Source organism: Streptosporangium sp. NPDC051022, assembly GCF_040683035.1.
Taxonomy (GTDB): domain Bacteria; phylum Actinomycetota; class Actinomycetes; order Streptosporangiales; family Streptosporangiaceae; genus Streptosporangium.
This window is the reverse complement of sequence record NZ_JBFBCF010000019.1, coordinates 87,327-193,845: the sequence shown is the minus strand read 5'-3', so window position 1 is coordinate 193,845 and position 106,519 is coordinate 87,327. Positions and strand designations below refer to the sequence as shown.

Genomic DNA, 106,519 nt, shown 5'->3' with positions numbered 1-106,519 from the left:
GTTACATTCCGAACCCGGAAGTTAAGCTCTTCAGCGCCGATGGTACTGCACCGGGGACGGTGTGGGAGAGTAGGTCGCCGCCGGACAATTTTTCGAAAAAGGGAGGATCGTCCCCTCGGTTGAGGGGGTGGTCCTCCCTTTTTGGCGTTCCCGGAAGAGGGTCCCGGGGGTTCTTCTCCGGGTGTTTTCCGGTGGGGGCTGGAGGGGTTCGGAGGGGGTGGGGGACGTGTCTCGTTCGCGGGGGGCGGTCCCCCCTTTTGTGTTTCTCCGGGGGTGTTCCGGGTTTTGGGGGTCGTGTCTCGTGTGTGGCGGGGGTGGTCCCCCTTTTTTTGTTTTCCGGGGGTTCTTCTTCCGGGGCTTCGTGGGGTCGGTTGTCGGGGGCGGTGTGTAGCAGGGGTTCGATCCGGTAGGGGGCCTGGATGGGCAGGGCGATGGTGGGGTTCGCGTGTTCCGGGGCTTCTACGGGGCTTCTACGGGGGTTCTACGGGGGTTCTCCGGGGGCGGTGTGGGTTTCTTCCGGTGTTCTTGGCGGGGCCCGCCGACGGGGTTTTCCGGGGGGCTGCCCTCCGGGGGGCGTTGCCTGTCTTCCGGGCCCTCCCGGACCGTTTCTCCTCGTCGCCGCCGGCTTCTCGCCGGACCGGCGCGAAGGCCCTTTTCCCGGGCCTGTCGGGAACCCGTCGACGAGGTCAGTAGGCTTGAGATGTGGAATATCGAGCGGTTGAGCAGGCAATCATGGAACGCGGCGTCGAGTGGAACTTCGAGCCCACTCTCGACAGGATCGCCGCACTCATGGACCTGCTCGGCTCCCCGCAGCACGCCTATCCGGTCGTGCACGTCGCGGGAACCAACGGCAAGTCGAGCACGACGCGGATGATCGAGACGATCCTGCGTGAGCGCAACCTGCGCGTCGGCCGGTTCACCAGCCCTCACCTCGTGTCCATGCGCGAGCGCATCTCGGTTGACGGCCTTCCGCTGAGTGAGGAGCGCTTCACCGAGGTTTACGAGGACATCGAGCCCTACCTCAAGATGATCGACGCTCAGGGCCGCAGGCTCTCCTTCTTCGAGACGCTCACGGCGATGGCCTTCGCCGCCTTCGCCGACGCTCCCGTGGACGTCGCGGTCATCGAGACGGGCATGGGCGGCAGTTTCGACGCGACCAACGTCGCCGACGGCACGGTCGCCGTCATCACTCCGATCTCGCTGGACCACGTCGACTATCTCGGCCCCGACATCGCGACGATCGCGGGTGAGAAGGCCGGCATCATCAAGCCTGGCGCGACGGTCGTGCTCGCGCAGCAGGAGCTTCCCGCGGCCGAGGTGCTGATGCGCAGGGCGGTCGAGGTGGGGGCGACCGTGGCCAGGGAGGGACTGGAGTTCGGCGTGCTCGGCAGGGAGCTGGCGGTCGGCGGCCAGCTGCTCAGCCTCAGGGGCCTCAAGGGGACCTACGAGGAGATCCTGCTGCCCCTCTACGGGGCGCACCAGGCGGGCAACGCCGTCTGCGCGCTGGCCGCCGTCGAGGCGCTGACCGCGGGGGACGATCCTCTCGACGCCGAACTGGTACGGCAGGCGTTCCTGCAGGTGCGCTCGCCGGGGAGGCTGGAGGTCGTACGGCGAGGGCCCACGGTGCTCGTGGACGCCGGGCACAACCCGGGCGGGATCCAGGCCACCCTGGAGGCCGTTCACGAGTCCTTCGGCTTCGCCAAGCTCATCGGTGTCGTGGCGGTGTTCGCCGACAAGGACGTCCGGGGGATGCTGGAGCTGCTGGAGCCGATGATGGACGAGATCGTGGTGACGAGGAACTCCTCGCCCAGGTCCATGGATCCGGAGGAGCTCACGGCGCTGGCCGGGGAGATCTTCGGGCCGGACAGGGTCCGCCTGGCCGAGCGTCTGGACGAGGCGATCGATCTGGGGATCGCCCTGGCGGACGAGGAGGGGGAGTTCGGCGGCGCCGGAGTCCTGATCACCGGATCCGTCGTCACGGCCGGAGACGCGCGGCTGCTGCTGAAGGCCGAGGAGGCCACGTGACCCAGGTGGCGGAGGGAAGGCGAGAAATGATCACCGTTACCCCGGGCATGCGGAGGCTCTGCGCCAGTGTGCTCGGCATGGAGGCGATCGTCATCGGGCTGTTCACACCGGTGGCGATCAACACCCAGAACATCGAGCCCGCCGTCGCGGTGACGGTCGGGATCGGCCTGGCGGTTCTGTGCGTCCTGGTCGCCGGAATGCTGAAACGCCCCTTCGCCTACATCCTGGGAAGTGTCATCCAGGTTCTGGCCATCGCCGCGGGTTTCCTGGTTCCGACCATGTTCTTCCTGGGGGTGATCTTCGCCGCCCTCTGGATCACGGCGATATTCGTCGCTCGCCGTGTCGAGGGCGTGACTTCCCGCTAAAGTCGGCCAACATGGCCGTCCCTCCCATTCAGCCGAGCAACGGGGTGGCCGCCGGGTCCGCGGACCCGGCGCGCCCTCTTCCCGCCTCGCTGATGCTCGACGTCGTCCTCGGGCTGCTCGTCGCGGTGACGCTTCCGCTGGCGATCGTCGCCATCCCCAACACCATCTCGGTGGTCGCCTCGCTGCTCCCGCCGGACATCTCGCAGATCGCGATGGTCCGCGCGCACGGGCTGGCGCTGCCCGCGATGGTGCTGACCGTGCCGCCGACCGCGCTGCTGTTACGCCGGGTGCGCGCGGTCCCGATCCTGGTCGCGGGGCTGACCCTGCTCGCGCTGGCCGACGTGGCGGGGGGTTACGCGGCGTCCCCGTTCCTGGTGGGGGCGCTGCGGGTTCTACACGGTGTGGGGGCCGGTCTGCTGGTGCCCGCCAGCCTCCTGGCGGTCTGGGAACGCTCCTTGGTCCTGCGCGCGATCTGGGGAGGCATGCTGGCGGTCAGCCTGCTGGCCGCCCAGGCGCTCGCCCTGTGGCCTCTGGACGCCGTCGACTCCTGGAAGGTCACGCTCCAGCCGTACCCCCTGCTGACGGGGATCGCCCTGGCGCTGGCCGCCGTCTGCCTCGTGCTCTGGATGAGGGACGGCGGTGGCGAACGGGCCGTCGTGGAGCCCGGACGCCTGCCGGTCGCGGCCGCGTTCGCGGTGGCGATCGCCGTCCTGGCCCTGGGCATGACGTTCGACTGGCCGCCGGGCCTGCTCGTCCTCACCGCCCTGCTGTCCGTCGTCGCGCTCTTCTGTCTCGCCTCCGCGAGCGGATTCGAGGGTTCCGCGGGCCGGGTGCCCGCCTACACGATGCTGGCGGTCGGTGTCGTCGTCCTGCCGACCGCCGCGCAGGTCACCTATGTGGAGCTGGGCGGTCTGGGCGGGCCCGGGCTGTCCGGCCTGTGGCCGGCGTTCGTGGTCGCCGGGGTCGCGGGTCTGGTCGCGGCCGTGCTGGTGAGCAGGCTGGGCGACTCCCTCGCGCCCCTGTGCGCGGCGGCCGGGCTGGTGGCCGTGGTGGCCGGGCTGTGCGTCGTCCGGCTGCTGCTTCCCGCCTCTCACGGATCGGCGCTGATCCTTCCGTTCGCGTTGCTCACGGTCGGCGCCGCGGTCGCCCTGACCTCGGCGCTGCGCGTGCCGGGCCCGGGTGCCGCGCTCTTCGCGCTATCGCTGTTCTTCCCCGGTCTCCTGTCCGGTTTCCTGCTGGGCAGCGGGATCCAGGTCACCCGTCTGAAGGAGGCCGGCAGCCCGCAGGCGATGGTCGACGCGTTCGTCGGTGCTCTGCGTCTGTGGGCCCTGGTCGGCGGTGTCCTGGTGGTCGTCGTGATCGTGCTCGGCGCGGTCCTGAGCCGCCGTTCCCCGGGGGGCCGGGGTGCGGCGGGCGCCCTTCCCCGGGTCGAGCTGCCCGCGGTCGAGGGGCTCGACGACGTCCCGGTGGCGGGGAAGCCCGCTGTTCCGTCCGACGTGCTCCCTTCCGTTCCGGCGCCGGCGCCGCCCGCGGACTCCGCGCCTTCCATGCCTCCTGGGCGCTCCGGGCCTTCCGCGCCCCCTGGGCGCTCCGGGCCGCCCTCGGAGGGGGCACGCTCCGCCGAGAGGCGGGAACCCGCCTCAGCGACGGCTGACGGGCTGGGAGACGGGCTGGGGGACGATCGGCCGGGGCGGGCCGAACCGGAGACCGAGCCGGAGCCGCAGACGGGCCCCAGGCCGAGGCCGCGGCCGGAAACCGTGCCCGCGCCGGGGCCCGAGCCCGCTCCGGACAAGCCCGGTGCGCTGCCGGTGGTGCCGCCGCCCACCCCCTCTCCCGAGGGAGCCCTGGGAGACGGCGCGGACCGTCCGTGACGTCGCCGACCACGGGGAAACGGGCGGGGGACGGTAAACTTCGCGCGTTCCTCGCAGTCCGCGAGTCATTTCCACTCAAAGGAGAACCTCAGTGTCCGAGCGCACCCTTGTCCTGATCAAGCCCGACGGTGTCGCGCGTGGTCTCATCGGCGACGTGATCGCCCGGATCGAGCGCAAGGGCCTGAAGGTCGCCGCGCTGGAGCTGCGCACTCTGGACGCCGACACCGCCAAGGCGCACTACGCCGAGCACTCCGAGCGGCCGTTCTTCGGCGAGCTGGTCGAGTTCATCACCTCGGGCCCGCTGGTCGCGCTGGTCGCCGAGGGTCCCCGCGCCGTCGAGGCCTTCCGCTCGCTCGCCGGCCTGACCGACCCGGTCAAGTCCGCCCCGGGCACCATCCGCGGCGACCACGCCCTGGAGATCGGTGAGAACGTGGTTCACGGCTCTGACTCGTCCGAGTCCGCCGCCCGTGAGATCAAGCTCTTCTTCCCGGACCGCTTCTGACGTTCGGGCCCCGTGGAGCCCCGTCATCCTTGTGGATGGCGGGGCTCCACGTGTTTGGGGCGACGGAAGATTTTCCCGGAGCTGGGGAGCTCATTGCGCTCAGTGGTGGGTGCGTCACGTTACGATTCGAGTGCGTTCTGTAGTTTTCGCCGACGACCTGACGGAAGGAGGGCCGCCTTCCTCATGAGCAGCAAGCTTGCCTTCCTCGGCCGCGACATGGCGGTCGATCTCGGCACCGCCAACACCCTCGTCTACGTGAGGGGCCGCGGCGTCGTTCTCAACGAGCCGTCCGTCGTCGCGATAAACACGACCACGGGAAAAATCGTGGCCATCGGCATCGAGGCCAAGCGCATGATCGGCCGGACCCCCGGCAACATCATGGCGATCCGACCGCTGAAGGACGGCGTCATCGCCGACTTCGACGTCACCGAACGAATGCTCCGCTACTTCATCCAGCGCGTGCACAAGCGCCGTCACTACGCCAAGCCGCGCATCATCATCGCGGTGCCGAGCGGCATCACCGGGGTCGAGCAGCGAGCGGTCAAGGAGGCCGGATACCAGGCGGGCGCGCGGGGGGTCTACATCATCGAAGAGCCGATGGCCGCCGCGATCGGCGCGGGCCTGCCCGTGCACGAGCCCACCGGCAACATGGTGGTCGACATCGGCGGCGGCACCACCGAGGTGGCGATCATCTCGATGGGCGGAGTGGTGACCAGCCAGTCGATCCGGATCGGCGGTGACGAACTGGACCAGGCGATCATCACCTTCGCGAAGAAGGAGCACTCGCTCATGCTGGGCGAGCGGACCGCCGAGGAGATCAAGATGGCGATCGGCTCGGCCTGCATGCTTCCCGAGGAGGGGCACGCGGAGATTCGTGGCCGCGACCTGGTCACGGGTCTGCCGAAGACGGTCGTCGTGTCGGCCGCGGAGATCCGCAAGGCCACCGAGGAGCCGGTGAACGTGATCGTCGACGCGGTCAAGACCACGCTGGACAAGTGCCCGCCCGAGCTCTCCGGGGACCTGATGGACCGGGGGATCGCGCTCACCGGGGGTGGCGCGCTGCTCAAGGGCATGGACGAGCGGCTCAAGGGCGAGACGGGCATGCCGATCCACCTGGTGGACAACGCGCTCGACTCCGTCGCGCTCGGCTCGGGCAAGTGTGTCGAGGACTTCGAGGCACTGCAGCAGGTTCTGGTGCCGGAGCCGCGGCACTGATGAGGGACACGCGCCGGGCACGGATGAGTCTGGGAGTGCTGCTGGCGGCGGCGCTCGTGCTCATGACCGTCGACCATCGGGCGGGGGCGAACTCCCCGCTCGGCTCGCTCAGGGGGGCGGGCGCAGAGCTGCTGGGCACCGTCGAGAGCGCGGGGGCAGGAGTCGTCCGGCCGATCGGGCGCTTCTTCGAGACGATGGCGGCCGCGCCCGACGCGCAGCGCCGCATCGACGCGCTGCGCGCGGAGAACCAGCGGCTCAAGCGCGACCTCATGACGCAGACCCTGGACCGCGGGCACTCCACCGAGCTGCGCCGCCTGCTCGGTGTGGCCGGGATCGCCGGTTACAAGCTGGTTCCCGCCCAGGTGATCGCGCGGCGCGGCACCCCCGGGTTCGAGGAGGCCGTCCAGCTCGACGTGGGCAGCGCCGATGGTGTGCGTTCGGAGATGACCGTGCTGAACGGTGACGGCCTGGTCGGCCGGGTGGTCCAGGTGAGCACGTCCACCTCGACCGTCGTCCTGCTCAGCGACCCCGCCTCGGCGGCCGGGGCGCGCCTGGAGGGAAGCAACGAGATCGGGGTGGTGCACGGGCTGGGGTTGAACGGCCGGTTGCTCCGGTTCCGGCTGCTCGACTCGACCGCGCAGGTCGTTCCCGGGCGCCGCATCGTGAGCTTCGGCTCCCAGCGTGGCGCGCCGTACGTCGCGGGGGTGCCGATCGGGGTGGTCGAGCACGTGGAGGCCACGCCGGGGGAGCTGACCCGGATCGCGTACGCGCGGCCGTACGCCGACCTCACCGCGCTGGACGTGGTGGGTGTGGTGGTGCAGGCGCCCAGGCGCAACCCGCGTGACGCCGTGCTGCCCAACGCGACGCCCAAGCGCAACCCGCGTGACGCCGTGTCGCCCAACGCGCCGCGTGAGGGGGTCTGAGGGTGGGTCGTGACGTGGCGGCCGCCGGCCTGCTCCTGCTGTTCATGATCCTTCAGGTGACGGTGGTGAACCGGCTGCCCCTGCCCGGCGGAGCCGCGCCCGACCTGGTGCTGCTCGCCGTCGTGGGATACGCGCTGGTCCGGGGGGCGGCGGCCGGGGCCGTGGCGGGCTTCTGCGCCGGATTCGCCGGTGACGTGCTGCCGCCCGCCACGCACGTGCTCGGGCAGTACGCCCTGGTGCTGTGCCTGATCGGTTTCACCGCCGGCCGGGCGGCCGACGGCCGTCCCGAGGCCAAGCTGCCCATGGCGCTGGCCTGCGCGGCAGCCGGGCCGCCCGCCGTCGTCGCGACCAGCGCGCTGCTCGGCGACGTCCAGATCGGTGAGGAAATGCTCACCACGACGCTGCCCTGGGCGATCGGCTACAACCTGCTGGCCGCGCCGCCGACGGTCTGGCTGGTGATGAGGATCGTCAGGGGACCCCGGGAACGGGGGCTGCGGCCGCTTCCCCACCTCGCGCGGGGGCGGATGTGAGCCGGACACGGAGCCGGTTGATCGTTCTCCAGCTCCTGGTGGTGTCGCTGCTGGCGCTGCTGGCCGTACGGCTCTGGCAGGTGCAGGTGGTTCGCGGGGCGGAGTTCGTGGAGGCGGCGACCGAGACGCGTACCCGTGACGTGATGGTGCCGGCCGTGCGCGGGCAGATCCTCGACTCGGCGGGGCGGGCGCTGGTGCGCAACCGGACCAGGCTCGTCGTCTCGGTCGACCGGACGAGCCTGAACCGGATGGAGGGCAACGGCAAGGACGTGCTGCAGAAGCTGGCGGTCGTGCTGAACCGCCGTCCCGCCGATCTGCGGATGCGCATCAGGGCGTGCGGCCCGGGGGTCACCAGGCCCTGCTGGCCGGGCTCGCCGTACCAGCCGATCCCGATCGACGACGACGTCACCACCCGGGAGGCGTTGCAGATCCTGGAGCGGCAGGAGGAGTTTCCCGGGGTCACCGCCGAGGTGCAGTCGGTCAGGGAGTACCCCTCCAGCACCGCGGGCGCGCAGGCGCTCGGCTACCTGCAGCCGATCACCCAGGAGGAGCTGGAGAAGCGTGACGGGTTCAAGGCGATCTTCTCCGGGGTCGATCTGGTGGGCCGTGACGGCCTGGAGTCGGTCTACGACAAGGAACTGCGGGGGGTGCCGGGGTTGCGGCGGGTGCAGGTCGACCGGCTGGGCAAGGTGATCGGGGTCGAGCGGCAGGTACAGCCGACGCCCGGCGACACGCTCATCACCAGCATCGACGCCAAGGTGCAGGCGGTGACGGAGAAGGCCCTGGCCGAGGCCATGAAGTCGGCCCCGAAGGCGGACGGCGCGGCGGGGGTGGTGCTCGACGTGCGGACCGGCAGGGTGGTCGCGCTGGCCAGCGCGCCGACCTACGATCCGGCGGTGTGGACGGGGGGCATCTCTGAGCCGGAGTACCAACGTCTGCTGTCGGGCAAGGCGGGCATGCCGCTGGTCTCACGGGCCATCAAGGGGGAGTTCGCGCCCGGCTCGACCTTCAAGGTCTCGTCGATCTCGGCCATGCTCAGGGACGGCTACCCGTTGCACGGCCACTACGACTGCCCCGGCTCCTACATGGTGGGCAGCAGGCCGTTCAACAACTTCCACGGCATCGGGATGGGCACCCTCAGCCTGCACACGGCGCTGGTGAAGTCCTGCGATACGATCTTCTACCGGGCGGCCTACGAGCAGTGGCTGCGCGACGGCGGGCTGCGGCCCCGGGGCAAGACCAAGGAGCCGATGGCGACCATGGCGCGGGCCTTCGGGTTCGGCAGGCCGACGGGGATCGACCTGCCGGGTGAGTCCGCGGGACGGATCCCCGACCGCGAGTGGAAGAAACAGCTGTGGAACACGACCAAGACGGAGAACTGCAAACGGGCCAAATCCGGCTATCCGGAGGTCGCCAAAAGCGACACGGGCCGGGCGGCCTTCCTCAAACGGCTGGCGTACGAGAACTGCCTCGAGGGCTACCAGTGGCGGCCCGGTGACGCGGCGAACTTCTCGATCGGCCAGGGAGACGTGCTGGTGACCCCGTTGCAACTCGCCGCGGCCTACGCGGCGCTGGTCGGGGACGGCAAACTGCGCAGCCCCCGCCTCGGCTGGGCGCTGGTGCGGCCCGACGGCACCATGGTCAAGGAGATCAAGGTGCCGGTCGTGGGCAGGCTGCCGATCTCCGCCACCGAGCGGGCCTACATCAGGGCGGCGCTCAGCGAGGTCCCCTCCGACGGAACGGCCGCCGGGGCCTTCGCGGGGTTCCCCATGGACAAGCTCAAGATCGGTGGCAAGACCGGCACCGCCGAGGTCTACGGCAAGGAGGACACCTCCTGGTTCGCCTCGTTCGCGCCCGCGCAGAAGCCGCGGTTCGTGATCGTCGTCATGGTCTCCCAGGGCGGGATGGGCGGCCAGACCGCGGCTCCGGCCGCGCGGAAGATCTACGAGGGCATCTACGGTCTCGGCTCCCAGCCGCAGGGCAAGACGATCCGTGCGGCGCTGCCCGCCCACCGTCCCGCCTCCGACCTGCCGATGATCAAGCGGGACGGGACCGTGGCGCGGTGAGCCGCCCGATGACCGTGCCGAGCGGCGGCTCCTTCGCCCGCAGGGCGGTGGCGGCCTCCTCGGCGGTGCGCAGGATGGACGGGGTGCTGCTGGTCGCGGTCGCGGCGCTGACGGTGATCGGCACGATGCTGGTCTGGTCGTCCACCAGGACCTGGGCGCCCGGCTCGACCGGGCTCGTCAAGAAGCACATCCTCAACGTGGCCATCGGGATCGCGCTGACCAGCGCGGCGGTGATGGTCAACCACAGGTCGCTGCGCATCTACTCGCCGCTGGTGTACGGCGTGAGCCTGCTGGGACTGTTGCTGGTCCTCACACCGCTCGGCGCGACCGTGAACGGCGCCCACTCGTGGATCATGCTGGGGGGCGGCTTCGCCTTCCAGCCCTCGGAGTTCGCCAAGCTCGGCCTGGTGCTGATGCTCGCCATGCTGCTGGCCAAGCCGGTCCGGGGCACCGACCGGCCTCGGGGGCTGGACCTCGGCCTGTCGCTGGGGGTGGCCGGGTTCACCATGGGCATGGTGATGCTCCAGCCCGACCTGGGCACCACGATGGTCCTCGGGGTGATCACCGCGGGGGCGATCGTGATCGCCGGGGTCCGAAAACGCTGGATTTTCGGACTCACTCTCCTGGTGGTGGGCGGGGGAGTGGCGGTGTGGTTGTTCAATGTGCTGGAGCCGTACCAGATCGCCAGGTTCACCGCCTTTCTCAACCCCGCCAGCGATCCGCGCGGTGTCGGTTACAACAGCACCCAGTCGTTGATCGCGATCGGTTCGGGCGGGCTGTTCGGCAAGGGGCTGTTCGAGGGGGGCCAGACCACGGGACGGTTCGTGCCCGAGCAGCACACCGACTTCATCTTCACCGTGGCGGGGGAGGAGTTCGGCTTCCTCGGGTCGGTCGCGGTGGTGGCCCTGATCGGGGTGATCCTGCTGCGTGGGATGCGGATCGCGCGGCAGTGCGACGACCGGTTCGGCACCCTGGTGGCCGGTGTGATCGTGTGCTGGCTGGCCTTCCAGTCGTTCGTCAACATCGGGATGACCATTGGGATCATGCCGATCACAGGCCTTCCGCTCCCGTTTGTCTCCTATGGCGGGACTGCGACCTTTGCGAATATGATCGCTATCGGCTTGCTCCAGGCCATCCACATTCGCGAACAACCCTTCTGAATCAGCCAACATGAGAGCCGTCCGCATGTTCGCTCCCCTGAATTCTCACTGGATTTCCGTGAGTCAAGCGAACATTCTGGGAACGATGACGGAACTCGTGATGACGGAGGGGCCGTGACATCGGAGCTCGCCGAACGGCAACGGGCACTGGAACTGCTACGTACCGCGTTCCCCGACTATCGGATCGTGTTCAGCAAGGGACGCTGGGCAGCGGTTTCGGCGGGTAATCCGCCGGCGGTATGGTTCGCCGAAACGCCGAGCAGCCTGTGTGGGCAACTGTTCCAGGCACAGCTTCGCAACGGTGGAACCGTGGTGCCCTTCGGCGGTAGCGGTTCATGAGGGAGAAGCTCTCCCATACCGGCGGAATGCTCTCAGGTCCACCCGATGTCGATCAGACCACTAGCGTGGGGGTGACCCCATCGGGAAAGGGCCGCGACAGCCTATGACCCAGAACTCCCGGGGCGGTGACCGTGCCGCCCTGGCTTGCGCCACCATCATTCGCAACCGCACGCTGGCGGCCCTGACCGGGCCGCCCTCCCCCGCCGTCATCCAGCAAATGGTCGAGGAGATCCACACCTGCTGCCCCCAGCAGAGCTGGTTCAAGTGCCGAAGACTGGCCCACGGGTGGACCGTCGAGGAGGCCATCGAGCACTTCCACGCCCTCTGCGACAGGGAGGGCATCAAGCGACGCGGGCTGACCGAGCGCTCGTGGCGGGAATGGGAGGCCGGCGCGCGGCCCGACCGTGACTACACGGACCTGCTGAGCAGGCTCTTCGAGACCGGTCCCGTCCAGCTCGGCTTCGCCAACGACTACACCCCCGAGGAACTGCGCTCCATGACGTCCGCGCAGCCCGCCCTCGACCTGATCACCGTGGCGGCCGACGAGGCGGGCGCGCACGCGGAGGAGGCCGAGGCGAGCGAGCTGGGCGCGGGCGCGCTGGAGCGGCTGCGCACCCAGGTGATCTGGGTCGGCAAACGCTACGTCGCAGAGGCGCCGCTGCCGCTGTTCGTGGAGATGCGCGAGCTGCAGGAACGTACCAGGAGGGCGCTGGACAAGCGCATCCACCCCGGGCAGGCCAGGGAGCTGTACTTCCTCACCGGCGCGCTGTGCGGGCTGATGGCCAACGTCAGCATGGACATGGACCGCCGCATCCCGGCCGACACCCTCGCCCGGGCCGCGTGGACCTACGGCAAGGTGGCCGGGCACGCCGCCCTGATGGGCTGGGCGCGCGGAATGCAGTCCTCGGTCGCGCTGTGGGACCGGCGTTACAGCGACGCCGCCAGATACGCCGAGGAGGGGCTGACCTGCCTCCAGACGGGTTCGGGCGCCACCCGCCTGCACATGCTGCGGGCCCGCTCCTACGCCATGCTGGGCCGCACACGGGAGGCCGAGGAAGCGCTCCACCAGGCGCAGGACGTGCGGGCGACGGGGGCCGACGAGCTGCACGACGAGATCGCCGGGGAGTTCGCGTTCCGCCCGGCCAAGGAGCGCTACTACGCGGCCGTCACCCACCTGCACCTCGGCGACTCGGCGTCGGCCATCGAGGCGGCGCGTGAGTCGCTGGCCCTGTACGCCACCGGAGAGCCGGAGAACCGCTCCTACGGGTGCGAGTCCATGGCCAGCGCCCATCTGACGGTCGCCCACATCATGGAGGGCGACGCCTCGGGCGCGGAGGAGGCGATGGCCCCGATCCTCGCGCTCGCGCCGGACAGGCGCATCAGCAGCCTGGGCACGACCCTCAGCACGGGTCGCGAGCTGCTGGCCTCCAAACCCGGCGGCCAGCAGCTGGCCAGGCGGATCGAGAGTTTCTGTGCCGTCGGCCTGCCCCAGCGGGCCCGGCACGCCATCTCAGACAGGAGCGGACGATGACGATTGCCGCCGAGGGCTCGCTCCTCACCCGGGCAGCCGTGGCACTCAACGAGGCATGCCGGAAGGCCGGCCTGGACTCCGGAGGCGTCAGGCTGCTGCGCGACTTCGCCAACACCGTCTACCACCTGCCCGCCGAGCGGGTGGTGGTGCGGCTGGCGCAGGCGAGCACACCGGGCAAGTTCGACCGTCTGGTGACGTCGGTCAAGGTCACCCGCTGGCTCGTCGAGCAGGGATTCCCCACCATCAGGCCGCTGGAGATCAAGCAGCCGGTCGTCGCGGAGGGGTTCCTGGCGACGTTCTGGCACCACGAGGAGCACATCGGGCCGCCGCCGGACCCGGCGCAGCTGGGCCCGCTGCTGCGGCGGCTGCACGACCTGCCGCCGGTGCCGTTCGAGCTGCCGACCCACGACCCCTTCGGCGCGGTGCGCAGGTCGATCAAGGCCGGTCTCGCGCTGGACGAGAAGGACCGCGGCTGGCTCCTGGAACGTTGCGAGGCGCTGGCCGAGACCTACTACGAGAGCCTCGAGTTCGCGCTGCCGTACGGGCTGGTGCACGGGGACGCCCACCGCGGGAACATGATCCGCACGCGTGACGGGTTCCTGCTGTGCGACTGGGACGGCGTGTGCGCGGGGCCCAGGGAGATCGACCTGATCCCGACGCTCCAGGGGGTGCGCTTCGGGCTGACCGAGCGCCAGCGGTCCAATTTCAGCCAGGCCTACGGCTACGACGCGACGACCTGGAAGGGATACCCGGTGCTGCGCGACATGCGTGAGCTGCAGACTCTCACCGCCGTGCTGCGCAACGCCCACCGCGACCAGGCCGCGCTCACCGAACTGCGGCACAGGCTCGACTCGCTGAGGGCGGGCGACGACCGCCTGTGGCACCCTTTCTAGCCGGATAGTCTTGGCCGTATGCCTGTCGAGTCGTTGTTTCCCCGCCTGGAAGCGCTCCTGCCGAGGGTGCAGAAGCCGATCCAGTACGTCGGAGGTGAGCTCAACTCGACCGTCAAAAGCTGGGACGAGGCGACGGTCCGCTGGGCTCTGATGTATCCGGACGCCTACGAGGTGGGCCTGCCCAACCAAGGTGTCCAGATCCTCTACGAGATCCTCAACGAGATGCCGGAGACGCTGGCCGAGCGGACCTACGCGGTCTGGCCCGACCTCGAGGCGCTCATGAGGAGCGAGGGGGTGCCCCAGTTCACCGTCGACGCGCACCGTCCGGTGCGGGCCTTCGACGTGTTCGGGGTCTCCTTCTCCACCGAGCTGGGCTACACCAACATGCTCACCGCGCTCGACCTGGCCGGCATCCCGCTGGAGGCCGCGGACCGCGGCGAGGACGATCCGATCGTCCTCGCCGGTGGCCACGCGGCCTTCAATCCCGAGCCGATCGCCGACTTCCTCGACGCCGCGGTGCTGGGGGACGGCGAGCAGGTCGCCATCGCGATCACCGAGGTGATCCGCGAGTGGAAGGCGGAGGGCTCGCCCGGCGGGCGCGAGGAGCTGCTGATGCGGCTGGCCGAGTCCGGCGGCGTCTACGTGCCCAGGTTCTACGACGTCGACTATCACGCCGACGGCCGGATCCGGCGTGTGGCGCCGAACCGCTCCGGCGTGCCCTGGCGGGTGCACAAGCACACGGTCATGGACCTCGACGAGTGGCCCTACCCGAAGAAGCCGCTGGTACCGCTGGCGGAGACCGTGCACGAGCGGTTCAGCGTGGAGATCTTCCGCGGCTGCACGCGCGGGTGCCGTTTCTGCCAGGCGGGCATGATCACCCGTCCGGTCCGGGAGCGTTCGATCACCACGATCGGCGACATGGTCGACGCGGGCGTCAGGGCGTCGGGGTTCAACGAGGTGGGCCTGCTGTCGCTGTCCTCGGCCGACCACTCCGAGATCGGCGACGTCGCCAAGGGCCTGGCCGACCGCTACGAGGGCACCAACACCTCGCTGTCGCTGCCCTCGACCCGGGTCGACGCCTTCAACATCGACCTGGCCAACGAGTTCTCCCGCAACGGCCGTCGCTCCGGTCTGACGTTCGCCCCCGAGGGCGGCTCGGAGCGGATGCGCAAGGTGATCAACAAGATGGTCACCGAGGAGGACCTGATCCGGACCGTCACCACGGCCTACACCCAGGGCTGGCGGCAGGTGAAGCTGTACTTCATGTGCGGCCTGCCCACCGAGGAGGACGCCGACGTCCTGGGCATCGCCGACCTGGCGAGGAAGGTCATCCAGGCGGGGCGCCAGGCCACCGGGTCCCGCGACGTCCGCTGCACGGTCTCCATCGGCGGGTTCGTGCCCAAGCCGCACACCCCGTTCCAGTGGGCGGCCCAGGCCTCCCACGAGACCGTCGACCACCGGCTCAAGGCGTTGAAGGACGCCCTGCGCGGCGACAAGGAGTACGGCCGGGCCATCGGCCTGCGCTACCACGACGGCAAGCCCTCGATCGTCGAGGGGCTGCTGTCCAGGGGCGACCGCCGGGTCGGCAAGGTCATCCGCGCGGTGTGGGAGGACGGCGGCCGCTTCGACGGCTGGAGCGAGCACTTCTCCTACCAGCGCTGGATGGACGCCGTGGCCAAGGCCGGTGTCGACGTCGACTGGTACACCACGCGGGAACGCCAGGAGAACGAGGTTCTGCCCTGGGACCACCTCGACGCCGGTCTCGACCGCGAGTGGCTCTGGCAGGACTGGCAGGACGCCGTCAACGACGTCGAGGTCGAGGACTGCCGCTGGACCCCCTGCTACGACTGCGGCGTCTGCCCCACCATGGGGACCGAGATCCAGATCGGGCCGACGGGGAAGAAGCTGCTGCCACTGACGGTTGTCTGAGATAGGCCGTGCGTGAGCACGGCCTATCCTGGAACGACGACCACGACTTGGGAAGGACGACACCACCCTGAAACCTGTTCCCGATGGACCTCCGCCGGTGCCGGTGGTGCAGCGCCTGCGCGTCCGTTACGCGAAGCGCGGCCGCCTGCGGTTCACCAGCCACCGTGACATCTCCCGGGCCGTGGAACGCGCGGTCCGGCGCGCGGATGTGCCGGTGGCGTTCAGCGCGGGCTTCTCACCCCACCCCAGAATCTCCTACGTGGGCGCGGCCGCGCCCACCGGAGTCGCGAGCGAGGCCGAATACCTCGAGATCGGCGTGACCCGACGGTGTGACCCCGAGCGGCTGCTGGCCGCGCTGGACACCTCGCTTCCGCCCGGTCTCGACGTGCTTGCCGTGGTCGAGGCGACCGCGGACAACCTGGCCGACCGGCTGGAGTGCTCGGTGTGGGAAGTGCGTCTGCCGCAGGCCGATCCGGCCCTCGCCGCAGTGGCGGTCGAGCGGTTCAACGCCGCGGAGCGTGTCGACGTCGAGCGCCTGACCAAGAAGGGAATGCGCCGCTTCGACGCCCGAGAGGCGGTACTGAGCCTCGGGGTCGCAGAGGGAACCGAGACAACAGCAGGTCAGGCGTCCAGTCAGCCATGTGTCATACTTCGCATGGTTGTACGGCACGCAACTCCTGCCGTTCGACCCGACGACGTTCTTACCGGACTACGTCTTGTGGCTGACTTCGCGCCGCCGGTGCCCCCCGCGGTGACCAGGCTGGCGCAGGGACCGCTCGACGTGAGCACCGGTGAGCCCGCCGATCCCTTCGGCCTGGACCGCGAGGTTACGCGCGGCGGCGAAACGGAACCGGTGGGCGGGCACGTCGGCGGTGACCTATAGGACTTGGCGCCGGGCCCATGGCCCGGTGCGCAGTGAGAGACGAGAGCTCCTGCGCGGCGCGGAGACGCGCCCGGGAGCTGACGGGAGAGCGCCCGCATGCTCGACAACGAGCCCAGCACCGGGGCCACTGGCCCTGGCGGGGATACAAACGAACAGACAAAGCCGACAGCTCGCAGGCGATCCGCGAGCAGACCGGCAGGCCCTCCGCCGGAGGAGCCGGAGACCGGGGCCGTCCCCGCGGTGATCGTAACCGCCGCGACCGACGCCGCGATCGCCGCACCCGAGCCGGGGACCGTCACCGCCGAGCCGGAACCGGAGCCAGAGCCGGAACCGGTCCAGGAGGCGGCGCCCAAGCGCACCACCAGGCGCAGGACGGCCACCACGACCAGCACGGCCACCGCGTCCACGACCACGCGGCGTAGCCGTACGAAGAAGGCGGAATCCGAATCCGAGCCGGTCGCGGATGCGGCCACGGAAAAGGCCACGGAAAAGGCCGTGGAAGCGGTTGCGGTGGGGAACGGCACGGCCCCCGAGTCCGGTGCGCCGGACGCGGCCCAGGCGGCTGCCGAGCCTGCCGCGCAGGAGGCTCTCGCGCCGGTCAAGCGCACCCGCACCCGTAGGAAGACCGTCAAGGAGGAGGCGCCGGCCGAGGTGGAGCCGGTCGCCGACATCACCACGGCCGAGGCCGAGGAGGTCGCGGCGGCGCTGCTGCTCGCGATGCCCGAGGAGGAGCCGCTGGACGACGAACCCGTCGGCGAGGACATCGTCGAGGAGCGTCCCGGCCTGTTCTCCGACCCGTTCGGCCTGACGGCCCAGGAGCGTTCCGACGCCTCCTCGGTCGCCTTCCAGGCGCCCGCCGCGGTGTTCCAGCCGCTGTTCCAGGCTCCCGACCCGTACCGCGCCGAGCCCGTCCGGCCCGCTCCCGCGCCGCAGCCCGTCCCGGCCCAGCAGCCCGAGCCCGAGCCCGCCGAGGCCGAGGTGGAGGCGGAGACCGCCGAGGAGCCCGAGGACGACGACTCCGACGGCGACGACGCGGGCAGCCGCCGCCGTCGCCGCCGCAGGGGCGGTCGCGGCCGGGGCAGGGTGCGCGAGCTCGACGAGAACGAGGAGGAGGGCGCCGAGGAGTCCGAGGAGGTCTCCGCCGAGGCCGAGACCGAGGAGGAGACGGAGAGCGGCAGCTCCCGCCGTCGCCGCCGTCGCCGCCGCAGGGGGGCCGACGACACGGAAGAGGCCCACGACGACCCGCCGAACACCGTGGTGCGGATCCGTGCCCCCCGCGCCGGTCGCAGCACCTCGGTCGACGAGGTGCAGAGCGTGCGCGGCTCGACCCGCCTCGAGGCCAAGAAGCAGCGCCGCAGGGAGGGCCGCGAGCTCGGCCGCCGGCGTCCGCCGATCATCACCGAGTCGGAGTTCCTGGCCCGTCGTGAGTCGGTCGAGCGCATGATGGTGGTCCGCCGCACCGGCGGCCGGACCCAGATCGCGGTGCTGGAGGACGGCGTCCTCGTCGAGCACTACGTCAACCGCGAGGCGAGCCAGTCCTACGTGGGCAACGTCTACCTGGGCAAGGTGCAGAACGTCCTGCCCAGCATGGAGGCGGCGTTCGTCGACATCGGCAAGGGCCGCAACGCGGTGCTGTACGCCGGTGAGGTCAACTTCGACACCGCGGGCCTCGAGGGCCAGCCGAAGCGGATCGAGGTGGCGCTGAAGTCGGGCCAGTCGGTGCTGGTGCAGGTCACCAAGGACCCCATCGGGCACAAGGGCGCCCGGCTCACCTCGCAGATCAGCCTTCCCGGGCGTTACCTGGTCTACGTGCCCGATGGCTCGATGACCGGCATCAGCCGCAAGCTCCCCGACAAGGAGCGCACCCGCCTCAAGAGCATCCTGAAGAAGGTGATGCCGGAGAACGCCGGCGTCATCGTCCGCACGGCCGCCGAGGGTGCCTCCGAGGAGGAGCTCGACCGTGACGTGGCCAGGCTGTCGGCCCAGTGGGAGAACATCCAGCGCAAGGCCAAGTCGGCCAGCGCGCCCGAGCTGCTGTCGTCCGAGCCCGACCTGACGGTGCGGGTGGTCCGTGACGTGTTCAACGAGGACTTCACCTCGCTGGTCGTCGCCGGTGACGTGTGGGAGACGGTCGACGAGTACGTCCGCTACGTCGCCCCGCACCTGGCCGACCGGCTCGTCAGGTGGCAGGAGTCCGGCGACGTCTTCGCGGCCTACCGGATCGACGAGCAGATCGCCAAGGCGATGGAGCGCAAGGTCTGGCTGCCCAGCGGTGGCTCGCTGGTGATCGACCGGACCGAGGCGATGACGGTCGTCGACGTCAACACCGGCAAGTTCACCGGCCAGGGCGGCAACCTCGAGGAGACCGTCACCCGCAACAACCTGGAGGCGGCCGAGGAGATCGTCCGCCAGCTCAGGCTCCGTGACATCGGTGGCATCATCGTCATCGACTTCATCGACATGGTGCTGGAGAACAACCGGGACCTGGTGCTGCGGCGGCTGCTGGAGTGCCTGGCCCGCGATCGGACCAAGCACCAGGTCGCGGAGGTCACCTCGCTCGGCCTGGTCCAGATGACCCGCAAGCGGGTCGGGCAGGGCCTGCTGGAGGCCTTCTCCACCGTCTGTGAGTGCTGCAACGGCCGAGGACTGCACGTTTCGACCGAACCGGTCGACGGCAAGCCGGAGCCGCGTGGCACCCAGGGCAAGATGGCCATCGAGAAGGCCGTCGCGGAGAAACTCGCCAAGGACGGCGGTCACGCCGTCGCGGCCAGCGAACCGTCCGGCCGTGATACGGTGACCGATGCGCTTGATGACGTCCAGGCCGAGGACGCGCAAGCCGCGCAGACTTCCGGCCGGGGGCGGCGACGTTCCCGCAAGGCCAAGTCGGCCGACTAGTTCGGCCTCCCGACGTTCCGCCCGGTTCGACCAGGACACCGGTAATCCGGTACCCTGGTGAACCGGTGCGCTCATGGCGTGCCCTGTTCGCGCGTCTACCCGGTTCGTCGGTCAAACTCAATGACCATAGCCGGATGCGGGGCGCAGCATCCAGCGAGCAAGCAGTCAGAAGAAGGGTTCCGCGGTGTACGCGATCGTTCGTTGCGGCGGCAGGCAGCAGAAGGTCTCCGTCGGTGACGTCCTCGAGGTGGACAAGGTCGCCGGCGAGGTCGGTTCCACGGTTTCGCTGCCGACGGTGCTCGTCGTCAACGATGGCGACGTGACCACCGAGGCGGGCAAGTTCACCGTCGCCGCCGAGATTCTCGGTGAGACCAAGGGTCCGAAGATCCGGATCCTCAAGTACAAGAACAAGACCGGCTACAAGAAGCGCCAGGGTCACCGCCAGCGTTACACGCAGGTGAAGATCACTGGCATCAACCAGGCCTGAGTTTCGGGAGTTTTGCGAGATGGCACACAAGAAGGGCGCGTCGTCCACTCGGAACGGCCGTGACTCCAACGCTCAGCGTCTCGGCGTGAAGCGCTTCGGCGGTCAGCTTGTCAACGCCGGTGAGATCATCGTCCGCCAGCGTGGCACCCACTTCCACCCGGGTGACAACGTCGGCCGTGGTGGCGACGACACGCTGTTCGCGCTGGCCGCCGGTCACGTGCAGTTCGGTGTCAAGCGCGGTCGCCGCGCGGTGAGCATCGTCCCGGTCGCGGAGTAGATCCGCGCCGCCAGACGTCAACGACAGGGGTGGATCGCGTAGAGCGGTCCACCTCTGTTCGTGTTTTAGCGGGCATTTCCGTAGATGGGGGTAGGAAGCAGACATGCCGGACTTTGTGGACCAAGTGGTCCTGCATATCAAGGCCGGTGACGGGGGACATGGCTGCGCCTCTGTCCATCGGGAGAAGTTCAAGCCGCTGGGCGGTCCCGACGGAGGCAACGGCGGACGCGGCGGCGATGTGATCCTGGAAGTCGATCCGAACACCGCGACGCTGCTCGACTACCACCGCCGCCCCCACCGCAAGGCCGACAACGGCAAGCAGGGACAGGGCGCCAACCGCGACGGCGCCAACGGCCCCGACATCATCCTGCCCGTCCCCGACGGCACCGTGGTCAAGGACGCCCGCACCGGCGAGATCCTGGTCGACCTGATCGGCGCGGGCACCCGCTACGTGATCGCCGAGGGCGGGCACGGCGGGCTGGGCAACGCCGCGCTCGCCTCCACCAAGCGCAAGGCCCCGGGCTTCGCGCTGCTCGGCGAGCCCGGTGACGAGCTCGACGCGATGCTGGAGATGAAGAGCGTCGCGGACGTGGCGCTCGTCGGCTTCCCCAGCGCGGGCAAGTCATCCCTCATCGCCGCGCTCTCCGCGGCCCGCCCGAAGATCGCCGACTACCCGTTCACCACGCTGATCCCCAACCTCGGCGTGGTCACCGCGGGCGAGACCGTCTTCACCGTGGCCGACGTCCCCGGCCTCATCCCGGGCGCCTCGGAGGGCAGGGGGCTGGGACACGAGTTCCTGCGCCACGTCGAGCGGTGCAGCACGCTCGTGCACGTGATCGACTGCGCCACCATGGAGCCCGGCCGCGACCCGATCAGCGACTTCGAGGCGATCGAGGCCGAGCTCAAGGCGTACGGCAAGCTGGAGGACCGGCCACGCCTGGCCGTGCTCAACAAGGCCGACGTCCCCGACGCCCGCGAACTGGCCGACATCGTCCGGCCGCTCCTCGAGGAGCGGGGCCTGCGGGTCTTCTCGATCTCCGCGGCCACCCACGAGGGGCTCAAGGAGCTGACCTACGCCATGGGCGAGATGGTCGCGGCCGCGCGGGAGGCCGCGCCGGTGGCCGAGCCGACCCGCCTGGTCATCAAGCCCCGGCAGCTCGGCGACACGGGCTTCACGGTGCGCCGGGTCGACGAGAACACCTTCCAGGTCACCGGGGCCAAGCCGGAGCGGTGGATCCGCCAGACCGACTTCACCAACGACGAGGCCGTCGGCTACCTGGCCGACCGCCTCGAACGGCTCGGTGTCGAAGAGGAGCTCACCAAGGCCGGGGCCAAGGCCGGGGCCGAGGTGATCATCGGGTCCATGGAGACCGGTTACATCTTCGACTGGCAGCCGACGCTCAACGCCGAGGCCGTGCACCAGGGGCCGCGCGGCACCGACAACCGGCTCGGGTAGCCCGCGGCCCTCGCCGGCCCATGTGATTTCTGTGACCTGTGATTGGGAAAGGTGCGTTTCGTGGATTCTGTGCGCGATCGGATCCGTACGGCCTCACGCCTCGTCGTGAAGGTGGGTTCGTCGTCGCTCACCACCCCGCAGGGAACGATCGACGTCGACCGGGTGGACGCCCTGGTCGACGTGCTGGCGGCCAGGAGGGGGACCGGCACGCAGATCGTGCTGGTCTCCTCGGGGGCGATCGCGGCGGGGCTGGGGCCGCTGGGCCTGACCGCCAGGCCGCGAGACCTCGCCACCCAGCAGGCCGCGGCCTCGGTCGGGCAGGGGGTGCTGGTCGCCCGCTACACCTCCTCCTTCGCCCGCTACGGGCTGCGGGTCGGCCAGGTGCTGCTGACCGCCGACGACATGATGCGCCGCTCGCACCACGTCAACGCCCAGCGCACGCTGGGCAGGCTGCTTGAGCTCGGCATCGTCCCGGTGGTCAACGAGAACGACACCGTGGCCACCGACGAGATCCGCTTCGGCGACAACGACCGGCTCGCCGCGCTGGTGGCCCATCTGACCCACGCCGACGCGCTGGTGCTGCTGTCCGACGTGGACGCCCTCTACGACGGAGATCCCCGCCGCCCCGGCGCCCGCAGGCTGGGCGACGTGCGCGGCCCCGAGGACCTCGCCGGAGTCGAGCTCGGCAAGGGCGGCGCGGTCGGCACCGGCGGGATGGTCACCAAGGTTCAGGCCGCCAGGATCGCCACCGGCGCGGGCGTGCCCGTGGTGCTGACCGCGGCCGCGCACGCCGCCCAGGCCCTCGCGGGCGTCGACATCGGCACCTGCTTCCACCCCGACGGCCGTCATCCCGGCACCCGGCTGCTCTGGCTGGCCCACGCCACCACCGGGCGGGGCAGGCTCCACCTGGACTCCGGGGCGGTCGAGGCCGTGGTCGGCCGCCGCAAGTCGCTGCTGCCCGCCGGGGTCACCGCCGTCGAGGGCGAGTTCGCCGCCGGGGACCCGGTGGACCTGTGCGGGCCGCTGGGCCGGGTGGTCGCCCGGGGGCTGGTCAACTTCGACGCGGGGGAGATCCCCGGACTGCTCGGCCGCTCCACCCGTGAGCTGGCCGTCAGCCTCGGTCCGGAATATGAACGCGAGCTGATCCACCGTGACGACATCGTCATACTGGAGTCCCACAACTAGTTCTTGGAGCGCGACATGTCCGAGGAGTTCCTGAAGGTGGCCCTGGCGGCTAAGGAGGCCGCCGCCGAGCTGGCCCCGCTGCCGCGGGCGCCGAAGGACGCCGCGCTCCGGGTGGTCGCCGACGCCCTGGTGGCCCGGTCCGCCGAGATCGTCGCGGCCAACGCGCTCGACGTGGAGCGGGCCCGCAAGGGCGGCACCTCCGAATACATGATCGACCGGCTCCGGCTCGACGAGGCCCGGATCGGGGCCATCGCGGACGCCGTGCGCCAGGTCGCCGACCTGCCCGACCCGGTGGGCGAGGTGATCCGGGGCGGCACCCTGCCCAACGGGCTTGAGCTGCGCCAGCTCAGGGTGCCGCTCGGCGTGGTCGGCATCATCTACGAGGGCCGTCCCAACGTGACCGTGGACGCCGCCGCGCTCTGCCTGAAGAGCGGCAACGCCACCATGCTGCGCGGCTCGTCCAGCGCCTACGAGTCGAACTCGGTGCTGGTCAGGATCATGCAGGAGGCGCTGGAGGGGACCGAGGTCCCGGCCGGGGCCGTGCAACTTGTGCCCGGCCAGACCCGGGAGTCGGTCAAGGAGCTCATGCGGGCCCGGGGCCTGGTCGACGTGCTGATCCCGCGCGGCGGGGCCTCGCTGATCAACTCGGTGGTCGAGGAGTCGACGGTTCCGGTCATCGAGACCGGTGTGGGCAACTGTCACGTCTACGTCGACGCCGACGCCGATCTCGACCTCGCGATCCAGATCCTGCTCAACGCCAAGGCGCAGCGGCCGTCGGTGTGCAACGCCGCCGAGACGGTCCTGGTGCACGCCGCGGTGGCCGACGCCTTCGTGCCGCGCGCGCTGGCCGCGCTGGCGGCGGAGGGCGTGACGGTGCACGGCGACGCCAGGATCGCGGCCTACGGCGACGTGGTGCCCGCGGGGGAGGAGGACTACCTCACCGAGTACCTCTCGCTGGACATCGCCGCCGCCGTGGTCGACTCGCTGGAGGAGGCGGTGGCGCACATCAGGAAGTACGGCTCCGGCCACACCGACGCCATCGTCACCCGGTCGGTCGGCGCCTCCCGCAGGTTCGTCGCCCTGGTCGACTCCGCGGCCGTCGCGGTCAACGCCTCGACCCGCTTCACCGACGGCGGCGAGTTCGGTTTCGGCGCGGAGATCGGCATCTCCACCCAGAAGCTGCACGCGCGCGGTCCCATGGGCCTGCCGGAGCTGACCTCGACCAAGTGGGTCTACACGGGTGAGGGCCACCTGCGCACCGCCGAGGGCACGGTCATCGCGACCACCTCCTGAGCCGGAGGGCCCGGCTCCTCCAGGCCGGGCCACCCCGGTCGTCGCCGAAGGTGACGGCGTGTCGCTCAAGGTAATCGCGGCTTCTTGTAGTTTGACTGGACTACATGGAAATCGTGATCGCATTCCTTTTCGTCTTTTTTGTGCTGTTCGGCTTCGATCGGCTGATGTTGTGGCTGGAGAGCCGGGGGCACGTGAACTGGCGCCGGACCAAGCGGCGGAGCCTCACGGCCGAACCCACGGCCGGGCTGGACAGCCTGCTGGCAGACTCGTCCCGGGAGTCGCGCCGTCCGTGACCTTTCCGGCCCTCTCCCCGTGATCGGTGACAACCGATCGCGTGGAGAGGTTTCAGGGGTTTCCGGAAGATTTGGGGTGTTATGTCGTACCGATCTTTCCACCGGTGCGGCGAGTCGTCAGAACTTCGTCATATTCGCCCGCTATGGTGGTCACTCCTATGGCTGTAGAGCGGGGAAGCGCGCGACGGCGGGCGACCCGGGTGGCGCAGCGGTCCTGAAGACCTATGTGGCCGACGCAGGAGGTCACGTGGGTCGTTTCGGGCGCGTCGGTTCCTATACGTTGGTCGATCGCCTCGGCAGAGGCGGCATGGGCGAGGTCTACCACGCGACCAACAAACGCGGCGAGAGCGTCGCACTCAAGATGCTCCACGACGTCGTCGACGCCGACGCGGAGGCCCGAATACGCCTGGAGCGCGAGGTCCGGGCTCTGCGCAGGGTCGAGAGCCCCTACGTCGCGCGCGTCGTCGACGCCGATCTGGCCTGCGAGCGCCCCTATCTCGTCATGGAGTACATCGAGGGGGAGACCCTCCTCGACCGCGTACGGCACGGCGGCCCGCTCACGGGCGCCACCCTGGTCACCCTGGCCCACGGGCTGGCCACCGCCCTGTCGATCATCCACGCGGGCGGGGTCGTCCACCGCGACGTCAAGCCCGCCAACGTCCTGATCAACGCGGAGGACGACCCGGTCCTGATCGACTTCGGCATCGCCCAGGTGCTCGACGCCACCCGGCTCACCCTGACCGGCACCTTCCTCGGTACCCCCAGCTACGCCGCCCCCGAGGTGTTCGCGGACGAACCCGTGGGCGAGCCCGCCGACGTGCACGCCTGGGCGGCCACGGTGGCCTTCGCCGCGACCGGGCGCCCGACGTTCGGCAGGGGCACCGCCGAGGCGCAGATGTACGCCATCCTCAACGGCCAGGCCGACCTCACCGGCATTCCCGCGGCGCTGCTCCCGCTGATCCGCGCGGCGCTCCACCGCGAGACGGACAAGCGCCCGACCGCCGCCCTCCTCGCCGCCCGTCTCAGCCGTCTGGCCCGTGCGGCCGCACCGGAACCCGATCGCGAGCCTCAGCGGACGGCGAGACCGGCCGCGGGGACGCCCGCCCTGGCCGCGACCGGGCAGGGAGCGGTGCGCAAGCAGGAGGCCCGTGGCAGGCCCGGAGCCAGGGCGGAGGACCTTCCGAGGGGCGGGCGCCCCGGGGTCGCCGCCGGTGAGCCGCCCAGGGGCCCCCGATCGGCGCCGGCCGGGGGCAGACCGGTGCGGCGGGTGGTCAGGGGGCGGAAGGCGGGCACGCAACAGGACGGGACCGCGAGCGGGAGGCCTAGGTCGCTGCCCGCCGGAAGCGCGGCCCTGGTGCTGCTGGCGGTCCTCGCGGTGCCGTGCGTGGTGGCCACCGTGATCTGGCCGGTGGCCACCTTCGCCGTCACCGTGCTCTTCGGCGCCCTGGCCCGGGCGATCTGGGCAGGGCACTGGCTGTTCAGGAAGCGCAAGTCGGCCAGGGCGCGGGGAGCGCTGCGGGTCCTGACCTTCCCCCCGACCCTGGTGGTCTCACTGGTGACCGTGCTGGCCTGGCCCGGCCTGCCCGCCGCGGCACCGGCCTATGTCACGCTGTGGCTGCTCTGTGGCGCCACGCTGCCCCCCGACTGGTGGCTGCAGCCGGTTCCGGTCATCGTCGCGGGCATCGTGTTCGGCGTCGTCTGCGGTGTGATCACCGGTCGCGAGGTCGAGCGGGTCAGCTCCGGCATCCCGGAGCTGCGCAAGGAGGGACTGCGCGCGCTCGCGGTACTGGGCGGGTTCGTGGCCCTGTGCGCGGCGGCGGTGCGTGCGCTCGCGCTCCTGGTCTAGGGCCGCGCTCCCGGCCCGGGGCCTGTGGCGCGCCGGTCCGGCGGGTCCCCGCCGCCACGTCTGCGGAGCGGGCCCGGGCACGCCGCCCGGGACGGGGGTCACCGTGGATTCACTGGGGGGCGCCGTGGGATCGCCGTGGGGTCGGCGTGGGGTCACTGTGCGCTGTCCGGCGTCCAGCGAAGGAGCATGTCGGGCAGGTTCTCCATGTTCTCGCTGCCGTCGCCGGTGCCGAGGACGGTGAAACCGTGGCGTTCGTAGAATGCGCGGGCGCCGGTGTTCTGCTGGAAGACGTACAGGGACATCCCGTCGGGGCTGTGCCGTCTCACCTCGTCGAGCAGAAGCGTGCCGAGCCCCTGGCGGCGGACGTCCGGCCGCAGATAGAGCTGGTCGAGCAGGTCGCCCTCGAGGGCGGCGTAGCCGAGGATCTCCGCCCCGCGCGCCGCCACCCACACGTGGCACGTCTTGAACACGACGTCCTCGATCCACCGGGTGACCTCGTCGTGACCGCGCCTCTGCGGGGGCAGGTACGGCATGGTCCCCGCCCGGGAGGCCACGTGGATGCGCGCGATCGCCGCCGCGTCGGCCGCGTCCGCGGGCCGGATCTCCGCCTTGGTGTCATCACTCACGGCGGGAACCTACCGGATCACTCGAAACACAATCCAGGGGATAAACCAGACGATATGGGAAAAGGTCCAGAAGGAGGACTTCCAGACCTTTCCGTGCGGCCTGTTCAGTTGTCGTCGCGGCGGGCGAAGCGGTTGAAGATGCGCTCCCCGGCATTGACCGCGCCCTCGGCCACGTCGCGCAGGACGCCGATGAACGGGTCCTGGGACTGGGACCAGGACTCGCGGTAGGAGCGGGCCGCGGCCCTGACCTCGTCGGAGATCTTGGCGTTGGCGTCGTCCGCGCGGCGAGGGTAGTCACCGGACAGGATCGTGTCGTACTCGCCGCTGCGGCGCCACTTGTCCAGCTCGGCCACCCGGGAGACGGCGAACGGGTGGGTGGTGCCCAGCAGGTTGAGGACCTTGAGCAGACCGTCGCGTACGTCACCGGCCGTGTCGTACTCCCGCGCCTGGTCCAGGAACGCCTCGATGTTCATCTCGTGCAGGCGCGAGCCGCCGGCGAGCTTCATCAGCGCGCGCAGGGCGGCGTCGGTGTCCTGGCCGCAGAGCAGGCCGCCGCGGTCGGCGGACAGCTCGGACTTGCGGTGCCACTCCTCCAGGCCCGCGACGATCGCCCGCAGGCCGATGTAGCCGAGGGGGATCCAGGCGACACGGGTGGCCAGCCGGGTGAGGATGTCCAGCATGGTGCGGTAGACGGCGTGGCCGGACAGGATGTGCGCGGTCTCGTGGCCGATGACGAAACGCTGCTCCTGCTCGTCCATGAGGTCGAGCAGGCCGGTGGAGACCACGATGAAGGGGTCGTCGAAACCGATCGCCTTGGCCTGGACCAGCGGGCTCTGCTGGACGTAGACCTCGGGGATGCGGTGGAGGTCGAGAATGTAGGCGGCGTCCCGGCCCATGTCGTGCAGGGCGCGGAACTGGGTCTCGCTCGTGCGCACGGCGGAGGCGAGATAGATCAGGCGCAGGCGGCGCTCGCTGATCAAACCGGACATCTGCTTGAGCACCGTGTCGAACCCGCTGAGCGAGCGCAGAGCTACCAGCGCGGACCGGTCGGCGGGGTGTTCGTAGGCACGTGAGCTGACGCCGGGAAGCTGCACGCGATTGCGATCCGGGGTGGTGGTCATGTCCGGCATGCTACGTCGGGCCCGCCTGGCATGCGCGGGGGGTGATTAAAAGCTGTGTACGGCTTACGCGTATGGTCCGTTTCATGATGAACGCGGCCACTGGCCAGGGGAAGCGACGCCTGGGCGTCATGGGTGGCACCTTCGATCCCATCCACCACGGTCACCTTGTCGCCGCCAGTGAGGTCGCCCACCACTTCCACCTCGACGAGGTGGTCTTCGTGCCGACCGGACGCCCGTGGCAGAAGGCCGACAAGACGGTCTCGGCCCCCGAGGACCGCTACCTGATGACGGTCATCGCGACCGCGTCCAACCCGCGTTTCTCGGTGAGCCGGGTGGACATCGACCGTCCCGGGCCGACGTTCACCATCGACACCCTCAGGGAGATCGCCGCCGAGCGGGGTCCCGACGTCGAGCTGTACTTCATCACCGGCGCCGACGCCCTCTCCCAGATCCTGAGCTGGCGCGACGTCGAGGAGCTGTTCACCATCGCCCACTTCGTGGGCGCCACCCGCCCCGGCCACACCCTGCGGGACCCGGGACTGCCCGAGGGCAAGGTGAGCCTGCTGGAGATTCCCGCGCTGGCGATCTCGTCGTCGGAGTGCCGGGAGCGGGTCGCCTCGGGACAACCCATCTGGTATCTGGTGCCCGACGGTATCGTTCAGTACATCAACAAGCGCGGTCTCTACCGCTACGTGAGCCCCTCGTCGGACCGTCAATTCGTTTGCGGCACGGAATCGGGTGGCACACGATAGGCGTTGTTACCCATGGTGGCTCTTCAACGAGCGCCCGATCGGGCACCCTGATAGGTGACAGCGCCGACTACAGGAGGACTAACCGACACCGTGACCGCAACAGACAGATCCGTTCAGCTCATCAGACTCGCCGCCGAGGCCGCCGCGGACAAGCTGGCCGACGACATCCTCGCCTATGACGTGAGCGACCAGCTCGTCATCACCGACGCGTTCCTGCTCTGCTCCGCCACCAACGACCGCCAGGTCCGCGCCATCGTCGACGAGATCGAAGAGCGGCTGCGGGTCGAGGCCCACGCCAAGCCCGTCCGCCGCGAGGGGGAGCGTGAGGGTCGCTGGGTCCTTCTGGACTACATCGACATCGTCGTGCACGTCCAGCACGAGGAGGACCGCACCTTCTACGCCCTGGAGCGCCTGTGGAAGGACTGTCCTTCCATCGCCCTGCCTGACAGCGTCACGCAGGTCGCCGCCCAGCGCGCCCGCGAGGCGGTAACTGAGTGAGTCGCCGTGTCGTCTGCCTGAGGCACGGCCAGACGTTGTGGAACGTCGAGCACCGCTTCCAGGGCCACAGTGACATCCCGCTGGACGAGACGGGCATCGCTCAGGCGGCGCGGGCGGCCTCGCTGCTCGCCGCGCTGCGTCCCACCATGATCGTCTCCTCCGACCTTCAGCGGGCCTTCGAAACCGCTTCGGCGCTGGGCCGTCTCGTGGATCTGAACGTGTCCGTGGACAAGGATCTGCGCGAGCGCGGCGGCGGCGAGTGGGAGGGGCTCACCCGCGAGGAGATCTCCGCGGGCTGGCCCCGGGAGTTCGCCGACTGGGAGGCTCCCGGAGGTGAGGAGATCACCGACGTCGCCGAGCGCGTGTCGTCGTCGATCCGCCGATGGGCCGCGCAGCTCGAACCCGACGGCCTGCTGGTCGTCGCCTCCCACGGGGCGGCGATCCGGCTGGGCGTCGCCAAGCTGATGGGCCTGCCGGAGGAACTGTGGCCGGCCCTGGGCGGTCTGGGCAACTGCTCGTGGTCGGTGCTCGAGGAGGGGCGCAAGGGCTGGCGCCTGATGGAACACAACGCCGGAACCCTGCCCGAGCCGGTGCAGAGCGACGACAGCCCCGAGGTCACGCAGGACTGACGGGCGTACGGCTCGCGCCCCGGGTGAAGGGCGTGAGCCGTACGATCGTCGATTAGGTGAACGCGCGGGAGTCCTTGTATGCTTCCGGAGCGCCGCAACGAGAGAACTCGGAGCGGTGACCAGGGGCTATGGCGCAGCTGGTAGCGCGCCTCCATGGCATGGAGGAGGTCTGGGGTTCGAATCCCCATAGCTCCACCTCTGGGCCGTTCCCAAGAGGGCCCGAAGGTGGTTGACGAGATCCCGTCCGATCGGTTCGATCGGCGGGATCTCGTCGTTTTCCCGGCCGGCGTGGCCGTCGGTGGGTGACGGCGGGTGACGGTGACTGCCCGCCGCGCGCGGGCGGCGGCGAAGAGGCGCCCAGGCCGGATCAGCCGTTCGGGAAGAGCTCGTGCAGGAGCGTGTGGCCCGGCATGGCCCGGGCCGGACGCACGCCCACGGCGAACATCTCCGGGGCGTCGAACACCGGCTCTCCACTGGGGCGGCGCGTGTACGGGACGCGCCCGTAGTCCACGCCGTCGCCTTCGTCGAAGCTCATCCAGGTGATCGTCTCCTGTTCCCCCTCGCGCAGGGGGTGGTTGGACACGGCCCGGCTGTAGACGGTGTCGGGCGTGGTGACCCATACCAGGGGGACGGCGAGGACCCATCGCGTCGCCTGGATCTCCCGCGCTCTGGCGGCCGCTCGCGTCTCGAACGAGGTCGCCGAGCGCGGATCGCGGAGGTAGTCGTAGTCGCTGAGCACGAGCCTCCGCTCCCCTTCGAGGGCGACGATCGCGGGGCGGTCGCGGGCGACGATGTTCTTCTGGAGACGCTCGACCACATCGAGGAGCAGCGCGGCCGTCTCGTCGTTCATCGTGTCCTCCGAGGCCCGCGGTCCCCGGATCCGGGCCTGGCGCGCGACGACCCCGGAGAGCCGGTCGGACCGCCTTGGCCGGGACGCGCCGTACCGAGCCCGGTCATCTCGCGGACCCGCCGGTGCCGCTCCACCGCGGCGCGGCGGATCCGCGCCGGAGGACGATCACCCTCCCTCCGGCGCGGGCCGGCGCCCGCGGGGCGCGCACGGGAACCGTCAGACCTCTTCGACACTGCTCGGCTCGCGCCGGGACAGGTCGATGCCGAGTTCCTCCGCGGCGCGGAAGACGTCCTCGTCGGTGTCGCGCATCTCGATGGACATGCCGTCGCTGGAGAGCACCTCGACGTTCAGGCACAGCGACTGCATTTCCTTGATGAGGACCTTGAAGGACTCGGGAATGCCCGGCTCGGGGATGTTCTCGCCCTTGACGATGGCCTCGTAGACCTTCACCCGGCCCAGAACGTCGTCGGACTTGATCGTCAACTGCTCCTGGAGGGCGTAGGCGGCGCCGTAGGCCTCCAGCGCCCACACCTCCATCTCACCGAAGCGCTGGCCGCCGAACTGGGCCTTACCGCCGAGCGGCTGCTGGGTGATCATGGAGTACGGACCGGTCGAACGGGCGTGGATCTTGTCGTCGACCAGGTGGAGCAGCTTCAGGATGTAGATGTAACCGACCGAGATCGGGTGCGGGAACGGCTCGCCGGAACGCCCGTCGAACAGCCGGGCCTTGCCGCTGCGCCGCACCAGCCGATCCCCGTCACGGTTGGGGACGGTGTTGCCGAGCAGGCCGACGATCTCCTCTTCGTGAGCGCCGTCGAAGATCGGGGTGGCCATGTTGGTGCGCGGCTCGACCTCGGTGAAGCCCTTGTCGCGCAGCCGCTCGGCCCAGGCCTCCTGGACGCCGGAGATGTCCCAGCCCCGGGCCGCGATCCAGCCCAGATGGGTCTCCAGCACCTGCCCGACGTTCATCCGGCCCGGCACGCCCAGGGGGTTGAGGATGATGTCGACCGGCGTGCCGTCCTCCAGGAACGGCATGTCCTCCACCGGCAGGATCTTGGAGATGACACCCTTGTTGCCGTGCCGGCCGGCGAGCTTGTCGCCGTCGGTGATCTTCCGCTTCTGGGCCACGTAGACGCGCACCAGCTCGTTGACCCCGGGGGGAAGTTCGTCGCCCTCCTCGCGGGAGAACACGCGCACCCCGATGACCTTGCCCTGCTCGCCGTGCGGCACCTTCAGCGAGGTGTCGCGCACCTCGCGGGCCTTCTCACCGAAGATCGCGCGCAGCAGCCGCTCCTCGGGCGTCAGCTCGGTCTCCCCCTTCGGGGTGACCTTGCCCACCAGGATGTCGCCCGGCACGACCTCGGCGCCGATGCGGATGATGCCGCGCTCGTCGAGATCGGCCAGCACCTCCTCGGAGACGTTCGGGATGTCCCGGGTGATCTCCTCGGGGCCCAGCTTGGTGTCGCGGGCGTCGACCTCGTGCTCCTCGATGTGGATCGAGGACAGGACGTCGTCCTGGACCAGCCGCTGGGACAGGATGATGGCGTCCTCGTAGTTGTGGCCCTCCCACGGCATGAACGCCACCAGCAGGTTCTTGCCCAGCGCCATCTCACCGTCGTCGGTGCAGGGGCCGTCGGCGATGACCTGGTTGACCTCGATCCGGTCGCCCTCGGCCACGATCGGCTTCTGGTTGAAGCAGGTGCCCTGGTTGGAGCGCTTGAACTTGGCCACCCGGTAGGTCGTGCGGGTGCCGTCGTCGTTCATCACCGTGACGTAGTCGGCGGAGACCTCCTCGACCACGCCGGCCTTGTCGGCGTTGATGACGTCACCGGCGTCGGTCGCGGCGCGGTACTCCATGCCGGTCCCGACCAGCGGCGCCTCGCTCTTGAGTAACGGCACCGACTGACGCATCATGTTCGCGCCCATGAGCGCGCGGTTGGCGTCGTCGTGCTCCAGGAACGGGATCATCGCGGTGGCCACCGACACCATCTGGCGCGGCGACACGTCGATGTAGTCGACCTCCTCGGCGCGGGCGAGTTCGGTCTCACCGCCCTTGGTGCGGACCATGACACGGGCCTCGGCGAACGAGCCGTCGGGGTTGAACGGCGTGTTCGCCTGCGCCTTGACGTAGCGGTCCTCCTCGTCGGCGGTGAGGTAGTCGATCCGGTCGGTGATCCTGCCGTCGACGACCTTGCGGTAGGGCGTCTCGACGAAGCCGAAGGCGTTGAGCCGGGCGAAACAGGCGAGGTAGCCGATCAGGCCGATGTTGGGGCCTTCGGGCGTCTCGATCGGGCACATGCGGCCGTAGTGCGACGGGTGGACGTCACGGACCTCGAAGCCGGCCCGCTCACGCGACAGACCACCGGGCCCCAGCGCGTTCAGACGCCGTTTGTGCGTCAACCCGGACAGGGGGTTGGTCTGGTCCATGAACTGAGACAGCTGGGAGGTGCCGAAGAACTCCTTGATCGACGCCACGACCGGGCGGATGTTGATCAGGGTCTGCGGCGTGATCGCCTCGACGTCCTGGGTGGTCATCCGCTCACGGACCACGCGCTCCATCCGGGCCAGGCCGAGACGGACCTGGTTCTGGATCAGCTCGCCGACGTTGCGCACCCGCCGGTTGCCGAAGTGGTCGATGTCGTCGACCTCCACCGGCAGCCCCGCCGACTCCTCACCGGCGTGAAGCTTGACGATGTACTCGACCATCGCGACGATGTCGTCCTCGGTCAGCGTGCCCCGCATGATGTCGGCGTCGACGCCGAGCTTCTTGTTGATCTTGTAGCGGCCGACCTTGGCCAGGTCGTAGCGCTTGGGGTTGAAGTACAGGTTCTCCAGCAGGGTCTGCGCCGACTCCCTGGTCGGCGGCTCACCCGGGCGCAGCTTGCGGTAGATGTCCAGCAGGGCGTCGTCCTGGCCGGCCGTGTGGTCCTTCTCCAGGGTCGCCCGCATGGACTCGTACTGCCCGAACCGCTCAAGAATCTGGTCGCTGGTCCACCCGAGCGCCTTCAGCAGCACCGTGACGGCCTGCTTGCGCTTGCGGTCGATGCGGACGCCGACGCTGTCACGCTTGTCGATCTCGAACTCGAGCCAGGCACCCCGCGACGGGATCACCTTGCAGCCGAACAGGTCCTTGTCGGTCGCCTTGTCGACACTGCGTTCGAAGTAGACGCCGGGTGAGCGGACCAGCTGGGAGACCACGACACGCTCGGTGCCGTTGACGATGAACGTGCCCTTGCCGGTCATGAGCGGGAAGTCGCCCATGAACACGGTCTGGCTCTTGATCTCACCAGTGGTGTTATTGATGAACTCCGCCGTGACGAACATCGGGGCGGAATAGGTCATGTCCTTGTCCTTGCACTCATCGACTGAGTACTTGGGCGGCTCGAACCGGTGGTCGCGGAACGACAGGGACATGGTCCCGGAGAAGTCCTCGATGGGACTGATCTCCTCGAAGATCTCTTCGAGACCCGACTGGGCCGGAACGTCCTTGCGCCCGGCCTGGCGAGCCGCCTCGACCCGCCCCTTCCACCTCTCGTTACCGAGCAGCCAGTCGAACGACTCGGTCTGCAGGGCGAGAAGGTCAGGAACTTCGAGCGGCTCCTGAATGCGTGCGAAAGACACACGACGGGGACCGGCGGGTACGGCGGAGGCGTTGCGCGAGGCTGCCAACAGATGTCCTTCCGGAAAGTACGGATGGAATCGAACTGCGCGCACGCCAAACGCCCCGGGAGGATCCGGGGGCGTCGACAGACAGCGCGAGGGGCAGCATAACGCAAAAGACAAACAATGCGCCACACATACTATAAGTGTCAACCTCGGTGCCGCCTTCAGCTTGTCACAGCCGGAGCGGCCTCGTCAACTTCTCGCGGTCGCGGCACGCGCCGGCCCCTACCGGCGGAGGCCGGGCGAGGGTCTCCGGGCCGGTACGGTCTCCGGCGGGCCGGTCGCGGGCGGCGCGTTCCGAGACACGTCCGTGATCAAGGTCCGGCAGGATCTCCCTCCCGTATCAGGCTGAAGGGAATCACTGTGAAGCGAGTAATCGCGTGCGTCGCCGCGGCCACGGTCACCGCGACCGTGGCCGTGGCCGTGGCCGCGACGCCCGTCCAGGCCGCACCCGCGGATCCGGTCGCGGCGCTGAGGAGCCGGTTCGCCGAGGGCAAGGGAGTGAGGTTCACCGACGTCGCCACCCTGGTCGCGTTCAGCGGGAACACGTCCTTCCTCAAGCGCACCGGCTCCCTCCAGTTCGGCAAGGCCGGGATCGTCGCCTCCGACGTCACCGCCAAGCGCACCGGCGACGACGCCGAGGTGTCCACCGTCCTGTCGTGGACGCTGCCCAGGCCGGAGCGGACGATCAGGATCGGCACCACCAGCTACTACTCCGGCGGCGCCTGGGCGCCGCCGAAGGGCAAGACCTGGGTCAAGCACCCGCGCGGCATGAACGGCGGCCTCAACGGCTGGTACGGCCAGCTGGTGAACGTGGCCGAGCCGTCGACCCTGAAGCTCCTGGTCACCAGGGGCAAGCGGACGGGGCGCACCTACTCGGGCACGGTCACCCTCGGCGCGGTGGAGAAGGTCTCCCCCTGGTTGCGGAGCGCCGACCTGAGCGTCCTGACCGGCACGGGCGGGCTGAGCAAGAGCGAGAAGGCCGCGGTGGTGCGCTTCAGGCTCACCCTGGGACCCGACCTGCTCCCCCGCAAACTGGTCACCGTCTACCCGCCCGCCACCCACGTCAGTGCGGCGGTGGGGGAGGACAGGCAGCTCAGCGTCGAGACCGACTACACCGGGTGGGGAAGCCGGGTGACCGTCAAGGCGCCTCCGGCGAGCAAGGTGGCGAACATGGGGAAGCGCGAGCCGACCCTCCGCGGCGGCGGCCGGGGATAGGCCCGGAAAGCCGGGGAAGCCGCAGGGGTCCGGGGAAGCGCCGCGGAGGTCCGGAGAAGCGGGGGGTCCGGGAAAGCGAGGTCCGGGGAGGCGGGGCCGGGGAGGCAAGGAGGCCGGGATCCTCTCCGGACGGGTTCAGGCCACCCGGGACGCCGGGGCCTTGAAGGTGTTGCAGGCGCCGGGGGCCTGGGCGTCGAAACCGCGCTTCAGCCAGTACATCCGGTTCTTCGCCGTACCGTTGCCCGGATCGTCGCCGTCGTAGGAGTGCCTGCTGACGAAGAAGTCGGCGCCGGACTCCTTGGTGTGGCCCAGGGAGTCCCAGACGCTTCCGATGAAGGCCCCGGCGAAGCAGATGTTCTGCAGCGCGACCTTGCTGCTCAGGGCGAGGACCCCGGCCTTGGGCAGGTTCCTGGCGGCCCTGGTCTCCTGGGCGAAGACGCCGATCAGCCGCTGGACGTGGTAGCCGTATCCGACGGACAGGCTTTCGAGCATCTGCGGTGAGTTGAACTCCTCCTGTATGCCGTACTCGTTGACCATCAGGTAGACGGTCGTGTCGCGCCGGCAGTACAGGCCGAAGGTGTCGCCGGGGCGGTAGGTGCCGCAGGGGGTCTTGATCCGGTCCCCGTAGGCGACCGTGACCCTCGGTGCGGTGAACGGGATCCCGGCCTTCTTCAGCTGCGCCTTCCACGCCCTGCCGAGACAGGCCGACACGGTGTCGGCGTAGAGCCGGACGGAGTCGACGTCGCCGCCTCGGACGGTCGGCTCCTCACAGGCCTGGGGCTTGAACCCGCCGGTCTTGTAGATCGGGTTCGCGGTCAGGGCGGCGGGGCCGGTCGGGACGGAGCCGGCCGAGTCCGCGCTCGCCGCCCCGGCCCCGATGGGGGCCGTGCCGATGAGCGCGCCGGCTGTCAGCGCGGCGAGAAGGGTACGCATGCCGGGAAACCCTACTGACGGCGCGTTTCGGAATGATCTCAGTGTGGCTCGCCTGAGCCGCCGCCCGGGTCGGCCTTCCTGCGGGTCCAGCGGCTCCCGGCGGGGCGGCGGGCCGTACGCGGGGGGTCGGGGCGGAACCACAGCTGCACCCGGGCGCCGCCGAGAGAGGAGGTGTCGATCCGCATCGCGCCTCCCGCGCCCTCCGCGAGCCGCCGCGCGATGTCCAGGCCGAGCCCGGTGGATCCCGAGCCGCTGGCCCCGCGCCGCAGCGCCGCCTCCGGGTCGGAGATTCCGGGGCCCGCGTCGGCGATCAGGATGCCGGTCCCCTCCGGGCTCTGGTGCAGGGTCACTGTGAACGCCGTGCCCTGGGGGGTGTGCCGGAAGACGTTGCCGAGCAGCGCGTCGACCACGGCGCTGAGTTCGGTGGCGGCGACCGGGATCTTGACCGGTTCCGACGCGCCCACCAGCTTCCACGGCCGCCGCTGGTCGTCGGCCAGGGCGGACCAGAAGGTCAGCCGCTCGCGCAGCACGTCGGCGGCGTCACAGGAGACGAACTCCGGCGCCCGGGAGGGCTGCCGGGCCGCCGCGATGATCTGGTCGACCTCGGACTCCAGGCGGCTCAGGGAACGGCGGCTCTGCTCGGCCTCCGGGCCCAGATGGTCCAGGCTGAGCCGCAGCGCCGTGAGCGGTGTGCGCAGCCGGTGCGACAGGTCGGCGGCCATCTCCCGTTCGGCGGCGAGCAGCAGGAGCATCCGGTCGGCCATGGCGTTGAACGCCTCGCCCGCGGCGACCAGCTCCGGCGGCCCCTCCGGGGTGATCCGGACGCTGAAGTCACCCGAGCCCAGGGAGACGGCCGCCTGGCCCAGACGCCGCGCCGAGCGCACCACCCGCATTCCCAGGCGGTCGGCGACCAGCACCGAGCCGGCCAGCAGCACCACCGCGACCCCGCTCAGCACCGCCCAGGACGCGGCGACGCCCCGGGTCAGGTCGGAGGCGGGCACGAAGATCTCGACGACCGCGATCTGTCCGTCCTCCAGGGTGACCGACCGCAGGAGCAGGTAGTCGGCGCCCAGCTCCGTGATCACGGGCCGCGGCAGCCGGGAGACCGCGGTCACGGTCTTCGCCGACGCCCGTGGCGTGCCCACCAGGCCGCCGTCGGGCAGGTGGATCGCGATCCGCTCCTTGGCCCCCGTGCTGGCCACCGCCTGGGCCAGCCGGGTCGGGCTCACGGTGATGGCCAGGGCGGGGACCAGCGCGTACGCCTGCCGCTCCGCCTCGGACATGGCCCGTTCCCTGGCGATCTCCTGGACGATGACCCCGAGCGGGATCAGGAAGGCCAGGGCGACCATCGCGGCCCCGGCGACGGCGAGCAGGGCCAGGGTCCGTCTCATGAGGGGGTGATCAGCATGACGCCGACGCCGCGCACGGTGTGGAGGTAACGGGGCGCGGAGGCGCTCTCGCCGAGCTTGCGCCGCAGCCACGACAGGTGCACGTCGATGGTCTGGTCGTCGCCGTACGACTGCTGCCACACCTCGGTGAGCAACTCCTTACGGGAGACGACCCGGTCGGCGCGGGCCGTGAGGTAGGCCAGCAGGTCGAACTCCCGCCGGGTCAGCGTGAGCGGCGCACCGTCCAGGGTGGCCTCGCGCCGGTTGAGGTCGACCGTGAGCGCGCCGACGCGCAGCACCGGCGGCGGGGGTGTGGCCCGCACCCGGCGCAGCACCGCGTCCAGCCGGGCGTTCAGATGGTCGCCGGAGAACGGCTTGACCAGATAGTCGTCCGCGCCGGCCTCCAGCAGCCGGACGATCTCCGCCTCGTCGTCCCTGGCCGTGGCCACGATGACAGGGACGCCGGAGACGGCGCGGACCATTTTCAGGGCCTCTGCCCCGTCCAGGTCGGGCAGGCCGAGATCGAGGATCACCGCGTCGGGGGGATTCTGAGTGATCTCGCGCAACGCGTCGAGGGCCCGTTCCGCGCTGCGCACGGTGTGCCGACGCCTGCCCAGCTCCTGGATGATTGCGGAGCGCACGAACTCATCGTCCTCCACCACCAGAACCGTTGCCATACGACATAACGGTAGTGAACAAAGAGTCACATGGGATAATAATTCACAACATGCGGCAAACCATGGGGTTCATGGTGGTGTGGTGTGGAGTCACGGTGCTGGCGGCCTCGGTCACGTGGTTCGGTGTCCGAGACGTCCTGCGAAGTGAGGTCGTCAACGACGTGAGGGTCGAGTATCTCAGCTCCGCGCTCGCCCGGACCGGGGCTTCCCCCCTTCCCCCGGAACCCACCAGTCACACGCTGCCTCCCGGCACGCCGACCCTCCCGCCCGGCAGGGGCCTCCCCACGCCCTACGGGACCTCTGGCGCCGTCCGCAACACGCTCCCGCCGCAGGCCGTCCGCTCCCCGGCGAAGAACGGGCACCGGCCGGTGCGTTCGCAGGACCCCGCGCTCGTCGAGCCCAGGAGGCCCTCGACCGCCACAGCCACCACCACGCCCAGGGCCGCCAGAACGCCCTCCGCGTCACCCCGGGCCGCCCAGACGAACTCACCGGCGCCCAGAGCGGCCCAGGAGTCCCCGTCGCCGACTCCCACCACCCAGCAGATGGCGGCCGCGGGCGGCAGCTCGAAGGTCGTGAGCACCAAGAGCGGCTCGGTCACCTTCTCCATCGAGTCGGGGGTGTGCCGCCTGGTCTCCGCCACGCCCAACGAGGGTTTCGAGGCCAAGGTGTCCCAGGCCGAGGGGTGGATACGGGTCGACCTGGTCCAGGGGCAGCGCGGTTCGGCGGTCTACTGCATCGGCGGGGAGAACCGGACCGAGGCCTGGGACTACTAGACCCGGGGCGCCGGGCGCTCAGGAGGCGGTGAGCTCGCACAGCCGTACGGCGGCGTCGGTGATGTGGTTCTCGGTGAACACCGAGATGCCGTGCAGTTCGAGCAGGGCGGTGGTGACGCCGGTGCCGGGCGTGCGGCGGCCGCGGAAGGTGCCGTCGTAGATCGTCAGGCTGCCGCAGGAGGGGCTAGCCTCCTTCAGGATCGCGATCCTGGCGCCGAAGGACCGGGCCACCGCGAGAGCCGACTGGGCTCCGGCGAGGAAGGCCCGCGTCACGTCGGTCCCGTCGGTCGTGAGCACCCGCGCGGCCCCGGCGAGCACGGCCGCGCCACCGGCGCCGCCCTCGATCTCGGCGGCCGGACGCGGCACGGGCAGGCCGCCCTCGACCTCCGGGCAGAACGGGACCAGCCGCCCCTCCCGCCGCCAGGCGGCCAGCAGCTCGTCGCCGCTGGTCTTGGCGGCTCCGTCGTAGCGGACCCGCTGTCCCATCAGGCAGGCGCTGACCAGGATTCTCTCCACGGATCCAGCGTATGCGCAGTGGAGCCGCGAAGGAGAGGGCGACGGTACCGGGCAGTACCCTACTGCTCATGATTGCTGTCGCGGTGGTGTCTCGATGACCGATGTGATGTCCCGATGATCGTCCCGCTCGCGACCGGCCTGATCGTGCTCTCCCTGGTGATCGTGCTGGCCGCCGTCGTGACCGCGGTGCGGAACAGGCCGATGGGGATGGTCCTTCTCGTCGCGCTCGGCCTGCTGGAGATCGGACTGCTGGTCCAGGCGGGTTTCGCGATCGCCGGGGTGGTCCGGGGAGAGGGACCGAACGAGACGGCGACCCTGATCGGCTATCTCGCGGGCACCCTGGTGCTTCCGCCCGGCGCGGCCTTCCTGGGGCTCGCGGAGCGCTCGCGCTGGGGATCGGCCGTGATCGCGGTCGGTGCCTTCGCGGTCTGTGTCATGGTCGGCAGGCTGCTGCAGATCTGGCAGGGTACGGCGTGAGCGAACCGGCCATCGGCTCCGGCCCGGGACGCGCGCTTGTCGCGGTCTACGGAATCTTCGCGCTGGCCGCGGGGGCGCGCGCGGCGGTGCAGATCGCCACGCGTTTCGGCGAGGCCCCGCTGGCCTACGCGCTGTCCGCCTTCGCCTCGCTGGTCTACATCGTGCTCACCGTGGCGCTGGCCAGGGGAGACCGGCGGCTGGCGCTGGCCGCGTGCTGCATCGAGCTGGCGGGGGTGTTGATCGTCGGTACGCTGAGCATGGCCGACCCCGCGGCCTTCCCGCACGCCACGGTCTGGTCGGGATACGGCAGCGGCTACGTGTTCATTCCCCTCGTCCTGCCGATCGTCGGCCTTTACTGGCTTTCGCGGCGCGGGTAGTTAGGTCCCGGCTCCGTCGGGCAGGGCTGCTCTCCGAACCAGGAAAGGGAGGCAGCGCTGTGAGCACGATCGAACAGTCCGTCGAAGTGAACGTCCCGATCAGGACGGTCTACAACCAGTGGACCCAGTTCGAGAGCTTTCCCGAGTTCATGGAAGGCGTCGAGTCGGTCAAGCAGCTGAGTGACACCCGTACGGCGTGGGTCGTCGAGATCGCGGGTGTTCGCCGTGACTTCGAAGCCGACGTCACCGAGCAGCACCCCGACGAACGGGTGGCGTGGAAGTCCCTCGACCGGCCGCACCAGGCGGGCGTGGTGACCTTCCACCACCTCACGCCGGACACCACCCGTGTCACGCTCCAGATGGAGTACGACCCGGAGGGCTTCGTCGAGACCGTCGGCGACTGGCTGCAGATCGTCAGGCTGCGCGTCCGCGGCGACCTGGAGCGTTTCAAGACGTTCATCGAGTCACGCGGCGGCGAGACGGGTGCCTGGCGCGGCGACGTGCCGGGGCCGCAGGACCGCGGTGTGCGCGCGCCCGGTGTGCCCGGTGCGGACGGTGCGGCGAACGTGGCCGGTCGGCCCGGGGGCGGCCCGGGAGACGGCTACGGCTTCGACGAACCGGCGCCCCCGCGCACGGTGGGCCAGGAGTATCCGCCGCCGTCTCCGCTGGCCCCTCCCGGCAGCGGCCCGCTGCCCGGAGCCGGCCGGAGACCGGGCGAGGAGCCGCCCGCGACCCCGGGGCCGCGTGTCTGAGCCCCGAGCTCCTCGGCGCTCCGGCTCCCCGTGAGCCGGTGCCTCGCGCCTGACGGGTGAGAAGGCCGGGTCACGCCCTGTAAGCCAGGGTGGGGCCCGGCTTTCACGTTGTCAGGGCTTTCAGGGGTCAGGAACAAACCAAGATTTCAGTCCTGTTACAGTTGTGGTCAGCCAATCATCCTATGATTGGGCAAGTCGATTGAAGGAGGACTGAACCCCGCATGAGCGTGCTCACCCATCAGACTCGGGGCCGCACCCGTGGAACGACCGGACCTCTGGCCTGGTTGCTCGTGCTGGGAATCGTCCTCGCCGCACTGAACCTGCGCACCGCGGTCACCAGTGTGGGGCCGGTCCTCGACAACATCTCGTCCGGCCTGGGCATGTCAGGCGTCGGAGTCGGGCTCCTCACCACACTACCCGTGCTCATCTTCGCTTCGGTCGGGGCGCTGACCCCGGCCCTGGCCAGGAAGGTGGGTGAGCACCGGCTGCTGCTGCTCGCCCTGGTCACCCTCGGCGCCGGACTGCTCGTCCGCGCGATGGTCGGCTCGGCGGAGGTGTTCCTGTTCAGCAGCGCCCTGGCGCTGTCCGGCGGAGCCGTGGGCAACGTGCTCATCCCCACGCTGGTCAAGCGCCACTTCCCCGGCCGGGCCGGGACCATGACCACCGTCTACACCACCGCCCTGGCGGTCGGCACGATGCTCGCGGCCGCCGCGACCGTGCCGATCCAGAAGGCCGCCGACGGCAACTGGCACGTTGCCCTCGGGGTGTGGGCGGCGCTGGCCGCTGTCGCCGCCATTCCGTGGCTTGCGCTGTTGCGCAGTGAGCCGGAGCGGGACACGGGCAGCAACGACCTCGGTCCCCGGGTCCTGATCCGCAGCAGGCTCGCCTGGGCGGTCGCCGCGTACTTCGGCACGCAGAGCATGGTCGCCTACATCATGTTCGGCTTCCTGCCCAAGATGCTCGTCGACGGCGGCTACACCACCGGGCAGGCCGGGCTGACGCTGGGCGTCTTCACCGCGATCGGCATCCCGGTGTCCATGGTCGTGCCCTCGATCGCGTCGAGGTTCGCCGACCAGCGGCCCGTCGTGGCGGCCTTCGTGGCCTTCTACACGGTCGGCTTCCTCGGCCTCTGGCTCGCTCCCGTGAGCCTGGCCTGGGCGTTCGCCGTCATGGTCGGCATCGGGATGGGCTCGTTCCCGCTGGCGCTGACCATGCTCGCCCTGCGCACCCGCACCCCGGAGGCCACCGCCGCGCTGTCCGCCTTCGGGCAGAGCGCCGGATACCTCATCGCGGGTGCCGGCCCCCTGGTCGTCGGCGTGATGCACGAGGCGAGCGGCGGCTGGACCCTGCCGTTCCTGCTGCTGTTCGCGGTGGTCGGGGTCCAGTTCGCCACCGGCTGGTACGCGGGCCAGGCCCGTTTCCTGGAGGACGAGCGGGTTCTCGGCGCCTGATATCTCCCTCACTAGTACGGTTTGCGCCTCCTCGGGGGCGGCGCAAGCCGTACTGGCATGATGAGGACATGCACATCGCAGGATCGACGATCGTGGGCTATCCGGCGGGGGAGACCCGGAAGAGGTCGGAGGTCGTGGGGGCTGTTCCGGTCGGCGACCGCCATGGGACGATCGTGGCCGAAACCCCGTTCCACCCGCTCGACCACACCTGGCCCGACCAGCCCGCCGACCTGGGGACCATCGCCGGGCTCGCGGTCACCGACTGTGTGACCGGGGCCGTCGCGGACGGCGAGCCGGCCGTCCGCATCGGTGAGGACATCCCGGTGCGCCGAGGCGCCCCCGGCTGGAGCTGGCTGGTCGTCCACGTCACCGAGGAGCCGGTCCCGGCCGGAGAGGTCGAGCTGGTGGTCGACGCCAGGCGCCGCCACGAACTGTCGGCCGGGCACACCGCCTGCCACCTGGCCGCGCTCGCGCTCAACGCGGCGCTGGCGGGCCGGTGGCGCAAGGAGATCCCCGCCGACGGCCTCGGCAGTCCCGACTTCGACCAGACGGCCATCACCTCCTCGCGGATCCTGCGGGGCGGCAGTCAGGACGTCTACCGCCTGGGCAAGTCCCTGCGCCGCAAGGGCTTCACCGCCGAGGGACTGGCCGAGGACATCCCCGAGACCGTCCGGCGGATCAACGACCTGCTGAAGGAGTGGATCGCCGCCGACGCCCGGGTCTGGATCGAGAGCCCCGGCCCCGAGCTGACCGCACGCCGTACCTGGCACTGTGACCTGCCCGGCGGCGAGGTGGCCATCCCGTGCGGCGGCACGCACCTGACGCGCACCTCCGAGCTCGGCTCGGTCGCCGTCACGCTGGAGCTGTCGGCGGACGGCAGCGAGCTGATCATGCACACGCTCGTCGGCTAGCGCGGGACATCGGCCGCGCGGAACGCGTTCCGAGCGGCCGGACGCCGTGACCGGGCCGCCCGCCGCCCGCCCACCATCCGGCCCCCGCCCACCATCCGGCCCCCGCTCGGCCACCGTCCGGCCACCCGCTCGGCCGGCGCCCGACCGGTGTCCGGGACACCGTCCGGTCCCGCCGGGACGGTCCGGAAAGGTTCGTCGTCCCGATCAGCGGGTCGCTGCGCTCTTCGAAACGCCCGATGACCGTAGTGTTCGAGGGGCATCGCGAGCCCTCCGGCACCACATGACCTCGTAGATGACACTTTTTGACGATCATTTACCATTTCATTGCGAAAGCAGAGGTCGAAACGGGGGAAGCGTGGCAGGAGCAGTCACCATCGAGCCCGGCATCGTGCGGCGGAGCAGGCCGTTGTGGCTCACCCTGCTCGCGCTCTCCACGGCCGGAATGGTCGTCTCCGTGCAGCAGACCGTGGTCATCCCGCTGCTGCCGAGGCTGATGACCGTCTTCGGCGCATCGGTCGCGGAGATCGCCTGGGTCTTCACCGCCTCGCTGCTCGCGGGCGCGGTCGCCACGCCGTTGCTCTCCCGCCTCGGGGACATGTACGGCAAGAAGCGGATGATCCTGCTCACCGCGGGGCTGCTCGTGCTGGGCTCGGTGATCTGCGCCCTGTCCGATTCCCTGCCGGTGCTGATCGTGGGACGGGCCGTGCAGGGCGCGTCGGCCGCGCTGATCCCGCTGGCCATCGGCACGATCAGGGACACCTTCCCGCACGCCCGGGTGATGACCGCCATCGGCGTGGTCAGCGCCACCATGGGCGTCGGCGGCAGCCTCGGCATGATCGTCACCGGCCTCATCGCCGACCGCACCACCAGCCACCATCCGGTCTTCTGGATCACGGCGGGGGTCGCCGCCGTCGCGGTCGTCCTCATCGCCGTGAGCGCCCACGACACCGGGGTCCGGGCCGGAGGCCGTCTCGACCTGATCGGCGCGCTGCTGCTGTCCTCCTGGCTCGTCTGCCTGCTGCTGGCCGTCTCCAAGGGAAACGACTGGGGATGGGGCTCCGGGCGCGTGCTCGGGCTGTTCGCGGCCGCGGCGGCCGTCTGCGCGGTGTGGGTGGTCAGCCAGATGCGGTCCCGGGCGCCGATGGTCCGCCTCCACCTGCTCGTCGGCCGCCGCTCGCTGCCCGCCAACCTGGCCGCGCTGCTGCTGGGCTTCGGGATGTTCGGCTCCTTCACGCTGGTCTCCAGCTTCGTCCAGACGCCCTCCTCGGCCGGGTACGGCTTCGGGGGATCGGTCCTCGACGTCGGGCTGTACGCCCTGCCCAGCACCGTGACCATGCTGGTCTCGTCCTTCATGGCCGGGCGCCTGTCCGCCCGTTTCGGCCCGGCCTACTCCCTCGCGATCGGCGCGGGCCTCACCGCCGCGGCGTTCGGCTGGTTCACGTTCTTCAACGCCTCGGTCCTCGACCTGATCGGCGCCAACGCGGTGCAGGGGCTGGGGTTCGGGGTCGCCTACGCGGCGCTGGGGGCGCTGGCCGTACAGCACGTGCCGATGGACCAGAGCGGCATCGCCAGCGGGGTGAACTCCCTGGTCCGCTCCATCGGGGGCAGCGTCTCCGGTGCGATCACCGCGGCGCTCCTGACCTCGATCACCATCGCGGGCACCGCCGTCCCCGCCCGCGGCGCCTACACCCTGTCCTTCGCGATCGTCACCGCGAGCGCCGTCGCCTCCGCTCTCGTCGCGCTCGTCTGCGGTGTGATGGCGCGGGAGGTGCCAGAAGTCGGCTAAGATTTCATCTGCGTCGCAAGGGGCTATGGCGCAGCTGGTAGCGCGCCTCCATGGCATGGAGGAGGTCTGGGGTTCGAATCCCCATAGCTCCACTCGATCCTGTTCCCGGAACGGGCCGAGAGACATCACGAAATCCCGTCCGATCACCTCGATCGGACGGGATTTCGTCGTTTCCGGGGCCCAGAGGCCGCCGGTCCGCCCCGGAGACTCCCGGATATCCGGTGGCCTGACGCCGGCGGCACGGGCGGACGGCGCGGGCCGGGACGGGAACGGCGGCTGGAGGGGACCGGCCTGGGCGGCCGCGTCCCCTCGCACGGATGCGACGGGACGCGGCCGCCACGCTCAGGGAGCGCCGTTCAGATGGACGGGCAGGCTCTGGACGGAGTTGGAGAACAGGGAGGGGACGGGGGTGAGGGCCGCGGGGTCGACGGCCAGTGCGAGGTCGGGATGGCGGGCGAAGAGAGCGGGCAGGGCCACGGCGGCCTCCAGCCGGGCCAGGGGCGCGCCCAGGCAGAGGTGGGGGCCGCCGCCGAAGGCCAGGTTCCTGTTCTGTTTCCGGGTGATGTCGAAGCGGTCGGCGTGGGGGCCGTGCTGGGTGTCGTCGCGGCCCACGGCGCTGTAGGGGGCCAGGATGGCCTCCCCGGCGGGAATGGTGACTCCGGCGATCTCGATGTCCTCAAGCGGGTAGCGGGCCAGGAAGTTGCCGATGGGGGCGTCCCAGCGCAGGGTCTCCTCCACCACGGCGGCCCAGGTGGTGTCGTCGCCGGCCAGGGCGAGCGCGCGCTGGTCGGGGTGGGTGAGCAGGGCACGGACGGCGTTGACGATCAGGCTCAGGGTGGTCTCGTGGCCGGCGGACAGCATCAGCCACAGCGTGCCGACCAGTTCCTCCTCGCTCAGCGCGCCGGGATCCTGGTCCCGGGCGGTGATCAGCGCGCTGGTGAGGTCGTCGCCGGGGTCCGCGCGGCGCAGGGCGACGACGCGGTTCAGCAGCAGGTAGATGTCGCGCTGGGTGTCGACCACCTCCTGGGGGGTGGTGGTGGAGCGGAAGATGCTGTCGACCAGTGCCCGTAGCTCGGGGCGTTCGTGGTCGGGCACCCCGGTCAGTTCGCAGATCACCTGCATCGGCACCGGGTAGGCGAAGTGCCGGCGCAGATCGACCGATCCGTCCGGGCCGGCGTGGGAGGGCAGGGCGTCCAGGATGGCACCGACGATCTCGGTGATGCGGGGGCGCATGTCCTGGACGCGGCGCGGGGTGAGGGTCTGGGTGACGATCCTGCGCAGACGGTGGTGCTCGCGGCCGTCGGCGGTCACCATGTTGGTGACCTTGACCATGCCGGTCAGCGGCCAGTCGTCGGCGATCTCGCCGCGCTGGATGGCGGTCCAGTTGTGCCAGTCCTTGCTGACGCGGGGATCGGTCACCAGGTCGGCGAGCAGCGCGTGGCCGGTGACGGCCCAGGCGTGCACGTCGCCCGGCAGGACGACGCGCACCACCGGGCCCAGTTCGCGCAGGCGGGCGGCCTCGCCGTGGTGGTCGGAACCGGTGGGATCGAGGGTGAGAACGGGAATCGAGGATGTTTCGCGGATCGTCACGGGCTCTCTCCAGTGGGCGCGGACATGGGGAAACCAGTCGGAGGCCAAAAAGGGGGAGGTCAGGGACGGGCGGTGGAGTGTGCGACAGATGGCGTGAAGTGCACCGGCAGGGAAGCGGGGCAACGGGTCCAGGGGGAGGGTCGCGGGGTGATCGCTTCGGCGGGGACTGCCAGGCGCAGATGGGGAAGGAGGTGCAGGGCGGTTTCGACGGCCGTCCGGGTTATTATCCGCGCAGGCACCTGCGCGGGGCAAGCGTGTGGACCGGCGCTCCAGGCCAAGTGTGCGCGGTTGCCCAGTTCCGTGGACGAGTCGTCGGTGTGCACGCGGGGGTCGTCGTTGGCGGCGGCCAGGCCGAGGATCAGGGCGTCGCCCCGCTGGATGCGGCGTCCGCCCAGCTCGGTGTCGCGCAGCGCGTAGCGGGCGGGCATGTTGGACATGGGCGGGTCGCGCCACAGCACCTCGTCCAGGGCGTCGTCCACGCCCAGGCGGCCGCCGCGCAGACGGCCCTCGAAACGCGGGTCGGTGAGCATCAGCCGCAGGGTCTGGGCGATCCAGGTCGTCGTGGTCTCGTAGCCGGCGGAGACCATCACCACGATGGACTGCAGGATCTCGTCGTCGTTGCGCAGCTCGGGGTTGGCGAGGAAGACGCTGGTGAGGTCGCCGGTGGGGGCGTGGCGGCGGGCGTGCATGACGCCCGAGAGGATCTCCTCGAACCGGCGGTTGCCGGCCTGGGAGTCGTCGGCGCTGCCGAACAGGGCCATCAGGGCGACCAGCAATTCGTGCCCCTGCCCGGTGTCCAGGCCGAACAGGTCGGCGACGGCCAGCATGGGGATGACCGCGGCGTACTGCGCGACGAGGTCCGCGCTGCCCTGCCCGGCGAATCCGGTGATCAGCTCGGTGCAGGTGGCCTGCACCGAACGGCGCATGCGGCGCTGGTCGATTTTCGCGACGCCGTAGTCGAGAGGCCGGCGCAGCCGCCGGTGTTCGGCGCCGTCGGCGCCGATGACGTTGGCGCGCCAGAACATCATCGGCCCCAGCCCCGAGTCGGGCGCGACGACGCCCTCCTGGAAATCACGCCAGTTGCGGGCGTCGCGGGAGTAGAGCCGTTCCTGGCGGGTGATGGTCAGGATCTCCTCGTAGCCCATGACGAGCCAGGCGGCGACCCCCGGCTCGAGCTCCACCCGTGCGACACTGCCCCACTGTTCGCGGAGCCGCCGGTAGACGCCGCGCGGGTCCGCGCACGTCGTGGCCGACGACAGGGGTGGCAGACCGGTCGTGAGAGCGTGCGCGGGGCAGGCCGAGGGAGGCGGCGAGGAGGTCAAGAGGACACTTCCTGAGCGACGAGGGTGCGAGAGGCGTATTCGACAAGGGTGATCAAGGCCTGGACCGACGAGGATCGGTCACGGGCGTCGCAGTCGATGATGGGGGTCTGGGGCTGCAGGTCCAGGGCTTGGCGCAGTTGCTCGGTGCTGTGGTGCCTGGAGTCGGGGAAGTGGTTGATCGCCACGGCGAAGGGCGTGTCACCGTGCAGCTCCAGCTGGTCGAGCACCTCGAAGCTGCCTTCCAGGCGGCGCGTGTCGACCAGGACCAGGACGCCGACGGCGCCCTCGGCCAGTCCGGCCCACAGGTCCCAGAACCGCCGCTGGCCGGGGGTGCCGAACAGGTACAGCGCGACGCGCGGGCTGAGGGTGACGCGGCCGAAGTCCATCGCGACGGTGGTGGTGGTCTTGCTCTCCAGGCCGGCGAGGTCGTCGACGCCCACGCTGGCCTGGGTCATGTTCTCCTCGGTGCGCAGCGGTTCGATCTCGCTGACCGAACCGATCAGCGTGGTCTTACCGACGCCGAAGTCCCCGACTACGAGGATCTTCACGGCCTGCTGCACCGTGGAGGGGAGATAGCGGTCAGAGGAGCCTGCGGAGACCATCCAGCACTTCCTGCAGTAGTTCTTGGTCGGGGCGGGTGGCCTCGGGGATGCCCGAGCGTGCCGTCAGGTGGCCGGAGTCGACCAGGTCGGAGGCCAGGATGGTGACGATGCTGACCGGCAACTCCAGGTGGGCGGCGGCTTCGACCAGCGACAGCAGCCGGGCGCACATGCGCAGCAGCGCGCGCTCCTGACGGCTGGCCGAAACCGGCAGCGGAGGGCCGGGGTCGGCCATGACCAGCAGTGTGTCGACGCCGATGGTGTTGCGCGACGGGCGCGCCCGCCCCCCGGTGAGCACGTACGGCCGCAGGGCGCTGTCCTGGTACTCGTCCTGGCCGCTCACGTCTTGGCGATTCCGCGTGCCGGAGTACTGAGGTTGTGCTGCCCGATCTTGTTGACCTGCGCCTGCATCTGCTGGGCGATGAGCCCGGGATCCACCACGGCGTGGGTGACCACCGCGAGGTGGGAGCCCTCGCCCGCGGTGCGCGCGAACAGGTAGCCGCCGTCGAACCCCACCATCAGCTCCCGCACGGCCCTGCCGTCGGCGCCGAACTCCCTGCCCACGCTCTGCCCCAGGGACTGCAGCCCGGCGCAGGCCGCCGCCAGGCGGTCGGCGACGGCCTGGTCGGTGCCCTCGGAGCGTGCCTTGAGCAGCCCGTCGGCGCTGAGCACCACGGCGTGGCGCACCCCTGGAACCCAGGCGACCTCGGCGATCATCCAGTCCTGATCTTGCTGCGTCTGCGTCATCGTCGTCTCCGTCATCTGTTGTCGGGGGCGTCGCCGGCGTCGGCGGCCGCACTCGGGCTGTTCTCGGCGCCAGAGGCCTGGTTGAAGTACGCCGTCATCCACGCGCCCGCCTGCTCGGGGGTCTGGGCGGGCGGAGGAGACGCGGGGGCCGGGGAGGAAGCGGCGGCGGGGCGGGGCTGGTCTCGCAGGGACCTCCGTTGCGGCAGGCCCGCGACGATGTCGCGGGAGAGGGAACCGGGGGTGGACGGCGGCGGTACGGCGAGGCCGGACTCGTGGGCGATCTGCTGGGCGGAGAAGGCGCCGGCGGGCTCCAGGGTCTCCACGACCTCGGCGGGGATCAGCACCACCGCCCGCACCCCGCCGTACGGCGACTGCAGCAGGTCCGCCTGGAACCCGTAACGGCGAACGTAGTGACCGACGACGGCGAGGCCCGTCTGGGGGATCTCGCCCACCTCGCCCAGCTCGACCGTCCGGCGCCCCGAGATCACCTCGCGTGCCTGCTCCAGGCGGTGCTCGTCGAGGCCGACACCGCCGTCGTCGATCTCGATGACCGCGCCCCGCTGGACGTGGCGTACCGCCACCGACACCTTCGTCCTCGGCGGAGAGGACTGCGTGGCGTTGGCCAGCAGCTCGGCCACCAGGTGGATCAGCGGCTCGACCACCTGGGCGGCGGCCGCCGTGTCCGGGTCTCCCGACACCTCGACGCGCTTGTAGGCCACGATCCGGGCCGATCCGGCCCGCACCACGTCCACCAGCGCCAGCGGCTTGGGCCACTGCTGGCCGGGCCACTCGCCGCACAGCACCGCCAGGCTCTGGGCGTGCCGTCCCTGCTGGGCCGCGGCGTGGTCGACGTTCATGCTCGACTCCAGGACGTCGGCGTTCCCCGGATGACGGCCGGCCATCAGCGAGGCCGTCTCCTGGATGCGGTGCGCCGACGTCTGGACCCGCCGGGCCAGGGCCACGACCGCCAGCCGCAACGACTCCTGCCGTTCACGTCCTTCCCGCCCGGCGCGCGCGACCTCGTCGACCAGCCGTTCCACCGCCGCCGCCACCTCGTCGTCGACGGGCGCGTCGTGCAGCGCGGGCGGTGACACGGATCCGTCCAGCGCCGCGGGGAGGCGAACCTCTCCCAGATGGCGCAGCACCCGGTCCAGCGCCTGCGAACGCTGTACCAGGTGGTCGCGCCACTGGGTGTCACGCCGCTCGATCTCCTGCTGGAAACCGGCCTCCCGCTGCTCGATGTACCGGTCGCGCTGTAGCAGCGCCCCCAGCGCCTGCCGGTGCCGGCGGCGCAGGGAGAAGATCGCGACCAGCATCGCCAGGGCCGCCGCGGTCGCCACTCCTGAGATCACCGTCACCTGCCAGTCGCCGCCGAGGCTGCTGGACAGCAGCAGGGTGGCGACGACGTAGGCGGCCACGCAGGCGGTGAGGGCCAGCGCGGTCAGCCAGAGCCGCCGCACCACTGGCGGTAAGGGGACGGACGACGGGGTTGGAGCCATGGTCACCTTCATGGATCAGAGAGGCAGGGCAAAAGGTCGCCGGGCGTCGGCGGCGAGAGTCAGCGGGGGGCGGGCCGTGAGCGGCGCGGGCGCGCGTGGGGTCGCGGGCCGGAGGTGCCTGCGGCGCGGGCCCGGGGATCGAGGGCGCCGCGATTCCCGCCCCGGTGTGACGGCGGTTGACGCCGGTTCACGTCTCGGGCCGTACCGCACACGGTCGTCCGGGCGTGGGTCTGCCCGGGTGGGTGCGCCGGCCGGTCCGTTCGGCGGCGGGTGAGCCGGGCCGGGGACGGGGCCTGTGCGGCGCCGCCGGTCGCGGGGGCCGGGCCGGGATCCGGTGGGCGGGACCCCGGGCGGGGTGCGGGCCGTTCACGGCGGCGCTCATGACAGGGGGCGCCCCGTGGTCGCCCCGGGCCCTGCGGCGGGCGGCCTCCTTCGGCCGCGCAGTGAGGCTGTCGCGGATCCGATCGGCCAGCACAGCCGACACCTCACTTTCCACCGGGACACGGGCGAACCTCGGGTCGGCACGGACGACCACAACCGTTCATCACATACGATTATCGCCGGGGGATCCGCCAACCAAGGTCCTAAGTATTCCCATTTCGCGGGAATAGTCAATCAATTCCTGTGAAGATTTAGGATCGCCGGAATAGCGCCTGGTCACCACGAACATCCCTCTTTGTCCTTCTCGGGGTGGCGTACGACGCCGGCCGCGTCCGGCCGCCGGGTCCGGCGCCGAGGTCTCCGCCGGAGAGGTGGGGCGGCCGGGGCCGCGCGCTCGGCCATATGGCGGTTTACCTGCGGTGGAGCCCCGGCCGGGGCCCTGTGGGAGCTCTGCGTGGGCGTTGCGGGAGGCGCTGTGAGGGCGCTGTTGAGGCACTGTGGAGGCACTGTGGAGGCACTGTGTGGCCGGCTCCGCGCCGGAGGCGTCCGCGCGATCGGCGGCGGGCCGGAAGCGGCTCGCCGGTCGGCCGGACTTCGCGCGCGGCGGTCGCCCCGGCCGGACCGGCCCCGTGCCCGCCGGGACGGGGCGGGCGCCCGGAGACCCGCCCGCGAACAGGAAAGAACGTTTCCAGTGCGCGTCCGGTCGGATGCGGAGACCTCGGTTCCGCGGGCGCGCGGCGGCCGGGCGCCGGACGGCGTGCACGCCGGATCGCGCGGGGGGTGGACCGGGTCGGCGTCCGGATCGGCGTCCGGATCCGGGCGTCGCGCGGATCACTCGCGGGCGGTCGCGTCGCGCCGTTTTCCGAATGTCCCTCGAAAGGCCCGGCGAAACGACTCCGGGTGGCATCGGCGCGAGAAAGGATCCCGGCTCCGGGAATGATGCGCTTCCGTTTTCGAATTTGGTATTCTGTAATTGTCCGTTCTTTTTGAATGACTCCAAATTTGCTCGTTCGCATTTTTTTCCGGCGCTTTTCACGGTGGATTCCTGATTTCGCCGGCGGGTCGCGCGCCGGCCGGGGGCGGAAACCTGTCGGGACGGTGCGGATTGACGGTGCGGATTGACGGCGGGCCCCGCGCCCCCCGAAAGAGCGGCCGCCTCCCCGCGGCCATCTGGTAGGGCCGCCGGACGGAATTATGGAACCGGCGGTCCCGCGGAGACGTCCGGCCGTGTCGTTTCTGTCGGAGAGGTCCGCTACCTTCCCGATCATGATTGACCGTTCACCCGACGGCGCAGCCGTGTGGGAACAACACAGCAGGGTGCGGGTGGTGCCGCCCGTCCAGCCCCGCAAGCTGGCGAAGGTCCCCTTCGTCGAGCTGGCGGACGGCCGGCTCCAGGGCGTGGTGTCGAGCGGCTCGGACATCAGCCGGGTCTACGTCTCCTCCATCGCCGCCGGCACCCACGCCTACAACTGCAGCACCAACAACAACCGCCCGTGCGGCGGCCTGTACGGCGCGCCGTGCAAGCACCTGCACGCCCTGGCCGCCGAGGCCGTCCTGCAGTACGGCATCGGCCGCGTGGCCCGCTACCTGCAGGTCGACGTTCCCGAGGGCGCCTCCCTGATGGGCTGCCTGAGCGGCACCCACGAGTCCGCCCCCGCCGCCGTGGTGTTCAGTCGCTTCCTGCGCCACCTGGCCTACCTCGAGGTGCCCGACACCACCGTGCCGATTCCCGAACTGCAATGGTTCCCGGCCGCGGGGGTGGTGCGCTGATGCTCGCCGTACAGCTGGCCGCCCTGGTGGAGGGCGACCCGGAGGGCGCCGGGGAGGCGCTCGCCCTGGTGACCGGTTTCGACGACGCCCTGGCGCACGGCCTCGCCCGGCTCGCCGAGGAGCGCGCCGAGGCGCTGACCGCCCTGGCCGGGGCCTTCGCGGCCACCCCGATCGGCGAGTGCCTGGCGGAGGCCGCGGCCAAGGTCGCCTCCGGCTCGATCGCCGAGGAGCACCTGACGGCACTGGCCGGCGGCCGGACCGCCCTGCTCGGCGCCGTGCACGACGCCCTGGTCGCCGGTCTGGACACGGCACTGGGACGCGAACGCGCCCCCTGGCAGGCCGCGCCGGAGTCCGGGGCGGACGGCGCCGGCAACCTGCTCGGCGGTGTCCGGTCCTGGCTGCGCGAGCTGGCCATCACCGGCTGGCGAGGCGTCGACCACGACCTGGTCTCCACCGCCGACCAGATCATCGAGGCACTGCTGGCCGTGCCGGGACAGCGCAGGCTCGCGGTGCTGCTGGACGGCCTCGCGGCCGAACTGCGCGCCTCCTGCCCGGTCGGCACGATGGAGCACCTGCCGGTGCGGCGCTGGGCCGACCTGTGGAGCCGGGCCGTGCTGCTGTCACAGGACGGTGTCCTGCCCGGCGCCGTTCAGCCCGTGGAAACGGTGTCGGGGCGGCTGCTGATCCTCGGCGTCGACGTGCACGAGCACGGCACCGCGGTCCAGTGCCAGGTCCACGCCGTCCTGGAACCCGCGGGCGGCGGCCGGGCCCGGCTGGTGCGGACCGCCGTCACCGCCGCCAAGGTGGACACCATCACCGGGCCCGCGGTGTGGAAGCTGCTGCACCGCCACCCCGTACTGCTGGCCGCGCTGACGGATCGCCGCGCCCTGGACGTCACCGACCTGCCCCTGCTCGGTGGCGGCGACCTGATCTGGCACGACGACCGAGCCCTGCCGGGCAAGCCCGCCGACCCCTTCACCACCGCCCGGCTGCTGCTCGCCGACGCGCTGGCCCCGGCGGCGGCGCCCCTGGAGCGCCATCCGGTGCGCATCGCCGAACCCGTGCTGGTGGAGGGCTACCGGGTCACCGAGGACGGCTCGTTCGACCTGGACGGCACCGTGCTCGCCGTGGACACCGAGAGGCTGCCCGCCTGCGGGCCGCTCACGCCGAAGCTGGTGGTGGACTCCTCGGCGTGCGTCGGGCTGGTCCGCTGGGACGGCGGCCGCTGGCTGCTGCAGCCGCTCGCCGTACAGGCGAAGGTCAAGAAGACGACGGTCGAGGCCGGCACCGGCGACTGGGCGCTGGGACCCACCGACCCCAAGGTGGTGAAGGCCGAGGCCAGGGCCGGGGACGCCGTCGCCGTGCTCCGCGAGCGAGCCGGACGGTTGCTGAGACGATGAGCGACCACATTCCCGCGGGCATCCCCGCGGGTGACGAGATCCCCGCAGGCGAGGACGTCCCCGCGGGCGACGGCGCCCCGGTGAGCGCCGGCGCCGCGGCGGGCGAGGGCGGTACGGCCGGTGACGACGCCTCGATGAGCGCCGCGCGCAACCGGCGGCAGGTGCTCTACTGGCGGCTGCTCGCCCGGCTCTTCGACCACGACGAGCAGCCCGCGCTGGAGACCGCGAGCATGGCGGTCGTCGACGATCTCGGCCTGCCCGCCGCCCTGCTCGACCCCTCGGTGTCGGTCGACAACCTGGTGCAGCGCTTTCCCGAGCTGGCCGCCGAGTTCCAGAACCTGCTCGCGCCGGAGGAGGACGCCCCCGGCGACGAGGTGCGCAGGGCCGCCCTGGTGTCGAAGCTGCTGCTCAACGTCTTCTCCACCGGAACGGGCGACGTCACCGCCACCCGGCTCGCGGCCTGGCAGCAGGACGCCGGCTGGTTCAGGCAGGCCCTGTGCGCCGGGCCCGGAACGGGAGCCGGAGCGGGAAACGCGGCCGGAACGGGAGGCGGAGCGGGAAACGCGGCCGGAGGCGGAGGCGGAACCGGAGCGGGAAACGGGCCGGGGGCCGGATACGGGAGCGGCGAGCTGGCCGGGATGCTGGCCGGTCTGGAGGCCGACCTGGTCAGCCGCATGCGGCTGCGCGAGGTCCTGGCCGACCCGGCCCTGGCCAGGCAGCTGACACCGAGCATGTCGCTCGTCGAGCAGCTGCTGCGCGACAAGGCCAACCTGTCGGGGGTGGCGCTGGCCAACGCCAAGGCGCTGATCCGCAGGTTCGTCGACGAGGTCGCCGAGGTGCTGCGCACACAGGTCGCCAAGGCCAGCGCGGGCGTCATCGACCGGTCGGTACCGCCCAAGCGGGTGTTCCGCAACCTCGACGTCGAGCGCACCATCTGGAAGAACCTCACCAACTACAACCCCGAGGACCAGCGGCTCTACGTCGACCGGCTGTACTACCGGCGCACCGCCAGACGCACCACGCCCGCCCGGCTGATCGTGGTCGTCGACCAGTCCGGCTCGATGGTCGACGCCATGGTGAACTGCACCATCCTGGCGTCGATCTTCGCCGGGCTGCCCAAGGTCGACGTGCACCTCGTCGCCTACGACACCCGCGCGCTCGACCTCACCCCGTGGGTACACGACCCGTTCGAGGTGCTGCTGCGCACCCAGCTCGGCGGCGGCACCGACGGCACGGCCGCCCTGGCCCTCGCCCAGCCGAAGGTCGCCGACCCGCGCAACACCGTGGTCGTGTGGATCTCGGACTTCTACGAATGGAACTGCGACGGCGTCTACGCCGGGCTGGAGGCCCTGCACCGCTCCGGTGTCCGGATCATCCCGGTGGGCTCGGTGAACAGCGGCGGCCAGCAGAGCGTCAACCCGTGGTTCCGGCAGAAGCTCAAGAACCTGGGCACGCCGGTCATCTCCGGCCACATCCGCAAACTCGTGTTCGAACTCAAGAACTTCCTCGCTTAGGAGACCCCTCAATGACCAATGAGATGCTGCGCGCGCCCGTCGAGGTGAAGTACGCCGAGGAGCTCGACTGGCTGGAGTCGGTCGACGACGGCCCCAAGCCGTTCTCCTGGCGGCTCAGCCCCCGGATGGTCCGGCTGTTCGTGCTCGGCTCCGAGCGCTCCGACGGCCTGGACCGGGAGATCTCGCAGAAGTGGTTCGGTGACCGGAGCTTCGTCGAGCGCAGCATCGTGACGCTCGCCTCCGACCGGGGCCTGCTGCTGATCGGCGACCCCGGAACCGGCAAGAGCTGGCTGGCCGAGCTGCTGTCGGCCGCCATCTGCCGCAACTCCACCCTGGTCGTCCAGGGGACGGCGGGCACCACCGAGGACCACATCAAGTACTCGTGGAACGTCTCCATGGTGATCGCCAAGGGCCAGTCCCGTGAGTCGATGATCCCCTCGCCGATCATGACGGCGATGGAACAGGGCATGATCGGCCGCTTCGAGGAGCTGACCCGATCGACCAGCGACGTGCAGGACGCCCTGATCTCGATCCTGTCCGAGAAGTACGTGTCCATCCCCGAGCTCGACACCGACAACACCGTGTTCGCCCGGCCCGGCTTCTCGATCATCGCCACGGCCAACAGCCGCGACCGGGGCGTGAACGACCTGTCCTCGGCGCTGAAGCGGCGCTTCAACTTCGTCCGCATCCCGGTTGTGACGAGCAAGTCCAGCGAGGCGGAGATCGTCCGCTTCCGCACCACGGAGCTGCTGCGCCGGCACCGCATCGAGCTGGAGCTGCCGCCCACGCTGCTGGACATCCTGCTGCAGAGCTTCGCCGACCTGCGCACCGCGGCGGCGTCGGCCACCGGCGAGGACGAGAAGCTGGAGTCGGCGCTGTCCACCGCCGAGCAGATCGGCGTGCTGGAGGACGCCATCCTGCACAGCCACTTCTTCGGCGACCGCACGCTGCGCGCCGAGACGCTGGCCGGAGCCCTGGTGGGCTCGCTGGCCAGGCGCGCCCCCGAGGACCTGGCCATTCTGAACAAGTACTGGCACGGCGTCGTCGAACCGCGCAGCAAGAAGGACGGCGGGGAGTGGACGAACTTCCTCGAGGGCGGCCGCCAGGCGATCTCCACTCTGTCATGAGCACCTTCGGCGCCCTGCGCGAGCAACTCCTCGACGCCGCCGAGACCTTCTCCGGCGGCCGGGACGCCCTGCCCGGCATCCTGTCCGGCATGGTCGACGACGTCGACCGGGTGCTCCGCGAGGAACTCGAGATCTTCCCGGTGTGCCACCACTCACCGGCCTCCGCGCTGGCCATGACCCGGCGGCTGCGCGACAAACGGCCCAAGGTCGTCTACCTGGAGCTGTGCGAGGACCTGCGCCCGATCCTGGAGGAGCTGCGCAACTGCCGGCTGCCGGTGGCGCTGCAGGCGTTCGCCACCCAGCTCGACGGCTTCCCGCCCGGCTCCGGCCCGCTCAGCGTCGTGGCGCCGGTCACCGAGGCGTCGGCGGAGTACCAGGCCATCGCCTACGCGCTCGACACCCCCGGCGTCGAGCTGGTGCTGGTCGACCGCTCGGTGGACCACGTCTTCCAGTGGCTGCCCCGCGAGCCGGACGAGAGCGCGGACGCCGGGGCCGCGGCCGGCACCGGCGACGAGGCCGACGCGGCAGGCACCGCCGGGCCGGGGGAGGAGGCGGCCCTGCACGGCGACGCCGTGGGCGTCGAGATCGGTGACCTGCGGCCCCGCTTCGCCGAGCTCGAGGCGCACCTGCTGCACCACGGCAAGGTCCGGCACTGGTCCGAGTGGTGGGACCAGTACGTCGAGCAGCCGCTGACCGGCGTGGACTACGACACCTACCGTCAGGCCATGGCGCTGATCGGCAGCCTGTTCCGGCGCCTGCGTCCCTCCTCGGACGACCGCCTGGAGCGTGACGAGGAACGCGAACGCTACATGTGGACCCGGATCCGCGAGCACCTCGCCACGTCGGGCACCGACCCGGCGGACTGCCTGTACGTGTGCGGAGCCTTCCACGCCGTCAGCCGGGTCGACGAGTTCGGCCTGGCGTCCGCCGCGCCGCCGTACGCCATCACCCCCCGTACGGCCACGCGCTGGCTGTACGGGCTCATCCCCTCCAGCCACTCGGCCATCGAGGCCCAGTTCGGCCTGGCCCAGGGGTCGGTGTCGATCGCCGCGGCGACCTGGTCCAAGGCGGCGACCCGCGGGGGCGTCACGCCGTACCGGCTGGAGGGGCAGAAGGGCGGCCGCACCCGCTCGCGGGCCGCGAAGGCCGCCAAGCCCGTACCGCCCGCCCCGCCGGAACCGGCCGCCGACCGGCTGACGGGCTTCCTGGCCACCCCGCCCGTGCTGGACGGCCTGGACGAGGACGAGCTGCGCGGGTGGTGCGTCGACATCGTGCGGCTGGCCCGCCGCAACGGCTACCTGGCCAGTACGGCCGACGCCATCGCGGTGTTCGAGACGTCGATCCTGCTCGCCGGGATGCGCGGCCGGGCCAGGCCGACGCCGTACGACTTCCAGGACGCCGCGGTCACCTGCATCGAGAAGGACGTCGTGCCGGGCCGCCGCGACGTACGCCGCCTGTGCGAGATCCTGCTGGGCGGCGACCGGATCGGCGCGGTCGGATACGACGCGCTCCCCCCGCTGGCGCGCGACGTGTACGACCGGCTGGAACCGCTCGGGCTGGACCTGAGCAGGCGCACCCAGCAGCGGGTGCTGATGGACCTGATGACGGAACCCGAGCTGGTGCCGTGCTCGGACCTGCTGTGGACGCTGCGCTACCTGCTGCCCGACGACGCGGTCCGGCCCATCATGGGGGCGCGCCGCCTCGGTGAGCGGCCGATCCAGGAGAGCTGGGACCTGGCGATCGGCCGCCACCAGCGGTCGATCATCGAGCTGGGCTACGAGGGCGTCACCGTCGAGCAGGTGCTGGAGCAGCGGTTGCGCCGCAAGGTGTGGGAACCGCAGGCCACCGCGGGGGTCGCGCTCGCCGCGGTGGAGGACGCCATCCTCTATCTGGGAAGCCGCCGCTTCGCCGACGAACTCGGCAACCGCGCGGTGGAACTGCTGGCCGCCGAGCGCACCGTCGACGACGCCCCCGAGGTGCTGCGCCGGATCCGCCGGCTGCTGGCCCACTACCGGGCCGCCGAACCGGCTCTGCCGGCCTGGTGCGAGGCGTTCGTCACGGCCGGGTACGCCCACTACTGCACGCTGCTGCCGACCGCCTTCGCCGACGACGACACCGGCGTCCGCCAGGTCGGCGCCATGCTCGGCTTCCTGTTCACCCTGGAGAGCCTCGCGCTGTCGCTGGGCTGCGACCGGGCCCAGCTGGAACTGGCGGTACGGCAGTCGCATCCGGAGGCGCCGGCCAAGGTGGCGCTGCTATGGGCGGCCAAGACGCAGCTGGGCCTGCTGCCGCGGGACGAACTGCGTGCCCGGTGCGACGAACTGCTGGACAACCCGCTCGTCGTCCCCGCCTTCCCGCTCTACCTGAGCGGGTTCGTCCAGGCGCTCGAACCCGTCCCGGCCCTGGCCCCGTTCGTGGTGGAGGTGCTGTCCAAGGCCTTCGCGCGGCTGCCCGACTCCGTCCTGCTGCCGTGGTTGCCGACGCTGATCACGACGCTGCGCCGGTACGCGCTGGAGCTGGTGCCCGTGCTCGTCCGGGAGGCGGGCCGTACCTTCCCCGGCAGGCTGGCCGAGCTGGACGCCTGGGCCCCGCCGTGGGAGCGGCCGGCCGCACCCGCGCGGGCGGCCCGGGCGGTGTCCGCGCCGAGCGGGCCGGTGACAGGCCTGCTGGTCCGGCACCCGCGGACGTGCGACGCCGTGGCGGAGCTGCTCGGCTGCGCGGCGGAGTGGCCCGCGGGCGGCGGCCAGGAGGAGGGGGAGACGGAGGTGAGGGAACTGCTCGCCCGGTACCCGGAGACGGCCGGCGCGGTCGCGGCGCTGCTCGGCGGCTGAGCCCCGGCCCGCCGGCCGGGCCGCCCGTCCACCGGATCGCACCCGGGGGCGGGCGGCCCGCGCTCCGCCGGGTTCCCGGCATCCGCCGGTGGTTTTTCGTGAGATTTCCCGGCCGCCTCAGGTCGCGGCGCCGGGGTCCGATCGGCCTCATCGGAGCCGGAAGTGGATCTCTCCTTTTATCCGGCTTTTATGTGTCGGGGCGCCGCCTTTCGGGAATCGGATCCGGGGGTCGTCTTACGTTCACCGTACGGATCTCCGCCGATTTCCCGGAAAGAATGCAGGAAAGCGTGGAATTGGGGTGCTTCTGTGACACTCCGCTCGCGGAGGAGCGCTCCCGTATCCGGCGCGTGTCCGGGTGACGTCCCCTCGTATCGGCGCCCCGAAGTCACCGTGCCGGAGAGCCGTTAAGGGTGACGGGCCATAATCGGTCCGTCTCACTCGGTATGCGGGGCCATATGGGCGACCCGGCGGTGGAACGATTCCGGCGGACGCGGACACCGTGCGGCCTTCGCGGTTTTTCCGGCCGTTCGGCCGTGCGAAGGCGTTTTCGATTCCCCACACGGCCGCGGCGTCACGGTGCGATGAGGCCGGCTTCGTGGGCGAGGACGGCCGCCTGCACCCGATTGCCCAGGTCGAGCCGGGTGAGGATGGCGCTGACATGTCCCTTGACCGTGCCCTCGGTGACGTTGAGGCGCTTGGCGATCTGGGCGTTGGACAGCCCGGTGCCGAGCAGGGTCAGCACGTCGCGTTCCCGCTCGGTGAGCAGCCCTATCCTGGCGCGCGCGGTCACCGCGCGGTCGAGCCCGGCCGAGCGCAGCCTGCCGATCACCCGCGCGGCCGGTTTCGGCGCCAGGTAGGCGCCGCCCGCGGCGACCGCGTGAACGCCGGCGATCAGCTCGCGCGGGTCGCCGGACTTGAGCAGGAAGCCCCGGGCACCGCTGTCGAGCGCCCGGGTCAGGTAGGCGTCGTCGCCGAAGGTGGTGAGGACGGCCACGGCCACCTCGGGCGCCGCACGGACGATCTCGGCACCGGCGGAGAGGCCGTCGAGGCGGGGCATGCGGACGTCGAGCAGGGCGACGTCGGGACGGTGCGCCAGGGTGAGCTCGACGGCCTCCCGCCCGTCGCCCGCCTCGGCGACCACGTCGATGCCGGGGTCCGTGGTGAGGATGGCGCGGACCCCGGCCCTGATCATCACCTCGTCGTCGGCCAGCAGTACCCGGATCATGGTTCCTCCGTATGCGGCAGCGTGGCCGTCATCTCGAACGTGTGGCCGCTGACCCCGGCCTGGAACGTCCCGCCGGCGAGCCGGACCCGCTCCCGCAGGCCGATCAGGCCGACGCCCCCACCGCCCCCACCGCCCCCGCCGCCTTCCCGCCGCGGACTCGGCGGCAGGAACGCTCGCCGCGGACTCGGCGGCAGGAACGCTCGCCGCGGCCCGGGAGACAGGGCGTTGGCCACGGTGACGACGGTCGTGGCGTGCGCGGTCGCCAGCCGTACGCGCACGGCGGTCCCGGGCGCGTGCTTCATCGCGTTGGTGAGTCCTTCCTGGACGACACGGTAGGCCGCCCGGTCGACCACGGGCGGCAGCCGCCGTGCTCCCTCCCACTCCAGGGACACCGCCACCCCGGCCAGGACGGCCCGGTCGACGAGGTCCTCGACGTCCTCCGGGCCCGGCCGGAGCGGGGCGGGCCCGTCGTCGCGCAGGACGCTGATGATCTCGGCCAGCCGCTCGGTCGCCGAACCGGCACCGGCCCGCAGCCGGGCGGCCGCCTCCCGATGCCGTTCCTCCAGGTCGGGTGCCATCTCGAGCGCCCCGGCGTGCAGCGCCAGCAGGCTCAGCTCGTGTCCGAGCGTGTCGTGCATGTCGTGCGCGATTCGGGCGCGCTCCTGGAGCCGGGCCCGCTCGGCGGTGGCCGCCACCAGCTCGGCCTGCTGGCGGATGGAGCGGCCCAGGGTCCACGGCAGCACCACCGTCAGCGTCAGCGTCAGCAGCCCGGTGGCCCAGGCCCAGACGTCCCCGGCGACCAGGCTGAGCGGGAGGTCCAGTACGGCCCCCGCCGCGAAGACGGCCGGCGCGGGCAGCGGGCGGGGCGCCCGGCGGCCGGTCAGGAAGGCGATCACACCGAGTGCCGCGCCCAGCGCGACGCTCCACACGGGAACGGAGCCGCCCAGGGCCAGTGCCGTCGCCAGGCTCGCGGCCACGCACACCCCGAGCGAGACCAGGGGGCGGGCCGCCAGCAGCGCCCCGGCGGTCACGGGCGCCAGCAGCGCGCAGGCCAGCGCCCATCCCGGGAGTTCGTCATACGACAGGGCGACGACGGCCAGCAGCACAGCGAGCACGGTCAGCGCCCACGGCGGGACGGGTGACGTCCCCGACCGTCCGCCCCAGCCTCTCACGGTTACCAAAGCTACCTCGCGGTGGTCAGGACGACGCCCCGGCGGTGCGCCCGGCGGCGGCCGACCGGCGCAGCCGTGCCAGCACGGCGGTGCGGACGACGAGCACGCCGGCGTTCGCCACGGCCGCGACCGTCGTCCACGTGACCAGCGCCACCGAGTAGTAGCCGAGCTGGAGCCGGGTGATGTCGCGCCCGCCTCCGACGAGCAGGCCGAGCAGGACGGGGAGGGAGACCGCCAGGGCCAGGGGGACGAGCCGGGGCAGCAGCCGCACGGCGGGCCGCCAGGCGGGCCGGCCGGCGAACCGCTCGGCCCAGGCCCGCGCCCGCCGCAGGTTGCGGACGCCGAGGAGCAGGCTCACCAGGGTCAGACCGGCCAGAACCAGGTCGGCGACCAGGCGCGCCGGGGCGGGGGAGGGCGGATCACCACCCGTCAGGAGGGCGGCCAGCTCGTTCGCCAGCTGGTCGGTGCCCTCGTTGCCCAGGCCGATGCCGCTGTTGCCGAGGACCGCGATGCCGTAGCCGGAGGGGAGGAGAAGCTGGCTCGCGGTGTAGGTGAACCACACCCCGTTGTGCCGCACGCGGCCCCCGCCGTCGGTGTCCCAGCCCATCCCGTAGGTCCACCGGGGATCGGACGAGGTGTGCATGGCCGCGACGCTCCCGGCCGAGAGCAGCCGCGTGCCGTCGGCGGCCCTGCCCCCGTTGCCCTGGACGATCAGCCATCGGGCCATGTCCTCGGCCGTGGTGATCACGCCGTCGGAGCCGCCGACGAACCGCTCCGGCTCGGTGGCCGGGATGGACGCCCCGTAGGCGTAGACGTGTCCCTTGGCGACTCCCCGGGGCAGGTCACGGGGGGTGAGGTCGATCGCGGTGCTCGCCCGCATGCCGAGGGGGCCGAACACGTGACGCCGCAGATGGCCGGAGAACGGCTCGCCCGTGACGACCTCGACCAGCCGGGCGGCGATGTGGTAGTTCGTGTTCGTGTAGAAGTGCTTCGTCCCGGGTTCGGCGGCGAGCGTCGCGCGCCGGGCCCGCAGGACGGCGTCCGCGGGCGAAGCGGGCTGCGGCAGGCTCTTCTCCGCGAGTGTGCGGTCGGTGAGCCCGGAGGTCTGGTTCAGCAGCTGGCGCACGGTGATCCGCGCCCCTCGCGGATCGGCGATCCGGAAGCCGGGAAGATAGTCGCGCACCGGTGCGTCCAGAGTCACCTTCCCGGCCTCGGCCAGCCGCATCACGGCCAGCGCGGTGAACGACTTGCCGACCGAGGCCACCGGCATCGGGGTCGTGCCCGTCACGGGCGCCCCCGTCGAGTCGTGGCCGTAGCCCGCCACGTGGACCACCCGGCCGCCCTTGGTGATCGCGACGGCGACGCCCGGATAGCCCGCCCGCCCGGCGAAGCCGGTCACCACCCGCTCGATCGCCGCCGGATCCGGCCCCTCCCACGCGAACGCCGGATCCGGCGCCACGGGAACGACCGATCCCATGACCACCGTGATCACGGCGGCCACGGTGACCACCGTGCCCCGCCACCGGTCCCTGTTCCGCCACACGGCCTTCCACCACACGGCCTTCCACCACACGGCCCACTCCGATCGTCTCGCCGACGACGGCCACGCTAGAAATCCCCGCGCCCCGGCACACGACCCGGAAGACACCCGCCACCCCTGACTTTCGTCGGGTGCGGCCGGACGGGTTCTCACGGGCCGCCCGCGGCCCCGGCCGGGCGCACGGGCCGGATCCCGGTCGCGCCCGCCGGCCGGGACACCGCCTTCGCGCGGACGCCGGTCTGCGACCGGCGTCGTATCTCACCCGCGGAAGTCGTACGTCCCGGATCGCCCTTTCAGCCGAAGCGCGCGCGGACGGCCGCCGAGAAAGATCTCCGGTATGCCGACATCCGTCCTGCGCGGCGCCCTGGCCGCCGCCATCGCGCTGCTCACGTTCGCCACGCCCGCCGCGGCAGAGGTCCCCGCCGTACGCGGCGCGACTCTCGGCCTGTCCAGGCCGACCGGCCCGCACCAGGTGGGCACGACGACACTGCACCTGGTCGACGACTCCCGCCCGGACCCGTGGGTGCCCGAGGAGAGGGCGCGCGAGCTCATGGTCTCGCTGTGGTACCCCTCGCGGGCGTCCCACGGGAGACGGGCCCCGTACATGACTCCGGAGGAGTCGTCCCTGCTACTGGAGGGGCAGGGGGTCGACGGCGTGCCCGGAGAGGTGCTCAGCGGGACGCGGACCAACGCCTTCGTCGACGCCCCGCCGCTCGGGCACGGCCTTCCCCTCGTCGTGCTGTCTCCGGGGTTCACCCTGCCCCGCAGCTCGCTGACGGCCCTGGCCGAGGACCTGGCGAGCAGGGGTTATGTGGTGGCGGGCATCGACCACACGTACGAGTCCTTCGGCACGGCCCTTCCCGGCGGGCGCACCGCGACCTGCGTCGCCTGCCAGTCGTGGGGCTCCCCGGAGTTCGGCGACAGGACGACCAGGGGCCGGGCGGCGGACGTCTCCTTCGTGATCGACCGGCTGACCGGGCCGCGCCCGGCCTGGAGGTACTCCGGGCTGATCGACCCCTCCCGGATCGGGATGGCCGGTCACTCCATCGGCGGCAACAGCGCCACCTGGACCATGCTCGGCGACCCCCGGGTACGCGCCGGGATCAACATGGACGGCACCTTCCACATCCCGGTTCCCGACGGAGGGCTTTCCCGGCCGTTCATGCTGATGGGCGCGGGGAAGATCCACGAGCCGGGCGGGAGGGACACCACCTGGGGGCGCGACTGGCTCCGGATGACCGGCTGGAAGCGCTGGCTCACGGTCGACGGCATGGACCACACGTCCTTCACCGACTATCCGCTGTTCGCCGGCCGGCTCGGTGTCGACACCGGCGCTTCGATCTCCGGCCCCCGCGCCGTGGCGATCACCCGCGAGTACGTCGGCGCCTTCTTCGACCTGCACCTGCGCGGGCGGTCCCGGCCGCTGCTCGACGGGCCGTCCCGGCGCTTCCCCGAGGCGAGGTTCTGGCCGTGACGCCACCGCGACCGGTCTGGCCGAGCGTCTGACCGCGGGGGAGGAGTTCACGCCTCCCTCCCGCTGAAGGACTCCGCTGAAGGACCCGCTGAGGATCGCCTCGCCGAGGGGCGGGACCGGGCGGCCCGGCGTTTGCGGACGCGGCGCGGGGGCAGCCGTCGGTGAGCACCCACGGCGACGTTATCGGGAGGGTCTCCATGCTGCGGCACAGGCACCGGGTCGGCACGGTCGCGGTGATCGCCCACCGGAGGAAGTCACTCGGCGGCGGGCTGGACGAGCTGCGCAGGCTCCTGGCCGACGAGGGCGTGGGCAGACTGCTCTGGTACGAGGTCCCCAAGAGCAGGAAGGCTCCCAAGCGGGTGCGCAGGGCCCTCAAGGAGGGGGCCGAGCTGGTCCTGGTCTGGGGCGGGGACGGCATGGTGCAGCGCTGCGTGGACGCGCTCGCCGGTTCCGGCGTGACCGTGGGCATCATCCCGGCGGGGACGGCCAACCTCTTCGCGCGCAACCTCGGCGTTCCCGAGGACCTGCCCGAGGCCGTGCGGATCGCCTTCCACGGCGAGAGCCGGAGGCTGGACCTGGGCAAGGTCAACGGCGAGCACTTCGCCGTCATGGCGGGCGTCGGCTTCGACGCTGAGATGATCAAGGACGCCGACCGGGGGCTGAAGGACAGGCTGGGCCGGGCCGCCTACGTGTGGACCGGCCTGCGGCACGTCCGCGGCGAGCTCGTGCGGATGAAGGTCGAGCTCGACGGGGTGACGTGGTTCGAGGGGGAGGCGAGCTGCCTGCTGCTGGGCAACGTCGGCACCATCACCGGCGGCATCGAGGCGTTCGACGACGCCCGCCCCGACGACGGCTGGCTGGAGGTCGGCGTGACCACGGCCAAGGGACCCGTCCAGTGGGCCCGCGTGCTCGGCCGGATGAGCACGGGCCGGTCGGACGACTCCCCGTTCGTGCGGATGACCCGGGCCCGTAAGGTCCGCGCCAGGCTCGGCGCCCCCATGACCTACGAGCTGGACGGCGGCGCCAAGGACACCGTCACCAAGCTGAAGGCCAAGGTCGTGCCGGGGGGAATCGTCGTCCGCGTCCCCGCCGCGGCACCCGGCGAGCGGCCGGCCGAGCCGCTCGCCGGGCAGCCGGAGGCTACGCGGCCGTGATGGCGAGCTGGAGCTCGGTGATCCATCCGCCGGGGTCGGCCGGGCACTCCAGGGTGACCTCCCGGGCCAGGCCGAGGCTGCGGTAACCGTGCTCCTCGACCCAGTGGGCCAGCACCTGGTAGGTCGATTCGACCCCGTCCATCGCCCCCCGATGGACGATCGTGGCGGCCGTCTCGATCGCAGACAGGTCCACGATCTGGAAGTCGTGGCTCCGCGACGCCTCCGCCGTCACCTCGACCCCGGCGTGCACGACGACCGAGCCGTCCTCCACCGGTTCGTAGTGGGCGATGCCGTACCCGGCCGGTGCCACCCCGGCTCTTTCGAGGCGGGGGAACAACTCGTCGTACAGGGGCCGGATGACGGGAGTGATGTCCTGGCTGTCGTAGCTCGCCGCGACGGCGCTGAGCTCGGCCAGCCTGACCGGGGAGATCCGCTTGACGACGACCTCTTCGATGGCCATGTGCCCTTCCCTTTCGATCGTCCGGAGCCTCGCCTCGACCCGGAGCAGCCGCGCGGTGTCGGCGGCGATCCGCTCCTCCAGCTCCGCGCGGCGCAGCCGTACCATCCCCTGCAGCTCGGCCACGGTGACCTTCTCGTCGAGGATCGACCGCACCTGCTGCAGGGTGAAACCGAGGTCCTTCAGCGCGATGACGCGGTTGAGCCGCGAGAGCTGGGCCGCCTGGTAGAAGCGGTAACCGCTGGCGGGGTCGACGTGGGCGGGCCGCAGTAGCCCGAGGGCGTCGTAGTGGCGCAGCATTCGAACCGAAACACGGCCGAGCTGGGCGAAGTCTCCGATGCTGAACATGATGGATCCAGGTGTAGGGGCTCACACGGTGTCAGGGTCAATCTCGCGCCTCGGGCGCCCTCCGCCCCGCCCTCCGCCCCGCCCGGCGGCGAGCCGGACGGGCGGGGCGGAGGTCAGCTGAAGGCGGCGAAGGCTCCCGCGCCGATGAGGGCGACCGCCCAGGCGAGGTCGAGGTTGAACCACGCCTTGCGGAGCACCGCGACTCCCAGCTTCTCATAGACGAGCAGGGCCAGAATCGTGATCGTCGAGAGCATGGCGAGGGTGTGGACCGTCGTCGCCAGCAGGCTCTGCGAGACCAGCGAGGCGGGGCCGTGCCCGCCGCGCAGGGCGATCGGGAGCACCATCAGGCCCGCTCCGTGGGCGGTGGCCATCAGGAACGACCAGCAGGCCAGCTGCCACCAGGTCACCTTCATGCCCACCCAGCGGGGATGGCGCCGCCGTACGAGCCGCCAGACCCCGAACCCGCACACCACGGCCGCCACGCCGTAGGAGACGACCTTGGGCGGGGTGGCCAGGCGTGCTACGGACACCAGCGCGAGCGTGATCAGCACCGAGCCCGCGTGGCCGAGCACGATGGGCGGCAGCGCGCGCAGCACCGCCGCGCGCGAGCGCTCCTGCAGGCCGAGGGCGACGGCGAAGAGCCATCCCATGGCGGGGTTCAGGCCGTGGAAGGCGCCCAGGCCCGCCAGGATCAGCACCGATGTCAGATCCATCCGGCGAGTCCCGTCCGAGGCGGAAGGCGGCCGTTCGCCACCGGGGTCCTGTCACGGCGCCGACGGTCCGCGGAGCGGGCGGGAGAGGCCTCCATCGGGATCAGAGAGTTCCTTTCCGTGGTCTTTCGGGACGTGGTCTTCCGGACGGCCTCCGGCCGGTTCCCGGGCAGCGGGCGCCGGGAACCGGGCCGGACGGGACGTCCGGGGGACGGCGGTATCAGGGGAAGCAGAAGGAGTCGGAGGAGGAGTCTCCGCCCTGCAACCGGATCTGATGGGCGCGGCGGCCGTCGGCGGCGAAGTCGACGAAGAAGTCCGGATCGAGGGCGATCGAGCCGTCGTCGGAGATGTCCACCTTGACCATCCAGCTGGAGACGCCGTCGGGGTAGAAGACGTCGTCCCAGGAGCGGTAGAGCGAGTTGGTGAAGTAAACCCGCCGCCCGTCCCTGCTGGCCTCCACCATCTGCGGGCCGCCGTTGAGCGCCCGCCCCCCGGCGGCCGGGTGTGAGGCACGCCCGGCGATGCCGCCGATCCGCACCGAACCGGTCTCGCGCGGGGCGAACGGGTCGGAGACGTCGTAGGCCTTCAGCTCGCCGGTGCCCCAGCAGGAGACGAGCAGGATGCGGTCGTCGAGGGTCAGCGAGATGTCGGTGACCAGCGGCGGCACCGCCCCGAACTGCTTGAGCGGCTCCGGCAGCAGGTCGGCCTCGGCGGGTTCGGCGGGAATGGTGATGATCTTCTCCGCCTTCCAGGTCCCGTTCTCCTGGTACCAGGTGAAGATGCCGGCCGACAGGTCCTCGACGTTGATGACCGTGTTGACGAACCCGTGGGTCTTGGTCGGGTCGTGCGCGGGGCGCAGCTCCAGGGCCATCTGGTGCTGGTCGCCCAGGTCGATCTCCTGCAGGTGCGTGCGTTTGGTCAGGTCCCAGACGTGCAGCCGGTGGCCGTACTTCCGGCCGACCAGCAGGTCCAGCGAGGGGCCGGCCTCGATCTGGTTGGGGGTGCCCCACTCGCTGGTGATCATCGTGTCGTGGCCGAGGTGCCACCAGAAGTCGTAGTGCAGCTCCTGAGGTCCCCGGTCGGCCTCCCAGCGGCCCTTGGGCTCGAAGGTGTCGTGGTCGAGGGTGAACACCCCGCCGGGCGCGTCGCCGTCAACGTTGCCGAGCGCGCTGACGTAGATCGCGTCGGTGCCGCAGTGGACGGTGTGCGGGCGGCTGTAGCCGGTCTTCTCGAAGATGGTCTCCGGCTCGATCGTCTTGACGAGTTTGGGCCGCCGCGGGTCGTCCTTGACGTCGAAGATGTAGATCCTGCTGGAGCGCAGTCCCGGAAGAACCAGGTAACGCCGCTCGACGTGCGGGTGCGGGGCGTACGGGCACAGGGCGGAACTGCACACGTTCCAGCCGAAGTGGTGGAGCTCGTCACCCGCGACGGGCATGTCGTTGACGCTGACGATCGATCCGTCGGACAGGTCGATCGTGGCGAGACCGTCCGGCCGGCCCTGCCCCGCGGCGTCGAGCAGGGCGACATAGGCGAGCTCTTCCCGCGGGGCCAGCATGGCCTCCCGGGCGGACGGATAGAAGGTGGGATCGGGCTGAACGAGTGCCATGGCGGACTCCTAGACCGAGATCAATGTCCCACTAATGTTGTAGGAAAACTCTCTGCTGTCTAGGGGTGATTTTACGTAGCCGATCCGGTAGAGAAGGGAAGCGGGGACGTCCCGGGACGGTCCTGCGAGGTCGGGGCGAGAGGTCCCGCGGGGGTCAGGACGGGACGGGGACGTGGATCGGCTCCAGCCCCTCGGGAGCCTTGCCGGGGTAGGCGCCGGACAGCATCGTGGCCACGGTGCAGAGGTGCCAGGCCTGGGCCGGTTTCCTCAGGACGGGCTCGGCGAACATGCTCCTGACCTGGTCGGGGTCGACGATGGGCGCCAGCAGGTCGAGGTGGCCGAGGACGTGGTCGCGGAGCACGGCCGTCAGCGTCTCGCCGGGGCTGGTGCGCCAGCTCCAGCCGCCGCCGGTCTTCGGCGCCGTCAGGAACCCCGGTCTGCGCCGCCAGGGGTAGGAGCGCCTGCCCACGGTGAACCGCCACGGCTTTCCCTCGATCGGGACGTTGCGGAGCGAGGGGGCGAAGACGGTGGTCAGCTCGTAGACGACCTCCTCCGACAGCCGCCAGGCCTGGTCGAGCCCCAGCGCCGCGCGCACCACCCGGTTGTCGAGGAAGGGCCAGACCGGGTCGCCCCTGCGCAGGGATCCCGCCCGGGACCCGGCCTGCCAGCGGCCGATCCGGTAGGAGACGTACATGTGGTCGAGCGCCTCCAGCCCGTCGCGGGCCTGCCAGGGGGCGGCCAGTTCGCGCGCGTGCTCGTTGGCCGCCTCGGTGAACAGCGCCCGGTCCCGCAGGAAGGTCGTGTCGATCCGGCGGCGCAGCGCCGGGGCGCTCAGGTCGTTCTGGAGCAGCAGGAAGCTGCCTGCCCGCAGTACCTCCCCGCTCTGTCCCGACATGGTCGGCCTGGCGCTGTAGGGCAGGTAGCCGACGATCGACTCGTAGGCCGACGTCATCCCCTCGCAGGTCCGCAGTGTCTCGTAGGTCCGCGCGAGCGGGTGCTCGACCAGGACCGCGTCCTTCTTCTCGGCGCGGGCCGGGGGGATGACCGTGTGCTCGATGCCGAGCGCCCGGGCGATCCGCCCGGCGATGATCACGTCGGGGTGGCCGTCCAGGCCGTTCGTGGTCGCGCGGAGCGGGATCCCGGCCGCGTGCAGCACCGCGGCGACCAGGCGGCTGTCGCGGCCGCCGGTCAGGGCGAGGTTGACCGGCTCGCCCGTAGCGCGCAGCGGCTCCACGGTGGTCAGCAACGCGTCGGCCAGCCCCTCGACGAGCGCCTTCTTCCGCTTGCGCGTGGCGGGGGCGGGCACGGCGGTGGGCAGGGAGGCCTCGGAGATCGTACGGTGGCCGTCCCTGACGACGATCGTCGAGGACGGCGGCAGCACGCTCACCCCGCGATAGGGCGTCTCGTCGGACAGGAAGTAGCCCTGGCGGACCATCGCCTGCAGCGCGAGCACGTCCCACTCGATCCGCTCGCCGAAGGCGACGAGGCTGACCAGCAGCGCCCGGCTGCCGATCACGTGCATGTCGGGGGTCTGCGCGTAGTAGACCGGGCAGACTCGGTGGATCGCGGTCGCGGCCGACAGCTCCGTGCCGGTCGCGCGGAACACCGAGAAACATCCGCTGACCGTCTCGGCGCTCAGCTCGGGGGCGCCGGCCAGCCGGTCGACCTCGCCGGGCACCGCCAGCGTGCCGTTCACCCCGGTCACCCTGTCGTGGCCGGTGGCCAGCAGCGGCGGCAGCCGGGAGTCGTCCGGCTCGTTGCTCCAGGCGAACATGGAGATGCCGGGCCTGTGCCACTCGCGTGACCTGATGACCTCGGTGGGAACGGGGAAGGCGGCGTCGATCGCGGTTCGTGCCGTGTTCAGGATCCCCTCGGGGATTCCGGCTCCGGAACGCTTGGCCGCCAGCCCGAGATACACGCGCATGGTCCCGGATCATATGTCGCGATTTTTCGTGATGAGGATGGATTCATCAGGAAAGCGTGACCGGGCTGAACGGAACGTTGTCACCTCCCCGGCTCACGTGACCCCCGCCCGTGTGACGGTTCCGCCGCGCGATCCCCGCACCGGCGGGTTCCGGCGGCGGACGGGCCGATCACACGCCGAACACGGTTTGCGCTCGCTTGGGTCAAGCCCTCGGCGGCCGCGAGGCCGGAGCCGTCGTAGGGGATGACGCACATCCTGTGGAGGCGACATGAATCAGCGCACGCCCGCCGTCGTTCTCGCCGTCATCGTCCTGCTGCTCGCCGCGGCCTGTGGTGCGTCGGGCACCGGGACGGAAAAGCCGGCGAACACCGAACCGAGGAACGGTTCCGGCCGGGCGGCACCGTCCATGGCCGGGGAGCACGACCCCGGCGCCGCCGGGCGACGGGACACCACCGTCGACCAGATCTCCACCTTCGCCCTCGATGTGGACACCGCCTCCTACGGCTACGCCAAACGGCTCCTGAAGGAGGGCAGGCTGCCCGAACCCGACCGGATCAGGGCCGAGGAGTTCGTCAACTCCTTCAGGCAGGACTACCGCGACCCCGAGGGCGACGGGTTCTCCGTGCACATGGACGGCGCGCGGATGCCCGGCAACGGCACGGCCCTGCTCCGGGTCGGCCTGCGGACCCGTCAGGCACAGCAGCGGGCGCGGCGCCCGGCGAACCTGGCCTTCGTCGTCGACGTCTCCGGCTCGATGGGGGCGCCGGGCAGGCTCGACCTGGTCCGCGAGGCCCTGCACCAGCTCATCGGCCAGCTCGGCCCGGGGGACCAGATCTCCATCGTGGCCTTCAGCGACGAGGCCGAGGTCGTGCTGCCCATGACCCCGGCGACCTCGAGGGACGAGCTGGACGCGGCCGTCGAGCGCCTGGCCGTACGGGCTTCGACGAACCTGGAGGCGGGGCTGACCGCCGGATACGCCGAGGCGGCCCGGACCTTCCGGGCGGTGGCGACCAACCGCGTCATCCTGCTCTCCGACGGCCTGGCCAACGAGGGGGACACGAGCTGGCAGGGCATCCTCGACCGGGTCGAGGAGTCCGCCGGGCGGCAGATCACCCTGCTGTGCGTCGGTGTCGGCCGTGACTACGGCGACCGGCTGATGGAGCAGCTCGCCGACAACGGCGACGGCGCCGCGGTCTACATCGGCTCGGCCGACGACGCGCGCAAGGTGTTCGTCGAGCAGCTCGCCGCGAACCTCGACCTGCGGGCCCGCGACGCCAAGGCGCAGGTCGTGTTCAACCCCTCGACCGTGGAGTCCTATCACCTGGTCGGCTACGAGAACCGGCAGATCGCGGCCGAGGACTTCCGCGACGACACCAGGGACGGCGGCGAGGTCGGGCCGGGCCACTCGGTGACGGCCCTGTACGAGGTACGGCTGCGCGAGGGGACCTCGGGCCAGCTGGCCACGACGACCGTGCGCTGGCAGGACCCCGACACCCGCGACCCCGGCGAGGTCAGCCGCTCCCTGGAGGCGGCCGATCTGGCGGCCTCGCTGTGGCGCGAGACGTCGCCGAGGCTCCAGGTCGACGTGGTGGCCGCGGCCTTCGCCGAGTATCTCCGCACCGGCGAGCCACTGGCCGGGGTGGAGGCGAAGGAGCTCGCCGAGCACGCCACCCGTCTGGCGGCCTCGACGGAGGACGCGGAGGTGGCCGAGCTCGCCGGCCTCGTCACCCGCGCCTCCTCGCTCCGCTGACCTTCGGGGCGGGTCCGCTCCGCCCCGATGATTACGGAGTAGTGGGCGATGTCCTATACACTGGCGTGGTGCCGCCGGGCGGAAGCCGGGCGGCGTCACACCGCAAGGGGCTATGGCGCAGCTGGTAGCGCGCCTCCATGGCATGGAGGAGGTCTGGGGTTCGAATCCCCATAGCTCCACCTGAGGACCGTTCTCCGAACGGCCCGAAGGAAGTCGACGAGATCCCGTCCGATCATCCGATCGGGCGGGATCTCGCCGTTTTCCCGGGCGGCGCCGGCGGGCCTCTCCGAGCGTGCGCGGCGGCCGGCTCGCGCCGCGCGACTTAGGATCGGGCCATGCCCTTGACCGCGAGCGACATCGACCGGTTCGAGGCGTTCAGGCCGCGCCTGGAGGCCATCGCCTACCGTCTCCTCGGCTCCGCCGGGGAGGCCGAGGACGCCGTGCAGGAGACGTTCCTGCGCTGGCAGGCCTCCGGCGCCGAGCACATCGAGGTCCTCGAGGCCTGGCTGACGAAGGTCCTCACCAACCTGTGCCTCAACCAGCTCACCTCGGCGCGGGCGCGCCGCGAGACCTACGTGGGCCAATGGCTTCCCGAGCCGCTGCTCGCCGGGGACCCGATGCTCGGCCCGGCCGAGACCGCCGAGCAGCGCGAATCGGTCTCGTACGCGGTCCTCACCCTCATGGAGCGTCTCTCCCCCAGCGAGCGGGCGGTGTACGTGCTGCGGGAGGCATTCGACTACCCGCACCGGGAGATCGCCCGGATCCTCGACATCACCGAGGCCGCCAGCCAGCAGATCTTCCACCGCGCCAGGAAGCACGTCGCGGACGGCAAGGCCCGGACCGAGATCGACGGGACCGCCGCCCGGCGGATCGTCGAGGAGTTCCTGGCGGCCGCGGCCAGCGGCCGGACCGAGCCGCTCGTGCGCCTGCTCACCGCGGACGCCGTCTCGATCGGAGACGGCGGCGGGAAGGTCCCGGCCCGCGCCAAGGCGTTCGAGGGCGCCGTCGCGGTCGCGAAGTTCCTGCGGGGCCTGTTCAAACCGGGAGAGGCCAAGCGGGCCCTGGCCGGAGGCACGCCCGGGCTCTACGCCTGGACCGCCAACGGCGACCCCGCCGTCGTGGCCGTCGTGGACGGCCGGGTCGTCGGCGTCGTGTGCCTGGAGGTCACCGCCGAGGGCATCGCCGCGGTCCGCCATCAGGTCAACCCCGACAAGCTCGAACGCGCGACCGCGCGCTGGGCGGCCGCTGACCACGGAGAGCCCCTGTTCAACGCCTTCTGATCGCTGTGTGAGGTGCTTCACATCGCGCTCCTGTCAGGAAACGGCGGGCCGCCCGGTTCAAGTGGCGAACCCGCGAAAGACAGGAGCAGGGAAATGCGGCACCGCATCATCGTCCTCGGAGCCGGATACACCGGAGCCGTCGTCGCCGGCCGCCTCGCCAGGCGGCTCCGCCGCGAGGACGTCGCCATCACCCTCGTCAACGCCGAGCCCGACTTCGTCGAACGCGTCCGCATGCACCAGCTGGCGGCCGGCCAGGACCTCAAGCGCCGGCCGCTCAGCGAGATGTTCGCGGGCACCGGCGTCGAACCGAGGGTCGCGCAGGTCACCGGCGTAGACGTCGACCGCAAGACCGTCGCCGTCGCCGACGCGGACGGCGCCGGAGAACTCGCCTACGACACGCTCGTCTACGCCCTCGGCAGCGGCTGGGACGCCCAGGGCGTCCCCGGGACCGCCGAGCACGCCTACGAGATCGCCGGCCGCCCCGGAGCACTCCGGCTGCGCGAGCGGCTGGCCCGCCTAGGCGCCGGGCAGAGCGTGGTCGTCGTGGGCGGCGGACTCACCGGCCTGGAGGCCGCGACAGAGATCGCCGAGGCCCGCCCGGACCTCGACGTCGCCCTCGCCGTCCGCGGCGAGCTCGGGGACCGGCTCTCGCCCAGGGGCCGCGAGCACCTGAGGAAGGTCTTCGGCGGGCTCGGGATCACCGTGCACGAGCACACCGCCGTCACCGGTGTCGAGGCCGAGCGCGTCGTCACCGCCGGCGGCGAGGCCGTCCCTGCCGCGGTCACCGTGTGGACCACCGGCTTCGCGGTCCACCCGATCGCGCAGGCGACCGCCCTGGAGGTCACCGGCACCGGCCAGATCGTGGTCGACGGGACCATGCGCTCGGTCTCGCACCCGGACGTGTACGCCGTCGGTGACGCGGCCATGGTGATGGGCCCCGGGGACAGGCCGCTGCGGATGTCGTGCGCCTCGGGAACCCCGGTCGCGTGGCAGGCCGCCGACGCGATCGCGGCGCGCCTGACCGGCGGAAAGCTCCCGAACACGCTGATCCGCTACTTCAACCAGTGCATCTCACTGGGCCGGAAGGAGGGCTTGATCCAGTACGTCACCGCCGACGACCGCGCCGTGCGGGCGGTCCTGACCGGACGGCTCGCCGCCGTCTACAAGGAGGTGATCTGCAAGGGCGCCGCCTGGGGCGTCGCCAACCCGACGCTCGGGCTGCCGGTCCGGCGCCGCCGTGTCACGCGGGGGCGGGCCGCGGCGGGGTCGGCCGTCAAGGCGACGGTGTAGAGCATGTAGAGCACGGGGCGTCGGCGGCCGGTGCCACGGCGCCCGGGGGCGGGGCACGCGCCCCACCCCCGGTGAGCGGACGATCTTCGCGGTGGCCGGTTACCTGTTACCTGACGGGCGCGTAAGGTACAGCGTGATCTCCATCCTGCTCGTCGAGGACGACGACGTGATCCGCAAGACCGTCTCGATGGCTCTCGAGCGGTACGGCTACCGCCTCGGCACCGCCGCCGACGGCCTGAGCGGCCTGGAGTCCTTCCTGGCCGGAGGCCACGACCTGCTCGTGCTCGACGTGATGCTGCCCGGACTGGACGGCATCGGCCTGTGCCGCAGGGTCAGGGAGTCCAGCCAGGTGCCGATCCTGATGATGTCGGCACGCGGTGACTCGCTGGACGTGGTGTCGGGACTGGAGGCCGGGGCCGACGACTACGTGGTCAAACCGGTCGACATCCCGGTGCTGGTGGCCCGGATCAGGTCGTTGCTGCGCCGTGCCACCGTCCCCGCGTCCTCGCCCGGCGTGCTGGCGTTCGGCGATCTGACCGTGGACCCGGCCGCGCTCGAGGTACGGCTCGGCGGGCGGCCGGTCGAGCTGGCTCCGACCGAGCTGCGGCTGCTGCTGGAGTTCGCGGCCAATCCCGGGATCGTGCTGGAGCGCGCCACGTTGCTGCGCAACGTGTGGGACTACGGCTGGGACGGCGACAGCCGCGTCGTCGACCTGTGCGTGCAGCGGCTGCGCAAGAAGATCGGCGCGGAGCGGATCGAGACCGTGCGCGGGTTCGGCTACAAGCTGCGCCGGTCATGAGGCCGGGCTCGCTGCGCTGGAAGGTGGCGGCGCTGATCGCGCTGGCCTGCATCGCGGTCGTGGGCGTGGTCGGGCTGCTGGTCCACGGCAGGACCCTTGACCGCTCGATGCTGGACCAGGGAGGGCGGGCGCTGGACTGGGCCGAGGAGGTCACCAAGCAGTACCACGAGGGCATTCCCTCCGGGGGGCCGGACATGTGGAGCAAATGGATCAGGAGCGCGGATGAACTGCCTTCTGCCCTGCGCGCGGAGCTGGCCTCGGAGTCACCCACCACCTGGTACGACGGTGAGGGACACGACGACATGAGAGGCGAACAGCGGTGGATGTGGGCGGTGCAGTGGATAGACAAGAAGAAGGGGCTCGTGGCCGTCGCCCAGATGGACATGAGCGCGGACATAGCCAGGCTGCGTGCCCTCGACCGCGCCATGCTCCGGGCCGCGTTGATCGCGCTCGCGGTGGTGGTGCCGGTCTCGGTCGCCCTGGCCGAGCCGGTCAACCGGCGGCTGCGGCGGGTCGCCGTCACCGCTCGCAGGATCGCGGACGGCGACCTGGACGCCCGCATCACCCCGAAGGGGAAGGACGACAGGCGCGGCTGGGCCGGGCGTGACGAGATCACCGACATCTCCACCGCCGTGGACTCCATGGCGGCGAGCCTGCAGTACCGCCTGCTGGCCGAGCAGCGGTTCACCGCCGACGTCGCCCACGACCTGCGCACCCCGCTGATGGGCCTGGTCGCCGCGGCCGAGCTGCTGGAGGAGGGCGAGGCCACCGAGCTGGTGCGCGACCGGGTGCGGGTGCTGCGCTCGCTGGTGGAGGACCTGCTGGAGATCTCCCGGCTGGACTCGGGCGCCGAGGCGGCCGACCGGGTCCGGGTGCCGCTGGCCGAGCTGGCCGAGCAGTCCGTGGCCCGGCTGGGGGTCGAGGCGTGGGTGCTGGCCTCGGGGGATCCGGTGGCCGAGACCGACCCGCGTCGCCTGGACCGGATCCTCGCCAACCTCGTCCTGAACGCCCAGCGGCACGGCGGGTCCCCGGTGGAGATCACGGTCCGGGACCATGCGATCGAGGTCCGCGACCGGGGGCCGGGCTTTCCGCCGGAGATCCTGGCCGACGGTCCGAGGCGCTTTCGCACCGGTGCCGCCGAACGCGGCCACGGCCACGGCCTCGGGCTGACGATCGCGCTGGGCCAGGCCGGCGTCATAGGCGCCGATCTGACCCTGGCCAACGCCCCCGGCGGCGGCGCCGTCGCGACCCTCCGCCTGCCCCGCCAGGCGGCCGGGTCACCGGGCTGACACACGGTTGAGCCGGGTCGCCGGGCTGATACGCGGTTGATACGTGGTGAAGCCCGGGCGGAGACACGGTCACGGCCGGGTGGACACCTGGGCGGCGCATCGTGTCGGGTATGCGACGTTTCTTGATGTTCCTCCTGCTGGTGGGCCTCCTGTCAGGCTGTGGAAGCGCGCCGTCCGTCTCCGGTGCCACCGTGCCGGACGTGTCCCTGCCGTGGCCGGCCGAGGGCCAGGCGGCGGTCGAGGTGGCGGGCGTGGGCAGCCTGGGCGTCAGCGGCGAGCCGGCCCCGGTGCCCATCGCCAGCGTGACGAAGGTGATGACCGCCTACGTGATCCTGCGCCGTCACCCGCTCCGGCCCGGCGACGACGGTCCGCTGATCAGTGTGGACCGCGAGGCCGCCGACGAGTCCTACATGCCGCGCGAGTCCACCGTCCCGGTCAGGGAAGGCGTGCGGGTACGGCTGCGCCGCATGCTGGAGCTGATGCTGGTGCCCTCGGGCAACAACGTGGCCCGCCTCCTGGCTCGCTGGGACGCCGGTTCGCAGGAGCGCTTCGTCGGGCGGATGAACGCCGCCGCCCGCCGCCTGGGCATGGCCGACACCAGATACACGGGCGCCAGCGGCAATGAGGACAGCACCGTCAGCACCGCGGCCGACCAGCTCAAGCTGGCCGGGGAGGCGATGCGCGACCCGGTCTTCCGCGAGGTGGTGGCGCGGGCCGACACCGCCGTCCCCGGTGACGCGCGCAGGCTGTCCAACACCAACACGCTGCTGAACAGGCACGGAGTCATCGGTATCAAGACCGGCTCCGGCACCGCCGCGGGCGGCAACCTGATGTGGGCCTCCCGCGTGCGGGGCCGACTGGTGCTCGGGGTGATCCTCGGTCAGGCGGCGGGCACCAACCCGATCGCGGCCAAGGAGGCGGCGCTGGAGGCGGGCGGGAAGATGAGCGCGGCGGTCGAGCGGTGGCTGCTCAGCGGGTCTGCACCGCGGGCCGGCGCTGATCCCGCCGCCCGCGGGGCTCAGCCGAGCTCGTAGTCGAGGTGGAAGGAGTGGGCGCCGTCGTCGTTGACGATCTGGCCCCCACCGCGGATGCCGGACAACTCGCCGGTGCCGGATCCGGGAAGGATCGTCCAGCTCAGGGACGACTCCCCGGCGTGGGAGGTGGCGGTGTGGTGCAGCACGAAGGTGCCCTCGCGGCCGTGCGCGGTTCCGGTGAAGCGCTCGAACCCCGCGTAGGCCGCCGAGCCCTCGACCTGCGTCATCACGGTGATGATGTCGGCGGTGGCGGTGCCCACGAGGTCGCCGTCGAAGGTCTTCGTCAGGCGGACGTGGGAGAGCGTGGCGCCCTCGGCCTCGTCGTAGGGGCGCGGGTCCCAGCTGTCGACGGTGAAGGTGCCGTCTGCGTGGGGCATGGGAGATCTCCTCGGGTCGCGGGGGTGATGCGCTCCCATCGTGGCGTCCGTACCTGTCATCCGCTGTCAGCTTTCGTTCGGCCTCTCCCGGGCGTCAGAACAGACTCCACTTGTCCATGTTCCAGGTGATGGTCGACTGGGCGGGGTTCGGGATGACGTTGTGGATCGCCTCGTCCCACGCGCTGAGGCCGGGATGCTGGAACAGCGGGATGGTGGCCACGTCGGCCCACAGCTGCTTCTCGATCTCGGCGATGATCGGGTCCTGTGCGGCCAGCTCCACGGTCGCGTTCAGCTTCCTGATGAGGCGGTCGACCTTCTTGCTGGAGTAGCAGCCGTTGTTGTTGCCCTTGTTCTCGCCGTCGCACTTCTTCGGCGTGGTGTAGGTGGAGGCCCAGCTGCTGAACAGGGACGACGCCGACCAGGCGAACAGGGCCACGTCGTAGCCGTTGGCGGGCATCACGGTGCCGAAGAAGTCCTCCGAGCCCTTGTCGATCACCTTGAAGCCCGCCTTGTTGCAGGAGTCGATGATGAGCTGCACCTCCATGGTGCGGCGCGGGTTGGGGGTCTGATAGCCGATCTTGATCTGCACGCCGATCTTGCCCGCCTTCGCCACCAGGGCCTTCGCGCCCTCGATGTCCTGCCGGGCGTAGGGACCCGCGCCGCCCGAGGCCGCGATGACCGCCGCGGCGTTGGCCTGGAACGGGGCCACGTTGCGGATCTCCAGGGGTTTGGCGTCCGGGGCGACGGGTTTGATCAGGCTGTCGACGATGAGCTGCCTGGGCACGCACTTGGCGAAGGCCTGGCGCAGCCGCTTGTCCCGGAAGGGGCTGGAGTCGATGTTGAAGTCCAGGTGCTCGTAGGTGTACTGGTCGGCGACGTTGACCGTGACGCCCTGCAGTTTCTCAAGCTGCTGGAGCACGTTGGGGCCCGGCTGCGGCTCGATGATCTGGACCTCGCGGTTGTGCAGCGCCAGCGCCTGCTCGTCGAGGGTGATGAAGCGCTCGATGATGGTCGGGGTCGCCGCCGGCACGCCCCACCACCTGTCGTTGGCGACAAGGGTCAGGGAATGGCCCGGGTCCATCTTGGAGAGCTTGTACGGGCCCGACGACGGGATCAGCTCGGCCGGAGGAAGGGAGACCTCGGAGACCCAGCCGTCGTTGAAGAACTTGACGGCCTTTTCGAGCTTGCGGGCGTCGCGGGCCTTGACCGCCGCGATGAACTCCTCCTCCGACAGTCCTCCCTGCTTCTCCACCACGTGGGCCGGCAGCATCTCGGTCGCGCCCGGGCCGCCCGCCACCCAGTCGGCGAAGGGCTTGTTGTAGACCAGGGAGAACTTCTTGCCGCCCTTGTCGCAGTCGGGCAGCGCGGTGTCCTCGACACCGGTGGTGCCGGAGGTGGAGAAGCCCCTGATCTTGCCGGACTTGAAGCCCCACCACAGCAGCACGTCGTCGCAGTCGATCGGGACGCCGTCCGACCAGACCGCCTTGTCGCTGATCGTGTACTCGACGGTCAGCGGGTCGTCGGAGGTCTTCTCGTAGGTGCCGAAGTCCCGGTCGGGGATGATCGCACCCTTCTCGCCGTAGAACCAGAAGCCCGTCAGGACCCGCTGGAGGGGGCCGATGTTGCGCATGCCGTTCTCGGCGGACGTGTTGTTGTTGTAGGAGTGGAACTCCTGCTCGTAGGCGTAGGTGATGCTCTTGGCCCCCGCCGAGACCGGACCCGGGGGTGTGCGGTCGCCCGGCGTGGCGCCGCTTCCGCAGGCGCTCAGCACGAGCACGCCCCCCAGCAGCACCGGCAGGAACCCGCCGGGCCTTCGCGCATGGAACACGCTGGATCTCCTTAGTAGTCCGGCGTGTCCTCCCCCGCCGGCCCAGTCGAGCAAAGCTGACCATCATTACTTATTTCCGACAAGCAGGACAAGCCGGGTGTTGTGCATCTGAGACGGATCGGGCCGGTGCCTCTATCCATGCGGCCATCGTTATGGCCTGATTTTTGCGGATGTTGGCACTTGGGCCACTCGTGAGGCCTTATGACAGCCCTCCATGATTGACCCCATGACAACCACTCTTCAGACGCGTGAGCGCAGGTTGCACCGCGCCTGGATCGTAGCGGGAGTCGCGTTCGTGGCCATCCTCGGCGCTGCAGGGTTCCGGGCGACGCCCGGTGTGCTGATCACCCCGCTGCAGGAGGAGTTCGGCTGGTCACGGGGCACGATCTCGCTGGCCGTCTCGGTCAACCTCATGCTCTACGGCCTGACCGCGCCCTTCGCGGCCGCCCTCATGGACCGCTTCGGCATGCGCAGGGTCGTCTCGTGCGCCCTGCTGCTCGTCGCGGCGGGCAGCGGGCTCACCATCCTGATGAACGCCCCCTGGCAGCTCGTCATGTGCTGGGGCGTCCTGGTGGGACTGGGAACCGGATCGATGGCCCTGGTCTTCGCCGCCACCCTCACCGACCGCTGGTTCGTCCGCCACCGGGGCCTCGTCACCGGGATCCTCACCGCGGCCGGCGCCACCGGTCAGCTCATCTTCCTGCCCGTCCTCGCAGGCCTGGCCGCCACCCAGGGATGGCGCTGGGCCGCCGCGACGGTCACCGCGGCGGCCTTGATCGTGGTCCCGCTGGTCTGGTTCCTGCTGCGCGACCACCCGCAGGAGGCCGGCACGACCGCGCTGGGCGCCGCCCCCGCCGACTCCGCCGCCCCCGCCGACTCCGCCGCCCCCGCCGAGGCCGGTGCCGCCGGGACGGGGCACGCGCCACGCGTCACGCCCGGCGGGGCCGCCGCACGCGCGCTCACCGTGCTGTGGGCGAGCATGCGCACCCGGCCCTTCTGGCTGCTCGCCGGTGGCTTCGCCATCTGCGGGATGAGCACGAACGGCCTGGTCGGCACCCATTTCATCCCCGCCGCCCACGACCACGGCATGTCCGAGCCGACCGCCGCCGGCCTGCTCGCCCTGGTCGGGATCTTCGACGTCGCCGGCACGGTCGCGTCCGGCTGGCTGAGCGACAGGGTCGACTCGCGGATCCTGCTCGGCGCCTACTACGCGCTGCGCGGGCTCTCGCTGATGGTCCTGCCCGGCCTGTTCGCGGCGACCGCCGAGCCCAGCATGCTCGTCTTCATCGTCTTCTACGGTCTCGACTGGGTCGCCACGGTGCCGCCGACGGTGGCCCTGTGCCGCCAGGTCTACGGTTCCGACGGCGCGGTGGTGTTCGGCTGGGTCTTCGCCTCCCACCAGGTCGGCGCCGCCGTCGCCGCGGTCGGCGCGGGCCTCACCCGTGACCACTTCGGCGCCTACGACCTCGCCTGGTACGGGGCGGGCCTGCTGTGCCTGGTCGCGGCGCTCATGTCGGTCGCCGTCAGGCCCCGCGCGGGAGCGTCCGGCGGCCCGGGCCGCCGGGACCGTCGGGAGCCTTCGGGGGAGAGGGCATCCTTGAAGGTGTGAACGAGCGAAGCGGGCCGGTGGGCACACCGTGGGACCGGCCGCGCCGGGAGAAGGAGGTCGCGTGACCGGTCAGAAGGTGCTCCCGCTGGTGGTGCGGATCGAGCGGGCGGCCCCGCCGGAGCGCACCGACGCCCTGGAGGCGGCGGCGCTCGCCGTGCTCACGCTGCTCGACGACCCCCGCGCCACCGGTGAGGGCGAGTGGGCCGAGCCGGTCAGCGCCTGGGAGACCATCGGGATCAGGAAGGTCGTACGGCGGGCCCGCGGGGCCGAGTGGCGCAGGGTGCTCGACCTGCCGGGCATCACCGTCACCCGGGGCACCGCGGAGGTCCGCGTCCACCCGCCCGTGCCGCTCGACGACTGGCCCAGGGACCTGTCCCGGCTCCAGGTCTCCGGCACCGACCTGACCGACTCCGCCGAGCCGGGAGCGCCGGGCGGCCCCGAGGACACCGGGGGTGTGGTGCTGTGGGTCAACCCGGGGCTGGAGATGTCGGCGGGCAAGGCCATGGCCCAGGCCGGGCACGCGGCCCAGCTCGCCTGGTGGGGCAGTGACGAGCACGCCCGGCGGATGTGGCGCGAGCGGGGGCTGGCGGCGGCCGTACGGACCGCCGACCCCGCGGCATGGGCCGCGCTGACGGCCTCTGACCTGCCCACGGTCAGGGACGCCGGGTTCACCGAGATCGCGCCGGGGTCGTGCACGGTCGTCGCCGACGCCCCGTGGCTGCGTCGGGGAGGCTTCCGCCCCGCCGCCTCCGGGCCGCTCAGATCAGCCTGACGACAGCCTGACGACGTCGGCCAGCACCCCGCCCTCGGGTGTCAGACGCGCCTCGGCCGGACTGTCGTAGACGACCAGGAGACGCTCGTCGCCGAGCACGGCGATCCCCTCGGCGTGGTCGCAGCCGTCGCCGTGGGGCAGGTCCATCACGGGCACCGGATCGTGCTCGACGGACGCCGAGTCCTCGGGCCGCCAGCGCAGTACCCGGACCGGGCCGTCGAGGTCCATGGTCGGCCCGGCCAGGATCAGCAGCTCGTCCCCGTGCGGGCACAGGTCGCGCACGCCCAGGCCGCCGAGGTTCAGGAAGTGCGTCCGGTACGGCAGGCCGTCGATCGGGGCCAGTGCCAGCCGGTCGGGACGCTGGGGATCGGTCTCCGGCCGGATCTCCAGCAGTACGGCCCAGCCGCGCAGCACCGGGCCGCGCAATCCGACGAACACGCGGTCGCCGAGCACCGCGATGCCCTCGATGTCCAGGCCGTTGTCCTTGCTGGGGATCCTCAGGAAGGGCGCCAGGTGGGGGTCGTCGCTCATCAGGTCGGCCAGGTTCCGGCCCCGGCCCGACAGGATCGCCGCCGTCCGGTGGCCGTCCGAGCGGACCGGGGTCGAGCCGACGAGCGGCAGCCGTACGAGGATGTAGCGGTTCTCCTCCCGCACGACGGCTCCGAGCCTGCGGCGGGCCTTGCCGACGGGGTGGTCCCTCTTGACCCGCTTGCGCTTGAGGCTGTGCGAGCCGATCGCCCAGAGCCATCCGTCGGTCCTGGCCAGCCCCTCGATGTCGGCCTCCTCGTCCGGGCCCGCGGGCAGGTCGACGAAGTCGGCCAGGGCGTAGGTGCGCTGGTCGTCGTAGCGGTTCTCGCGAAGCGTCAGGTACTCGACGGTGGCGGTCTCGTCACCGGCCAGCCAGAGTCCGGCGCCGTCCGAGCGGACCGCGGACAGGTTCGTGTGGGTCCTGGCGTCACGTGAGGTCACGTGAAAGCGGAGTTCTACCTGACGTTCTGCGAGCACGGTGGAATCATGACAGGCGGACAGCGGGCCGGCGGGCTCAGGGGCGGGTGCGAGAAGGCACTCGTTCCCTAAGTGTGATGGGGATCGCGCACGAGAAAACCGGATTTGTCGTACGCTCCCGATCGTGCTCGATGGGTTGGGTGGGACTCAGGGGACCCGGGAGACGGGTGCCGGACAGACGTATGCGACCGCCGAGGCGGGCGCGTCCGAGCCGCCCACGGCCGCCCGTCCGGGCCCGCCGAGGTCGCCGGTGAAGCGATCCCGCATCGGCGACCTGCCGATGCGCGTGATCTACCGGATGCTGGCCATGGCCGTCGCCGTGGTCGTGGCGGCGGTCGCCGCCGTGGCCGCCTTGATCTACCTCGGCTCCTCCGATCGACCGGGCGGGGCGCCGTCGGGGCAGGTCGCCGCGCCACTTGCCGCGACGCCCTCGCCCGGTCTCAGCTCCCCGCCGGCCTCTCCCGAGGCCTCGGCCACCTCCGCGGTGCCGGCCCCGGCGGGAGTCTCGGCTTCGCCGTCGGCGCCCGCTCCGGCGTCCCCGGCTTCCGTGGTGTCCGCTTCGGCGTCCCCGTCCGTGTCCCCCTCGGTGTCCGCTTCGGCGTCCTCCTCGGTCTCCGGATCCCCCGCGGCGTCCGCGTCGCCCTCGCCGACCGGGAGCCCCACCGCGGGCCCGGACGCGACTCCCAGCGCGAGCCCGGCCGTCGCGCGTGACCGGAGCGCGGTGGTGGCGGCCCTGGCCGACCCCCGCGTCCCCGAGCTGCCGCGCACCAAGAAGCTCGCCCGGCTGCCGGGCAAGACGCACGCGGCCAAGCGTCGCCTGAAGGACGCCAAGGCGGGCGTGTCGCTCGTCCGGTTCGGCGCGCCGTGGAAGATCTTCGGGGCCTCGCCGTTCTCCACCAAGCAGGTCCTGCCGAAGGTGAAGGGCGCGGCGACCCGGGCCATGCTCGTCAGCTGCCCGGTGCCCATCCAGGTGCAACGCAGTCCCAGGGACACCGCGCTGCTGGCCGCGCGCTGGACGCTCAACCACCACCCCAGGGGGTCCAAGATCTCCTGGATCGCCTCCCAGCCGTTCAAGAAGGGCTGGCTGCTCGGCTACCGGGTGAAGTACAAGGTCAAGGGCAAGGTGCGCTCCTCCGTGGCGGCCGTCGCCGTGACCGATGTCTCCCAGGACAGGCCCGCCATGGTCTTCGTGACGATCCCCGACGTCCAGCGTTCGCGCTGGCACGACATCAACACCGCCATCTCCTCGATCACGTTGAAGTAGGCACCCTCCGGGCAGGAGTCGCGCTGTCCGCATGGCCTGATGAAACTCGGGGGAATTTCATGGCCGACCTCCTCGGCGCCCGTGACGTGCTCGTGCCGTACGGCGGGCGGAGGGGCAGCCGAAGGGCGCGGTGAGCGCGCCCTGCCGGACGCGTACCCGAGGGCGCGTCCGTTCCCCGAAAGGTCCCCGTCACAGGGGAGCGGCCCCTGGCCGTGGAGGGGGAAGTCGTGGAGCGACCGGCGTCTCAGGATCGCGAGGGCCCCAGAGCCAAGGACCGGGGCGACGGCGACGAGCCCAAGCCGTGGTGCTCGGAGGGACTGCCCGCCAAGCCGCCCGCCCCGCGGCGTCCGAGGATCAACCGGGTGCGTTTCGCGCTCACGCTGCTGCTCCGGCCACCCTGGCGGCCGTGGACGAGGAGGCGCGGCGCATCGTGGGAGTGTTATGAGATCGCCCAGGATGTCCTGAAGGAGAACCGCGAGCGCCTGGACGGCATCGTCAGCGCGTTGCTCGAACACGAGACCCTGGGCGAGGCCGAGGCCTACGCCGCCGCGGGACTCCCCGGCGGCGCTCCGCACCCTTCACCGCCCTCCGGCTCCGGCGCCGAACTGCACAGCCCGGACTGACGGCCATGACGCGGCCTCGCGGCCCGTAGGGGACGCCGGGTCTCGCGCGGCCTCGCGGTACGGCGGGGTGTCACCGGCGGGAGGGCGAGCCGGGAGGGCAGGACCGGGAGGGCGGGGAGGGCCGGAGCCGCGCTAGGCTCGGTCGGCGTGACCCAGATCGTTCTCGCCTCCGCCTCGCCCGCCCGTCTCGCCCTGCTCCGCAGTGCCGGACTCGACCCCAAGGTGATCGTCAGCGGAGTGGACGAGGAGGCCATCACCGCCGAGACCCCCGCGGAGCTCTGCCTCACGCTGGCCAGGGCGAAGGCGTCGGTCGTGGCGGGTGACCTCACCGAGGGCCTGGTCGTCGGATGTGACTCGATGCTGGAGCTCGACGGCAAGGCCTACGGCAAGCCGTCCTCCCCGCAGGAGGCCGTCGCCCGCTGGCGGCTCATGCGCGGTCGTGAGGGGCGCCTGCTCACCGGGCACTGCGTGATCGACGCGGCGGACGGCAGAGAGGTGTCCGAGGTGGAGGCCACGGTGGTGCGCTTCGGCACCCCGGCCGACGAGGAGATCGCCGCGTACGTCGCCACCGGCGAACCCCTCCGGGTCGCGGGCGCCTTCACCCTGGACGGTCTCGGAGGCTGGTTCGTCGAGGGCATCGACGGCGACCACGGCAACGTCCTGGGCATCTCCCTTCCGCTGCTGCGCCGCCTGTTCGGCGAGCTCGGCGTCTCCGTGCCCGCGCTCTGGCACCGTCCCTGAGGCTCCCCGCCCCGTTTCCGCGCGGCGCGGTGGTCGCGTCCGCTCTCCGGCGGAACCTCCGGCACCGTCTCGCCACGTCGTCCGTTCCCGTCCGGCGCGGTGACCACGCGCCTTCCAAGCTCGTCCTCACCACGTCGTCCTCACCACGTCGTCCTCACCGTGCTCGCCCTCACGGCGTTCGTCCGCACCGTGTTCGCCCCCATGGGAGCGCCCTCACCGCGCTCGCTCTCGCCGGGGAGCTTTCCCCGGTGCTTTCCGCTGAGGCTTTCCCGGGGGTGATTCTCCGGGGAGGGCGATGTTCCGTCGTACGAGTACGGCGAGTGAGCGAGGAACGGTCCGGTACGACGGGCGGGGAGCGGTTCCGGCACGGTCGCGCGTTGATTCACCGATCCCGCTAATCTTCCGGGCATGGGTCATTTCCGCTCCTTTGCGAGTGGCATCGGGTTCTTTTTCCAGGGACTGCGCTGGGTCGCGCGAAACCCTCGGTGGTGGCTGTTCGGGCTCATCCCGGCTCTGGTCGTTTTCATCCTCTACGTGGCGGGGCTCTCCTGGTTCGGAGTCAACGCCGACGACTTCGCCAGGTGGGCGACACCGTTCGCCGACGAGTGGGGACAGGCGGCGCGGACCGCAGTGCGGGTGACGGTCGGGCTGGTGGCCTTCGGGGTCGCGGCGGTCCTGTTCGTGCTGACCTTCACCGCGGTGACCCTGATCGTCGGCGAACCCTTCTACGAGAAGCTCTCCGAGCGGGTCGAGCTGACCTACGGCGACCTGCCGAGCGGACACGAGGTTCCGCTCTGGAAGTCGATCCCCAGGTCCATCAGGGACAGCCTGGTGACCCTCGGATACGTGCTCCTGTTCACCGTCCCCCTGTTCTTCCTCGGGTTCGTCCCGGTGATCGGACAGACGGTGGTCCCGGTGCTGGGGGCTCTGGTCTCGGGCTTCTTCCTCACGGTGGAGCTCACCGCGCTGGCCATGGAACGCCGGGGGATGGCGCGCAAGAGTCGTTTCGCCGTCCTCCGCGGGAACACGGCCCTCGCGCTGGGCTTCGGCGTCCTGATCTTCCTGATCTTCCTCATTCCGCTGGCCTCGGTCGTGGCGATGCCCGCGGCCGTGGCGGGCGCGGCCATCATGGTGCGAACGCGGCTGGCCGCGCCGGAGCCACTTCCCGGGCTTCCGGGCGGGCACCCGGGGCTTCCGGGTGGTGGGCACTCCGGGTTGCCGGCTGGTGGGCACCCTGGGTTTCCGGGTGGGGGCCGTCCGCCGGGAGAGGGCCAGGGGAGCCAACGGCCCGTGTGAGGCCGCTGATCCGGCTCGTTCGTCCCGAGACACGTGAAACGCCGTTGTCCGTCCCGGGACGGGGGAGGTTCGGAGGAAAAGGGCTGTGGACAGCGTGAAATCATCCACAGAACGCGGTTCGGGCCGGGGGCCGCGCCGGGATCCCGGCGATGCTCTCCGCCATGACAACCGACATCCCGGCTCCGTCCGCTCCTCTCAGCCCGCAGCCCGGTCTCCTGCTGAGCTCCACGCAGGACATCCTCAGCGCGGTGCCCTATCTCGTGGGATTCCATCCCTCGGACAGCCTGGTCGTCATCGGCCTGAAGGGCGGCCCGCCCAGGGGCCGGTTGCACCTCACCGCCCGCTGGGACCTGCCGCTGGCCCCTCCTGACCTCGGGCGCATCGTCCCCCTGCTCGCCGAGGAGGGCATCGTCGAGGTCATCGTCGTCGGATACGGCTCGGGGACGCTGGTGACCCCGGCGGTCGACCTGGCCGTCGCGCTGTTCCGCCGGACCGGGATCACGCTCGTCGACGCGTTGCGGGCCGAGGACGGTCGCTACTGGTCCTACATGTGCTCCCGCACCGACTGCTGTCCCGTCGACGGCACGCCGTACGACAGGCAGGCCGGTCCCGTCGCCGTCCAGGCCACCGTGCACGGCCTGGTCGCCCTGCCCGGCAGGCAGGCCCTGGAGCGGTCGCTCGACCCCGTCGGCGACTCCGCGCGGACGGCCATGCGCCGGGCGACCGCTCGCGTCACGGAGGAGGTGAGGGGCAGGCTCACCGGATGCGACGATCCCGGAGGGCTGGCCGCGGAGTTCGTCGCCGAGGGAGTGGCGCGGGTCCGCTCGGCGATCGGCCTCTACGGCTCGGGCGGACGGCTCGGCGACGAGGACGCGGCCCGGCTTGGTCTCGCCCTCGCGGTGATCCGGATCCGTGACGAGGCCTGGGCGCTGGTCACCGACGAGACCCGCGACGCCCATCTCGGGCTGTGGCGAGACCTCACCCGCAGGCTGGAGCCGCGGTTCGTTCCCCCTGCCGCCTCTCTGCTCGCTGTGGCAGCCTGGTGCCGGGGCGACTCCGCGCTGGCCGGGGTCGCGCTCGCGCGCGCATGCGCGATCGATCCGGACTACTCGATGGCCAATCTGCTCGTGCACGCGCTGCGCCATCTGCTTCCGCCGCGTGTGCTCAGGGAGAGGATGCCCGGTCCCGAGGAGCTCGACCGGGAGATGGGCAGTCCCCGCATGGCCTGGCTGCTCCCCATGATCGCCTTACTGGGGGAGCCGGAGGGGCCGGCGGGGTGACCGTCAGCCCTCGGCGCGCTTGCGTCGCTCGTTGTAGGCGCGCATCCGGGCGGGATAGCCGGTCAGCTGCACGTCATAGACCGGGAGGGCCAGATCGCGGGCCACCTTCCGGATCACCGCGGGAGAACCGACCCGGCGCCGTGTCCATTCACCGTCGTCCGCGATGGCCATCGCGGTGGTGTCGGTCGCGAAAGTCTCAGGCTCGACGTAGAACTCCACACCACGGCGCGACTTCGCGAAGGCGATGAGTGCTTCGACATCGGAGTCGGTCGCCTCACGATCGAACTTGGCAATTCTCGGCCCGCGCAGACGCCTCAACCCGTAGCGATCACGCCATCTCATGTCTCCTTGTATACATCGCCTGGCCGTTTCATGGCGCGATGCCAGGGTGGACTCTAAGGGACATCCAAGGGTTCATCCGGATGGACCGGTCAAAAGTCGTTCATGAATATTGAAGGCAAAGCGGAGATGAAAGGGATGTCGGTTCCATGGCAGGCACAGCGACACCAGCGGCGAACATGTGGCACGGCAGTTTCCCGCCCCCCGGACCTGGAGGTGAGTACGCCGCGCTCCGGGTGAGCAACCAGGATCGCGAGCAGGTGGTCGAGCACGTCAAGGCCGCCTACGCGGAGGGACGGCTCGACAAGATCGACTTTGATGACAGGCTGGAGCGGGCGATGACGGCCCGCGTCCACGCCGATCTCATGCCGATCATGCACGAGCTGTACGGCTCCCGCCCGGTCACGCCGGCGCCGTATCCGTTCGCGGCGGGCCCGCAGGGCACGGTGGCGGGCCGTCACGGGGCGCGGGCCGGCACGGGGGGAGAGCGGGTGGGGGCGGCCGCGGCGCATCTGCTCCCTCTGACCGGCCTGCTCGTGTTCGGTCCGCTGATCATGATGCTCACCGCGGGCAAAACCTCTCCCTACGTCCGCAGGCACGCGGTGGAGGCGCTCAACTTCCAGCTCAGCCTGCTCGGCGCCACCATCGTGCTGACGATCACCGTCGTGGGGGCCGTGCTCATTCCCGTGCTCTGGATGGCGGGGATGGTGCTGTCGGTCGTCGGCGGACTGGCCGCGCTGGGCGAGGGCGACTTCCGCTACCCCTTCACACTGCGCCCGGTGAAGTAGTCCCGGTCACCGTCCGGCGGGCGCCCCCGGTCACCGTCCGGCGGGGGCCCCGGTGACCGGCCGGTGAGATGGACCCGGTGACCGGCCGGTGCAGTGGGCCTGGTGGCCGTTCGGTGGGGGCCTGGTCAGCCGGCATGGACACCCTGTCCCTCAGAGCGGGGAGGAGTCTCTCGGGGCGGGGAGGACTCAGAACCTCTCAGGGGGAAGGACACCGAACGGCCCCTCACGATGATCTCCGGATTTTCTCGGTGGAGCTCGCTACGGTGATCGGGCCGGCGATGACCAAGCCGGCATCGCGGGACCGCCCCGGGCGTGGGGCGGCGGCGCGGGTACCCTTCAGCCGCCGGGCGGGGCCGAACCGCTCAGCCGCCGGGCGGGGCCGAACCGCGAACCACCCGGCTTCGGCCGCGAATCCCGGCCCCTCTGGGGCCGGGGGAATGTCAACTACCGAGAACCTCATACTTGACCCGCATGACTCCGGCGCCGATGTCGCCGATCGCGCCGAACGCGGCCCTGGACAGGTCGAGACAGCGTCCGCCCACGTAGGGGCCCCGGTCGTTGATTCTTACCGTGACCGACTCGCCGTTGGCGGGATTGGTCACCCGGACCCTGCTGCCCATCGGCAGGCTCTTGTGCGCGGCGGTCATCGCGTTCGGATTGAAACGTTCGCCGCTGGCCGTCATCTGGCCCTCCGCGTAGAAGGACGCGCCGCAGGTGCCGCTTGAGATCACACGGACCTTCGGCGTGGTGGCGGTCTTGGCCTCGCCGGTCTTCTTGGCCTTGCCGGTCTTCACCGTCTTCGACGCGCTCTTCCTCTCGGAGGTGGCGGCGTCGACCGGCCCGGTGATGCTGGAGGGCCCGGCCGTGCCGGGGGAGACCGACGGCTTCGCCGTGGGGGTGGGAGCGCCGCTCGCGTCACCGGTGCTCTGTGAGCCGGCTGTGTTCTCGGGGGTGGCGGGCATGGGAGCCGCCGATTCGGGGGTGGCCGACTGAGGGGTGGCCTTCTCCGCGGTGGCCGTCGCGTTCGTGCCGGAGGCCGAGGTGTTCAGGGGGGCCGGGGAGACGGATTCGGAGGGGGTGGTCTCCGACGGCTGCCGGGCGCCGGTGAAGGCGGCGGTGGTCGTCAGCTCGACGTCGTCACGGGCGGAGACCGCCCAGGCGGTGGCCGAGACCACGGCGACCACGGTGACACCGGCGGCCAGCGCGGCCATACGTCGCTTTCCGGGCATCGGCCTCTTCGAGGAGGAGCCGGGGGAGTCGGGGGAGGGGGTGTGAGAGTGCAGGCCCAAGGGAAACCACAGTCCAAGATCGGGGGAAGGACAGGGAAGGGCCGTACGGGGCGGAGGAGGCGGGGGGTGCGCACCGGCCGGATCCCATTGGCGGGACGCAAGTGCTTCCCGCGCAGCGTGGGCCGACCATATGCGACAAAGAGGGAGTAAAGCCATGTTAATGGCATATAAAGTGACTTATGTCACTCTATTTGGAAAATGATAATGAACCCTTTCTTGATCGCTATGCCTGGGTCAATCTTGATCGACGTATCCGGTGTCGGTGAGGAAAGTGGATCTCCTTGAGAGTGCCGATCTTCGGATTTCACGCCTCTGTGGAGGGTGTGAGGCGGGTGGAGTCACCGCAGCTCACGGGCCGCGTGAGGGGATGGGGCGTGTCTTCACCGGAAACCCGAAATTCCAGGCTTTTCATTGACCTCAGGCGTTTCCGAAGTCCCTTAAGTCACAGAGAACCCTCAAACCTCAATGAGTAGCCGGGGCTGGACATTTCAACGACCGGCAGGGCGTCGTGCGCTGTTCACGGCGCGGAAGTCGGCGAACAGAGGACCGCACTCCGGATGCGACATCGAAGCGTTGGCTCCGGGCCGGTTCGAAGTGAATGGCTGCCCACACACATGTCGGGATGAGCCGGTCACGACCGTGTGGTCGAGTGACCGCCGCCGAGGTCGAAGGAAAGGAGGGGGATCGCCGGGTCCGGCGGGTGCTTCAGACCGTGTTCCGGGGAGCTCCCGCAGGGGTCAGAGCATCAGGGAGCGTACGGTCTCCACGGTGTCGGTCTGGTCGGCGCTCTTGTCGGGGCGATAGCGCAGGACCCGGGCGAAGCGCAGCGCCATGCCGCCGGAGTAACGGCTGGACTGCTGGACCCCGTCGAAGGCGACCTCCACGACGAGCTCGGGGCGGACGCTGATCATCCAGTGGTCCGTCGGGCCCTCGGCCAGCTCAAGGAGGCGCTGGGTCTGCCAGGCGAGCAGTTCGTCGGTCAGGCCCTTGAAGGTCTTGCCGAGCATCACGAACCCGCCCGTCAGCGGATCACGGGCTCCCAGGTGCAGGTTGGAGAGCCGGCCCTCGCGACGGCCGTGGCCCCACTCGGCGGCCAGGACGACCAGATCGAGTGTGTGGCGGGGCTTCACCTTGATCCAGCCCGCGCCGCGCCGTCCGGCGGCGTAGGGCGTGTGCGGGGATTTGACCACCACGCCCTCGTGGCCGCTCCTGATCGCGTCCTTGTAGAACTCCTCGGCGTCGGCGATGTCCTCGGTGACCAGGCGGGGGGTCACCAGCTCCGCGGGCACGGCCTTGACCAGGGCCGCGTGACGCGCCTCGCCGGGAAGCTCCAGCAGGTCGGCGCCGTCCACCCGCAGCGCGTCGAAGAAGAACACGCTCAGCGGGGTCCTCTCACGGGCCCCGGTCACGTCGGCGCGGCTCGACACCCGCCCCGAGGTGATCTGGAAGGGCTCGGGGCGGCCGTCGGGACGCAGCGCGAGGACCTCGCCGTCGAGGACCAGATCCTCGGACGACAGCGCGCCGACGGCCTCGACCAGCTCGGGGACCTGGGCGGTGATGTCGTCGAGCGTGCGGGTGAAGACGGTCACCGTGTCACCGGAGCGGTGCGCCTGGACGCGGACGCCGTCCAGTTTCCACTCGACGGCGGCGGGTCCGCCGATCTTTCTCAGGGCGGCGGCGATGGAGGGGGCGCTCTGCGCGAGCATCGGGGAGACCGGGCGGCCGACCTCCAGATGGAAGCCGCGCAGCGCCTCGACGCCGCCGTTCAACGCGGCGGCGCCGACGGCCGGTAGCCAGCCGCGCAGCGTCAGCGCACGCCGGACCTCGGCGACCGGCACCTCGGCCGCCTTCGCGATCGCCTCGATCATCACACCGTCCAGCGCGCCCTGCCGCAGCTCACTGCGGAGCAGCCGGGACAGGAAGGTCTGCTCCTGACGGGTGGCCGCGCCGAACAGCTCGGCGATCAGGGTTTTGCGCGCAGCCTGGGAGCCGGGGCCCGCCTGGGCCTTGATGCGGTCGAGGAAGTCGTTCACCTGACGCAGGGTGGCGGTCGCCGCCAGGCGCGGCTCCGGTGGATCCTGCAGGCTCGCCCAGCCCACGCCGATGTTGCGCTGTGGCAGCTCGCCGGAGAGAAAGGCGATGGCGATCTCCGCCTCGTCGGGCTCGACCCGGCCGAGCAGCTCCGCGAGGTGACGGATCTTCGCCAACCGGGCGGAGCCGGCGGCCACGGCCGCCGATGTGCGAGCAAGGTCGATCAACAGCACAGGTTCAGCCTAAGAGCTGTCGGTGACATTTCGGGAGGGTGAACCTCGCCTTTTCGGAGCGATCCAACCCGCTGGAAGGGGGACGGGCCGCCCCGCTGAGCAGGACGCCGGCCCGGAAGGACGGCACAACCCCGCCGGAAGGGGACGGGCCGCCCCCGTCGAGGAGGCGGCCCGTCCACCGGATCCGTCGCGATGTCAGCTGACGCCGAGCAGGTCCACGACGAAGATGAGCGTCTCGCCCGGCTTGATGCGGGCGCCGGCGCCCCGGCTGCCGTAGCCGAGGTGCGCCGGGATGGTCAGGCGGCGACGTCCGCCGACCTTCATGCCCGCGACGCCCTGGTCCCAGCCGGCGATGACCCGGCCGGCGCCCAGCGGGAACTGGAAGGCTTCGCCGCGGTTCCAGGAGGCGTCGAACTCCTCGCCGGTGGAGAACGCGACACCGACGTAGTGCACGCTGACCTGGTGGCCCGGCTTGGCCTCCGGGCCGGTTCCTTCGACGATGTCGACGATCTGCAGATCCGCCGGCGGCTCGCCCTCCGGGAAGTCGATCTCAGGCTTCTCCAGTGCCACGTGTTCTCCTCGATTGGATGCGCGCCGGCCGTTTTCCGGTCGGCCGAACGACTCTACGGGGTCCGGCGGACAGATGAGGGACAGGGGACGCACGAGGAGACACGTGTGCGGGGGGCGCGTGCGAGGAACGGAGGCCTCCCCGCCCTCCACGGAGGTGGTGCCGGGACGGCCAACGATGTGCCGTCCGCGCCGCGATCGGTGCGGCCCGGGGTGTGCCGAGGCCGCCGGCCGGACCGCTGCCGCATAATCCAGACATCGCCAAGTGGGCCGACGCTGTCGGCGCAGGTTCGTGAAGGTGCACGTCGGTCTCGCCACCCGGCGACGGCACGCTGTGGTGTCGACAGTCATCGAACTGCGGGGGAAGCAGATGAGAAGACCCACCCTGGAGGCGGTGGCCGCCCGTGCCGGGGTGTCCCGCTCGACTGTCTCCCGGGTGGTGAACGGCCAGCCCACCGTCACCCCCGACATCCGCGACGTGGTGATGCGGGCGGTGGACGAGCTGGGTTACGTTCCCAACGGCGCGGCCAGGAATCTCGTCACCCAGCGCACCGACTCCGTCGCGCTGGTCGTCTCCGAGTCTCCGAACCGGCTGCTCTCCGACGACCCGACCTTCGCCACGGTCATCCGCGCGGCGAGCCTGGAACTGGAGGCCGCGGGCAGGCAGGCCGTGCTGCTGCTGACCGGGTCGTCGGACAGCCACGCCCGGGTGGAGAAGTACATCGCGGGCGGCTACGTCGACGGGGTCATGCTCGTGTCGAGTCACGGTGCCGACCTGCTGCCCGTCGCGCTCACCCGGCTGCGCGTCCCGGCCGTCTCGTACGGCAGGCCGACGGTGCCGGTCGCCATGCCGTACGTGGACAACGACAACGTGAGCGGCGCCGCCGACGCGGTGCGTCACCTGCTGGAGCGGGGAAGACGGCGGATCGCGACCATCGCCGGGCCACTGGACACGATCGGCGGGCAGGACCGGCTGACGGGCTACCGCGACGTGCTGCGCGACTCGGACCGCCGCTCGATCGTCGCGGTCGGCGACTTCACCCGCGAGTCCGGCGCGGTCGCCATGCGCCAGCTGCTGGCCGACGATCCGGACCTGGACGCGGTGTTCGCCGCCAACGACCTGATGGCGATCGGCGCGATGCGCGCGCTGCGGCTGGCGGGCCGCCGTATCCCCGACGACGTCGCCGTGGTCGGCTACGACGACATCGAGGCCGCCGGTTACACCGACCCGCCGCTGACGACCGTGCACAGCCCGCACGCCGAGCAGGCGGCCGCCACGGTCCGGCTGCTGCTGAACCTCTTCGAGGAGGGCAGGGCCGACTCGGTGATCATGCCGACGAAGCTCGTCGTCAGGCACTCCTCCTAGCCTTCCGCGCCCTCCCGGACTCCCGCGCCGCCGGTCCGGCGGTGCGTCTCACCGCCTGTTACGGCCGGTCTCAGGGACGGGGCCTCGGTGCCGGGGCCTGCGCAGAGGGCGGAGTGGGAGAGGACGTACCGGCCGCGGGTGACGGGGTGGGAGAGGGGGCGCCGGCCGTACGGGGCGGGGCGGGGGAGGTGGCCGCCGCGGTGGGATCGTAGGTCCCGGCCGAGGGCGGGGGCTCGACGACCACGGTGTCGGCGGGCCGCGGACCGCCCTCCAGGACGGCGCGGGCGTGGTCGAGGTGGGAGGCGGCGACCAGCACGTCGTAGCGGCCGGCGACTATCGCGCTGCGCGAGGCGAAGTCCCGCTTGCCGCCGGTGAAGAAGTGGTTGATGAAGCCGAACGCGGCCCCCACCACGGCGCCCCAGAGCGCCGCCCAGAGCACGAGGACGACGAACGACAGCGTGGCCGAGGTGAACAGCCCGAGGAACATCCCCGCGACGGCGCCGAAGACCACGCCGCTGCCCGCTCCGGTGAGCGCGGCCCGGCCGTTGGTCATCCTGCCGGTGACGGTCTCCTCCAGCTTGAGGTCGCTGCCGACGATCGCCACGTGCTCGACGGGGAACCCCGCGTCGGAGAGGCCGTCGACGGCCCGCTGGGCGGCGAGGTAGTTGTCGTAACCGACGAGCACTCTCCGGTCGACGACGACCTGCGTGCCCGGGACGGTGGATATCTCTGCCATGTCCGTTCGCCTTCCCGTGCGTAGAGGGGGATCCGGTCCCCGGCTACCCCGTGCGGGCGGGAGCATGCGCCGCCCCGGCAGGCCTTCGGCGCCTCGGTGATCCCGGAGAAGCTTTCAAGTGAAAATTTTTCCAATGAAAGCGGACATTGAGCGACAAACAGCGCATACGGCTGTTAGCGTTCCTGCGAATGGCGCCGGTGAACAGGCGGGCAGGGATGCCGCGCGCCAAGTCTTGGAGGAACCCGAAATGATCGCATTCATCATGATGATCGAGGTAGTGCTCGTTCTCATGGGTCTGATGGTGCTGTGCAGGCTCACGCGATATCAGGGCGGTCGGTTGTCGCATGACGATCGTCATGTGCGCGTGTCGGGATCGCGCTACGGGTTCGTCGGCAGTGCTCCGGGCTTCAGCCCGGGGGCGAAGCCGGCCGGCTCGCAAAGCGGGGCAGGAGCAGCCGATTCGCCGTCAAGGCGGATCGGCGTCCCCGTCATCAGGTAAGGCTGGCTTCGTGCGGGGCGAAGGGTCACTCCGGAAGTCTCGGAACCGGTCACGACGGACACGGCGTGACCTGTCGCCGCCGGGCGGGCGGAGACGTAAAACGCCTGCGGAGGGCTGGTAAGACCATCCCCGGAGTTTTTCCGGGGAGGCACGGCTCGATGAAACAGGAAGCCGTGGAGGTGCCGCGGCAATGCGGCACGGGCCAGAATCTTCGGCGTTCACGCCGAAGAGCGCGTCAACGCAGGTAGATCGGCCCTTCCCGCGCCGGGCCCCGGAGGCGGGCGCGCCGAGGGGAGCGCCCGGCGGCGGGACGGCGGGGCCGGGTGGCTACCAGCTCTGGTGGAGCGGCATCCCCTCGGTGTAACCCGACGAACTCTGGACTCCGACCACCGCCCGCTCGTGGAACTCCTCCAGGTCCGCGGCGCCCGCGTAGGTGCACGAGGAGCGCAGACCCGCGACGATGGCGTCGATCTGGTCCTCGACACTGGGCCTGACCGGGTCGAGATACATCCTGGAGGTGGAGATCCCCTCCTCGAACAGAGCCTTGCGGGCCCGCTCGAAGGGAGAGTCGTCCGCGGTGCGCAGCTTCACCGCGCGGGCCGAGGCCATGCCGAAGTTCTCCTTGTATCTGCGGCCGTTGGCGTCGGTGCGGGCGTCGCCGGGCGACTCGTAGGTGCCGGCGAACCAGGAGCCGATCATCACGTTCGCCGCTCCCGCCGCCAGGGCCAGGGCCACGTCCCTGGGGTGCCGCACGCCGCCGTCGGCCCAGACGTGGCGGCCCAGGCGGCGCGCCTCCGCCGAGCACTCCAGCACGGCGGAGAACTGCGGGCGGCCGACGCCGGTCATCATCCGCGTGGTGCACATGGCGCCCGGGCCGACGCCGACCTTGAGGATGTCGGCTCCGGCGTCGACCAGGTCGCGCACGCCCTCGGCGGTGACGACGTTGCCCGCCGCGACCGGGACGCCCGGGTCGAGCGAGCGCACCGCCCGCAGGGCGCCGATCATCTTCTCCTGGTGGCCGTGGGCGGTGTCCACGACCAGGCAGTCGATCCCGGCCTCCAGGAGCTCCTTGGCCTTGGCGGCCACGTCGCCGTTGACGCCGACGGCGGCGGCGACGCGCAGCCTGCCCGAGGCGTCGACCGCGGGCCGGTACAGCGTGGCCCGCAGCGCCCCTGTCCGGGTCAGGATGCCGACCAGGCGGCCGTCCTCGTCCACGATCGGGGCGAGCCTGTGGCGTCCGTCGTGGAGCCGGTCGAAGGCCTCGCGAGGATCGAGGCCGGCGGGCAGGGTGAGCAGGTGGTCCGACATGACGTCGGAGAGCTGGGTGTACATGTCCGCGCCGCCGCAGTCGCCCTCGGTGACCACGCCGATGGGCCGGTTGTCCCAGTTGACGATGATGATCGCGCCGTGGGCCCGTTTGGGCAGCAGACTGAGCGCCTTGCCGACGGTGTCGTGCGGGGTGAGGGTGAGCGGCGTGTCGTGGACCAGGTCGCGTTTCTTGACCCAGTCGACCACGTCGGCGACGACCTCGATGGGGATGTCCTGGGGGATCACGGTGATTCCGCCGCGCCTGGCGACGGTCTCCGCCATGCGGCGTCCCGCGACGGCCGTCATGTTGGCGACCACGATGGGGACGGTGGTGCCGGTGCCGTCCCTGGTCGACAGGTCGACGGTGAGCCGGGAGCCGACGGCGGACCGGGACGGGACCATGAAAACGTCGCTGTAGGTCAGGTCGTGGGTCGGCACCATCTCATTGAGAAATTTCACGTTCGTCCACCTTGTTCGGTGAATAGTTAGAAGTGAGCGTTCCCGTTTTTGAAGATCCCAAAGAGGGGCCACTACTCGGGCAGGGCACTAGGATCCGGTTTGCGTGGATTCAGCTGGTGGCCATGAGGAGGCGCTGTGATCGTTGTTGATCGCCCTGAGATGCTCGTCGTGGGCCATGCCGTACGGACCTCGAACGCCGAGGAGATGGAGCAGGGGCGGGGACGGCTCGGCGCGCTGTGGGCGCGGGCGGGGTCTCCCGGGGCCTTCGCGCACGTTCCCGGGCGGGTGGACGAGAACCTCTACGCGGTGCTGACCGACTACGAGAGCGACCACCACGGCTCCTACACGCAGATCGTCGGGGTGGCCGTGCGCAGCGCCGCCGCGCTGCCCGAGGGCATGGTCGCGGTGCGGGTGCCCGGCGTCCAGGCGCTGAAGGTCGAGGCCCGGGGCCCCATGCCGGGCGCGCTCCTGGAGGGCTGGCAGCAGCTGTGGAAGCACACCGAGTCGGGCGGTACCCCGCCCCGAGCCTTCACCACCGACGTGGAGATCCACCACCCCGAGGGCGTCGATCTCTACGTCGCGGTCTTCCCCTCGATGCGCTGACCCTCCCCGGCCGGGGCGCGGCCCTCGACGTCCTGGCCGTCCTCCTCGTCGTCCGGCGGTGAGTCGGGCATCCGCCGGCCCGCCACGAGCGACGGCAGGATCGCGTGCGTCGCCAGGACGGCGACCAGCAGCATGAACGCGGCCGCCAGCGGGACGCGCACGACGTCGTCGTCGCCGCCGAACGCGACCGCCATGAGCATCAGGCCGAGCGCGCACAGGATCACCGTGGTCCCCCGGTGCGCGACGGCGTGGCTCCTCAGGCGGTACACCTGTGTCGGTGTACCGCCTTCGAACCACGTGACCGCCGTGGGCCGTGCCGAGGTCAGGGGCCTGTCAGGCGAGGACCCCCGCCTCGCGCAGTCCGGCCTGGGCCTCGGGGGACAGGCCCCACGAGGCCAGGTCCGTCAGCCGGGTCGCGGGGGAGAGGTCCTGCTCGGGCACGCCGAGCAGGCGCGGCGCCGGCGCGGGCTGGCGGACGCCGCCGACCTCGACGAACGCGCCGCGCGCCTTGTTGTGCGGATGTTCGGCGGCCTCGGCCATCTCCAGCACGGGGGAGACGCACGCGTCCGAGCCGTCGAAGATCGCCTGCCACTCGGCGCGGGTCCTGGACGCGAACGCCTCGGCCAGCCGCCGCCGCAGTTCGGGCCACCGGGACCGGTCGTCCCGGTCGGGCAGGTCGGAAAGGCCCATCAGCGTGACCATCTCCGTCCAGAACTGCGGCTCCAGCGCCCCCACCGCGAGGAACCCGCCGTCGGCGGTCTCGTAGGTGTCGTACATGGGCGCGCCGGTGTCGAGCAGGTTGGTCCCGCGCGGTCCCCACAGGCCGCTCTGGACGTTCTGGTAGAACATCGCGAACAGCGCCGCGGCCCCGTCCACCATGGCCGCGTCGATCACCCGGCCCTCGCCGGTCCGCTCCCGCTCGAGGAGCGCGAGCAGCACGCCGTAGGCCAGCATCAGGCCGCCGCCCGCGAAGTCGCCGAGGATGTTGATCGGCGGGGTCGGCCGCTCGCCCTCGCGTCCCAGCATCGACAGGACGCCGGAGACCGCGACGTAGTCGATGTCGTGCCCGGCGGTCCGGGCCAGCGGGCCCTCCTGGCCCCAGCCGGTCATCCGCCCGTAGACGAGGCGCGGATTGACCGCGTGCAGGTCGGCGGGGCCGATGCCGAGCCGCTCGGCGACCCCGGGGCGGAAGACCTCGATGACCACGTCGGCGTTCCCGGCGAGTTCCTTGAAGGCGGCCACGCCCTCGGGGGACTTCAGGTCCAGGCCGATCGTCCGTTTTCCCCGATCCATAACCTCGTGGCGCGACCTGTCCCCGGCGGCGGCGACGGCCGCGACGCGTTCGACGCGCAGCACCTCGGCGCCGTGGTCGGCCAGCATCATCCCCGCGAACGGCCCGGGGGCCAGACCGGCCAGTTCCAGCACGCGTACTCCGGCCAGCGGGCCGCTCCTGGTCACGCGCTCCATCGGCGCCTCCTCGTCACGCTTTCGGCTCCCCGGGGCCTGCCGGGACGCGGTCTTCTCGGGCGACCGCCCGGTGGGATCCCGGTGCCTTTCATCCGGCTAAGTAGAATAACATTCGGTTTTCTGTGGCAAGACATCCGTCGGCAAGCCGCGCGGCACCCAAGGGGTATGGGAAACTTGCGCCCTATTTGGATTGACTAGGGGTCGCGCGATGACATATCCGCACAGTGAACGGGTGGTCGCTGGGCGTTATCGACTGTTGAGGGAGCTCGGCCGCGGCGGCATGGGCGTGGTGTGGGAGGGATACGACACGCTTCTCGACCGCCCGGTCGCGGTCAAGGAGGTACTGCTGCCGCCGAACCTCGCCCCCGCCGAGCACGAACGCCAGCTCACCCGCACCTCCCGCGAGGCCAGGACCGCCGCCCGCCTCAGCCACCGCAACATCGTGGCGATCTACGACGTGGCCGAGCAGGACGGCCGCCCCTGGATCATCATGGAGCTCGTCAGGGCCCGCGCCCTCGACGAGGCCGGACCGCTGTCGGTCGGACAGGTCGCCGACATCGGCCGTCAGGTGCTGTCGGCCCTGCGGGCCGCCCACGAGGCCGGGATCCTGCACCGCGACGTCAAGCCCAGCAACATCCTGCTGGCCCCGGACGGCAGGGCCGTGCTCACCGACTTCGGCATCGCCACCGTGGAGGGCGACACCTCGCTCACCCAGACCGGCATGGTGACGGGTTCGCCGAGCTTCCTGCCGCCGGAACGTGCCACGGGCGCCGACAGCGGTCCCTGGTCGGACCTGTGGGCGCTCGGCGCCACCCTGTACGCGGCGCTGCTCGGCCACGGCCCCTTCGAGCGCCGCGACGCCATCGCCACCCTCGGCGCGCTCCTCACCGAGGAGCCCGACCTCAGCAGGGTGCCCCCGGCGATGACCGAGGTGCTCGCGGGCCTGCTCCAGCGTGACCCGGCGCACCGGCTGAGCGCCGAGCAGGCCGACCTGCTGCTGGCCCAGGCGGCCGACGACCCCTCGGGGACCGCGCCCCGCCGTACCGTGCAGCTCGGCGCGCGGCAGCCCACCTCGGCGATGCCCGCCCGGCGACGGCGGCGGCAGAGCGCGGGTCTGGGCAGGGGGCAGATCGCGGCGATCGTCGTCGCGGTGGTGGTCCTGGCCGGCGGGGGCGCGGCGGCCGTGGCGATGACGAGCTCCGGCCAGGCGCCCGCCCCGCAGGCCGGGCAGGAGCAGCAGGCCGGCCCCTCCGAGCCCCCGGTTCCCGTCCCCGAGACCAGCCAGACGCCGACCCCGACCGCCTCGCCCTCGCCGAAGGCCTCCCGGACCCGGACCTCCCAGCCTCAGGCGCGGTTGTGGAACTGGCGGGCCAAAACGCCGGAGAACTGGTCCATCCGCTACCCCGCGGGCTGGGAGGGCGACTGGGCCGCCGAGACGGGATACACCCAGTGGCTGCGCCCCGACGGCAGGGCGCACATGTCGGTCGAGGTGCTCGCCGGGCCGCTCGACAGCCTGGAGGTGGTCCAGCGCAACGTCAAGGAGGACGTGGCGCGGTGGAGCGAGATCGGCTCGGATCACACGGCGCGCGTTCCCCTGTCCTACGGCTCCGGACTCCAGTGGGAGCTCACCTGGACCCCGACGGACCTCGGCGGCGTCCCGTGGGCCAGGGCGGGGGTGACCTACCACGAGATCAGGAGGTTCGTCGGGGTCGGTGACACGGTCATGGTGCTGAGCTGGACCACGGCGGCCGCCGACTGGAAGAGCCAGCAGGGCCTGATGAACCAGGTGTTCGAGAGCTTCCACCCGCGTGGTGGCGAGTGACCGGCCGGTCGGCGGGGGCGGCCGTCCGGGCGGGGACGAGGTGCCCTGCCGGGGACGGCAGGACGGGAGGCCGCGGGACGGGGGCGCGGCCCGCGGGCGAGACGGCGGGTGAGACGGCGGCGGGCGGCTGACGTGCGCGGAAAGGGCGAATCAGTGGTCCGCCGTGAGCTTCCGGTCGTGGGGTCGTAGAGTTTCCACGCGTTTAACGTGTCCCGCCTGGCTCCAGGGACATCCGAGATATAACGTGCTAGAGGCGATCTTTACTATGGGAGCCCTGGGGGTGATGGCCTGTGGAACAGATGACACAGATGGCGGCGCACCGTCGCGCCGTGGAGCAGATCAAGGACTCCTACGCCGCGATTCCGGAGAACTCGGCGCCCCGGCTGGCCAAGGCGACCACGAACCTGTTCCGTTTCCGCGACGGGGGTCAGGCGGCGAAGCTGTCGGCCCGTGACCTCGACCAGGTCATCCAGGTGGACCCGGAGACCATGACCGCCGAGGTCCAGGGCATGACCACCTACGAGAACCTGGTGGACGCCACGCTCGCGCACGGGCTCATGCCGTACGTCGTGCCGCAGCTGAAGACGATCACGCTGGGCGGGGCGGTGACCGGGCTGGGCATCGAGTCGACCAGCTTCCGCGACGGGCTGCCGCACGAGTCGGTGGAGGAGCTGGAGATCCTCACCGGTGACGGCCGCATCGTCGTGGCGCGGGACGACAACGAGCACCGCGACCTGTTCCGCGCCTTCCCCAACTCCTACGGGACGCTCGGCTACGCGCTCAGGATCCGGATCAGGCTCAAGCGCGTCCAGCCGTACGTCCGGCTGACCCACATCCCGTTCACCGACGCCGACAAGTGCATGATCGCCATGAAGGAGATCTGCGATCGGGGCGAGCACGACGGCGAGCCCGTCGACTTCGTGGACGGCACGTTCTTCGGCCCCGGCGAGCTCTACATAACGGTCGGCCGGTTCGCCGAGAAGGCGCCCTACCTGTCCGACTACACCGGGATGCGCATCTACTACCGGTCGGTCCAGACCAGGACCCGCGACTGGCTGACCGTCCGGGACTACCTGTGGCGCTGGGACACCGACTGGTTCTGGTGCTCGCGGGCCTTCGGCGTGCAGGAGCCGCTGGTGCGCTCGCTGATGCCGCGCAAGTGGATGCGCTCCGACGTCTACCGCAGGCTCGTCGGCCTCGACCGCAAGTACGGCGTGATCGCCCGGGTGGACCGCTGGCGGGGCAGGCCCGCGCAGGAGTCGGTCATCCAGGACATCGAGGTGCCCGTCGAGCGCGGTGCGGAGTTCCTGGAGTTCTTCCACGACAAGGTCGGCATGGAGCCGGTGTGGATGTGCCCGCTGAAGTCCTCCGGCGAGTGGCCGCTCTATCCGCTGGAACCGGGGCGGCTGTATGTCAACTTCGGCTTCTGGGGCACCGTCCCCCTGCCCAGGGGCCAGTTCGACGGCTACTACAACCGTCTCATCGAGGGCGAGGTACACCGGCTGGAGGGGCACAAGTCGCTGTACTCGACGTCGTTCTACGCCGAGGACGAGTTCTGGCAGTTTTATAACGGAACGGCCTACTGGCCGGTAAAGCGGGCATACGACGCGGGTGGCCGATTGCTCGACCTCTACGACAAGTGTGTGCGGGGGCGTTAGGAGGTTGAATCTGTGAGGCTCGCAGAGATCTTCGAGATGGTCGTCGGCTCCGGGGCGGGAATCCGTTTCAGTGCCTACGACGGAAGCAAGGCCGGCCCGGACGGCGCCGACATCGGCATCGAGGTCAAATCCCCGGCGGCGGTCGCCTATCTCGCCCAGGCCCCGGGCGAGCTCGGCCTGGCCAGGGCCTACGTGTCAGGGCACATCGACGTCGACGGGGACATGTACTCCCTGCTGTCGCGGATGTGGTCGCTCACCATCAACGACATCACCACCGCTCAGAAGATCGCCGCCATCCGCGCGCTCGGCGTCAAACCCCTGATGATGCGCGTGCAACCTCCACCCCAGGAGGTACGGCGCAGCATGCTCGCCAAGATGGGCAGCAGGCACGCCAAGCAGCGTGACGCCGAGGCGATCCACCACCACTACGACGTCTCGAACAAGTTCTACTCCTGGGTGCTGGGCCCCTCCATGGCCTACACCTGTGCGGTCTTCCCCACCGAGGAGTCCACGCTGGAGGAGGCGCAGTACACCAAGTTCGACCTGGTGGCCAAGAAGCTGGGCCTGAAGCCGGGAATGCGCCTGCTGGACGTGGGCTGCGGCTGGGGCGGGATGGTCATGCACGCCGCCCGCGAGTACGGCGTGAAGGCGCTGGGGGTCACCCTCTCGCGCCAGCAGGCCGAGTGGGCGCAGAAGGCCATCGCGGACGCCGGTCTCGGTGAGCTGGCCGAGGTCCGCCACATGGACTATCGGGACGTCAAGGAGACCGGCTTCGACGCCGTCAGCTCGATCGGCCTGACCGAGCACATCGGCAAGGACCAGCTCCAGTTCTACTTCAAGTTCCTCTACGACAAGCTCGTCCCCGGCGGGCGCATCCTCAACCACTGCATCACCAGGCCGACCGGCACGGAGAAGACCCTCAACGCGGGCGGCTTCATCAACCGCTACGTCTTCCCCGACGGGGAGCTGGAGTCGATCGGTCACCTCGTCCGCCAGATGGAGGACCTCGGCTTCGAGATCCGTCACGAGGAGAACCTGCGGGAGCACTACGCGCAGACCCTCCGCTACTGGTGCGCCAACCTCGACGACCACTGGGACGAGGCGATCGAGGAGGTCGGGCAGGGCACGGCCAGGGTGTGGCGGCTCTACATGGCGGGCTGCGTGGTCGGCTTCGAACGTAACAAGATCCAGCTTCACCAGGTCCTCGGAGCGAAACTCGACTCCGAGGGCGCGGCCCGCGTGCCGCTCCGTCCTTCTCTCGACTGGCCCTGATTGCCGATCGAGAGCCCGCGGCCCGCGTCCGTCACCGGCGAACCACAGGCAGCTCGCATGCTCGCACCCTGGGCAGGCCGCGCCGGGGCGCAC

General features: G+C 71.1%; 93 protein-coding genes, 3 tRNA genes and 1 rRNA gene. 65 read left to right on the top strand and 32 right to left on the bottom strand.

Features of this window, described 5'->3' with window-relative positions:
- From rrf to AB0N02_RS28200, 23 genes are all read left to right on the top strand, one after another.
- Window positions 1-86 (top strand): 5S ribosomal RNA (rrf, locus tag AB0N02_RS28310); the annotation flags it as partial.
- Between the two features lie 646 nt (window positions 87-732).
- A complete protein-coding gene (locus AB0N02_RS28305; protein ID WP_363952583.1) occupies window positions 733-2,025 on the top strand; it encodes a folylpolyglutamate synthase/dihydrofolate synthase family protein in 1,293 nt (430 codons plus the stop codon).
- Between the two features lie 26 nt (window positions 2,026-2,051).
- A complete protein-coding gene (locus AB0N02_RS28300) occupies window positions 2,052-2,390 on the top strand; it encodes a DUF4233 domain-containing protein (RefSeq protein WP_363952556.1) in 339 nt (112 codons plus the stop codon).
- Between the two features lie 11 nt (window positions 2,391-2,401).
- Complete coding sequence (locus AB0N02_RS28295) at window positions 2,402-4,261, top strand: hypothetical protein (RefSeq protein WP_363952553.1); 1,860 nt, start codon at window positions 2,402-2,404, stop codon at window positions 4,259-4,261.
- 91 nt (window positions 4,262-4,352) lie between these two features.
- A complete protein-coding gene (gene ndk, locus AB0N02_RS28290; protein WP_363952550.1) occupies window positions 4,353-4,763 on the top strand; it encodes a nucleoside-diphosphate kinase in 411 nt (136 codons plus the stop codon).
- A 183-nt stretch (window positions 4,764-4,946) separates the two neighbouring features.
- On the top strand, window positions 4,947-5,978 hold the full coding sequence (locus AB0N02_RS28285) for a rod shape-determining protein (protein WP_363952547.1): 1,032 nt from the start codon (window positions 4,947-4,949) through the stop codon (window positions 5,976-5,978).
- Window positions 5,978-6,901 carry a rod shape-determining protein MreC gene (gene mreC / locus AB0N02_RS28280; protein ID WP_363952544.1) on the top strand — a complete coding sequence of 308 codons (924 nt, stop codon included), beginning with the start codon at window positions 5,978-5,980 and terminating at the stop codon, window positions 6,899-6,901. The genes AB0N02_RS28285 and mreC overlap by 1 nt, the downstream gene beginning before the upstream one ends.
- Before the next feature lie 2 nt (window positions 6,902-6,903).
- Window positions 6,904-7,431, top strand: coding sequence for a rod shape-determining protein MreD (mreD, locus tag AB0N02_RS28275; RefSeq protein WP_363952542.1), 528 nt, complete (start codon window positions 6,904-6,906; stop codon window positions 7,429-7,431).
- Between the two features lie 17 nt (window positions 7,432-7,448).
- The gene (gene mrdA / locus AB0N02_RS28270; RefSeq protein ID WP_363952539.1) at window positions 7,449-9,497 is read left to right on the top strand and encodes a penicillin-binding protein 2; all 2,049 of its coding nucleotides are present in this window, start codon (window positions 7,449-7,451) and stop codon (window positions 9,495-9,497) included.
- A complete protein-coding gene (rodA, locus tag AB0N02_RS28265; RefSeq protein ID WP_363952537.1) occupies window positions 9,494-10,657 on the top strand; it encodes a rod shape-determining protein RodA in 1,164 nt (387 codons plus the stop codon). The genes mrdA and rodA overlap by 4 nt, the downstream gene beginning before the upstream one ends.
- Window positions 10,658-10,771: 114 nt before the next feature.
- Window positions 10,772-10,996, top strand: a complete 225-nt coding sequence (locus tag AB0N02_RS28260; protein ID WP_363952534.1) for a hypothetical protein — start codon at window positions 10,772-10,774, stop codon at window positions 10,994-10,996.
- A 103-nt stretch (window positions 10,997-11,099) separates the two neighbouring features.
- Complete coding sequence (locus tag AB0N02_RS28255; RefSeq protein ID WP_363952532.1) at window positions 11,100-12,527, top strand: hypothetical protein; 1,428 nt, start codon at window positions 11,100-11,102, stop codon at window positions 12,525-12,527.
- Window positions 12,524-13,420, top strand: a complete 897-nt coding sequence (locus AB0N02_RS28250; protein WP_363952529.1) for an aminoglycoside phosphotransferase family protein — start codon at window positions 12,524-12,526, stop codon at window positions 13,418-13,420. The genes AB0N02_RS28255 and AB0N02_RS28250 overlap by 4 nt, the downstream gene beginning before the upstream one ends.
- A gap of 18 nt (window positions 13,421-13,438) precedes the next feature.
- Window positions 13,439-15,349 (top strand): TIGR03960 family B12-binding radical SAM protein, encoded by a 1,911-nt coding sequence (locus tag AB0N02_RS28245; RefSeq protein ID WP_363952526.1) that lies wholly within the window; start codon window positions 13,439-13,441, stop codon window positions 15,347-15,349.
- 103 nt (window positions 15,350-15,452) lie between these two features.
- Window positions 15,453-16,232, top strand: coding sequence for a TIGR03936 family radical SAM-associated protein (locus AB0N02_RS28240; protein WP_363952580.1), 780 nt, complete (start codon window positions 15,453-15,455; stop codon window positions 16,230-16,232).
- A gap of 96 nt (window positions 16,233-16,328) precedes the next feature.
- A complete protein-coding gene (locus AB0N02_RS28235) occupies window positions 16,329-19,127 on the top strand; it encodes an Rne/Rng family ribonuclease (RefSeq protein ID WP_363952523.1) in 2,799 nt (932 codons plus the stop codon).
- Between the two features lie 184 nt (window positions 19,128-19,311).
- Complete coding sequence (gene rplU / locus AB0N02_RS28230) at window positions 19,312-19,614, top strand: 50S ribosomal protein L21 (RefSeq protein WP_184544206.1); 303 nt, start codon at window positions 19,312-19,314, stop codon at window positions 19,612-19,614.
- A gap of 19 nt (window positions 19,615-19,633) precedes the next feature.
- On the top strand, window positions 19,634-19,891 hold the full coding sequence (rpmA, locus tag AB0N02_RS28225; RefSeq protein ID WP_012893687.1) for a 50S ribosomal protein L27: 258 nt from the start codon (window positions 19,634-19,636) through the stop codon (window positions 19,889-19,891).
- Window positions 19,892-19,994: 103 nt separating this feature from the next.
- Complete coding sequence (obgE, locus tag AB0N02_RS28220; protein WP_363952518.1) at window positions 19,995-21,347, top strand: GTPase ObgE; 1,353 nt, start codon at window positions 19,995-19,997, stop codon at window positions 21,345-21,347.
- Between the two features lie 60 nt (window positions 21,348-21,407).
- Window positions 21,408-22,532, top strand: a complete 1,125-nt coding sequence (gene proB / locus AB0N02_RS28215; RefSeq protein WP_363952516.1) for a glutamate 5-kinase — start codon at window positions 21,408-21,410, stop codon at window positions 22,530-22,532.
- 15 nt (window positions 22,533-22,547) lie between these two features.
- Window positions 22,548-23,825, top strand: a complete 1,278-nt coding sequence (locus AB0N02_RS28210; protein WP_363952513.1) for a glutamate-5-semialdehyde dehydrogenase — start codon at window positions 22,548-22,550, stop codon at window positions 23,823-23,825.
- Window positions 23,826-23,929: 104 nt separating this feature from the next.
- Window positions 23,930-24,118: a hypothetical protein gene (locus AB0N02_RS28205; RefSeq protein WP_363952510.1), complete on the top strand. Its 189-nt coding sequence runs from the start codon at window positions 23,930-23,932 to the stop codon at window positions 24,116-24,118.
- A gap of 247 nt (window positions 24,119-24,365) precedes the next feature.
- A complete protein-coding gene (locus AB0N02_RS28200) occupies window positions 24,366-25,964 on the top strand; it encodes a protein kinase (protein WP_363952507.1) in 1,599 nt (532 codons plus the stop codon).
- A 152-nt stretch (window positions 25,965-26,116) separates the two neighbouring features.
- On the opposite strand, the gene AB0N02_RS28195 is transcribed toward AB0N02_RS28200, so the two are convergent.
- Window positions 26,117-26,590 (bottom strand): GNAT family N-acetyltransferase, encoded by a 474-nt coding sequence (locus AB0N02_RS28195; protein ID WP_363952504.1) that lies wholly within the window; start codon window positions 26,588-26,590, stop codon window positions 26,117-26,119.
- A gap of 104 nt (window positions 26,591-26,694) precedes the next feature.
- Window positions 26,695-27,720: a M48 family metallopeptidase gene (locus AB0N02_RS28190; protein WP_363952502.1), complete on the bottom strand. Its 1,026-nt coding sequence runs from the start codon at window positions 27,718-27,720 to the stop codon at window positions 26,695-26,697.
- A 74-nt stretch (window positions 27,721-27,794) separates the two neighbouring features.
- Between AB0N02_RS28190 and nadD the strand changes: the two genes are divergently transcribed.
- From nadD to AB0N02_RS28170, 4 genes are all read left to right on the top strand, one after another.
- A complete protein-coding gene (nadD, locus tag AB0N02_RS28185; RefSeq protein WP_363952499.1) occupies window positions 27,795-28,463 on the top strand; it encodes a nicotinate-nucleotide adenylyltransferase in 669 nt (222 codons plus the stop codon).
- 90 nt (window positions 28,464-28,553) lie between these two features.
- The gene (gene rsfS / locus AB0N02_RS28180; RefSeq protein ID WP_363952496.1) at window positions 28,554-28,961 is read left to right on the top strand and encodes a ribosome silencing factor; all 408 of its coding nucleotides are present in this window, start codon (window positions 28,554-28,556) and stop codon (window positions 28,959-28,961) included.
- Window positions 28,958-29,590 (top strand): histidine phosphatase family protein, encoded by a 633-nt coding sequence (locus tag AB0N02_RS28175; protein ID WP_363952493.1) that lies wholly within the window; start codon window positions 28,958-28,960, stop codon window positions 29,588-29,590. The genes rsfS and AB0N02_RS28175 overlap by 4 nt, the downstream gene beginning before the upstream one ends.
- A gap of 122 nt (window positions 29,591-29,712) precedes the next feature.
- A tRNA-Ala gene (locus AB0N02_RS28170) sits at window positions 29,713-29,785 on the top strand.
- Between the two features lie 172 nt (window positions 29,786-29,957).
- Here the strand turns inward: AB0N02_RS28170 and AB0N02_RS28165 are convergent.
- The gene (locus AB0N02_RS28165; RefSeq protein ID WP_363952490.1) at window positions 29,958-30,440 is read right to left on the bottom strand and encodes a hypothetical protein; all 483 of its coding nucleotides are present in this window, start codon (window positions 30,438-30,440) and stop codon (window positions 29,958-29,960) included.
- A 216-nt stretch (window positions 30,441-30,656) separates the two neighbouring features.
- The gene (rpoB, locus tag AB0N02_RS28160; RefSeq protein WP_363952487.1) at window positions 30,657-34,109 is read right to left on the bottom strand and encodes a DNA-directed RNA polymerase subunit beta; all 3,453 of its coding nucleotides are present in this window, start codon (window positions 34,107-34,109) and stop codon (window positions 30,657-30,659) included.
- A 357-nt stretch (window positions 34,110-34,466) separates the two neighbouring features.
- Between rpoB and AB0N02_RS28155 the strand changes: the two genes are divergently transcribed.
- Window positions 34,467-35,321 (top strand): hypothetical protein, encoded by an 855-nt coding sequence (locus tag AB0N02_RS28155; RefSeq protein WP_363952485.1) that lies wholly within the window; start codon window positions 34,467-34,469, stop codon window positions 35,319-35,321.
- A gap of 135 nt (window positions 35,322-35,456) precedes the next feature.
- Here AB0N02_RS28155 and AB0N02_RS28150 read toward each other — a convergent pair whose 3' ends face one another.
- From AB0N02_RS28150 to AB0N02_RS28140, 3 genes are read right to left on the bottom strand one after another with little or no spacing between them, the layout of a single operon-like run.
- Window positions 35,457-36,254 (bottom strand): neutral zinc metallopeptidase, encoded by a 798-nt coding sequence (locus AB0N02_RS28150; protein WP_363952482.1) that lies wholly within the window; start codon window positions 36,252-36,254, stop codon window positions 35,457-35,459.
- 38 nt (window positions 36,255-36,292) lie between these two features.
- Complete coding sequence (locus AB0N02_RS28145; protein ID WP_363952479.1) at window positions 36,293-37,645, bottom strand: HAMP domain-containing sensor histidine kinase; 1,353 nt, start codon at window positions 37,643-37,645, stop codon at window positions 36,293-36,295.
- Complete coding sequence (locus AB0N02_RS28140; protein ID WP_363952476.1) at window positions 37,642-38,319, bottom strand: response regulator transcription factor; 678 nt, start codon at window positions 38,317-38,319, stop codon at window positions 37,642-37,644. The genes AB0N02_RS28145 and AB0N02_RS28140 overlap by 4 nt, the downstream gene beginning before the upstream one ends.
- Window positions 38,320-38,369: 50 nt before the next feature.
- Here AB0N02_RS28140 and AB0N02_RS28135 point away from each other — a divergent pair, with 50 nt between their 5' ends.
- A complete protein-coding gene (locus AB0N02_RS28135) occupies window positions 38,370-39,092 on the top strand; it encodes a hypothetical protein (protein WP_363952474.1) in 723 nt (240 codons plus the stop codon).
- Window positions 39,093-39,110: 18 nt separating this feature from the next.
- Here AB0N02_RS28135 and AB0N02_RS28130 read toward each other — a convergent pair whose 3' ends face one another.
- Window positions 39,111-39,608 carry a DUF523 domain-containing protein gene (locus AB0N02_RS28130; RefSeq protein WP_363952471.1) on the bottom strand — a complete coding sequence of 166 codons (498 nt, stop codon included), beginning with the start codon at window positions 39,606-39,608 and terminating at the stop codon, window positions 39,111-39,113.
- A gap of 114 nt (window positions 39,609-39,722) precedes the next feature.
- Between AB0N02_RS28130 and AB0N02_RS28125 the strand changes: the two genes are divergently transcribed.
- The 7 genes from AB0N02_RS28125 to AB0N02_RS28095 all read left to right on the top strand — a co-directional run bounded on the left by AB0N02_RS28125 (window position 39,723) and on the right by AB0N02_RS28095 (window position 45,454).
- A complete protein-coding gene (locus tag AB0N02_RS28125; RefSeq protein WP_363952469.1) occupies window positions 39,723-40,085 on the top strand; it encodes a hypothetical protein in 363 nt (120 codons plus the stop codon).
- Entirely contained in the window at window positions 40,082-40,462 is a 381-nt protein-coding gene (locus AB0N02_RS28120) for a hypothetical protein (RefSeq protein ID WP_363952467.1), read from the top strand. The genes AB0N02_RS28125 and AB0N02_RS28120 overlap by 4 nt, the downstream gene beginning before the upstream one ends.
- 59 nt (window positions 40,463-40,521) lie before the next feature.
- Window positions 40,522-41,214: an SRPBCC family protein gene (locus AB0N02_RS28115; RefSeq protein WP_363952464.1), complete on the top strand. Its 693-nt coding sequence runs from the start codon at window positions 40,522-40,524 to the stop codon at window positions 41,212-41,214.
- A gap of 221 nt (window positions 41,215-41,435) precedes the next feature.
- Window positions 41,436-42,665: an MFS transporter gene (locus tag AB0N02_RS28110; RefSeq protein ID WP_363952462.1), complete on the top strand. Its 1,230-nt coding sequence runs from the start codon at window positions 41,436-41,438 to the stop codon at window positions 42,663-42,665.
- Between the two features lie 68 nt (window positions 42,666-42,733).
- A complete protein-coding gene (locus AB0N02_RS28105; protein WP_363952460.1) occupies window positions 42,734-43,576 on the top strand; it encodes a metal-dependent hydrolase in 843 nt (280 codons plus the stop codon).
- 355 nt (window positions 43,577-43,931) lie between these two features.
- Window positions 43,932-45,362: an MFS transporter gene (locus AB0N02_RS28100; RefSeq protein WP_363952458.1), complete on the top strand. Its 1,431-nt coding sequence runs from the start codon at window positions 43,932-43,934 to the stop codon at window positions 45,360-45,362.
- A 19-nt stretch (window positions 45,363-45,381) separates the two neighbouring features.
- Window positions 45,382-45,454, top strand: a tRNA-Ala gene (locus tag AB0N02_RS28095).
- 250 nt (window positions 45,455-45,704) lie between these two features.
- Here the strand turns inward: AB0N02_RS28095 and AB0N02_RS28090 are convergent.
- The 6 genes from AB0N02_RS28090 to AB0N02_RS28065 are packed head-to-tail and all read right to left on the bottom strand — an operon-like array spanning window position 45,705 to window position 51,083.
- Window positions 45,705-46,952 (bottom strand): cytochrome P450, encoded by a 1,248-nt coding sequence (locus AB0N02_RS28090; RefSeq protein ID WP_363952456.1) that lies wholly within the window; start codon window positions 46,950-46,952, stop codon window positions 45,705-45,707.
- A gap of 59 nt (window positions 46,953-47,011) precedes the next feature.
- Complete coding sequence (locus tag AB0N02_RS28085) at window positions 47,012-48,274, bottom strand: cytochrome P450 (protein ID WP_363952454.1); 1,263 nt, start codon at window positions 48,272-48,274, stop codon at window positions 47,012-47,014.
- Window positions 48,271-48,876 (bottom strand): ATP/GTP-binding protein, encoded by a 606-nt coding sequence (locus AB0N02_RS28080; protein WP_363952451.1) that lies wholly within the window; start codon window positions 48,874-48,876, stop codon window positions 48,271-48,273. Before AB0N02_RS28080 ends, AB0N02_RS28085 begins: the two co-directional genes overlap by 4 nt.
- On the bottom strand, window positions 48,854-49,216 hold the full coding sequence (locus tag AB0N02_RS28075) for a DUF742 domain-containing protein (RefSeq protein WP_363952448.1): 363 nt from the start codon (window positions 49,214-49,216) through the stop codon (window positions 48,854-48,856). Before AB0N02_RS28075 ends, AB0N02_RS28080 begins: the two co-directional genes overlap by 23 nt.
- Window positions 49,213-49,620: a roadblock/LC7 domain-containing protein gene (locus AB0N02_RS28070; protein WP_363952446.1), complete on the bottom strand. Its 408-nt coding sequence runs from the start codon at window positions 49,618-49,620 to the stop codon at window positions 49,213-49,215. Before AB0N02_RS28070 ends, AB0N02_RS28075 begins: the two co-directional genes overlap by 4 nt.
- An 11-nt stretch (window positions 49,621-49,631) precedes the next feature.
- Entirely contained in the window at window positions 49,632-51,083 is a 1,452-nt protein-coding gene (locus tag AB0N02_RS28065) for an ATP-binding protein (protein ID WP_363952444.1), read from the bottom strand.
- Window positions 51,084-52,766: 1,683 nt separating this feature from the next.
- Between AB0N02_RS28065 and AB0N02_RS28060 the strand changes: the two genes are divergently transcribed.
- From AB0N02_RS28060 to AB0N02_RS28040, 5 genes are all read left to right on the top strand, one after another.
- Window positions 52,767-53,270, top strand: a complete 504-nt coding sequence (locus AB0N02_RS28060; protein ID WP_363952442.1) for a hypothetical protein — start codon at window positions 52,767-52,769, stop codon at window positions 53,268-53,270.
- Window positions 53,270-54,670, top strand: a complete 1,401-nt coding sequence (locus AB0N02_RS28055; RefSeq protein ID WP_363952440.1) for a hypothetical protein — start codon at window positions 53,270-53,272, stop codon at window positions 54,668-54,670. Before AB0N02_RS28060 ends, AB0N02_RS28055 begins: the two co-directional genes overlap by 1 nt.
- A 134-nt stretch (window positions 54,671-54,804) precedes the next feature.
- Window positions 54,805-56,184 (top strand): VWA domain-containing protein, encoded by a 1,380-nt coding sequence (locus AB0N02_RS28050; RefSeq protein ID WP_363952577.1) that lies wholly within the window; start codon window positions 54,805-54,807, stop codon window positions 56,182-56,184.
- Window positions 56,185-56,195: 11 nt separating this feature from the next.
- Window positions 56,196-57,311, top strand: coding sequence for an AAA family ATPase (locus AB0N02_RS28045; RefSeq protein WP_363952437.1), 1,116 nt, complete (start codon window positions 56,196-56,198; stop codon window positions 57,309-57,311).
- On the top strand, window positions 57,308-60,142 hold the full coding sequence (locus tag AB0N02_RS28040) for a DUF5682 family protein (protein ID WP_363952434.1): 2,835 nt from the start codon (window positions 57,308-57,310) through the stop codon (window positions 60,140-60,142). The genes AB0N02_RS28045 and AB0N02_RS28040 overlap by 4 nt, the downstream gene beginning before the upstream one ends.
- Before the next feature lie 571 nt (window positions 60,143-60,713).
- Here AB0N02_RS28040 and AB0N02_RS28035 read toward each other — a convergent pair.
- The 3 genes from AB0N02_RS28035 to AB0N02_RS28025 are packed head-to-tail and all read right to left on the bottom strand — an operon-like array spanning window position 60,714 to window position 64,031.
- A complete protein-coding gene (locus AB0N02_RS28035; RefSeq protein WP_363952431.1) occupies window positions 60,714-61,367 on the bottom strand; it encodes a response regulator transcription factor in 654 nt (217 codons plus the stop codon).
- The gene (locus tag AB0N02_RS28030) at window positions 61,364-62,539 is read right to left on the bottom strand and encodes a histidine kinase (protein ID WP_363952429.1); all 1,176 of its coding nucleotides are present in this window, start codon (window positions 62,537-62,539) and stop codon (window positions 61,364-61,366) included. Before AB0N02_RS28030 ends, AB0N02_RS28035 begins: the two co-directional genes overlap by 4 nt.
- Window positions 62,540-62,564: 25 nt before the next feature.
- Window positions 62,565-64,031, bottom strand: a complete 1,467-nt coding sequence (locus AB0N02_RS28025) for a serine hydrolase domain-containing protein (protein WP_363952427.1) — start codon at window positions 64,029-64,031, stop codon at window positions 62,565-62,567.
- Between AB0N02_RS28025 and AB0N02_RS28020 the strand changes: the two genes are divergently transcribed.
- The 3 genes from AB0N02_RS28020 to AB0N02_RS28010 all read left to right on the top strand — a co-directional run bounded on the left by AB0N02_RS28020 (window position 64,015) and on the right by AB0N02_RS28010 (window position 66,707).
- On the top strand, window positions 64,015-64,200 hold the full coding sequence (locus AB0N02_RS28020) for a hypothetical protein (RefSeq protein WP_363952425.1): 186 nt from the start codon (window positions 64,015-64,017) through the stop codon (window positions 64,198-64,200). The genes AB0N02_RS28025 and AB0N02_RS28020 overlap by 17 nt on opposite strands.
- Window positions 64,201-64,416: 216 nt before the next feature.
- A complete protein-coding gene (locus AB0N02_RS28015; protein WP_363952422.1) occupies window positions 64,417-65,553 on the top strand; it encodes an alpha/beta hydrolase in 1,137 nt (378 codons plus the stop codon).
- Window positions 65,554-65,750: 197 nt separating this feature from the next.
- Complete coding sequence (locus AB0N02_RS28010) at window positions 65,751-66,707, top strand: YegS/Rv2252/BmrU family lipid kinase (protein ID WP_363952419.1); 957 nt, start codon at window positions 65,751-65,753, stop codon at window positions 66,705-66,707.
- Here AB0N02_RS28010 and AB0N02_RS28005 read toward each other — a convergent pair.
- The 4 genes from AB0N02_RS28005 to AB0N02_RS27990 form a co-directional block, all read right to left on the bottom strand.
- Window positions 66,694-67,512: a MerR family transcriptional regulator gene (locus AB0N02_RS28005; RefSeq protein ID WP_363952416.1), complete on the bottom strand. Its 819-nt coding sequence runs from the start codon at window positions 67,510-67,512 to the stop codon at window positions 66,694-66,696. The two genes, AB0N02_RS28010 and AB0N02_RS28005, sit on opposite strands and share 14 nt — an antisense overlap.
- Window positions 67,513-67,625: 113 nt before the next feature.
- Entirely contained in the window at window positions 67,626-68,225 is a 600-nt protein-coding gene (locus AB0N02_RS28000) for a hypothetical protein (RefSeq protein WP_363952413.1), read from the bottom strand.
- 217 nt (window positions 68,226-68,442) lie between these two features.
- Window positions 68,443-69,828, bottom strand: a complete 1,386-nt coding sequence (locus AB0N02_RS27995) for a selenium-binding protein SBP56-related protein (RefSeq protein WP_363952410.1) — start codon at window positions 69,826-69,828, stop codon at window positions 68,443-68,445.
- A 154-nt stretch (window positions 69,829-69,982) separates the two neighbouring features.
- Window positions 69,983-71,752 (bottom strand): asparagine synthase-related protein, encoded by a 1,770-nt coding sequence (locus AB0N02_RS27990; RefSeq protein WP_363952407.1) that lies wholly within the window; start codon window positions 71,750-71,752, stop codon window positions 69,983-69,985.
- A 268-nt stretch (window positions 71,753-72,020) separates the two neighbouring features.
- Between AB0N02_RS27990 and AB0N02_RS27985 the strand changes: the two genes are divergently transcribed.
- The 7 genes from AB0N02_RS27985 (at window position 72,021) to AB0N02_RS27955 (ending at window position 79,194) form a co-directional block, all read left to right on the top strand.
- Entirely contained in the window at window positions 72,021-73,502 is a 1,482-nt protein-coding gene (locus tag AB0N02_RS27985) for a von Willebrand factor type A domain-containing protein (RefSeq protein WP_363952404.1), read from the top strand.
- A gap of 106 nt (window positions 73,503-73,608) precedes the next feature.
- A tRNA-Ala gene (locus tag AB0N02_RS27980) sits at window positions 73,609-73,681 on the top strand.
- A gap of 156 nt (window positions 73,682-73,837) precedes the next feature.
- Window positions 73,838-74,782 (top strand): RNA polymerase sigma factor SigJ, encoded by a 945-nt coding sequence (gene sigJ / locus AB0N02_RS27975; RefSeq protein ID WP_363952402.1) that lies wholly within the window; start codon window positions 73,838-73,840, stop codon window positions 74,780-74,782.
- Window positions 74,783-74,875: 93 nt separating this feature from the next.
- Window positions 74,876-76,072, top strand: coding sequence for an FAD-dependent oxidoreductase (locus AB0N02_RS27970; RefSeq protein WP_363952399.1), 1,197 nt, complete (start codon window positions 74,876-74,878; stop codon window positions 76,070-76,072).
- A gap of 133 nt (window positions 76,073-76,205) precedes the next feature.
- The gene (cseB, locus tag AB0N02_RS27965; protein WP_363952397.1) at window positions 76,206-76,871 is read left to right on the top strand and encodes a two-component system response regulator CseB; all 666 of its coding nucleotides are present in this window, start codon (window positions 76,206-76,208) and stop codon (window positions 76,869-76,871) included.
- Window positions 76,868-78,160 (top strand): HAMP domain-containing sensor histidine kinase, encoded by a 1,293-nt coding sequence (locus AB0N02_RS27960; RefSeq protein ID WP_363952395.1) that lies wholly within the window; start codon window positions 76,868-76,870, stop codon window positions 78,158-78,160. Before cseB ends, AB0N02_RS27960 begins: the two co-directional genes overlap by 4 nt.
- 110 nt (window positions 78,161-78,270) lie before the next feature.
- Window positions 78,271-79,194 (top strand): hypothetical protein, encoded by a 924-nt coding sequence (locus AB0N02_RS27955; RefSeq protein ID WP_363952393.1) that lies wholly within the window; start codon window positions 78,271-78,273, stop codon window positions 79,192-79,194.
- On the opposite strand, the gene AB0N02_RS27950 is transcribed toward AB0N02_RS27955, so the two are convergent.
- Both AB0N02_RS27950 and AB0N02_RS27945 read right to left on the bottom strand, forming a co-directional pair.
- On the bottom strand, window positions 79,179-79,571 hold the full coding sequence (locus tag AB0N02_RS27950; RefSeq protein ID WP_363952392.1) for a DUF3224 domain-containing protein: 393 nt from the start codon (window positions 79,569-79,571) through the stop codon (window positions 79,179-79,181). The genes AB0N02_RS27955 and AB0N02_RS27950 overlap by 16 nt on opposite strands.
- Before the next feature lie 94 nt (window positions 79,572-79,665).
- Window positions 79,666-81,399: an ABC transporter family substrate-binding protein gene (locus tag AB0N02_RS27945; protein WP_363952390.1), complete on the bottom strand. Its 1,734-nt coding sequence runs from the start codon at window positions 81,397-81,399 to the stop codon at window positions 79,666-79,668.
- Window positions 81,400-81,625: 226 nt separating this feature from the next.
- Here AB0N02_RS27945 and AB0N02_RS27940 point away from each other — a divergent pair, with 226 nt between their 5' ends.
- Entirely contained in the window at window positions 81,626-83,008 is a 1,383-nt protein-coding gene (locus tag AB0N02_RS27940) for an MFS transporter (protein ID WP_363952388.1), read from the top strand.
- Window positions 83,009-83,069: 61 nt separating this feature from the next.
- Entirely contained in the window at window positions 83,070-83,780 is a 711-nt protein-coding gene (locus AB0N02_RS27935; protein WP_363952386.1) for an aminoacyl-tRNA hydrolase, read from the top strand.
- Here the strand turns inward: AB0N02_RS27935 and AB0N02_RS27930 are convergent.
- Window positions 83,772-84,785, bottom strand: coding sequence for a DUF3616 domain-containing protein (locus AB0N02_RS27930; protein ID WP_363952383.1), 1,014 nt, complete (start codon window positions 84,783-84,785; stop codon window positions 83,772-83,774). The genes AB0N02_RS27935 and AB0N02_RS27930 overlap by 9 nt on opposite strands.
- 250 nt (window positions 84,786-85,035) lie before the next feature.
- On the opposite strand from AB0N02_RS27930, the gene AB0N02_RS27925 reads away from it, so the two are divergent.
- From AB0N02_RS27925 to AB0N02_RS27905, 5 genes are all read left to right on the top strand, one after another.
- Window positions 85,036-86,049: a hypothetical protein gene (locus AB0N02_RS27925; RefSeq protein ID WP_363952380.1), complete on the top strand. Its 1,014-nt coding sequence runs from the start codon at window positions 85,036-85,038 to the stop codon at window positions 86,047-86,049.
- A gap of 227 nt (window positions 86,050-86,276) precedes the next feature.
- Complete coding sequence (locus AB0N02_RS27920) at window positions 86,277-86,672, top strand: hypothetical protein (protein WP_363952377.1); 396 nt, start codon at window positions 86,277-86,279, stop codon at window positions 86,670-86,672.
- 147 nt (window positions 86,673-86,819) lie between these two features.
- The gene (locus tag AB0N02_RS27915) at window positions 86,820-87,413 is read left to right on the top strand and encodes a nucleoside triphosphate pyrophosphatase (RefSeq protein ID WP_363952375.1); all 594 of its coding nucleotides are present in this window, start codon (window positions 86,820-86,822) and stop codon (window positions 87,411-87,413) included.
- A gap of 408 nt (window positions 87,414-87,821) precedes the next feature.
- Window positions 87,822-88,709, top strand: a complete 888-nt coding sequence (locus AB0N02_RS27910; RefSeq protein WP_363952372.1) for an EI24 domain-containing protein — start codon at window positions 87,822-87,824, stop codon at window positions 88,707-88,709.
- Between the two features lie 161 nt (window positions 88,710-88,870).
- Entirely contained in the window at window positions 88,871-89,989 is a 1,119-nt protein-coding gene (locus tag AB0N02_RS27905; protein ID WP_363952370.1) for a DUF4192 domain-containing protein, read from the top strand.
- A 3-nt stretch (window positions 89,990-89,992) separates the two neighbouring features.
- On the opposite strand, the gene AB0N02_RS27900 is transcribed toward AB0N02_RS27905, so the two are convergent.
- A complete protein-coding gene (locus tag AB0N02_RS27900) occupies window positions 89,993-90,331 on the bottom strand; it encodes a hypothetical protein (protein ID WP_363952367.1) in 339 nt (112 codons plus the stop codon).
- 146 nt (window positions 90,332-90,477) lie between these two features.
- Here AB0N02_RS27900 and AB0N02_RS27895 point away from each other — a divergent pair, with 146 nt between their 5' ends.
- Window positions 90,478-91,116, top strand: coding sequence for a DUF1707 and DUF4870 domain-containing protein (locus AB0N02_RS27895; protein ID WP_363952365.1), 639 nt, complete (start codon window positions 90,478-90,480; stop codon window positions 91,114-91,116).
- 440 nt (window positions 91,117-91,556) lie between these two features.
- Here AB0N02_RS27895 and AB0N02_RS27890 read toward each other — a convergent pair whose 3' ends face one another.
- From AB0N02_RS27890 to AB0N02_RS27880, 3 genes are all read right to left on the bottom strand, one after another.
- A complete protein-coding gene (locus tag AB0N02_RS27890; RefSeq protein ID WP_363952362.1) occupies window positions 91,557-92,345 on the bottom strand; it encodes a septal ring lytic transglycosylase RlpA family protein in 789 nt (262 codons plus the stop codon).
- 797 nt (window positions 92,346-93,142) lie between these two features.
- The gene (locus AB0N02_RS27885) at window positions 93,143-94,669 is read right to left on the bottom strand and encodes an ATP-dependent DNA ligase (RefSeq protein ID WP_363952359.1); all 1,527 of its coding nucleotides are present in this window, start codon (window positions 94,667-94,669) and stop codon (window positions 93,143-93,145) included.
- 195 nt (window positions 94,670-94,864) lie between these two features.
- Window positions 94,865-95,239, bottom strand: a complete 375-nt coding sequence (locus AB0N02_RS27880; protein ID WP_363952356.1) for an FKBP-type peptidyl-prolyl cis-trans isomerase — start codon at window positions 95,237-95,239, stop codon at window positions 94,865-94,867.
- A 367-nt stretch (window positions 95,240-95,606) separates the two neighbouring features.
- On the opposite strand from AB0N02_RS27880, the gene AB0N02_RS27875 reads away from it, so the two are divergent.
- Window positions 95,607-96,602: a LacI family DNA-binding transcriptional regulator gene (locus AB0N02_RS27875; RefSeq protein ID WP_363952354.1), complete on the top strand. Its 996-nt coding sequence runs from the start codon at window positions 95,607-95,609 to the stop codon at window positions 96,600-96,602.
- A 70-nt stretch (window positions 96,603-96,672) separates the two neighbouring features.
- Here the strand turns inward: AB0N02_RS27875 and AB0N02_RS27870 are convergent, their stop codons facing one another.
- Window positions 96,673-97,338: a general stress protein gene (locus tag AB0N02_RS27870; protein WP_363952352.1), complete on the bottom strand. Its 666-nt coding sequence runs from the start codon at window positions 97,336-97,338 to the stop codon at window positions 96,673-96,675.
- A gap of 247 nt (window positions 97,339-97,585) precedes the next feature.
- On the opposite strand from AB0N02_RS27870, the gene AB0N02_RS27865 reads away from it, so the two are divergent.
- Complete coding sequence (locus AB0N02_RS27865) at window positions 97,586-97,837, top strand: hypothetical protein (protein ID WP_363952350.1); 252 nt, start codon at window positions 97,586-97,588, stop codon at window positions 97,835-97,837.
- Window positions 97,838-98,164: 327 nt separating this feature from the next.
- Here the strand turns inward: AB0N02_RS27865 and AB0N02_RS27860 are convergent, their stop codons facing one another.
- Entirely contained in the window at window positions 98,165-99,604 is a 1,440-nt protein-coding gene (locus AB0N02_RS27860) for a GuaB1 family IMP dehydrogenase-related protein (RefSeq protein WP_363952348.1), read from the bottom strand.
- Between the two features lie 135 nt (window positions 99,605-99,739).
- On the opposite strand from AB0N02_RS27860, the gene AB0N02_RS27855 reads away from it, so the two are divergent.
- Complete coding sequence (locus AB0N02_RS27855) at window positions 99,740-100,207, top strand: effector binding domain-containing protein (RefSeq protein ID WP_363952346.1); 468 nt, start codon at window positions 99,740-99,742, stop codon at window positions 100,205-100,207.
- On the opposite strand, the gene AB0N02_RS27850 is transcribed toward AB0N02_RS27855, so the two are convergent.
- The gene (locus AB0N02_RS27850) at window positions 100,177-100,476 is read right to left on the bottom strand and encodes a hypothetical protein (RefSeq protein WP_363952344.1); all 300 of its coding nucleotides are present in this window, start codon (window positions 100,474-100,476) and stop codon (window positions 100,177-100,179) included. The genes AB0N02_RS27855 and AB0N02_RS27850 overlap by 31 nt on opposite strands.
- Window positions 100,477-100,540: 64 nt before the next feature.
- Window positions 100,541-101,674 (bottom strand): CaiB/BaiF CoA-transferase family protein, encoded by a 1,134-nt coding sequence (locus AB0N02_RS27845; protein WP_363952342.1) that lies wholly within the window; start codon window positions 101,672-101,674, stop codon window positions 100,541-100,543.
- A 256-nt stretch (window positions 101,675-101,930) separates the two neighbouring features.
- Between AB0N02_RS27845 and AB0N02_RS27840 the strand changes: the two genes are divergently transcribed.
- From AB0N02_RS27840 to AB0N02_RS27830, 3 genes are all read left to right on the top strand, one after another.
- Window positions 101,931-103,496, top strand: coding sequence for a serine/threonine-protein kinase (locus AB0N02_RS27840; protein WP_363952340.1), 1,566 nt, complete (start codon window positions 101,931-101,933; stop codon window positions 103,494-103,496).
- 299 nt (window positions 103,497-103,795) lie between these two features.
- The gene (locus AB0N02_RS27835; RefSeq protein ID WP_363952574.1) at window positions 103,796-105,154 is read left to right on the top strand and encodes an FAD-binding oxidoreductase; all 1,359 of its coding nucleotides are present in this window, start codon (window positions 103,796-103,798) and stop codon (window positions 105,152-105,154) included.
- A gap of 12 nt (window positions 105,155-105,166) precedes the next feature.
- Window positions 105,167-106,426, top strand: coding sequence for a cyclopropane-fatty-acyl-phospholipid synthase family protein (locus AB0N02_RS27830; RefSeq protein ID WP_363952338.1), 1,260 nt, complete (start codon window positions 105,167-105,169; stop codon window positions 106,424-106,426).
- The last annotated feature ends 93 nt before the right edge of the window (window positions 106,427-106,519 follow it).

Coding starts and splice junctions, on each gene's coding strand:
- AB0N02_RS27870 (WP_363952352.1), bottom strand. CDS start 97,338: ATGGCAGAGATATCCACCGTCCCGGGCACGCAGGTCGTCGTCGACCGG.
- AB0N02_RS28235 (WP_363952523.1), top strand. CDS start 16,329: ATGCTCGACAACGAGCCCAGCACCGGGGCCACTGGCCCTGGCGGGGAT.
- AB0N02_RS28070 (WP_363952446.1), bottom strand. CDS start 49,620: ATGACGCAGACGCAGCAAGATCAGGACTGGATGATCGCCGAGGTCGCC.
- AB0N02_RS27960 (WP_363952395.1), top strand. CDS start 76,868: ATGAGGCCGGGCTCGCTGCGCTGGAAGGTGGCGGCGCTGATCGCGCTG.
- AB0N02_RS28165 (WP_363952490.1), bottom strand. CDS start 30,440: ATGAACGACGAGACGGCCGCGCTGCTCCTCGATGTGGTCGAGCGTCTC.
- obgE (WP_363952518.1), top strand. CDS start 19,995: ATGCCGGACTTTGTGGACCAAGTGGTCCTGCATATCAAGGCCGGTGAC.
- AB0N02_RS27955 (WP_363952393.1), top strand. CDS start 78,271: ATGCGACGTTTCTTGATGTTCCTCCTGCTGGTGGGCCTCCTGTCAGGC.
- AB0N02_RS27910 (WP_363952372.1), top strand. CDS start 87,822: ATGGGTCATTTCCGCTCCTTTGCGAGTGGCATCGGGTTCTTTTTCCAG.
- AB0N02_RS28045 (WP_363952437.1), top strand. CDS start 56,196: ATGACCAATGAGATGCTGCGCGCGCCCGTCGAGGTGAAGTACGCCGAG.
- AB0N02_RS27970 (WP_363952399.1), top strand. CDS start 74,876: ATGCGGCACCGCATCATCGTCCTCGGAGCCGGATACACCGGAGCCGTC.
- AB0N02_RS27895 (WP_363952365.1), top strand. CDS start 90,478: ATGGCAGGCACAGCGACACCAGCGGCGAACATGTGGCACGGCAGTTTC.
- AB0N02_RS28305 (WP_363952583.1), top strand. CDS start 733: ATGGAACGCGGCGTCGAGTGGAACTTCGAGCCCACTCTCGACAGGATC.
- AB0N02_RS28015 (WP_363952422.1), top strand. CDS start 64,417: ATGCCGACATCCGTCCTGCGCGGCGCCCTGGCCGCCGCCATCGCGCTG.
- AB0N02_RS28055 (WP_363952440.1), top strand. CDS start 53,270: ATGCTCGCCGTACAGCTGGCCGCCCTGGTGGAGGGCGACCCGGAGGGC.
- nadD (WP_363952499.1), top strand. CDS start 27,795: ATGATGAACGCGGCCACTGGCCAGGGGAAGCGACGCCTGGGCGTCATG.
- AB0N02_RS28080 (WP_363952451.1), bottom strand. CDS start 48,876: ATGGTCTCCGCAGGCTCCTCTGACCGCTATCTCCCCTCCACGGTGCAG.
- AB0N02_RS27990 (WP_363952407.1), bottom strand. CDS start 71,752: ATGCGCGTGTATCTCGGGCTGGCGGCCAAGCGTTCCGGAGCCGGAATC.
- AB0N02_RS27890 (WP_363952362.1), bottom strand. CDS start 92,345: ATGCCCGGAAAGCGACGTATGGCCGCGCTGGCCGCCGGTGTCACCGTG.
- AB0N02_RS27865 (WP_363952350.1), top strand. CDS start 97,586: ATGATCGCATTCATCATGATGATCGAGGTAGTGCTCGTTCTCATGGGT.
- AB0N02_RS28105 (WP_363952460.1), top strand. CDS start 42,734: ATGCACATCGCAGGATCGACGATCGTGGGCTATCCGGCGGGGGAGACC.
- AB0N02_RS27985 (WP_363952404.1), top strand. CDS start 72,021: ATGAATCAGCGCACGCCCGCCGTCGTTCTCGCCGTCATCGTCCTGCTG.
- AB0N02_RS27875 (WP_363952354.1), top strand. CDS start 95,607: ATGAGAAGACCCACCCTGGAGGCGGTGGCCGCCCGTGCCGGGGTGTCC.
- AB0N02_RS28210 (WP_363952513.1), top strand. CDS start 22,548: ATGTCCGAGGAGTTCCTGAAGGTGGCCCTGGCGGCTAAGGAGGCCGCC.
- AB0N02_RS28135 (WP_363952474.1), top strand. CDS start 38,370: ATGCGGCAAACCATGGGGTTCATGGTGGTGTGGTGTGGAGTCACGGTG.
- AB0N02_RS28255 (WP_363952532.1), top strand. CDS start 11,100: ATGACCCAGAACTCCCGGGGCGGTGACCGTGCCGCCCTGGCTTGCGCC.
- AB0N02_RS27905 (WP_363952370.1), top strand. CDS start 88,871: ATGACAACCGACATCCCGGCTCCGTCCGCTCCTCTCAGCCCGCAGCCC.
- AB0N02_RS27900 (WP_363952367.1), bottom strand. CDS start 90,331: ATGAGATGGCGTGATCGCTACGGGTTGAGGCGTCTGCGCGGGCCGAGA.
- AB0N02_RS27950 (WP_363952392.1), bottom strand. CDS start 79,571: ATGCCCCACGCAGACGGCACCTTCACCGTCGACAGCTGGGACCCGCGC.
- AB0N02_RS28005 (WP_363952416.1), bottom strand. CDS start 67,512: ATGTTCAGCATCGGAGACTTCGCCCAGCTCGGCCGTGTTTCGGTTCGA.
- AB0N02_RS28145 (WP_363952479.1), bottom strand. CDS start 37,645: ATGAGACGGACCCTGGCCCTGCTCGCCGTCGCCGGGGCCGCGATGGTC.
- AB0N02_RS28000 (WP_363952413.1), bottom strand. CDS start 68,225: ATGGATCTGACATCGGTGCTGATCCTGGCGGGCCTGGGCGCCTTCCAC.
- AB0N02_RS28190 (WP_363952502.1), bottom strand. CDS start 27,720: ATGCCGGACATGACCACCACCCCGGATCGCAATCGCGTGCAGCTTCCC.
- AB0N02_RS28250 (WP_363952529.1), top strand. CDS start 12,524: ATGACGATTGCCGCCGAGGGCTCGCTCCTCACCCGGGCAGCCGTGGCA.
- AB0N02_RS28300 (WP_363952556.1), top strand. CDS start 2,052: ATGATCACCGTTACCCCGGGCATGCGGAGGCTCTGCGCCAGTGTGCTC.
- AB0N02_RS28050 (WP_363952577.1), top strand. CDS start 54,805: ATGAGCGCCGCGCGCAACCGGCGGCAGGTGCTCTACTGGCGGCTGCTC.
- sigJ (WP_363952402.1), top strand. CDS start 73,838: ATGCCCTTGACCGCGAGCGACATCGACCGGTTCGAGGCGTTCAGGCCG.
- AB0N02_RS27845 (WP_363952342.1), bottom strand. CDS start 101,674: ATGGAGCGCGTGACCAGGAGCGGCCCGCTGGCCGGAGTACGCGTGCTG.
- AB0N02_RS27995 (WP_363952410.1), bottom strand. CDS start 69,828: ATGGCACTCGTTCAGCCCGATCCCACCTTCTATCCGTCCGCCCGGGAG.
- AB0N02_RS28060 (WP_363952442.1), top strand. CDS start 52,767: ATGATTGACCGTTCACCCGACGGCGCAGCCGTGTGGGAACAACACAGC.
- AB0N02_RS28295 (WP_363952553.1), top strand. CDS start 2,402: ATGGCCGTCCCTCCCATTCAGCCGAGCAACGGGGTGGCCGCCGGGTCC.
- AB0N02_RS28150 (WP_363952482.1), bottom strand. CDS start 36,254: ATGCGTACCCTTCTCGCCGCGCTGACAGCCGGCGCGCTCATCGGCACG.
- AB0N02_RS28035 (WP_363952431.1), bottom strand. CDS start 61,367: ATGATCCGGGTACTGCTGGCCGACGACGAGGTGATGATCAGGGCCGGG.
- AB0N02_RS28040 (WP_363952434.1), top strand. CDS start 57,308: ATGAGCACCTTCGGCGCCCTGCGCGAGCAACTCCTCGACGCCGCCGAG.
- AB0N02_RS28110 (WP_363952462.1), top strand. CDS start 41,436: ATGAGCGTGCTCACCCATCAGACTCGGGGCCGCACCCGTGGAACGACC.
- AB0N02_RS28245 (WP_363952526.1), top strand. CDS start 13,439: ATGCCTGTCGAGTCGTTGTTTCCCCGCCTGGAAGCGCTCCTGCCGAGG.
- AB0N02_RS28125 (WP_363952469.1), top strand. CDS start 39,723: ATGATCGTCCCGCTCGCGACCGGCCTGATCGTGCTCTCCCTGGTGATC.
- AB0N02_RS28285 (WP_363952547.1), top strand. CDS start 4,947: ATGAGCAGCAAGCTTGCCTTCCTCGGCCGCGACATGGCGGTCGATCTC.
- AB0N02_RS28140 (WP_363952476.1), bottom strand. CDS start 38,319: ATGGCAACGGTTCTGGTGGTGGAGGACGATGAGTTCGTGCGCTCCGCA.
- AB0N02_RS28020 (WP_363952425.1), top strand. CDS start 64,015: ATGACCACCGTGATCACGGCGGCCACGGTGACCACCGTGCCCCGCCAC.
- AB0N02_RS28010 (WP_363952419.1), top strand. CDS start 65,751: ATGCTGCGGCACAGGCACCGGGTCGGCACGGTCGCGGTGATCGCCCAC.
- AB0N02_RS28205 (WP_363952510.1), top strand. CDS start 23,930: ATGGAAATCGTGATCGCATTCCTTTTCGTCTTTTTTGTGCTGTTCGGC.
- mreC (WP_363952544.1), top strand. CDS start 5,978: ATGAGGGACACGCGCCGGGCACGGATGAGTCTGGGAGTGCTGCTGGCG.
- AB0N02_RS27835 (WP_363952574.1), top strand. CDS start 103,796: ATGACACAGATGGCGGCGCACCGTCGCGCCGTGGAGCAGATCAAGGAC.
- rpmA (WP_012893687.1), top strand. CDS start 19,634: ATGGCACACAAGAAGGGCGCGTCGTCCACTCGGAACGGCCGTGACTCC.
- AB0N02_RS27940 (WP_363952388.1), top strand. CDS start 81,626: ATGACAACCACTCTTCAGACGCGTGAGCGCAGGTTGCACCGCGCCTGG.